This window comes from Plantactinospora sp. DSM 117369 (assembly GCF_053764795.1).
In genome coordinates, this window is sequence record NZ_CM132446.1 from 7,721,193 (window position 1) to 7,834,585 (window position 113,393).

Here is a 113,393-nt window from a genome sequence, read left to right on the forward strand (position 1 = left end):
CGGGCAGCCCGAGTGACAACTCGGCGCCGAAGATGGTGGGCAGCCGCAGCGCCCGGGCCGCTTCGGCGAACCGCACCACCCCGTAGAACCCGTCGTGGTCGGTCACCGCCAGCGCGGTCAGGCCCAGCCGGGCCGCCTCCTCGGCCAGCTCCTCCGGATGGCTGGCCCCGTCGAGGAAGCTGAAGTTGGTGTGCGCGTGCAGTTCCGCGTACGGCACCGCACCCTCGACCGGGGCGGGCAGCTCGGCCGGGGTGTAGCCGGGGCGCTTGCGGGTCCAGGCCGGGGAGTCTCCGCCGTCGGCGTCGACCGCGAGCGGATCCACCACGCGCAGCCGGGGCTCGCCCGGACCTCCGGGTCGGCCGGAGAGCGCGCGTTCCAGCTCCGACCAGGGCATGTCCGGATTGTGGAAGCTCACCGCGCCACCCGCCCGGTCACGGTCCACCTGCTCATGGTCCGCCTGCGCACCGCCCGCCTAGTCATAGACGGCCTCCACCCACCATCGGCCGCCGGCCAGGGAGAGCAGCAGCGCCGTACCGTCGGTCAGTGCCACCTGGAACCGGGCCCGCCGTCGGGCCTCCGCCGGGGCCCACCAGCGCTCGTCGACCGGCCACGGACCGGCCCAACTGACGATCTCCACCGGCGCTCCGGGCGCCACGGCTCCGGACCCGTCCGCCGACGGCCGCACCGCCGGAACGACCTCCTCCGCCCGGGCCACCGAAACGGTCCCCTCCGGCCGGGCCGACGGAACGAGCACCTCCAGTCGGGCCGGTGCGGCGCTGATCTCCAGCCGGGCGGTCACCCGGACGAGTTCCCCGCCTGCGTCGTAGACCGCCGCCGGCAACGGCTCGGGCAGCACGACCGCCGGTGCGGGAGACGGCAGCCGGCCCGGCCACGGCGGATCCGCCGGCCGGCCCGGCACTCGCTCGTCGCCCCAGGGCACCAGCCGGGTCTGGTCGACCGGGGAACGCCCGCCGCCGAGCACCGCGGTCAGCACCGATTCGGGACCGAGGATGCCCTGCACCCGGCTCAGCGCCCGGTGTGCCCGCTCCCGTTCCGCCCCGGTCTCACCCCACAGCCCCGGTTGCAGGCCGACGTGCGCCAGCACCCCTTCGGGAACCAGGCGCAGCCGGATGATCCCGGCGGTCGGCCGGGGCGGGCCGGCCCGGCCGGAGCCGGGACGCCGGCTGGTCCCGGTCAGCCAGCCGTCGAGCTGCCAGCGCACCCGGTCGGCGATCGCCGCCGCGGTCAGCAGCCCGTCGTGCCGCCAGACCCGGCGCAGTTCCTGGCCGTGCGCGGTGACCGCCTCGATGCCGAGCCGGGTGCAGGCCAGCCCGTGCCCGGCGAGCGTCTCGTGCAGCCGCTCGGCGAGCGCCCGCGCGGCGAACGCCGCCGCGTCGACCCGGTCGAGCGGATCGTCGTACGTCTCGGTCACCGCCAGGTCGGGCGGCGGGCGCCGGACCGCGAGCGGGCGGTGGTCCTGGCCGGCGGCCAGCCGGTGCGCCAGCGTCCCGTCGAACCCGAACCGGGCCAGTACGTCCCCGGCCGGCAGCGCCGCGAAGTCGCCCAGGGTACGCAGCCCGAGCCGGCGCAGCAGGTCGGTCAGCCCCGGCCGGCCCAGCGCCTCGACGGGCAACTCGGCAAGGAACCCGGCGGTGCCGCCGGGCGGGACGACCCGACCGGACCGGGCCGCCAGCCCGGCGGCGAAGACCCCGTCGGCGATCCCGATCTGGCTCTCCACCTCGCAGCTCTGCGCGACGTGCTCGACGATCCGCTCGGCGGCCTGCTCCTCGCCGCCGAAGTACCGGCTCGGGCCGCGCGCGGCGACCGCGCACGCTCCCGGACGGATCACCTCGACCCCGGCCACCACCTCTTCGACGGCGGCGACCACCGGCTCGAAGGCGCGTACGTCCCGGCCGGGGTCGTGGTCCAGTACGGTCAGCCGGGGGCAGCGGCTCTGCGCTTCCCGCTTGCGCAGACCCCGGCGTATCCCCTCGGCGCGGGCGGAGGCGGAGGCGGCGACGACCCGGTTGGCGTACAGCACCGCGACCGGGGCGGCCGCCGACACCCCGTCGACGATTTCCGCCGCGATCACCGGCCAGTCGGGGCACCAGAGCAGCATCGTCCGCACCGGCGCCATCGCCACACCTCCCTCGACCAGCGGATATGCGATCTTAGAACGCGTGTTCGATTCGCGCTGACCCACCCCACGTACCGGGCTCAGCGAGCCGACCCTGCGGCACCACGAGAAGATCAGCCTGTTCGGCCCGGTCTCCCGGGACGAGAGCAGCGGACACCGGCGCTACTCCCGACCGATCTCGCCACGGTCGAGGCCCTCGCCTGTCTGCGCTCGACCGGCGTCGGGGTCGCGGACATGCGGGTAGTCGACACGGCCGAGAGCCTCCGGCGGCACGGCCTCCTGGCAGCAGGCTGAAGCCCGCCTCTCCAGCCGCCCCCGTCGCCACCGAGCGCTGCCCCGGCCCTCACCCACCCCCGGGACCGCCCCGCCGCACGCGCCGGCCGGTCACGGGTTGCACAGGTGGGGTAGCGTGTCGCCGGTTCTATCGGAGGCACCACCTTCTCGGGGAAAGGCTGTCACTTGTCACGTTGGAAGAACGCCGCGGTTCTGACGGTCTCCACGTTCACGGCCCTGGCATTGACCGCCTGCGGCTCGGACGCGGGCACGCCGGGCGAGTCGAAGCAGTCGAGCGTACTGGAGCAGCTCGCCAGTGACCTCAAGGGCTCGCTGCAGAAGGTCGTCGACAAGACCGACTCGACCGATTCCGTGACCATGACCATGGAGGGCACGGCAGCCGGCGAAAAGATCAAGATGCGGGGTGCCCTGGACCTGCGCGACCCGGTCAAGGCGGAGATGACGATGGAGGGCCCCGACGGCGCTCCGACAACGATCCGGATGATCGGTGCCGTCGTCTACGTCGAGGTGCCCGAGGCGGATCGCGCGGACATGGACGGGAAGCGCTGGTTCAAGATGGACCTGGGCGCTGCCGCCGCGCAGGCGGGAATGGACTTCACCAAGCAACTCGACGACGTCGACCCCACCAAGCAGGTGAAGACCCTGCTGGCGACCGAGGGGACCACCGTCGTTGGCGAGGAGACCGTGAACGGGGTGGCCACGGTCCACTACACGGTCACCGCGCCGGTGACGACCTACCTCGGGCAGATCGACGCCGACACCCGCAAGACGGTCGAGCAGGAGCTGGCCAAGAACGGCGTCAAGGAGATCAAGATCGACCTCTGGGTCGACGAGCAGTACCTGCCGCGTCGGGCGCACATGGTGATGGGCACGATGAGCGATATTAAGATCGACTACACCGACTACGGCAAGCCGGTGAACATCGAGACTCCGGCCGCGTCGGAGACCGCCGACTTCGCCGAGATGCTGAAGGGTCTGCAGGGCCTGGAGGGCCTGCCCACCGGCTGAGCCCGCCGGCTGAGCCCAGCGGCTGAGCCCGCCGCACGGGCTTCCGCCGGTCGTGTTCCGCCCGCTCGGTCACCGACGGGGCGGGCGGAACACGACGGGGTTCAGGCGGGGAACGGTCACCGCGTCCGGACGACGGTGAGCGAGCTTCGCCGCGCGGTGGACCCGACCGGGGTCGAAACCCGCGCCGCCGGCCCCGTCCGGCGGTCACCCGGCAGCCACACCCGGATCTCCTTTGGGCGTACCGCCGCGCCACGGCCCTGGGCCGAGATGGTCACCTCCCGGCGCCGCAACCTGCCGCGCCCCTGCTCCAGTCCCTCCCACCGGCCACGCAGCACCTGAAGGGTGAGGTCGGCTCCGGTCCAGCGGCCGTACGGCACGAAGACGCTGCCGCGCTGCCGCGCCCGGGCGGCGAGCCGGTCGGCGACCGAGGCGGAGACCGTGCCGGGTACCGCCGCGACCACGACGTCGACTCCGTCGATCAGGGCGGCGACCACGGTCGCCCACTCCGGGCCGGGATGGGGAACAAGGGCGAGCCGGTCCAGCGCGATGCCGAGTTCGGCGGCGGCCACCGCGCCCAGTGTGGGCATCCCCACCACAGCACACCAGGCCCCGACCTGGGAAGCCTCGACGAGCAACGCCAGCATCAACGAGGTGCCACCACTGGAGCCGGGGCGACCGACCGCCACGGTGCTGCCACGCCGCAACCCGCGCTGAGGTAACAGCCCGGCCAGTTCCGACAGCACCGGCAGAGTCCGGTGCGGGTCGGTCGTCGCTGGGCTGCTGGCCGGTCGAACCAGCCCGGCCAGGGCGGTGGAACCAAGCACCATCCGCCCCGCCATCGTTGACCACACCCCCGTGTTCCCGTTTGGCCGCCGTGTTCCCGTAGGCAGGGTTTCCGTCAGCCGGTTCTTCCGTATCGGTTGACGCCGGTTTCCTGTGTCGTCGCCAGTTCTCGTGTCGTCGCCGGCTTCCCTGCGTCGGTTGTCGCCGCGCTCCTCGCTCGCGAGTTGCGGCGCGAGCAAGGAGTGGTCGGTCGTTGTCTCAGGCGGCCATGCCGTCGAGCGCCGGCTGGTGCGCCACCCCGAGTGCCACCTCGATCACCGCGACGAACTGTTCGGCCGCGCGGAGCAGGTCGTCGGCCTCCCGGGCGCTCACCACCCGGGGGATGCCCGCCTCGGCGGCGGCCCGCTTGGTGGCGCCGGTGGCGAAGTAGTTGGCCCACTCCCCCAGCTCCGGGGCGACGACCACCAGCAGCGCCCAGACACTGGTGACCCGGTTTCGGCGGGTGGGTGCGGGACGGGCCCGGGCGGCGAGCATCGCCGCTGCCGCGCGCAGCGCGGCCAGGTGCGCGGCGGCGTACCGCAGGCCGTCGGGGCGGGTCTCGGCGGCCTCCGCCAGCCCCATCCGGGCAATCGTCAGTAGTTGGGCCGGGGTGCGGTGCGGCAGCACGTGCGACGGCACCGTCGGCGCCTGAGCCTGGCTGGTCGGCATGGGACTGTCTCCTCCGCGTCAACCCATTCACCGCGTCACCGTTGCCGGCCGGAACGACCACGCTGGTCAGCGCCAGCGCGGTGGCCGAGGGCGACGCACCACGTCGAACTAGCCGGCTGCGGAGGAAGACGCACCGGTGTGTAGCCGGCCGGATGTGGACGCTTCCCCACACCACACCCGGCCGGCCGAACCGGCGGGTTCGTCGTCCGCCGCCCGGGGGTCGTGGGCGGCGGACGACGATCCTGCCTGGTGGGTCCGGACTCGCGGATCCGGATCCCGTGCGGTCCGCGAAACCGCACTCGGGGGTTACGCCGCGAACGCCACCCCCGGCATCAGCCCGAGCATCCGGCCGGCGGGCCGACTCGCATCGAACCCCGCCCAATCGAACACTCGTTCTAACTACTGGAGAGAGTACACCCCGGCACCGACAAAAACGCAAGCGAACGCGATCCGTCGGCGCGGCTGTCGGGTACGGGTCAGCACCAGGTCAGCGTGGAGTTGTTCCGGGTGACGTTCCGGATCACGTTGTTGGCGCCACCGCAGGGGCTCTGCCTGATGTTGGTGTTGGTCACCGTCAGGTTCTGCAAGGTGATGTTCGAGGAGAGCGGGAACTCCGTACGCGCCGCGATCCGGACCTCGCCACCACCGGTCACCGTCCCGGACTGCCCGGCGATGGTGACGTTGTAGCAGTTCTCGATCAGGATCGAGTTGTTGCCGGTGTTCGAGATGGTCACCCGGTCGATCACCGCGCCGCCGCTCTCCGAGACGCAGAAGATGCCCCGCCCGCCGCCCCGGGCGATCACGTTGCCGACCCGGATGTTCGTCGGGTAGCTGCTGCCCACCCGGCCGTTGCGGTTGGCCATCCGGAACGCCGCGTACCCGGTGCCGGCACCCGCGTTGTCCGCGTCGACCGTACCGATGGTGGCGTTGATGGTGTCGTTGAGCAGCAGTCCGGACTCGCCGACGCTACGGGCGGTGACGGTACCGACGGTCAGCCCGTCCACCCCGTACGTCTCCACGCCCTGGCTGCGGGTGCCCTGCACGTACACGTTGTCGATCCGGATGTTGCGGACCTTCACCGCCCGGTCGCCGCCGTGGTTGTCGATCCGCACCCCGAGGCCGCCGGAGAGCCGCATGTCGATCTGGCCCAGCGTCAGGTTGTTCACGTTGCGCATGAAGATGCCGTAGAGCGGCGCCCCGGTCAGGTTGAGGTGCTGCACCTCGACGTCGGTGGCGCCGCGGGCGTACACCGGGGCCTGGTCGCCGGAGCCGGAGCCGATCACGTTGATCGTGCCGCAGACGTCCAGGATCGTGTAGCTCGGCAGCGAGATCCGGGAGTTGGCACTCACCGAACCCGATCCCCGGACGACCACCCGCTGCTTCGAGGTACGCCCCGACGACAGGCTGTTCACCGCGGCCTGCACCGCGGAGCGCATGTCACTGCCGGTGTAGACCGTGCTGCCGCCGTTGCGGGCGGTCCAGGTGCTGCCGTTCAGCACCGCCTCGGCGTTGTACGAGCCGCTGCCGCAGTCGGCGAGATCGTAGCGGTCGGGCGCCTCGCCGCTGTGCCGGGAGACGTGGTGGTCGCCGGTGTCCGCCGCCGCGGGCGGCAGCCCGACCGCGGTGCCGGCGCCGGCCAGCGTGGTCGTGAGCGCCAGTACCAGGCCGGTTCGCCAGCCGCGCCGCCGTGACCGGCGGTCGGGTGGTCTCCGGTTGGTGGTGGTGAGCGTCATTGGTCCTCCTGAGCTGGGGGAACGGTGGCCGGGAAAGCCCGGTGTCGGTGACGGTCCGAAAGGGCCCGCCAGGACAACCACCGGAGCCGGTACGCCGAGGTGACGCGCCGGCAGGACAGGGCCGGATCGGAAAGGCCTTTCCCGACGTCGGCAACGTATCGAATCGTTTCAATTAAGTCAACGTCATCGATGGATGAGACCGCCCGGCCGACACGTCGAGGTCGACGTCCTCCCCGACCAGCCCCTTCTGCGGCTCGGCGTCGAGGGTGACCGGCGTGGTAATGACCAAAGGCTATTCGGCTCCTGACCGGTATCCGGCTACCCTCTCCCGGTGACGACTCGCAGACCTGCCCTCGGCGTGGCCATGGTGCTCTCCTCGGGCGTGCTGTTCGCCGTCAACGGCACCGTCTCCAAGCTGGTACTCCAGGCCGGCATCGAGGCCGCGCAGCTCACCCTGATCCGGGCCGCCGGAGCGTTCGCCGGGCTGCTCGCGCTGAGCCTGCTGCTCCGGCCCGGCGCCCGCCGTCTCCGGATCACCCCGGGGCAACTGCCGCTGCTGGTCGTCTACGGCCTGGCCGGGTTCTTCCTGACCCCGATGCTCTACTTCGTCGCCATCTCCCGGATGCCGGTCGGCATCGCGCTGCTGTTCGAGTACACCGCTCCGCTGCTGGTCGCGCTCTGGGCCCGGTTCGGGCAGCACCAGCGGGTACGCCCCCGGCTCTGGGTCGGACTGGCGGCGAGCCTCGCCGGCCTGGCCTGCGTGGCCGAGGTCTGGGGAGAACTCAAGCTGGACGGACTCGGGGTACTCGCCGGCCTCGGTGCCGCCGTACTGCTGGCCGGCTACTACCTGCTCGGCGCCCGGGGCGTACAGCGGCACGACACGCTCTCCCTGACCACCTGGGCGTTCGGCGCCTCGGCCGTGGCCGGGCTGCTCACCCGGGCGGTCACCGACGGCACCGGTGGCTGGGCACCGCTGGCCGGGACCAGCGGCGGCGTGCCGGTCGCGCTGCTCTGCGGGTACGTCGTCCTGCTCGGCTCGATCCTGCCCTTCCTGCTGGTGGCCGGTGCGTTGCGGCACCTGCCGGCGACCAGCGTCGGCATCCTCGGCATGGTCGAGCCGGTGATCGCCGCCACGGTCGCCTGGATCGTGCTCGGCGCCGGCGAGGCACTCAACGCCGCCCAGCTCGGCGGCGGCCTGCTGGTACTGGCCGGCGTCGCCCTCGCCGAGACGGCCCGGATCGCCGAGACGCCGGACGACACCCCGCCCGTTCCCGCCCCCGACGTGGTCGCGGCACCCCGCTGACCCGTACGGGCGCCCCGCCACCCCGTGCGCGCCCCCCTGCCGACCTGCGTGCGGCACCCCCGCTGAACCGCGCGTCCCACACTCCTGCCGGCCTGCGCGGCAACCCCCGTCGACCTGCGTGCGGGACCGGAAGCGGGTCTTGACAGCCATCCGTCCGGGCAGGAAGCTGTCTGTCCTATAGTCCTACTGTCGTAGGACAATCAGAAGGGATCGTTCCGGGTGATCGAGTTCGTGCTGGACGGCCGGTCAAAGGTGAACACCTACGTGCAACTGGTGCAACAGGTGAAACAGGCCCTCCGGGTGGGCCTGCTGAGCCCCGGCGACCAGTTGCCGAAGGTCCGGGACGTCGCGCAGGCACTGGCGATCAACCCGAACACGGTGCTGAAGGCGTACCGCGAGCTGGAGATCGAGGGGCTGGCGGAGGGGCGGCCGGGGGTCGGCACGTTCGTCACCCGCACGCTCGCCGGGGCGTCCCTGCCCAACCAGGCCGAACTACGGGCCGACCTGGTGGCCTGGCTGCACCGGGCCCAGGCCGCCGGGCTGACCACCGAGGACGTGACCGCGCTGGTGGAGACGACGATCCGGGCCACCCTCCCGGTCGATCCGGCGGCGCAGCTACCCGCGTGACGCAACGAGAGGACACCGAAGATGGAGACAGCGCTGGAGACCGACCAGCTCGGCAAGCGATACGGCACCACCTGGGCGCTGCGGGACTGCTCGCTGCGCCTGCCGGCCGGACGGATCGCCGCGCTGGTCGGCCCGAACGGGGCCGGCAAGAGCACCCTGCTACACCTGGCGGTCGGGCTGCTCCGGCCCGACGCCGGAGCGGTACGCGTCTTCGGTGAGACGCCGTACGACAACACGGCGGTGCTGGCCGAGATCGGGTTCGTCGCCCAGGACACCCCGCTCTACCGGGACTTCACCGCCGGTGAACTCGTCACGATGGGCGGCAAACTGAACCGTCGCTGGGACGGTACCCTGGCCCGGACCCGGCTGGCCCAACTCGGCATCCCGCCGGACAAGCCGGTCGGTAAACTCTCCGGTGGCCAGCGCGCCCAGGTCGCGCTCGCACTGGCCCTGGCGAAACAGCCCCGGCTGCTGCTGCTCGACGAGCCGGTCGCCAGCCTCGACCCGCTCGCCCGACGCGAGTTCCTCCAGGCCCTAATGGGCAGCGTCGCGGAGTCCGGCACCACCGTGCTGCTCTCCTCACACCTGCTGGCCGACCTCGAACGGGTCTGCGACTACCTCGTCGTGCTGCACGGCGCCCGGGTCAAGCTCGTCGGCCCGGTCGAGGACCTGGTCGCCGAGCACCGGCAACTGGTCGGTCCCCGGCACGGCGGCGAGCCGATCCCCGGTGTCGCGTCGGTGGTCCGGACCAGCCACACCGACCGGCAGTCCACACTGCTGGTCCGCACCGCCGGACCGATCGGCGACCCGTCCTGGACGGCGCACGAGGTGACCCTGGAGGACGTCATCCTCGGCTACCTGGCCGACGGCGACCGGCCGACCAGCAACGCGGCGTGGGGGGTGCCGGCATGATCTGGCTGACCTGGCGGCAGCACCGCAAGCAGGCCCTGTTCGCACTGGCCGCGCTCGCCGCCCTCGCCGCGCTGATGGTCCCGACCGGCCTGGCCATGCGGAGCAGCTACGCCGACCTCGGGCTGCCGGAGTGCGTCCGTACGCTGGGCAAGGCCGGCCCGGGCGGCAACGAGTCCTGCCACGAGGCGTTCACCCAGTTCAACGGGAAGTACAGCACCCTGCTGCTGGTCGCCATCCTGTTCCTCGTGCTGCCCCTGCTGGTCGGCCTGTTCTGGGGCGCCCCGCTGGTGGCCCGTGAGGTCGAGCAGGGCACCCACCGGCTGGTCTGGACCCAGGGCATCAGCCGCCGGCACTGGGCCATGGTCAAGTTCGGGCTCGTCGGCGCCGTCACGCTGGTCCTGGCGGTCGGCTACGGGCTGGGCGTCGGCTGGTGGCTGGCTCCGCTGAACCAGGCCGGCCGACAGGTCCGGTTCGACCAGTTCTTCTTTGACATGCAGGGCGTGGCACCGATCGGGTACACGCTGTTCGCCGTCGCGCTGGGCATCTTCGTCGGCACCTTTTGGCACCGGATGCTCCCGGCGATGGCCGGCACCCTGGTCGGATTCATCGGCCTGCGCGTCGTGCTGGCCACCCTGGCCAGACCCCGCTACCTGCCCGCCGAGACGCTCACCTTCCCGGTCCTGGGCACCGCCACCGCGCCGAACGAGATGGCCGGCGACTGGATCCTCACCAGCGGCATCCGGAACGCCGACGGCGAGCTGGTGGTGAGCGGCGGCTCGATCGAGTGCCCGCCGAACCCCACCGGGCCGGGCGCCGGCTGCGGCGAAGGGCTCGGTATCGGGCCCGGGGCGTACAACTGGCAGCTCTATCAGCCCGCCGACCGGTTCTGGCTGTTCCAGGGCATCGAGACGGGGATCTTCGTCGCGCTCGCCGTACTCCTGGTCTATCTCGCCGTCCGCCGGATCCGCCGGATCGCCTGACCGGCCCGCTGCTGACCGCCGGAGCGTCCGGCCGGCGGTCAGCGGCGGGGGGCGGGGCGGAGCGCGATCAGCAGCGCGGCGCTGGCCGCCGCGCCGAGCAGCAGCCCGGCGACCACGTCGTGCGGATAGTGCACCCCGGCCGCCACCCGCAGCGCCGCCACCGCCCCGGCTACCGGCAATGCCACGTAGCCGAGCCGGGGAGCCAGCAGGACCAGCCCGGCCGCCAGCCCACCGGCCAGCGTCGAGTGGTTACTCGGAAACGACCAGTCCCCGACCGGCGGGCAGGACACCCAGGTCACCACGTCGGCGAACGCCCGGCACGGCCGCTCCTGGTCGACGACCAGCTTCACCGCCTCGCTGGCCAGGTACGCCAGCACCGTACCGAGGCCGACCAGGAGCGCGCCGAGCGCGTCGGGCGTACGCCTGCGCCGCCAGCCGAGCCAGCCGACCCGGGCCAGCAGCCCGGCGAGGACCAGCAGGCCACCGGCGGCGGCGTACTCCCCCAGGCCGTGCAGCCAGCCGGGCAGCTCACCGGCGTGACCGACCATCCCCCGGTACGCCTCGGCGGACGGCCCGTCGGTCACCACCCGCGGCCGCGGATCGCCCAGTCCGCCCGGAGCCAGCAGGGCCACCACCGCCCCGGCGAGCAGGAGCATCGGCACCACCAGCAGAATCCGCCGCAACACAGTCATAGCGGATCAACGTAGTCGTTCCTTCCCCCCGACGGCCCCGCCCGAAGGTCATTTCGTCCGTACGACCTTCGTCAGGTCGACCGACCGGGCCGCGAGTGACCGACGGGCGTTCGGCCCCGCCGAGGGCGACCCGACACCGGCGACCTGGCCGGCGGGACGTCGCCGACGCCGGGAGGCAGGCACGAAACCGCCGGCCCGGCAGGCAAGATAGAGCTCATGCAGCCACATCCAAACGTGCAGGCGGTGCAGGACGCGCTGGACAACGCGGGCGGACGCGACGGCTCCGGCGCGCCGAGCCGGGTCCGGATCCTGCCCGAGGCGGTGCACACCGCCGCCGCCGCGGCGGCGGCCCTCGGTGTCGAGGTGGGCCAGATCGCCAATTCGCTGATCTTCGACGCGGGCGGTGAGCCGCTGCTGGTGCTCACCTCGGGGGCGCACCGGGTGGACACCGCCCGGGTCGCCGCCGACCTCGGGCTGCCCGCGCTGCGCCGGGCCAGCCCGGAGTTCGTCCGGGAGCACACCGGCCAGCCGATCGGCGGAGTCGCCCCGCTCGGGCACCCGAAGCCGATCCGTACCCTGGTCGACACCGCGCTCGCCGACTACCCGGAGATCTGGGCGGCCGGCGGCGTGCCCCGGGCCGTCTTCCCGACCACCTCCGCCGAACTGCTGCGGATCACCGCCGGCAGCCCCGCCGAGGTGGCGTGAGCAGTCCCGACCATGACACGACCCGGCGCGCCCCGTCCGCGTCCGGACCGCCTGGCAACCCGAGTCCGGTACCGCTGGTCACCCTGCACGTCTGGCGGGTGCCGCCGCGCGCCCTGCCCCGGGCACTGACCCGGATGGCCGTCGACCGGCGCCGGCTGCGGGCGGTTTCCGGCGTACGGTTCGGCAAGCTGCTCGGCACCGGGACGGGCACCGGATTCGGACCCACCGACGCCGACCTGACCCGCTGGGCCGCACTGGTTGTCTGGGCCGACCCGGAGCGGGCCGGCGCATTCGACGAGACCCCGGTGGGACGGGCCTGGCGACGGGTGGCCCTGGCCGGCGCCCGGCTCGACCTGCGGCCACTGGCCAGCCGGGGCCGGTGGTCCGGAGTCGAGCCGTTCGGCGGCGTGCCCCGGTCCGGCGCCGGCCCGTTCGGCGTGCCTCGATCCGGCGCCGAGACGTTCGGCGTGCCTCGATCCGGAGTCGAGCCGTCCGGCGGCGTGCCTCGATCCGGGCCGGATGGCGCACCGGCGGGCACCGCACCGGGCCGGCCGGTGCTGGCGCTCACCCGGGCCCGATTGCGACCGCTGCGCGCCGGCACCTTCTGGCGGGCCGTCCCGCCCGTCGCGGCCGCGCTGCGGGACGCCCCCGGCCTGCTGGCCCGGTTCGGCATCGGCGAGGCGCCGCTCGGCTGGCAGGGCACGGTCAGCGTGTGGCGGAACGCGACGTACCTGCGTCAGTTCGCGTACCGTTCCCCCGAGCACCGCGCGGCCATCGCTCGTACGACCAGCCAACGCTGGTACGCCGAGGAACTGTTCGCGCGGTTCGAGGTAGGGAATCTCGCCGGTGACCCGGCGGTGCTCGGCTGGGTCGGGTCCGGCGGTGCCCCGGAGCTTGACACCGGCCAGGTAGTGAGGAGCGGACGACCATGAGGCTGGTGCCGTGGAAACCGGACGATCTCGCCCGGCGGCTCGACGAGGTGGTGTCGGTCTACGGCGAGGCGATGGGATACCGGGCCGAGCTGCTGGAGGCCCGCCGCGGCTACATCGCGACCCACGTACGCCGGCCCGGGTTCCGCGCCGTCGCCACCCTCAGCACCAACGGTCACCTGGTCGGCTTCGGCTACGGATATCTCTCCGCGCCCGGGCAGTGGTGGCACGACCAGGTCTACAACGCGCTCTCCGACGACGCCCGCAAGACGTGGTTCGAGGACTGCTTCGAGGTGGTCGAGCTGCACGTCCGGCCCGCCGCCCAGGGGCACCAGCTCGGTGCCCGCCAGCTCCGGGCCCTGCTCGGCATGGCCGAGGGCAGCACCACGCTGCTCTCCACCCCGGAGGCTGACGAGCGGATCTCCCGGGCCTGGCGGCTCTACCGGCGGTTCGGCTTCGTGGACGTGTTGCGGGACTTCCGCTTCCCCGGCGACGAGCGGGCCTTCGCGGTGCTGGGCCGGGACCTGCCGCTGCCCCCGCCGGAGCGGTGACCGCCGGAGGGCCTCCTGCCGGCCGACTGAGCTGGCTGCTGCTCGGTGTACTGGTGCTGGCCCAGATCGGCTATCCGCTGACCGGGGGCGTCGACCGGGCCCGGCTGACCGTCGCCACGGTCTGTCTCGGCTGGCTGCTGTCGGTGAGCCACGCCCTGCTCACCCGGGGTCTGCGGGTGGCCGTCGGGCTGGTACTGGTCACCACCGGCGGCGGGCTGGCGGTCGAGGCGCTCGGCGTGGCCACCGGCGTGCCGTTCGGCGGGTACGCCTACTCCGGCGTGCTGGGCCCGAAGCTGGCCGGGGTACCGCTGGTGATCCCGCTGGCCTGGACCTGGATGGCCTGGCCCGCCTGGCTCGCCGCGGTCCGGCTGACCCGGCCCGGTGCGGCCCGGATCGGGCTGGCCGCGGTGGGGCTGGCCGGCTGGGACCTGTTCCTCGACCCGCAGATGGTCGCCGAGGGCTACTGGAGCTGGCGGGACCCGGATCCGGCCCTGCCGGGGGTGCCGGACGTCCCGGTCAGCAACTACCTCGGCTGGCTGCTCTTCGCGGTACTCCTGATGGCGCTGCTCGGGCCGGTCGCCGGCCGGGCCGCCGGGCTCGCCGCCGTCCAGGACGCCCCGATGTACGCCCTCTACCTCTGGACCTACGCCGGCAGCGTCCTCGCGCACGCGGTCTTCCTCGGCCTGCCCGCGTCGGCCTGCTGGGGTGGGCTGGTCATGGCGGTTGTCGCCGGCCCGCTCGCGGTGCGGCTGGCCCGACGGCGACGGCGGTCCCGCAGCGGCGCCACCGCACCGGCATGACCGGCGCCCCGCCCGGTTGGACACCGACCACCGCCGCTATCGGACCGCCGGCATGACCGGCACGCTGCTGGGCTGGACGCTGACCGCCGTGGTCGGGCTGCTGACCGGGCACACCTGGCTCAACGCCACCCGCTGGCTGCGCCGTCCCCCGCCCGGCGCCGCCCGCACCGACGAGCCGGTCGCGGTGCTGCTGCCGGTACGCGACGAGGCGACCCGGGTCGGGCCGTGCCTGCGGGCGCTGCTCGCCCAGCGGGGCGTACCCGAGTTGGAGATCGTGGTGCTCGACGACGGGTCGACCGACGGCACCGCCGAGGTGGTCCGGGCGGTCGCGGCCGGAGATCCCCGGGTACGCCTGCTCGGCGGTGCGCCGCCGCCACCCGGCTGGCTCGGCAAGCCGTACGCCTGCCAGCAGCTCGCCGACCGGGCCGGCGGGAGGGCGCGGGTGTTGGTCTTCGTGGACGCCGACGTGACGCTCGGCCCGTACGCGGTCGCCGCCGCCGTGCACACGCTCCGGTCGGCCTCGGCGGTGCTGCTCTCCCCGTACCCCCGGATCGTCGCCGGCTCGCCGGGTGAGCGGCTGGTCCAGCCGCTGTTGCAGTGGCTCTGGCTGACCTTCCTGCCGCTGGTGGCGATGGAGCGCTCGCCCCGGCCGAGCCTGGCCGCCGCCGGTGGCCAGTTCCTGGTGCTGGATCGGGCCGGCTACCGGCGGGCCGGTGGGCACGCGGCGGTCCGGGACCGGGTGCTGGAGGACATCGAGCTGGCCCGGGCGGTGAAGCGGTCCGGCGGGCGGATCGCGCTGGCCGACGGCTCCCGGCTGGCCGAGTGCCGGATGTACGGCTCCTGGCCGGAGCTGCGGGACGGCTACACCAAGTCGCTCTGGGCCGCGTTCGGGTCGCCGACCGGCGCCACCGCGGTTGTGCTCCTGCTGCTCCTGCTGTACGCCCTGCCGCCGCTGCTCGCCGTCGGCGCGGCACTGGCCGGCGCGCCGACGGCTGCCCTGGCGGCGCTGTGCGGCTATCTGCTCGGGGTGCTCGGACGCCTGGTCAGCGCCGGGTCGACCGGCGGCCGGGGCTGGCCGGACGCATTGACACATCCGTTGTCGGTCGCGGTCCTCGGTTGGCTCACCATCCGGTCGTACCATCTGCGAAGGCGGGGGCGGCTCACCTGGCGGGGCCGACCGGTGCGCTGATCCGTGGAGGGGACGGTCGGTGCGCCGAGCCGGCGACGGGTACGCACCCGGGCGCCGCTCCGGGCCACTGGTACGGCGACGGCGGTTGACCGTGACGAGGGGGCGTACGTGAGTCGGGTGGTCGTCATCGGCGCGGGGGTGGGCGGTTTGGCCGCCGCAGCCCGATTAGCGGCACTCGGCCACGAGGTCGCCGTCTACGAGCGGTCCGATGTGGTCGGTGGCAAACTCGGCCGGTACGTCCGGGAGACGCCGGCCGGGACGTTCCGGTTCGACACCGGTCCCAGCCTGCTCACCCTGCCGCAGGTCTTCGCCGACCTGTTCGAGGCGACCGGCGCCACACTGGACGAGTACGTCGACCTGATGCCGCTGGACCCGATCGTCCGGCACGTCTTCCCACCGTCGACCACCGCCTCGGGAACGGTGCTCGACTCGTGTGCCGATCCCGAGGTCTTCGCGGCCCGGATCGCCGAGCGGTTCGGCGCGGAGTCCGCCGACGACTGGCGGCGGCTGTGGCGCCGCGCCGAGCGGGTCTGGACGGCCGCCTGGCGGGACGTGCTGCGTCGGCCCGTCGACTCCCCCCGGGACCTGGCGAAGCTCTCCTGGCGGCTCGGGGACCTGGCCGCGATCGCCCCCGGTCGGACGCTACGCGACCTGGGCCGGCGCCACCTGCGCGAACCCCGGCTCCGGATGCTGCTGGACCGGTACGCCACCTACACCGGCGCCGATCCGCGCCGGGCGCCGGCCGCGCTCGCCGCCGTCCCGTACGCCGAACTGGCCTTCGGCGGGTGGTACCCGCGCGGCGGGCTCGGCACCCTCGCCGACGCGCTGCTCTCCCGCTGCCTCGACCTGGGTGTGGTGGTGGCGACCGGCAGCACCGTCACCGGCATCGACGCGGCCGGCGGCCGGGTGCACGGGGTACGGCTGGCCGGCGCCGTCAGCCCGGTACCGGCGGACGTCGTGGTGGCGAACACCGACGCGCTGACCCTCTACCGGGACCTGCTGCCGACCCCGGACCGGCTGGCCCGGCTGACCGACCGCAGCCTGGCCGGCTTCGTCCTGCTGCTCGGAGTGCGCGGCAACTCCGGCCTGGCCCACCACAACGTCTTCTTCCCGGCCGACTACGACGCCGAGTTCGACGCGGTCTTCGGCGACCCCGGCCGGGGCGTACCGGCCCGCCCGGTGGCCGACCCGACGGTCTTCGTCAGCGTGCCCGACGATCCACTGGTCCGGCCGGCCGGGCACGAGGCATGGTTCGTGCTGGTCAACGCGCCCCGGCAGGGACGGACGCTGGGCGGGGTCGACTGGCGCCGGCCGGGGCTGGCGGACGCCTACGCCGACCGGGTCCTTGAGGTGCTCGCCGACCGTGGGGTGGACGTGCGGGACCGGCTCGTCTTCCGGGAGGCGCGTACCCCGGACGACCTGGCCGGCACGGCCGGCGCCCCGGGCGGGGCGATCCACGGCAGCGTCGGCGGGCTGCTGCGGCCCGGCAACCGGGGTCCGGCCCGTGGCCTGTTCCTGGTCGGCGGCTCCACCCACCCGGGCGGCGGCCTGCCGATGGTGGCACTCTCCGCGCAGATCGTCGCGGGCGAGATCGGCCCGGCCTGACCGGACCGACTGCCCGTCCTGTGTCGACACCCCGCCAGAGCCGTCCACCGCCCCCTGTGGGCGGACGGCCTAGCGCAGCGGCTGCCGGTAGGTGACCCGCCGGGTCAGCACCTCGAACGGCCCGCGCCGCCCGGTCCGGGCATCCAGTCGGCGAGCAGCACGGTGCCCAGCCAGGTCGTGGCGGCCAGCAACGCCGTCCCGGCGACGGTGAGGGGGTCGGAGAGATCGAGCAGGAACGGGGTGAACGCGACGGCCCAGACGATCGACTGGGCCAGGTAGCAGGTCATCGACCGCTGACCGGCGGCGGCGATCGCGTCGACCACCGGCCGAGGACGACGCGCCTGGAGCCGGACGGCGATCAGCGACAGCAGGGCGGCGTACCCGAGACCGCCGAGGAGCCCGGTCGTGTCGTGCAGGGGACCGAGCAGTTCGAGCGTTGCCCGGTCCGGGATCGGCACCACCCCGGCGAGGACCAGCGAGATCGGTTGGGCGCCGAGCACGGCGGCGCCGATTCCGACCACTGCCACGCTGACCAGCAGCCTCGGGTATCGCTGCGGCTGCTCCAGGACGCGTCGACGCCCCGCCCACAACCCGAGCACGCGGCCGTCATCCAGGGCCGGTCGCGGCTGTCACTCGGGTGGTTCGCGGCGGCTCAGTTCGACTCCGGTCGGCTCGCGGCGAGCCAACTCCTTGCCGGGGAGATGGTTGCCGGTCGGCTCCTCCCCGATCGGCTGCCGGCCGGAGGATTCCACCCCGACCGGCCGACCGGCGGCCGACGGCTGGCCGGCCGGCGCACTACCGCCCGCTCCCCGGCCCGTCGGCTCCTTGCCGGTGTCCAGCGACCGGCGCACCGCCGAGAGCAACTGGACCATGCCGAAGAAGCCGAGCAGCACCCAGATCGCGGTGGCCACGGTGATCGTGCCGGCCGCCAGCTCCGGCATGATCAGGTATGCCACCCCGGCGACCAGCAGCCCCACCACGGCGACGCTGACCCGGCTCGGCCGCTCCCCCACGGTGACGGTGCCGATCTCCTTCATCCCCGCCGAGACCGAACGGGCCCGGGTGTACTCGTGCAACCAGGAGAGCGCTCCGGCCGCCACCACCAGCACGCCGGGGGCGCCCACCAGCCAGAAGGCGATCAGCCAGCAGACCTCGCCGACCCGGTCGGCCAGCGAGTCGTAGACGTATCCGAGCCGGGTCGTCCGGCCGGTGACCACGGCGACCGCGCCGTCGATGCTGTCCGCCACGGCGGCGAGCAGCACGAACCCCGCCGCCAGGAGCGGCCCGACCGGCCCCGGCCGGGACTGGCCGACCGCCACCGGTACGCCGATGCAGAGCAGCACCCCGAGCACCGTCACCGCGGTCGGCGACACGTGCAGCCGGGCAAAGAAACAGCCCAGGGCGTACGACATCCGCAGCCAGCGGCGCACCGAGGTGGTGGCCATCCGGGGGTCGAAGCCGCCGTGCAGCCGCGCCCATTTGTTGGCGTACTCGTCCCACGTCAACCGGTTGCCCACGCTGGCTCAACCGCCGGACGGCGGCCCAGGTCGCGCCCGCGGGTCCGGATCCGGGTCGACGGTGGGACAGGCGCGGCCTCGGGCGTCGCCGCACGGGCCCGGAGCCGGCTCGGGCCGCATCCGTTCAGACTCCGACGCCGGCCTGGAGGCTCTGCCAGACCTCGCGGGTCGCGGTCGACCGGTTGAGGGTGATGAAGTGGATCCCGGGCACGCCCTCGTCGAGCAGCCGGCGACACATCTCGCTGGCCTGCTGGACGCCGAGCCGGCGGACCGCCTCCGGGTCGTCGGCGACCCGCTCGAACTGGGCGGCCAGCGCGGGCGGGAACGGCGCCCCGGAGAGCTGCTGGGAGCGCTCGATCGTGCTGAGCTGGGTGACCGGCATGACGCCGGGCAGGATCGGCGTGTCGCAGCCGGCCGCCGCCACCCGGTCGCGCAACCGGAGGTAGTCGTCGGCGTCGAAGAACATCTGGGTGATCGCGAAGTCGGCGCCGGCCCGGCACTTCTGGATGAAGTACCGCGTGTCGGTGGCGATGTCCGGCGACCGAGGGTGTTTGTACGGGAACGCCGCCACCCCGACGCTGAAGTCGCCCGCCTCGCGGACCAGCCGGACCAGTTCCTCGGCATAGAGCACGCCGGCCGGGTGCTGCACCCACTCGCCCATCGGGTTGCCCGGCGGGTCGCCGCGCACCGCGAGCACGTTCCGCACCCCGGCGCCGGCCAGCCGGCCGATCACGTTGCGCAGCTCGGCGACCGAGTGGTCGACCGCGGTCAGATGCGCCATCGGCAGCAGGGTGGTCTCGGTCGCGACCCGCTCGGTCACCGCGACGGTGGTGTCCCGGGTCGTCCCGCCGGCACCGTAGGTGATCGAGACGAACGACGGGCGCAGCGACTCCAGCTCGCGGATCGCCTGCCAGAGCAGCCGCTCGCCCTTCTCCGTCTTCGGCGGGAAGAACTCGAAGGAGAAGGTCGGCGTGGGACCACGGACGAGGTCCCCGATCGACGGCCGCGAGTCGGGGAGGACAGAGGGAAGACCGAGCGCCACGCCGCGACTCTACCGGTCCGGCCGGCTCGATCTTGCACCATTCGGTCCCGTTCGGGGTGGGGAGTCCGCTTTTCAATCCCATCTAACGGTCGCCGCGGGCATCGGGAGCGCGGCAGGCGGCGAGCAGTCCGCGTACGGCGATCTGCCGGCCGTGGCAGGGCCAGGGGTCGGCACAGGCGCGGCAGACGTTCGGCCCGGCCGGACCGGAGACCGGGGTCGCCGGCCCGGCGGGCAGCGGACTGTGCTCCCGATGCAGGCGTACCGCCAGCCGCCAGGCCATCGGCTGCACCGCCTCCGGCGGCGGCTCGTCGGGCGGGTTCTCCGGGTCGAACGGCAACTCGCTGGGCACGGCGGCACTCCTCGGCGGTCGATCGGAATCGACGGTCACCGGTGCCGGCCGGTGCCCGGGGAGGCGTACCGGTCGGTGGTGGACCGTCGCCTCCGATCGAACGGCGGATCGGGCCGACGGGGAGGAGCCAGCAGGGAGGGGCCAACCCACTGGCCCCGGGGCCAGCACGCGCACCGGCTCCGGGGCGGGGGTTACGGTGCCGGAGTCCTCGCGTACGCCCACGGCCGCCGGTACCGCAGCAGGGCCGCCAGCAGTACGACGGTGAGCACCGCCGCCCCGCCGTCCGTGACGTACGACGGCAGCAGCCCCGGCACGCCGAACCGGTCCCGGGTGGCCTCGAAGACCTCCGGCGGGATCATCACCAGTCCGGCCGCCTGGGTCGCGTTCACGGCCAGCACCGTCCAGAAGACCCAGGCCCGTCCGGTCCTGGCGAGCAGGCCGACCGCGTTGCCGACCAGGTAGACGCAGCCGACGACCCGGAACCCGGTCAGGAAGCCGGGCGCGTCGGCTTGGGCCTGCGCCTCGGTCGAGCCGGCCAGCCGCATCATCTCCTCCATCGCCCGGAGGTCGATGACCACGAAGTTCTGTAGCGCCGTGCCGAGCAGGAAGAGGAGCGAGCAGGCGAGGGTCAGGTTCTGCACCGGTCGGGTCCACCGGGTCGGTGTCCGGTTGGCCCGGCGGTCGTCGGTCTGCGGTACGGAAGCGGACATGCCCTCCGACGCTAGGTCGGAGCGGTGCCGGGATGATCGGGGATGATCCCCATCCCTCCCTGAAACCGACACCCGGGGCCGCCAGGGGGACGGTGCTATCCGGCAGCTTGCCGTGCCTTAATCCACTCCTCGACGTCCCGCTTCAACCACACGTTGCCCATCTTCAACTTCTGGATCGGAGCTGGGAAGTCTCGGTGGCTGGTGATGACGTGCACCCGCTGTCGGGACAGGTTGCCGCCCAACATGTCGCGGATCTCAGCCACCCCGACCAGTTCCTCCACATGGCCGACGCTAAGCAACTGCACTCGCTGTTGACGTCGACAACTACGACGTCAACACTTAGGGCATGGCTTATCCGAACCAGCTCCCGATCCCCGAGCGTCCGATGCCGTTCCGGCTCCGGCCGCACTCGCCCCGACGCCCGTCGTGGCACTGTTCGGGTTGCCCCGGGCAGCCCTGGCCCTGCGGCATGGCGCGACTACTGTTGCGGGCCGAATTCCAGAACGCTCCGGTCGGACTTGCCCTATACATGTCGGCACAGCTCATGGAGGCATTGGCCGACCTGCACCGCCTCAACCCGAACCCCGAGCCGGAGCCCAAGGTCCTGTTTCAGCGGTTCGTCGCGTGGACCGCCCGAGAACCCCTCGCCTAGCACGCCGACGGATTACCGGACCTTCCGTACCCGCCCGGCTGCCTCCGATCCCCGTAGAACGTCGTACCCGGCCGGTAGGAATTGAGCCGCGCAGGGAGGCGGGGTCGCCGGTCTCCGGGGTCGTGCGCGGGGGTCAGCAGCAGGTTCGTCAGATCGTCACGCGCCGAAGGACCGCCCATGCCCCGACCCGAGCACCACCCGCACGACTCCGCGTCCGGCCGCCCCGCCGCACCGGGTTCACTCGGCACGTTGCTGACCGAGTTACGCCTGGCCAGGGGCTGGAGCCAACTTCGGGTGGCCGAGCAGCTCTGCGCCGCCTCCGGCGTACCGACGGTCAGCCGGCACGAGGTGTCCCGGTGGGAGCGGCAGCAGCGGGTGCCCGGCCAGTTCTGGCTGAGCTGGCTGGCGGCCGTGCTCGAAGTGCCCGTCGAAGAGCTGGCGGTCGCCGCCGCCGCGAGCCGGCCCACGACGGCCGACGGCGGAGAGGGCAGAGACGGTGGAAATCCGGGCGCGGTCCGGGCCCGGCAGGAGTTACTGACCTCGGCGCACGCCTGGCTCACCGATCCGGACGGGCCGGTCGGACCGACGATCACCATGCCGGTCGAACCGACCCGAGGGGTCATGGTCGGGCCGGCGCGGATGGATTCGGGCCGGTCGGGAAGGGCTGGCGAGCAGGCGCCCGAGTTGCCGCTCGATACGGCCGGGGTTGCCGGGGTGCGGCGGCTCGACGACCTGGTGGGTGGAGGGGACCTCCTGTCATCCCCGGCCGGCCGGCTCACCCTGGCGACAGCGCGGTACGCGACCGGCCGCCCCGGGCGGCGGGCACTGCCGCTGGTCGCCGAGGCGGCGCAGCTCGCCGGCTGGCTGCACACCGACGCGGGCGAGGTCGGCGCCGCACTCCGCGCCTACCGGCTGGCGCTGACCGCCGCCGCCGGTGCCGGCGACCGGAGCCTCGGCGCGCACGTACTCGGCGCGGCCAGCCACCTGCTCAGCGCCTTCGGCGACGCCCGGGGCGGCCTGCTGCTCGCCCGTACCGGATATCTCGGCGCCCGGCGCACCGCCCCGGCCGGACTGCGGGCGCTGCTGCTGCACCGGATCGCCTTCGCGGCGGCGCGGTGCGGGCAGCGGCGGGCGGCGCACGCCGCACTGCGCGCCGCCGAGCGGGCGACCGGGCGACGCGAGCCGCCCCGGGAGCCGGCCTGGCTCTACTGGCTGGACGAGGGTGAACTCGCCGCGATGACCGGACGCTGCCTGGCCACGCTGCGCCGCCCGCTACGCGCCGAGCCACTGCTCCGCGCCGCGCTGACCCGGCCGGGGCAGCCGAGGACGGCGGCGGTCTACGGTGCTTGGCTGGCGCACGCCTGTCTCGACCTGGGCGAGTGGGAACGGGCCGCCGAGGTGGCCGACGCGGCGCTGCTCGACGCCGTACGGTCCGGGTCGGCGCGGGCGGCGGCGGAACTGGCCGGTGTCGGCCGGCGGCTCGCGGCGTACCGGACGGAGCCCGCCGGCCGACGGCACGCGGCGCTGGCGGCGGCCACCCGTCGCTACCTGCCCGCGACGCCACCGGCAGCTCTGGCCGGATGACCCCGTGTACCCGTCCAGTCGACCGGGGGCGGGTCGCCGGGGTGCCGGTCGCGGTCAAGGAGAAACACACCGGGTGACCGTCGGCGGTCCCGCCGCCGGGACACCCATCGACCAATATCTTTGCCTGGCGGGCAGACCGCACCGGATGGCACGCGGTCGATCATGCCTCTGAGCAGGGCGGACAGCCGGACGAGCGAGCCGATTCCGGCCACGGCCCGAAGCTCGTGGCGTAGCCGCACCGCGCACTCGGATGGTCGATCCACTAGCGTCATGGCGTGAACGCATCCGCCCCTGTCCCACCGGTCGACCGCGCCGGCCTGCGCCAGCGGGTCGACAACTCGTTGGCCCGGTTCTTCGTCAAACAGCGAGCCTGGATGACCGGTGTCGATGACGGGCTCGCCACGGTCGCCGACGCGCTGGAGGCGTTCGTGCTCGGTGGCGGCAAGCGACTGCGGCCGGCGTTCGGCTACTGGGGCTACCGGGGGGCGGGCGGGCTCGACTCTGACGAGATCGTCAGCGGCCTGGCCGCGCTGGAATTCGTGCAGGCGAGCGCCTTGATCCACGACGACCTGATGGACCGGTCCGACACGCGGCGCGGCGAGCCGTCGATCCACCGCCGCTTCGCCGCCCAGCACCGGGCGGCCGGCTGGGGCGGCGAACCGGACGGGTTCGGCGAGTCCAGCGCCATCCTGCTCGGCGACCTGTGCCTGGTCTGGTCCGACGAGCTGCTGCACGGCAGCGGCCTCGACCCGATCGTGGTCAGCCGGGCCCGGCCGGTCTTCGACGAGATGCGTGCCGAGGTCACCATCGGGCAGTACCTGGACGTGCTCGCCCAGGCGACCCGGGACGCCTCGGTCGACCGGGCGAGCAAGGTCGCCCGGTACAAGTCCGCCAAATACACCGTCGAGCGACCGCTGCTGTTCGGCGCCGCGCTCGCCGACGCGCCCGCCGAGCTGCGGGCCGCGTATTCGGGGTACGGGCTGCCGCTGGGCGAGGCATTCCAACTCCGGGACGACGTACTCGGCGTATTCGGCGATCCCGGCCAGACCGGTAAGCCGGCCGGGGACGACCTGCGGGAAGGCAAACGTACCTACCTGGTGGCGGCGGCCCTGGAGGCGACCAGCCCGGCCGGACGGGAACTGCTGAACCGCCGACTCGGCGACCCCGGGCTCGACCGGGCCGGCATCGAGGTCCTGCGCGAGATCATCACCAGCAGCGGGGCACTCGACCGCACCGAGCGGCGGATAGCCACGCTCACCGACACGGCGCTGGCCGCGCTGGTCGGCGTCGATCTGGAGGCCGAGGCCCGCGAGGTACTGGTGGACCTCGCGGTCGTGGCCACCCGCCGCAAGGACTGAGCCGGACAGCGGACGGAAGCCGCCCGCTCTGCCGTCGCGACCGGCTCTCCTCGCCGTGGCCCCGTCGCGACCGGCTCTCCCCGTCGTGGCCCCGTCGCGACCGGCTCTCCCCGTCGTGGCCCCGTCGCGACCGGCTCTCCCCGTCGTGGCCCCGTCGCGACCGGCTCTCCCCGTCGTGACGTGCTCGTTACCCCGTGCGGCTTCCACCTGGACGGCTCCGGTCCCCGGTCCTGACCGCCCGTCTTTTCCGGTCTCCCGGGCGAACCGGCCGTCCGGCGTACCGGCGGCTGGAGATGCTGGTTTCGTGCGACCCGTCGCAGCGCCGCCCGCCCCGGATCGGCCCAGCCGGCTCCGGATGGCCGGGCTCGCCGCCAGCGCCACGCTGGCGGCCAGCGCCTATGGGGTGGGAGCACTGCCGGCGGGTGCCGCCGAGGCGGCGCCGGTGCCGGACACCTGGGGATACTGGCTCGGCCTGGCCGGTTGGGTCACCGGACTGGCGGCGCTGGCGGGCATCTGGTGGCGGCTCGGCGTACGGATGCGGCGCGAGCCGGCGGGCGTACCGCTGGGCTGGCTGCTGCGTACCGGGCTGCTCTGGGCGGCTCCGCTGCTGGTCGCGCCCCCTGTCGGCAGCCGGGACGCGTACGCCTACGCCTGCCAGGGCGCACTCTGGCTCGACGGCGTCGACCCGTACTCCGTCGGCGTCCTGCCGGGCGGATGCGTCTGGTCGGACGCCGTACCCGCACTGTGGCGGGACACCCCGACCCCGTACGGGCCGCTGGCGGTGGCCCTAGCCGGCGGGGCGGTCGCGGTGGCCCGGGCGATCACCACGTCCACCGACGGCCAATTGCTGGTCGTGATCGCACTGCTCCGCGCCGAGGCGCTGGCCGGCGTCGTCCTCGTCGCCGGCTGCCTGCCCCGGCTGGCCCGGGCGGGTGGCGTCGACCCGCTCCACGCCACCTGGCTCGGTCTGGTCTCGCCGCTCGTCCTGGTCCACGCGCTCGGCGGGGCGCACAACGACGCCCTGGTGCTGGGGCTGGTCCTGGCCGCGTTGTCCCTGGCAGCCGGCGGGTCGTCGGCCTTCGGCGCCGGGCGGGCCGGACTCGTCACCGGCGCACTGCTCGGGCTGGCGGTCGCGATCAAGGTCACCGCGATCGTGGCGCTGCCGTTCGCCCTGCTGCTCGCCACCGTCCAGCCCGGTCGCGCCCCGGGCTCTGCCGGCGCCGTCGACACAGTCCGCCTGACGCACTACGAGCGGGCCAGCGGGGCCCGAAGGCGACCGTCCGGATGGCGGCGGGCACGCTTGCCGGGCATACTCCTCGATCGCCGGCTGCTCGCGCTGTCGGCCGCCGGAGGGCTGGCTGGTGCGGTCCTGGCGTTCGCCGGGGTGACTCTGGTCACCGGCCTCGACCTCGGCTGGATCTCCGCCCTCTCCGACACCGGCCGGCTGGTGCAGTGGACCTCGGTACCCAGCGGGCTGGGCATGGCGGCCGGATACCTGCTGCGGCTCGCCGGACGTGCGGAGGCGGTCGACGACGCGGTGGCGGCGGCCCGACTCCTCGGCCTCGTCGCGCTGGCCGGAACGCTCGCGATCCTGCTGGTCCGGGCCGGGCGGGCCGGATCGGCACCCGACCCGACCCGCGCCCGCCGTCGACTGGTGACCATCACCGGCCTGGCCTTCACCGCCCTCGCCCTGCTCTCCCCGATCTTCTACCCCTGGTACGGGCTGATCGCCGTCACCGTGCTCGCGGCGGGCCTGTCCGTCCGGCGCTGGGTCCACCGGGTGGCCGTCGCGGTGGTCGTGCTCAGCTTCCTGGTGCTGCCCAGCGGACTCGGGCTGGCCGTGCTCACCAAGCTGCCCGGCGCCCTCTTCGACGTGGCCCTGCTGCTGGTCCTGGCCGGGGTGGCGTACCGGAACCGGCGGTCCCGGCGACCGGGCTGACGGTCGACCCCGTCAACGGTCTCGGACCAGCCGAGGCGGAGGTGTTGACGCTCTCGCTCCAGCGGCGGCGGGCCGTCAGCGGTCTCGTTCCAGCGGTCGCGTGGCCCGGCGGTCCGATCGCTTCCGGTCGACCAGCCGGAGCAGCGGGGAGCCCTCACCGGCGGCCGGGGTTCGCTGCACGCCGGCCCGGCCCAGCCGGACCCAGACGGCCAGGGTCAGCAGCACCAGGGCGAAGCCGAACAGCAGGTCCTCCACCGGCGCGTACGCCAGGCGCCAGCCGATGATCTCGTCCGGGGCGTACCGGACGATGCCCCGGCCGGTCAGAATGCCGTTGGAGATCAACTGGAAGAACACGATGATCGGGTACGTGGCCCAGAACACCGGCCGGAGCAGCAGCCGGGTACGCAGCACGAAGAGGTCGGCCAGTACGGCGCCGGTCACCCCCAGCAGGGCGGCCACCGTGTAGCTCACGGCGACTCGTCGCCGGCCGGCCAGCGCAGCACCGCGCGGACCGCCTCGAAGCCGAGGATGGCACAGCAGGGTACGACGACGAAGAAGAGCAGCTCGTCCAGTGGCAGGCCGCCGGGGAGCAGTACCCCGGTGGTCTGTTCCGGGTCGAAGGTCCAGTGCCCGGCAGCTATCGCGGCCAGGTCCCAGAGCGCGAAGAGCACCACCACGGGTAGCAGGGTGAGCAGCAACCGCCGCCACCGCCGCAACACGTTGACCCGCAGGACCGGCTCCAGCCACAGCGCGGCGCCGACGCACCCGGCGAGCACCACCAGGTAGGCGAATCGCTCCATTCGGCGGGATCCGCCTCAGAAGCCGGTGGCCTGGGCCCGGCGCTTGACCTCGCGGGCCCGGTCGTCGCCGAGTGCCGCCGCCGGGGTGCCCGGCAGGGTGTCGTCGGGCAGGTAGAGCCAGCGCAGCGCCGCCTCGTCGTCGTACCCGGCGTCGTGCAGCAGGGTGAGGATGCCCGGCAGGTGCTTGCGTACGGTCCGGTTCGCCACCAGCTCGGCCGGAATCACCCGGGTTCCGTCCCGACGGACCGCCAGCAGCTCCCGGTCCCGGATCATCTGGTGCACCTTGCTGATCGACACCTCGAGGCGTTCGGCGACGTCCGGGAGGCTCAGCCAGCCGGCCGGCTCGGTCGGCTGCGGGTCGACGGGTGAGGATTCGGTCACCCGCTCACCTTGCCACGCCGCCCCCGGACCCGGACGAACGGCTCCCCGCGAGGCTGCCGGCCGACCCGGCTGGGCCGAACCGGACGACCCGGCTGGGCCGAACCGGACGACTCGGCCAGGATGAGCGAAACGCCCGGTCAGGATGAACGGGACGACCCGGTCAGGATGAACGGGACGACCCGGTCAGGATGAGCGGGACGACACCGGCAAATCTGGCCGAAGCGATCTTCGCCAAGCGCGGAACGGGCGACACGAACTTTTCGCTTCGGCGTCGGCTGTGGCATCCTGTTCTGCCGCCGCCCCCTGGAGACATAGACTGCCTGCCGATGGACATACAGGTCGCCGACACGCTGCTGAACTCGCTGATCGACGGACGCTACCGCATCCGCGGTCGCGTGGCCCGTGGTGGGATGGCGACCGTCTACACCGCCATCGACGAACGGCTCGACCGTACGGTCGCGATCAAGATCATTCATCCGAACCAGGCGCAGGCCGCACAGGTGCAGCTCGCCGGGTTCCTGGAGCGGTTCACCGACGAGGCCAAGACCATCGCCCGGTTGACCCACCCGAACGTGGTGGCCGTCTACGACCAGGGCACCCACGGCGGCCTGCCGTACCTGGTCATGGAGTACGTCCGGGGCCGGACCCTGCGCGAGATCCTGGCCGAGCGCAAACGGCTCAACCCGAGCGAGGCGCTCGCGATCCTGGAGCAGATGCTCGCCGCGATCGGTGCCGCGCACCGGGCCGGTCTGGTGCACCGGGACGTGAAACCCGAGAACGTACTGGTCGCCGAGGCGCCGAGCGGTGGCGCGGCCAACCTCGTCGACAGCGTGGTGAAGGTCGCCGACTTCGGGCTCGCCCGGGCGGTCGAGGCAAGTTCCGACACCGAGGGCGGCAACCAGTTGATGGCGACGGTCGCCTACGTGGCACCCGAGCTGGTCACCGAGGGCCGCGCCGACCCGCGTACCGACGTCTACGCCGCCGGGATCGTGCTCTTCGAGATGCTCACCGGCCGGGTCCCGTACGACGGTGACCGGGCCGTGGACGTCGCCTGGCAGCACGTCGACCGGGACGTACCGCCGCCCTCCGGGCTGGTTCCCGGCCTGCCGCCGGTCCTCGACGAGCTGGTCCGCCGGGCGACCCGGCGCGACCCGGGAGCCCGGCCGACGGACGCGGGCGCGTTCCAGGCCGAGGTCCAGGTGGTCCGGGACGACCTCGGCACCGTCGCCAACGCCAACACGGCGGTACTGCGGCAGATCCCCGCCGTCGACCAGCCGACCATGGTGGTGCAGCAGCCCACCATGGTCGTCTCGTCGGTACGCCCCGCCGACCGTCCCTCCTGGGCCCGCCTGCCCGACCAGCCACGGGAACGCACCACCCCGCATCGCCGCCGCGCGGCCGGCCCGGGTTCCGATCTCCTCGACCGGGTCCGCGAGGTCGGCGGGCAGCTCTTCGCCGGTCGGGCCTCGGTCGTGGTGACCGTGGTCGCGCTCGCCCTGGTGATCGGGATGACCGGCTGGTGGTTCGCGTTCGGCCGCTACACCGAGACGCCGAGCCTGGCCGGGCTGGCCGGGACGGAGGCCCAGGCGCAGGCCGAACGGTCGGGCTTCGTGGTCGAGTACGCGGAACCCCGCTACAGCGAGGACATCGCCAAGGACAAGGTGCTCGCCCAGGATCCGGAGTCGACGAGCCGGATCCGGCGGGGCGGCACGATCACCCTCACCCTGTCCCTCGGTCCGGAGCGCTTCCCGGTCCCGGACGTGGCCGGCAAGACGCTCGACCTGGCCCAGCTCGACCTGGAGAACGCGAACCTTGTCCTGGTCCGCGGCACCGACCGGTACGACGACAACCTGCCGAAGGGCGTGGTGATCGCCACCAGCCCGAAGGTCGGCACCGAGGTCAAGCCCGGTGACAAGATCACGGTCATCGTCAGCAAGGGCAAGGCGCCGATCAGCGTCCCGGTCCTGGTCGGCAAGGACATCAGAGAGGTACGCAACATCGTCAGAGACCTCGGCCTGGAGCTCACCGAGTCGTACAAGGACTCCGACAAGCCCAAGGACCAGGTGATCGCGCAGACGCCCCAGGACGGCGCCGGGGTGGAGAAGAACGCGCAGATCAAGGTCGACGTCAGCAACGGTCCGCCGGCCATCAACATGCCCCGGGTGGTCGACCTGCCCTGCCAGCAGGCGAAGCAGGTCCTGGAGGGCCAGGGTCTGGGTGTCGTGGTGCAGTTCAACCCGAACGGGACGGTCCGGATCCAGAACCCGAACGAGAACACTCCGGTGCCGCCAGGGACCCAGGTTGTCATCACCTGCTTCTGATCATCACACCACCGGCCCGGCCGCCCCAGGCAGCACCGGCACGTCCGGTTCGCCGGGTGGCCGGTCCGGCACCGGGGCGAGCGGCCGGCCGGCCCCGAGCCGGCCCGTCGGCTCGCACACGCCCACCTCCGGCGGGCTGGCCAGAGCCGCCCTGCCGTACGCCGACGCGATCGGCTCGGAGGTGGTGCAGGTCTACGTCGGCAACTCGCGGGGCTGGGCGCTGCCGCCGGGCGACCCCGGCCAGGACGAGGCGTTCCGGGCCGGCTGCTCCGAACGCGGACTGGTGGCGTACATCCACGCGTCGCTGCTGGTGAACCTCGGCTCGCCCACCCCGGCGACCGTGCAGAAGTCGGTGGCGACCCTGGCGCACGCCCTGGAGCGGGGCGCCGCGATCGGTGCCACCGGGGTGGTCTTCCACGCCGGCAGCGCGGTCGACGCCGGGCACGCCGAGGCGGCGATGCGACAGGTACGCGAGGCGCTGCTCCCGCTGCTCGACTCGGCCGCCGCCAGCGGCGGTCCGAAGCTGCTGGTGGAGCCGAGCGCCGGTGGCGGGCGTTCGCTGGCCTCCCGGGTCGAGCACCTGGAGCCGTACCTCGCCGCCGTCGACTGGCACCCGTGGCTCGGCGCCTGCTTCGACACCTGCCACGCCTGGGCGGCCGGGCACGACCTGGCCCGGGAGGGCGGCATGCGCGAGACGCTGGACACGCTGGTCGAGGCGATCGGCGCGGAGCGGCTGTGGCTGGTGCACGCCAACGACTCGCGAGACCTCTGCGGCTCGACCCGGGACCGGCACGAGACCATCGGCAAGGGCAGCATCGGCGAGTCCGCGTTCGCCGAGCTGATGACCCATCCGGCCACCGCCGGGATCCCGGTGGTCGTCGAGACGCCGAGCGAGAACCAGGGACACGCCGACGACATCGCCACCCTCAAACGCTTCCGCCCCTGAAGGTCGGGCGGCCTGCCGGACGGTTTGGGCGGCGGTTCGGGGCGGCGTAGCGTGGCGGCGGTGGGGCGGGGTGTGCGGGGTGTGCTGCTGGTCGGGCTGCTGACCGCGCTCGCGGCGGCCGGCTGCGGCGGGCCGCCGACCGACCCGACCGGCGGCGCGGGCGCGTCGACCACCGGGGCGGGACCGTCGGTCACCCCGTCCGGGCCGACGACGAGCCGGCCCGGCGACCCGCCGGGCACGGCCCCCACGTTCGAGCACGACGTCTCCACGGTCACCGCAGCCGACCTCGGCGAGAGCTGGCGCCCCGGCTGCCCGGTCGGCCCGGACCAGCTCCGGCGGATCCGGCTCGACTACTGGGACTTCAACGGCCTTCCCCAGGTCGGCACGATCGTCGTGCACCGGTTGGTCACCGCCGAGGTGGTCGAGATCTTCGCCACCCTCTACCGGGAACGCTTCCCGATCCGGCGGCTACAGCCGGTCGACGCGTACGCCGGCAGCGACGACCGGTCGATGGCCGACGACAACACGTCCGGCTTCAACTGCCGCAGGGCGGTCTCCACCGGCGCGGCAAAGTGGTCCGTACACGCGTACGGGCAGGCGATCGACGTCAACCCGGTGGAGAACCCGTACCTGATCGACGGCCGCGTGCTGCCACCCGCCGGGGCGGCGTACCGGGACCGCTCCGGTCACCGACCGGGGATGGCGATCCCGGGTGGCGTACTGGTCGAGGCGTTCGCCGCGGCCGGCTGGCAGTGGGGCGGCGGTTGGCGCTCCCCCGACTACCAGCACTTCAGCCGCACCGGCGGCTGACCCGGCGCCCGATCCGGCCCCCCGACACCGGCGGAGCGGCTCCGGTCAGCGGCGGAAGATCTCGGTGAGCACCTCGACCGCCCGGCCCACTCCGGCGTCGTCCAGGTCGTAATGGGTCACCAACCGGGCGATGCGCGGGCCGAGCACCGAGACGAGTACGCCCCGGTCCCGGGCCGCCGCGCCCAGCTCGGGGGCGTCGAACCCGCACTTGGTCAGGTCCAGCGGAACGATGTTGGTGCGTACCGGACCGGCCAGTACCCCGAACGGGGCGAGCGCGTCGGCGAGCCGGGCCGCCCGGACGTGGTCGGCGGCGAGCCGCTCGACGTGGTGCCGCAGCGCGTACCGGCCGGCGGCGGCGAGGATCCCCGCCTGGCGCATCCCGCCACCCATCCGCTTGCGGATCATCCGGGCCCGGGCGATCCGTTCCGCGCTGCCGACCACCAGCGAACCGGCCGGCGCGCCGAGCCCCTTGGAGAGGCAGACCGACAGGGTGTCGAACAGCTCGCCGTAGCCGGCCAGCGGCACCCCGTCGGCGACGTGCGCGTGCCAGATCCGGGCGCCGTCGCAGTGCAGTCCGATCCCGGCGCCGTCGGCGACCCGGCGCAGCTCGCCGAGCGTGGCCAGCGGGATCACTCCGCCACCGCCCCGGTTGTGGGTCTGCTCGACGGCGATCGCCCGGGTCGGCACCGCGTGGTAGCCGCCCGGCCTGATCATCGCCGCGACCACCTCGGGGTCGACGTCGGCGCCGACCGGCGACCAGGTCCGGGTGGAGACGCCACCGATCGCGGCCGCAGCGCCGATCTCGTACGTCACCACGTGCGCGTCGGCGTCGCAGAGCAGTTCCTCACCGGGTGGCACCAGCAGCTGGATGGCGATCTGGTTGGCCATCGAGCCGGTCGGGGCGAAGAGGGCCGCCTCGTGCCCGAAGAGCGCGGCGACCTCGGCTTCGAGGGCGTTGACGGTCGGGTCCTCGCCGTACACGTCGTCGCCGACCTCGGCCGCGGCCATCTCGGCGCGCATTTCCGGGGTGGGTCGGGTGACGGTGTCCGACCGGAGGTCGACCACGGCCGGGGTGGAGGTGGGGTGGTCAGCCACGAAGCATCTCCGCTACCAGGAAGGCGAGTTCCAGCGACTGCTGGGTGTTGAGCCGGGGGTCGCAGGCGGTCTCGTAGCGGTCCGGCAGGTGGATATCCTCGATCGCCTGCGCGCCGCCGAGGCACTCGGTGACGTCTTCCCCGGTCAACTCGACGTGCAGGCCGCCCGGGTGGGTCTCCAGCGACCGGTGCACCTCGAAGTAGCCGAGCACCTCGTCGACGATCCGGTCGAAGTGCCGGGTCTTGTAGCCGTTGGACGACTCGTGGGTGTTGCCGTGCATCGGGTCGCACTGCCAGACGACCTTGGCACCGGCGGCGGTGACCTTGGCCACGATCGGCGGCAGCACCTCGCGTACCCGGCCGTTGCCCATCCGGCTGATCAGGGTGAGCCGGCCGGGGACGTTCTCCGGGTTCAGCTTCTCGCACAGCTCGATCGCCTGGTCGGGGGTGGTGGTGGGGCCGAGCTTGACGCCGATCGGGTTGGCGATCCGGGAGATGAAGTCCAGGTGCGCCCCGTCGAGCTGCCGGGTGCGCTCGCCGACCCAGAGGAAGTGCCCGGAGAGGCCGTACGCCCGGCCGTCGGAGACCCGGGTCAACGCCCGGTCGTACTCCAGGGCCAGCGCCTCGTGCGAGCAGTAGAGGGTGACCGTGCGCAGCGCCTCGTCCTCGGTCATCCCGCAGGCCCGGATGAAGGCGAGCGCCCGATCGATCTCCCGGGCGATCGCCTCGTAGCGCTCGCCGGCCGGGGAGTTCTTGACGAAGCCCTTGTTCCAGTCGTGCACGGCGTGCAGGTCGGCCAGCCCACCGGCGAGGTACGCCCGGAGCATGTTCATCGCCGCAGCCGAGTTCGCGTACGCCCGGATCATGCGCTGCGGGTCGGCGACCCGCGCCTCCGGCACCGCCTCCAGCGAGTTGATCATGTCGCCCCGGTACGCCGGCAGCCCCAGCGCGTCGGTCGGCAGCGAGCGCGGCTTGGTGTACTGCCCGGCCACCCGGGCCACCTTCACCACCGGCAGCGACGCCCCGTAGGTCAGCACCACCGCCATCTGGAGCAGGGTCCGGGCGTTGGCCAGCAGGTGGCTCTCGGTGTTGTCGGTGAAGGTCTCGGCGCAGTCGCCGCCCTGGAGCATGAACGCCCGGCCCTCGCAGACCAGCGCCAACCGGTGCCGGAGCTGGTCGACCTCGTAGGGCGCGACGATCGAGGGCACGTTCTGGAGGATCTTGCAGACCCCGTCCACCACCGCCTGGTCCGGCCAGGGCGGTGTCTGGGCCCGGGGCAGTTCCCGCCACCGGTCCAGGCCGAGCGCCTCGTCCTCGGCGGAATCCTCGGTCGGCCGACTGGTCTGCAACGCGGTGTTGCCCACGGCGGGGTAGCTCAACTGGTGCCACTCATGGCGCATGTCAAGAAGCGTACGGCGAGACTCGCACACTGCCGGGAGCGAGGTACGTCCGTCCGCTTCGTGGGAGCCCACGAGAGGCGGCCCCCCCTGCGACCCGGAGCCGATCAGGTCGGCTCGGTCGGGGAGCCGGACGGGGCCGGGGTGTGGCCGCCGATCGTCTCCTTGGCGATGCACCACTGCCCGTCGGCCCGGGCGACCGTGAAGAGGACCTTGGTTGGGGTGGCCTTGCCGCCGACCTTCACCGTGATCGATGTGCTGACGTCCTGGTCGGCACCGTTGGCCCGGACGTCGGTGATCTTCGTCGCCGAGACCGAGAAGTGCTTGGCGAAGTCGCCGTTCGGACCGGTGGCCGCCTGGTCGAAGGACTCCCGCAGGGGTTCGCAGAGCTGTTCGCGGCCGTCCGCGACGCTCTTCGCCTTCATCGCGTCCAGATATGCCTGCACCCGCTCGCGGGCCCGGGCCGGGCCCTCGTCCGGAGTGGGGGTGGGCTCGGCGCCCTGCCCGACGAGCCCGTCGAACGGGCCGCAGCCGGCCAGGCCGAGCGGCACCATCACCAGCACCGCGACCACGCCGACCACCCGCCGCCGTACGCCGACCATCGCGCTCCTTCCACCGAGGGGGTTCCCACCCTAGTCGAGCCACCGCCGACCGGCCCGCCCCGACGCCCCGCCGACACGGGCAGGCTCCCGCCGGAACCCGGGTCAGACCGGCGCCGGTTCCGGGGTACGGGTGTCGGCCGGGGCGCGCAGCCCGGGGCGGAGCAGGAGCGTGACCAGGAGGGAGAGCGTCGCCATCACGGTCATGGCGGCACCGGCCGGCAGGTACTGGGCGACGGTACCGGCCAGGGTCGCGGCCACCGCCTGCATGGTCAGCATCCCCGAGGAGTGCAGCCCGAGCGCCTGGCCGCGCATCTGCGCCGGGGTGAGGTCCACGAGGCGCTGCTGGAGCAGCACCCCGCCGCCGAATCCGGCCGAGGCGGCGGCGACGGCGAGCGCGGCGACCGGCAACGGGATCGGCAGGGCGAAGAGCAGGTACGGCACCCCGAGCGACAGTTGCAGCGGCGTGACGAGCCGCTGCCGCCACCGGGCCGGGACGAACCGGCCGACGACGGTGTCTCCGGCGAGCATCCCGAGGGCACCGGCGACGAAGAGTACCGCGGCGGTTTCCGGGGCGTACGGGATGAACAGCGCCTCGCAGCCGACGACGAGCCCGTTCGGCAGCCACAGCGCGAGGTAGACGTACCGGCGGGCGGGTGTCGCCCAGAGCTGGGTGTTGACCTGCCAGGTCCGGCGGACGGAGGGTCGGCCGACCGCCCTCGGCGGGCGGCGGGTGAGGCCGAACCGGGCGACGAGCGCGGCACAGAGATGCAGGCCGGCACCGATCAGCAGCACCTGGCGCGGGGTGGCGACGGTGAGCAGGGCGCCGCCGAGCGCGAAGCCGCTGACCTGCATCGCCCCGACCGACATGTTCATCACCGAGCGGCCGAGCAGGTAGCCGCCGTCGGGCAGGATCTCGCCGAGCAGACCCCAGCGGATCCCGCCGCCCACCGAGCCGGCCAGCCCCATCAGCCCGAGCACGATGAACATGGCCCAGATCGGCATGCCGGGCAGGGCCATCGCGAGCGTGCTGACGCCGAGGAAGAGCTTGATGCCCACCAGCGCGGCCCGTGGCGGCACCCGGTCGGCCATCGAGAGCAGCGTGGTGGCGCCGACCACCTGGGCGAAGAAGGGGCCGAAGAGGCTGAGCGCAGCGAGCAGCGGTGACCCGGTGGCGGAGTACACCAGGGTGCCGAGGGCGAGCCCGTTGACGGTGCCCGCCGCCATCTGGGCGGAGATCGCGAAGAAGAGAGGACGGAATTCGGGGACCCGGAACAACTCCCGATAGGTACGCACGGACGGCAGTCTGGGTGGGCCGCCCGGCGGGCAGATACCTTTTCACCTGAAGACGAAACCGGAGGTGGTCGTGGGGCTCTGGCTGCTCGACGCGGACGTGCTGGCCCGCAGCCGATTCGCCCTCTCCCCGCTGGTCGAGACGGTCGCGGTGCTCAAGATGCTGGACGGCCATCCGACGCTGCCCGGTCAGCGAGCCTGGATCGACGCGCACTCGGCCGCGTACCGGGCCCGGTTGGCGGAGGACCCGTTCGCCGTCGCCTTCGTCCGGAGCGCCTTCCCGCCCCGGTGGCTGCCCGACTTCCTCGGCACGCCGACCGACTTCCTCGGCAGCCGCACCGACGCCGCCGGGACCCCGGCCGGTAGCGCCGAGGAAATCTTCGCCGCCGAGCTGCGCCGGATCCGCGCCGTACCGGCCGAGGCGGCCCGCGCCGACCTGGCGACCGGGCTGCGCGGGCCGGTCCCCGCCGAGCTGCGCGGCGCCGACCTGCCGGAACGGGCCGCCGAGCTGCTGGACTGGGTCTGGTGCCGCATCCTGCGCCCGGACTGGCCGCGCCGGCAGCGGCTCTTCGAGGCCGACATCGTGTCCCGGACCCACCTGCTCAGCTCGGGCGGCTGGGCCGCCGCACTGGACGGGATGCGGCCGGGGATGCGCTGGCTGGGGCGGGGGCAGCTCCAGATCAACACGTACGACCTGCCGCCGCAGGATCTCGGCGACGCTGGGCTGCTCTTCGTGCCGAGTACCTCTCCCCGGGGCTGGGTGGGCTCCGAGATCCGGGGGGGCGGCGGTTCCGGCACTCCGCACCGGCACACCGTCGTCTACCCGTGCCAGGGACTCCTGGCCGATCCGGCCCGTGCCGCCCCGCCGGCGGCCCTTCGCCGGCTGCTCGGCCCGGTCCGGGCGGAGATCCTGGCCCGGCTGGACTCGCCGACCAGCACCACCGGGCTGGTCGCCGCGACCGGTCACGGGCTGGGCTCGGTCGGTGGGCACCTGCGGGTACTGCTCGACGCCCAGCTCGTGCGGCGGCGCCGCTCGGGGCGGTACGTGCTCTACTTCCGCACCGCCGACGGTGACCGGCTGGTCCGGATCAGCCGGCGGTCCGACGAGCGGACCGCCGGCTGAGTCACCGGTCGACGGGCCAGCCAGGCGTGCCGGGCGCCGGCCGACGACCGACCCGGCCGGCGCCCGGCGCCCGGCCTCAGTCGAGCAGCGCGGTCACCGTGCCGGCGGCGACCGTCCGGCCGCCCTCCCGGACGGCGAAGCCGAGCCCGACGTCCATCGCGATCGGCTTGCCCAGCTCGACCGTGATCGCCACGGTGTCGCCGGGGGCCACCTGGGGCAGTTCGCCCAGGTCCACCGCGCCGACCACGTCCGTGGTCCGGAAGTAGAACTGCGGCCGGTAGTTGGCGTGGAACGGGGTACGCCGACCGCCCTCGGCGGTGGTCAGCGCGTAGAGCTGGGCGGTGAACCGGCGGTGCGGCGTGACGCTGCCCGGCAGGGCCACCACCTGCCCCCGCTGCACCTGGTCGCGCTTGACCCCGCGCAGCAGTACCGCCGCGTTGTCCCCGGCCTGCGCCGACTCCAGCGAGCGGCCGAAGGTCTCCAGCCCGATCGCCACGGTCGACAGGGTCGGGGCGAGCCCGACCACTTCGACCGGGTCACCGGCGCGCAGCGAGCCCCGCTCGACGGCTCCGGTCACCACGGTCCCCCGGCCGGAGATGGTGAGCACGTTCTCGATCGGCATCAGGAACGGCCGGTCGAGTTCGCGCGGCGGCACCGGGACGTACCGGTCGACCGCGTCGAGCAGGTCCGCGATGGACCTGACCCAGGCCGGGTCGCCCTCCAGGGCCCGCAGCGCGGAGACCCGCACCACCGGCACCTCGTCACCGGGGAAGCCGTACTCGCTGACCAGTTCCCGCACCTCCAGCTCGACCAGGTCGAGCAGTTCGGGGTCGGTCACCGCGTCCGCCTTGTTCAGCGCCACCACCAGGTACGGCACCCCGACCCGCTGGGCGAGCAGTACGTGCTCCCGGGTCTGCGGCATCGCGCCGTCGAGCGCCGAGACGACCAGGATCGCCCCGTCCACCTGCGCCGCCCCCGTGATCATGTTCTTCACGTAGTCGGCGTGACCCGGCATGTCGACGTGCGCGTAGTGCCGGGTGGCGGTCTCGTACTCGACGTGCGCGATGGTGATGGTGATGCCCCGGGCGACCTCCTCCGGCGCCCGGTCGATGCCGTCGAAGGCGACGAACCGGTTGACCGCCGGGTCCCGGTCGGCGAGCACCTTGGTGATCGCGGCGGTCAGCGTGGTCTTGCCGTGGTCGACGTGCCCCATCGTGCCGATGTTGAGGTGCGGCTTGGTACGAACGAACTGGCTCTTGGCCATGAGACTGTCCTCAATGGAGAGACGGGTTGGCGGGCGACGAGCGCGGGCGGATGCCAGACCGCGAGAGGGGGAACCGCGCCAGAACCGCGCATCCGGTGCGCCAGAAAGGGCGGCACCGGGAATCCGGGCCACCCTCCTCCGTGGGTTCTGCTGGTGCGGGAGGAGGGTCAGCCTCGCGCGCCGCTATCCAGCCGGCCGGGCTGGTGCGACGGGGTCGACGCCACGCACACGGCGGCGGGGCCCAGCAGGAGGAACCCTGCGGGCCACACGAAGCCGACCGTGCCGAACATGTCGATCACGCTAGACCGGAACGCCACCGACCGCGACCGAATTCCCGGCCACCATCGCGGCGCACTCCGGCGTGGGCGCGCAGGTGACAAGCGACACCCTGGCGACCTGCGGTCGGCTTCTCTACGGTCGACTGCGGCGTACTACTGGAAACAATCCTTACCGGAGGACGGGTGCGGGCGCTAGGGGCGTGGCTGCGCGACACGGCCGGCGGGCTACCGGCGGTTTTCTGGTTCCTCTGGTCAGGACTGCTGATCAACCGGGTCGGCGCGTTCGCGATGCTGTTCCTGCCGCTCTACCTCACCGACGCGCGCGGGGCCAGCGACGCGCTCGCCGGACTGGTGGTCGGGGCGTACGGGCTCGGCGGGGTGGCCGGAGTGCTGCTCGGCGGAGTACTCGCCGACCGCTGGGGACGGCGCCGCACCCTGGTCTGGTCGCACCTGGCGGCGTCGGCGCTGATGGCGAGCATGGCGGTGGTGACCAGCCTGCCGGCGATCGCACTGCTCGCCGCCCTGGTCGGGATCGCCCACTCGATGCCGGGCCCGGCCTTCGTCGCCGCGATCGTCGACGTGGTGCCGGCGCCCCGCCGCTCCCGCGCGTTCAACCTGCAGTTCTGGGCGTTCAACCTCGGCATGGCGGGCGCGTCGGCGCTGGCCGGGCTGCTCGCCGAGGCGAGCTATCTGGCGCTGTTCCTGGTCGACGCGGCGGCCACCCTCACCACCACGGTCATCATCGCCTGGAAGGTGCCGGAGACCCTGGTCCGGACGGCCCCGGCAGCCTCGGCGGGTGACCCGGAAGCGGCACCGGCCCGCCGCGTCGGGCTGCGTACCCCGCTCACCGACCGGATCTTCCTGGCCTTCGTCGCGCTGACCTTCGCGCACGCCGTGATCACCGCGCAGAACTCCACGGTGATGCCGCTGGCGATGCGCGCCGACGGCCTCAGCTCCTCGGCGTACGGGCTGGTGGTGGCGCTGGGCGGGCTGTTCATCGTGATCGGTCAGCTCTTCGTGCCCCGGCTGATCGACGGTCGCCGCAAGCACCGGGTGCTGGCCACCGCGCTGGGCCTGGCCGCCTTCGGGTACGCCGGCCTGGCCGTCGCCGACGGGCTGCCCGGGTACCTGCTGGCGGCGCTGGTCTGGACCGTCGGCGCGATGCTCGCCGCACCGCCGAACGCGGAGATCAACGCCGAACTCGCCCCGCCCCGGCTACGTGGCCGTTACCAGGCGGTCTTCTTCCTCACCTTCCCGGCCGCGGCCTTCGTCGCCCCGGCGGTCGGCGGGGCGAGCCTGCAGTATCTCGGCGACGGTCACTGGCTGGCGGTCGCCGCGCTCGGCCTGCTCGCGGTCGCCGGCCATCTCCTCGCCGGCCCGCCCCGGGAACGCCGGGTGGCCCGGGTCGCCACCGCACCCGTGGTCAGCGACCCAGTTCGGCGCTGATCTCGCGCCCCGCTGCTGGCCGAGCGGATGGCCGGGCGGTTTCCCCGGCTCGACGCGCTCGGCGCGGCCGGTGCGTTCGACGTCCCCGACCCGGCGCTCCCCTACACCCTGCAACGGCTGCTGGACCGCTTCACCTTCGGGCTCGACCTGGTCCTCGACGCGATCGGCGCCCGGATCACGGCGGCCCGGCGCTGACCCGCGGAACGGTACGGCCACCGCGACGGCCGTACCGTTCTGCGGGTTCTCAGCGCGCCAGGGCCTTCTCCAACTCGGCCTTGGACATGCTCGACCGGCCCTTGATGTTGCGCTTCTTCGCCTCGTTGTAGAGCTGTTCCCTGGTACGCCCCTGCGCGCCGGTGTGCGACCGCTTGCCGCCCCGGTGCCCGGAGGAGACGTCCTTGACCGAGGAGCGGCTCGCGGTCTTCGACTCGCCGGCCCGGGCGCGTTCCTTGTTGACCGTCCGGGCGGCGATCTCCTCGGCGCGCTCGGTCGACTCACCGCGCTTTCGCGCACTGGCCTTGATGTGCTTGTACTGGCGTTCCCGCTTCGGACTCGACCCTGCGGGCATGACGGGACTCCTTTCGGGGGGAGGATGGTCAGAGGATGGGCTTGCCCCCGGTGACCGGGATGATCGCGCCGGAGATGTAGCTGGCCTCGTCCGAGGCGAGCAGCACGTACGCCGGGGCGACCTCCTTCGGCTGGCCGGGGCGGCCCAGCGGGGTGTTCTTGCCGAACTTCTCGACCTGTTCGGGTGGCATGGTGGACGGGATCAACGGGGTCCAGATCGGGCCGGGCGCGACCCCGTTGACCCGGATCCCCCGCTCCCCGAGCATCTGGGCCAGGCCGGCGGTGAAGTTCGCGATCGCGCCCTTGGTGGTCGCGTACGGCAGCAGCGTCGGGCGCGGCGTGTCGTAGTTGATCGAACTGGTGTTGATGATCGACGCCTTCTCACCGAGGTGCGGCAGCGCCGCCTGGACCAGCCGGAACATCGCCGTGATGTTGACGTCGAAGGTGTGTTGCCACTCCTCGTCGGTGACCTCTTCGAGGCTCTCGTGCGTCATCTGGTAGGCGGCGTTGTTCACCAGTACGTCGATCCGGCCGAACTCCTCGACCGCCCGGTCCACCACCGCCCGGCACACCGCCGGATCGCCGACGTCCCCGGCGACGAGTACCGCCTGCCGGCCCTCGTCCTCGACCAGCTTCGCGGTCTCCCGGGCGTCCTCGTGCTCGCTCAGGTACGAGATCAGCACGTCGGCGCCCTCCCGGGCGTACGCGAGGGCGACCGCCCGGCCGATGCCGCTGTCCGCGCCGGTGATCACCGTCTTCTTGCCCGCCAGTCGACCGGCGCCCCGGTAGGAGTCCTCGCCGTGGTCGGGCTTGGCATGCATCCCCTGCAGGGTGCCGGGGGGCTGCTGCTGCGGTTCGGCCTGCTGGTCCTCGGGCATCGGGGCGCTCCTCGGGTTCGTCGCTCCTCGGGTTCAGGGACGGCGGGCCGGGAGGGACGGAGCCTTTCCCGGCCGTCGGTGGCAAATGTCCCCATACCCGGCAGGTGGTAAACCCGTGGAGCTGGGCCGAGCGCCGGCCGCAGCGGTCGTCACATGGTGGCGTGCCGCCGCGCGAACGCCTCGATCGCGTCCAGGTCGGCCGGGCGGAGTCCCCGGCCCGGGTCGGGCGCGATCAGCAGGGCGACACCCCGGGCCACCGCCCGATCCAGCATCCGGTCGCCGGCCGGGATCGCCTCGTCGTCGGTCCAGACGAGGGTACGGCCGGACGCCAGCACCGCGTGCGCGGCGGCCAGCTTGACCGGCCAGCCCAGTTCGCCGGTCGGCACCGGGTCGCAGCGGAGGGCCCGTTCCAGCACCGGCAGCCGCCACAGCCGCTCCAGCACGTCCGCCTCCGGGCACCAGGTGCTGCACCAGCGCACCTCCACCGCCCCGGACTCGTGCAGGGTACGGATCCGGTCGACGAGCGCGCCGGCCCAGCGCAGCGGGTACTCACACCGGTCCGCCTCGGACCAGACGTCGGCCCGGCGGGCCGCCCGGCCCCACCCCGGCCGGCGGGCGTTGATCACGCCGTCGACGTCCAGCAGCCAGACCGGCGGCAGATCCGGTACGACCGGCAGATCCAGCGCGGTATCCATGGTGCCTCCGATGATCGGTCCTCATTGTGGACGCCGCCCGCCAGCCCGGCCCGAGCCCCGCGAAATCGACGACCGGCGGCAACCGGGAACGCTGGGCATCTTCTTCGCCACCAACCCGGACGAGTCGGTGATCGTGTGGGGCCTGGCAACGGCATTCGGTCTATCGGGCGCGCTATCTCGCGGCCTCCGCCGACCCGGCCTGGCGCCACCTGACCTTCGTCCGGATCAGATCCCGCACCGCCGCCCGCCGGCTGCTCGCCGAGGCGGCCGTGCGGGCCGGGCCGGAGTCCTGAGACGGCCGGCGGGTTCCAGGATCATCCCGTCCGGAGCCGGTCGGCGATGGCGGCGGCGATCTCCTCGCGCTGGTCGGTCGTCAGCCACTCACTCTCCGGGCGGGTGAGGTAGTGGAAGACCCGTGGCCCGCGATGCTCCGGCGGAAGGTCCGGCATCCGGGGTACGAGGTGGAAGTGCACGTGCCCGAAGCCCTCTGCCTCGGCGAACTGCATCACGTAGGTCTTCTCGCAGCGTACGGCGTCGTGCAGGGCGGTGCTGAGCCGGTGGACCAGCGGGCCCAGCTCGGCGGCCTCGGCAGGGGTCAACTCGGCGATCGAGGTGACGTGCCGCCGTGGCAGCACGATCAGCCAGCCGGGCAGGCTGGAGTTGAACGCGTGCGCCGTACGCCAGTGGTCGGTCAGGTGCAGCCGTTCGGCGAGCGACGCGGTGCCGAGGTTGTTCTCCTCCCGGCAGGAGTAGCAGTCCCCGGTCATCGCTCCATCCTGCACTCCGGTGGCGAGGTCACGGCAGGAACGGAGCGAAGTGCGCGGCCACCAGGTCGGCGACCCCTTCCGCGTCCCGGCTGCCGTCGACCTCGATCACCCGGATGTCGAGCCGGCGGGCGCCGCGTACGGCGTCGTCGGCGAGCAGGCGGTCCCGCTGAATCCGGTTCCGCTGCCCGAGTTCGGGATCGCTGACCTGGTGACCGAGCCGACCGGCCCGGGGTAGCCGGTCGAGCTGCCGCTGCCGGAACTCCTCGGTCGGCACCATCACCACCATCCGCCGGGTCGATCCGGCGACCGGCGCGACCAGATCGGGTCGCAGCCCCCAACCCTCGGCCAGGATGGGCCGGGGTGAGGCGAGCGCCCGCAGGTCGTCCTGCACCCACTCGAAGCGTTCGGCGAACTCCACCAGCACCTGCCGGGCCATCTCCTCCGGCGCCGTGCGGACCCAGAACGTCTCCCAGTCGGGGTGGGCCGGCTCGCCACGCCGGATCCGGCGTGCCACTCGGCGGTCGTCGTGGCCGCGCGCGTCGTGGTAGTCGTAGTGGTAGTGCGTCAGGCCGTACCGCTCGGTGAGGATTCCGGCCACCGTCGACTTGCCGGCCCACTGGCCGCCGCCGATCCAGAGCGCCCGGCGCAGGGTGCTGAACGGGTCCCATGGCATGCCCAGAATCGTGACCTCGTCACGGGCCGAATTCCAGTCTTGTATTTGGATATCCGCCCTGGTCAACTGAGGTTAAGGGGCACCGTGCCGGTGCCGCCGTCGTGGCGGGGCATCAGCGGCCGGATCGGCCGGGCACCCAGCCGAGGAAGCGCTCACTGAGCACCGTCGCCGCCGGGGCGCCGCCCGGGTTGAGTGCGTGCAGATCCCGGTACGCCTCGGCGAGCGACGAGCCGAGATAGACGCAGAGCGCGACCCGGGTGTCCGGGTACTCCCGGACCAGGCTGAGTCGGGCGGCCGCACACGGCCAGGGTTGCCCGTCGGTGCGACACAGCCAGAGTGGCCGCAGCGGCGTGTGGGGGCCGACCGGCGACTCCGGGGCCGTCATCTCCACGCCCCGGTGCCGACGCGGCCCCGCCGCCGCTCCCCCGCCGTGCCGCGACCGCCGTCGACCAGCGTCGGCAGCGTTCGGCGGGTCGGGTACTCCGCGTTCCAGCGGGGATGCTGGTTGCGCCCGCGCGGCGGCATCGACGGCAGCGGCGGTGGCGGGTCCACTGTCGGCGGGACGAGCGGCACCGCGAGTTGGGGCGGCAGGTCGGGTGTCGGGACCGTCTGCGGCAGCAGGATCGAGAGTCCCCGGTACGGGCAGGACGACCACCGCCGCCCGCACCGGCACCACAACCACAGCCGGCGCCAGTCGGGTCGATGCCGGAAAACGAGTGGGACGGGCCGGGTCCGGCGCACTTTCCGCATCGCGTCTCCTTCCGAGTTGGAAGGGGGCCATCTCATTACGGGGGGAAGTGAGATGGCCCCCGCAGGTTCCGCCCGGCCGGTCACCATGCCATTTGAATTCCGAGCGGTTCCGCTAGTGACACTCTGCTGTGGAGTGCACTACGGTCGATACGTGCTCGCGGCATCCGTGCAGGTCAGAGCGGCGGGCGAGCGATTTTGTGGAACGCGTCTTCGGCAGTGAGCAGAGGTGGGATTATCGATGGGACTCGTCACGGAATACGTCCTCGCCGAGCTTAGGCTGTTTCGTGCTGAGCAGCGACTCAGTCAGGAGGAGTTCGGGCGCAAGATCGGCTATTCCGGATCACATGTCAGCTCGGTGGAAACCGGCCAGCGTCCGCCGACCGACGAATACATGGAAAAGATCGACCAGGCTTTCCAGACCGGCGGCACGTTCAGCCGGATGCTCAAGAAGCTCGCCAAGCTGGACAGCACCCCGGCCTGGCTCCGCGACTGGATCGAGTTCGAGCGCCTGGCCCGCCTGCTCCGCTGGTACGAGCCAGCCTTCGTCCCCGGCCTGCTCCAGACCGAGTCGTACGCCCGAGCGCTGCTGACGGGTGTACACCTCCCGCCGGAGCAGGTCGAGCAGCGAGTTCGCAGTCGGCTGGATCGGCAAGCCGTGCTCACGGTCGACAATCCACCACAGTGCATCTTCGTAATCGATGCGATGGTCCTCCGGCGGCCGGTGCGCGGGCACCCGAGCGTGATGGCCGAGCAGCTTGACCATCTGGTGAAGTGCGCGGAGCTGCCTAACGTGCAGATCCTCGTGGTTCCTCAAGAAGTCGGGGTCTACGCTGGGCTCCAGGGAGGGTTCATCCTGGCGACACTGCCGGACCAGTCTGTGGTGGCGCATCTCGATCACCAAGTGCGGGCGCAGATCGTCGACCGGGCGGAGGACCTCGCCACGCTCCAGGGGACTTGGGAGGCCATCCGCAGCGAGGCCCTTCCGATGGTGCAATCGCTCGAACTGATCAGGGAGGCGGCGAAGGAATGGACATGACCGGCGCCAACTGGCGCAAGTCGACCCGCTCGGGCACCAACGGCGGGTCCTGCGTCGAAGTGGCGGACAACCTGCCCGGCATCGTGCTCGTACGCGACACCAAGGACCGCGACGGCGGCACCCTCGCCTTCGGACCGGCCCACTGGCAGGCGTTCGTACGCCTCGCCAAGCAGCACCAACCGACCGTCTGAGCGACAAGGGGACAGACATGACCGGCGCCAACTGGCGGAAGTCGAGCCGTTCGGGTGCGAACGGCGGGTCCTGCGTCGAAGTGGCGGACAACCTGCCCGGCATCGTGCTCGTACGCGACACCAAAGACCGCGACGGCGGCACCCTCGCCTTCGGACCGGCCCGCTGGCAGGCGTTCGTCAGCCTCGCCAAGCAGCTCGGCCCGACTGCCTGACCACGCCCGGACCAGGCCCCGGCGAAGATGCCGGGGCCTGGGGGTGGTTCGGGACCACTGACGCGGTTTCCACAACTCGTCCCGCTCTTGACGTGCCGGAACTCCTGTTGCCGGTGCCGGCGGTGCACCGACCCGATCACTGCCCGCCGCCTAGGATCGGCCCATGATCGCTGACCTGGAGTGCGTGGTGCTCGACTGCTCTCGTCCGGCGGAGCTTGCCGAGTTCTACCGGGCGATCCTCGGCGGCGAGGTCAACCGGCGGGATCGGCGGTGGGCACTCGGCGACGACTGGGCGACGTTGCACACGCCGTCCGGCCTCGTCCTGGCCTTCCAGCGAGTGGCGGATTACCGGCCACCGCGCTGGCCCGATCCGGCGCGTCCCCAGCAGTTCCACCTGGACTTCGGTGTCGCGGACCTGGACCGCGCCCAGGAGCAGGTGCTCGCCCTGGGGGCGACGGTGCTGGACGGCAGCGCGGATGACCGGGGTTGGCGTGTCTATGCCGACCCCGCCGGGCATCCGTTCTGCCTGGTCCGGCGCGGGTAGGACAGGACCTACGACGCCAAGGGCACTGAGCGTGTCGAGTGGTGCTCGCGTTCGTCGACTGTGCCACGGTCGGGCCACGGAGTCACCGATCCGTGGTGGATCAGGTGGTCGCCACGGATGCCCGTGTCGGGTCCCGGGCGGCAGTCTCGACGTATCGACACCGACACGTCTAGGAGGCTCCGATGAGCACCATGACCAGCAACACCCGTACCCGTACCCGGACCACGCCTCGCCGCCTGCTGTGGATTCCGCAGATCCTGCTCGGACTGGGCATCGCCGGAGGTGGTATCGCCAAGCTCTCCGGCGATCCGTCGATGGTGACCATGTTCGACGACATCGGCGCGGGGCAGTGGTTCCGGTACGTCGTCGGCGCGCTTGAGATTGCTGGCGGGATCGGCCTGTTCGTTCCCCGGTTCGCCGCTCTGGCAGCGTTGTGCCTGGCGGGCCTGCTCGTCGGCGCCGCCTTCACCAGCGCAGTCGTGCTCGGCGCAAGCCCACTGATGGCGATCGGGTATCTGGTGGTGGCCGCGCTCATCGCCTGGTTCCGCCGCCGTGACCTGGCGGTCCTGAAAGCCACGGGTCAAGCCCGCGGTTGAGACGCGGGCCGGTCTGCTCCGACGGGAACGATCGTCGTCGGCTGCCAGGCGGGGTCCTGTCCGGATTCGGTCGGGATCCCGCCGGACAACCGGTCGGCGCCGGACAGTGGGGCGCAGGTGGACCGCCACCCATGCCGGTGGCGCCGCCGCGTCCCACTCTCGCGTTCCCGGTTGGAGGAAGCATGCTCAGCATTGGATTACCCTCGTTCGACCCGGACGACGAGCCCGCCAGATCACGCCTCAGCAGGACGGTCAGCCGGCCCGGCAGGCTCGGAGATCTGCTGCACCGGTCGCGACCCGTGGGGCGCGGGTGGCACGGGACGAGCGCCGTCCTGCGGGGCCTCGCCGTCGCGATGGCCCTGGTGGTCGCGTCCATCGTGATGATCGCGCCCACGCCCGCGTACGCGGACACCAACCGCAGAGAGCTCGTGAGCGGCTACGGCACTCTTCGCGCCGACGTGATGTGGGCCTCCACGGCGACCCATCAGGGGGTTTTCCTCTGGCCGGACAACACCAGCGCCTCGCAGGAGTTCGACCTGCTCGACAGCGGGGGCGGTTTCTTCCGGATCAGGGCTCGGCACTCCGGTCAGTGCCTGATGCTCGACTGGCGTGCCGGGTTCTACGACAACGGCACGCCGATCATCCAGTTTCCGCACTGCTCCGCCGGCTACACCCCGGGCGAATGGTTCACCCAGGAGGTCTTCCACAAGCCCTGTACGGGGCAGTGCTTCGGCTCCTGGTTCGTGCTCATCAAGAACCGCGAGACCGGCATGTGCCTGGACGCCGCCGCGCCGTCCGGCCAGCCCGCCCAGCAGGCGGTGTTGCAGCAGTGGAACTGCATCTCGGCCACCACCGACTGGAACGCCTTCAACCAGATGTGGAAGATCTACGATCCCACTCCAGTGATCATCGGCTAGCACGGCGGCGGCGATCGACCGGTGACGGTGGCGACCGGGCCGATCAGCCGATCGGCGCCGACGGTGGGGCAGCCGGAACCCCGGCTGCCCCACCGCCCGGCTCAGTCGACGACCGGTGGCGCGGTCTTCGCCGCCTCCCGCAACGCCGCCGCCGCACTGGCGTACGGGTTGTAGGTGTACGCCCGCGACAGGCTGCCCGGGATCGTGAAGTACTCGGCGACCAGCTTCGCCGAGTCGGTGGCGATCTCGCCCCGGCCCGGCAGGTCGTTGCCGTCGTCCCAGCCCCACGGCGCGTTCGCCGAGTTGGTCGAGCAGGAATAGGTGCCGACGCCGCAGTCGCCGGAATTGTCCCCGGCGAAGGTGCCGAGGTTGGCGAAGAGGTTGGCGTTGGCCCGCTGCGCCCAGAGCCCACCGGAGGCGAAGATGTCCACGAGCTTGTATCGGACGTCCCGGTCGTTGCCGTTGCTCGGCGTCTCGGCCACCGTCGACGGGTAGTAGACGATGCCGTCCCCGTTGATGTTGTACTGCGGGTACGCCTTCAGCCCGTGCCCCTGCGCCTCCTGCGCGGTCACCGGGTGCGGGTACGAGTCGTGCGGCGACGACTGCGTCTGCAACGTGCCGTCGACGTTCTCCCGCCCGCCGGTCCAGGTGCTCCCGGCCGGGGTGTAGGAGTAGAAGTCACTGTGCGCCACGCTCACCGCCCCGCGCAGCACGCCGTAGTCCGAGCCGTCCCGCTCGACGGCGACCATGATGCCCTCGCCGTCGTTCTCGTGCTCGGTCTCGAAGAACGGGTGGTCGGTCCAGTCCCGGGGGTGGAAGAACAGGTACGTGATGTACCAGTGCGTGCTGGTCTCCAGCACCGAGTAGTACGCCTGGGCGGCGAACGAGGCGCCGGACTGCCCCGCGCTGTCCCAGTTGTTCCGCCCGCTCAGGTCGCCGTCGAAGTCGACCCCGGTGAGGTAGTCGGACCGGCCGCCGAGCGCGTGGCTGCCGGTCGCGTCGACGTCCTGGTAGTGGATCGGGGCCCAACGCAGCGCCAACTCCGCCCGGCTCGCCGCCGCGCTGGCCGGTGCCGGCGCCGCCAGCCCCACGGCCACCAGCGCCGGCACCAGTACGGCCGCCGCCAGGGATCTCCCGGCGGTCCTGAACCGATCAGGCATGTGTCCTCCCACGGTCGAGATTGGATAGACCGCGGGCAATCTACGCGATCGACATCGGCCGGCACATGTCCAACTGGGGACGAGCGATTTGAGCGCAGTCGACGGATTGGCTGCACCGCACCGCCGACCGGTGGCCCAGCCGTCGCCGTGCCACCGGCACGTCCGCCCGGCGAAGTGCCTTGCCCCGACCGGTGTCACTCGTTGTGCAGCACCTCGGCGATCGGCAGTCGGGCCGCCGAGCGGGCCGGCAGCAGCGCCCCCAGCATCGCGATCGCCGCCCCGGCCAGCGCCAGTACGCCGAGCAGCGGCGCCTCCCAGACGTTGATCAACGAGTCCGGTACCCGGATCTGCGCCGCGCCGGACGCGATCGGCACGACCAGGCGATGCGCGACGATCCCGACCGGGATGCCGAGCAGTCCGCCGAGCGTGCCCAGCACCGCCATCGAGGTCACCATCATCGCCGTCACCTGCCTCGGGGTCATCCCGATCGACTTGAGCATCCCGAGGTCGCGGCGGCGTTCCCGGGTATTCAGCACCACCGTGTTGAACACGGCGAGCGCCGTGACGATCCCCAGCATCAGGGTGACCACCACCGCGAGGCTGACCGCCGCCACGGTGAAGCTGTCGGTACCGCCGTTGTCCCAGGCGTCCAGGCCCGGGTCGGCCGCCTGCACCGCCGCGGTGTACGCCCGCACGTCGGTGCCGGGCGCGAGCTGGATCTGATAGAGCAGCTCGTGGTTGCCGAGCTGGTGTGCCGGGGCGAGCCGGGCGACCGCCGACCAGTCGGCGAGCAGCCCGGGCGGCCCGGGTGCGCCGCCCATCGTCTCGCCGACGATGGTGGCCGTGCTCCGCCGGCCGTCGGCCTCCAGCGCGATCCGGTCGCCGACGGCCAGGCCGCGCTCCCCCAACCACTCCGACGGGGCGACCACCTCGTCCGGGCCGGCCAGCCAGCGCCCCTCGACCACCTGTTCCCGATAGCCCTGGGTCTGCACGTCGCCGCGCAGGAAGTTGACCCCGACCGGCTGGGCGGAGCCGACCAGCGAGAAGTCGAGGGTCAGGTTGACGGTCACCCGCTTGGTGCCGGGCAGCGTTCGCAGCAGCGCCTCGATCTGCGGGTCGGTCAGCGACGACGGGGGCCGGAGGTCGCTCCGTTCGGGGTCGGTCGCGCGTACCCCGACGTGGTCGTTCCCGTCGGTGGCGTCGGCGTACCGGGTGACCGTGCTGGTCAGGCCGGTCGCGAAGGTCACCGTGGTCACCCCGAGCAGCACCGCCGACATGGTCAGCGCGGTCCGGCCCGGCCGGGCGAACGGCAGGCCGAGGCCGAGGCTGACGGCGCGGGGCAACCGGGTACCGCCGAGCCAGCGCTGCACCCGCAGCCCGCGCCCGACCCGGGGCGCGCTGCCGGCGCTGATCGCCTCGACCGCGGAGAGCCGGCGGGCCCGCAACGCCGGGACGAGCGCGGCGAGTACCACCACGACCGGCATCCCGAGCAGCGTCGCCACGCTCACCAGCGGACTGATCCCGACCGGTCCGAAGCCCATCCCCTGGAACGCGATGTCCAGCAGCGGCCGCGCCCCGACGTTGCCCAGCACGGTGCCGAGCGCGCACCCGACCACCGCAGGCACGCTGACCATCACCAGATAGACCGCGAGCACCTGCCCCGGGGTGAAGCCGAGCGCCTTGAGGATCCCGATGTGCCGGAAGCCGGAGACCACCGCCCCGCTGACCACGTTCGCGACGATCAGCACCGCCGCCACCAGCCCGAGAATCCCGAAGACCATCAGGAACGGCACGAACACCCCCGGCTCGGCCGCGACCGCCTTCTTGACCAGCAGGTACGACTGGGTGGCGAGCAGGGCGTCCGCCGGCAGTCCCTCGGTGACCGCGGCCAGCTCGGCCTCGATCTCGTCGTCTGTGCCGGCCGAGGTGAACCGGTAGAGCATCTGGGTCGAGGACGGCCGGAACGCCTGGACCTGCTCCGGGGTGACCCAGGCGTCGGCGGTCCGGCCCAGGCTGTACGCCATGCCGACGACGGTCAGCGTCGGCCCCCCGGGGACCTTGGCGGTGCTGCCGAGGATCGGCGGCTGCCAGCGTTCCGGCCCGAAGCCCGCCAGGTCCGCCGGCGGCGGCGTGTCGTTCAGCACGATCTCCCCGGGCGCGCTCGGCCAGCGCCCCGCCCAGAGGTCCACCCGGTCCACCGGACCGGCCGGGTCCGCCCGACCCACCACGTTGAGCGGCCCGCCGGACAGTCCGGGAGCCGTCAGCGGCACCTCCAGGACGGCCTGCGCGAAGGGGCCGGCGACCGCCTCCACACCGGGCCGCCGGGCGGCCTGTTCGAGCTGCGCCCCGGTGACCAGCGCGGAGTCGTACGCCGCCACGACGTGCGCGCCGCGCTGCCGGGCGAAGGCGTCGTCGAACGGGGCGCTGGAGGCGACCAGCAGGCCCAGCGCCATCACGGTGGTGGCGGCAGAGAAGAGCAGTACCAGCCCGATCACGACGGTCTGGAGTTTGCGGCGCCGTACGGCGGCCCGGGCGGCCCGCCACACCGCGCCGGTACCGCGCCCCCGGTACGGCTGCCCCGACCCGGTCATGCCGCCCGCTCCAGGCTGCGTTCGCCGGCCACCCGGCCGTCGGCCAGCTCGACCAGCCGGCTGGCGCACCGGGTCGCCAGCCGCTCGTCATGGGTGACCAGCAGCAGCGTCTGGCCGATCTGGTTGAGGTCGAGCAGCAGGTCCACCACCTGCTCGCCGGCCGAGCTGTCCAGTGCGCCGGTCGGCTCGTCGGCGAGCAGCAGGGCGGGCCGGTTCATCAGTGCCCGGGCCACCGCCACCCGCTGCCGCTCCCCGCCGCTGAGCGCGGCCGGATAGACGTTGCGCCGGTCGGCGATGCCGAGTTCGTCGAGGAGTTCCAGCGCCCGCCTGCGCGCCTGCCGGGCCGGTACCCCGATGAGCTGCGCGGCCAGCGCGACGTTGTCCAGCGCCGGCAGGTCGTCGAGCAGGTTGAAGAACTGGAAGATCATGCCGATCCGGCGGCGCCGGAACAGCGCCCGGCCGGTCTCGTCGAGCCGGCCCAGGTCCTCGCCGTGCACGACGACGTCCCCGGAGGTGGGCCGGTCGAGCCCGGCGACCATGTTCAGCATGGTCGACTTGCCGCAGCCGGACGGCCCCATCACGGCGACCGCCTCGCCGGCCCGGATCTGCAGCGACACCCCGGCCAGGGCGGTGGTGTCGCCGTACTCCTTGCGCACGTCGGTCAGTCGCACGACGACGTCCGGTGTGCTGTCTGCGCTGGTCATGGCGACCAACCTAGGCAGGGCGGGCCGGGGTGGGCATCAGCCCGGGGAGGTAACGTCCGGCCGGGTCATCCTGGGGATGTACGCCGTTGCTGCCCGGGGATGACGCGGATCGTGCCGGGTACTGCGAAGGTGGTCGCGTGGGGGAAACCTGGACGGTCTGGCTGCTCGCCGCGCTCGCGGCGGCCGGCGTGACCGTAGGGTGGCTGGCGGTGGCGCTGGTCCGGGCCCGCCGACGGCACCACCGGGCGCTCGGCGAGCGGAGTTGGCTGCTGGAGCGGGAACGGGAGGGCGCCGCCCGGGTCGCGGTCGAGGCGGAGCGGGCCCGGATCGCCCGGGAGCTGCACGACATCGTCAGCCACAACGTGAGCCTGATGGTGGTGCAGGCCGGGGCGGCCCGGGAGGTGCTGGCCAGCATGCCGGACGAGGCCGCCGCGGCGCTGCGCGCGGTCGAGACCGCCGGCCGGGACGCGATGACCGAGCTGCGGCACCTGCTGGGCCTGCTGGCACCGGCCCCGGACGGGTCGGACACCGTCGCCGACCGGTCGGGGCTGGACCCGCAACCCGGACTGGGTCGGCTCGGCCCGCTGGTCGACCGGATCGCCTTCGCCGGGCTGCCCGTCGAGGTACGCATCTCCGGGCAGCCGCGCCCGCTGCCGCCCGGGATCGACCTGACCGCGTACCGGATCGTGCAGGAGGCGCTGACCAACGCGCTGCGGCACGGCGACGGGGAGAAGGCCGAGGTGACCATCAGGTACGCGCACAACTATCTGCGGGTGGAGGTGCTCAACAGCGGCCCGAGCGTGCTCTCCGGCGGGCGGTCCCCGGGTGCCTCCTCCGGCGGGCGGTCCCCGGGTGGGCAGTCCACAGCCGAGCGGACAGGATCCGGCGGCTCCGCACCGGGCGGGGAGTCCGGCGCCGGACGGGGCCTGCTGGGGCTGCGCCAGCGGGTCGCGGTCTACGGCGGCGACCTGGACGCCCGGCGCCGGCTCGGCGGCGGTTACCGGGTCCGCGCCCGCATCCCGCTGGACCGACCGTGACGGCGGCCGGGGAGCCGGCGCCCCGGGTACTGATCGTCGACGACCAGGCGCTGGTCCGGACCGGGTTCCGGATGATCCTGACCGCACGCGGCCTGGACGTGGTGGGCGAGGCCGCCGACGGGGTCGAGGCGGTGGCGGCGGCGCACGAGCTGCGGCCGGACGTCGTACTGCTGGACATCCGGATGCCGAACATGGACGGCCTCCAGGCGGCCCGGCGGATCCTGGCGCGGTCCCCGGACTGTCGGGTGATCATGCTGACCACCTTCGACCTGGACCGGTACGTCTACGCCGCGCTGGCCGCCGGAGCCAGCGGCTTCCTGCTCAAGGACGTCACCCCGGAACACCTGGCCGCCGCCGTTCGGCTGGTCAACACCGGCGACGCCCTGCTGGCCCCGTCCATCACCCGGCGCCTGGTGGAGCGGTTCGCCACCACCGACCCGGCACGCGGCACCACCGACCCCGGCCGGGGCGCCGGTGATCCCGGCCGGAGCGGGCGGGCGGCCGGGCAGCGGGAACTCGCGGCGCTGACGCCCCGGGAGCGGGAGGTGCTGGCCCTGCTGGGTCGCGGGCTGTCCAACGCCGAGCTGGCGCACCGGCTGACCCTGAGCGAGGCGACGGTGAAGACCCACGTCGCCCGGATCTTCGCCAAGCTCGGCCTCCGGGACCGTGCCCAGGCCGTGGTGCTGGCCTACGAGACCGGGCTCGTCGCGCCCGGCGACCCGACCGGCTGATCGGCGCGCACTCGTCCGCCGGTCAGGACAGCGGGCGGACGATGTCCCGGGCGTGGTCGACGACCGCCGCGCCGACCACGGTCGCCTCGACCGGCAGCACCTCCAGGCAGCGCCGCACCGCCGCCGCCATCAGGGTGTTCGGCACCCGCATCGAGAGGGTGCAGTGCGGCACCCAGCGGCCGGGGCGGTATAGCTCACTGACCGGCACGTCGGCCCGGGTCAGCCGCTCGTGCACCAGCGCCTGGTGGGCCAGCAGCTCCGGGGTGGGAGTCGGGCCGAGCCAGAGCACCCGGCCGACGAACTGGCCGGCGTACTGGAAGGAGAGCCGCAGCGGCGCGGCCACCACCGTCCCGGCCAGTGCCTCGGCGACCTGTTCCGGATCGAGCTGGGCAGCGACGGCCAGAGAGACGTGTGGGCGGTGCCGCTGACCGAGCAACGAGCGGAGGCTCTGCACACCCTCGGATTCCAGGGCGTCCCAGAGCACTCGGATCCGTCGGGTGGCGTCGGTGTCGAGATACAACTCCAGGGCGGCGACCACCCGACCACCTTAGGGGCCGGGCGTTCGCCCACCCATACCAATTACCGGGGCGACCCCGGGCGAGCGGTGGGAGCGCCGGCGCCCCCCGTCGACGGTCACCCGCGCTGCGGGCTGCCGACCGGAACCCGGACGCTGCACAGCGACATGCTCCGGAGCCGGACGCCTGGGGCGGTCGGCCCGGGGCGAGAAGCGTGGCCGTACCCGTTCGGCGGCGGACCGCTGCGGGGTGGGGCGACGACGCAACACCAACCAGACCGCCAGGCCGCCGAGTGCGGCGCCCATCAGCACCGCCAGCACGAGGCGTACGGTCCCGGTGAAGACGGCCTGCCCGATCGCGGTGCCCAGCACCCAGCGCGTCACCCATCCGGTGGCCCCCGAATGTCCCCACTCGCCGCTGTTCGGCCCCGTCGGCATCGCCCCTCCGCCCGTCACGCGCGGTGTCGCGCCCCACCACCGTGCCCGGCAGGACATCGGGAAAACCGCCGACTCGGTCCCCTTGGCACCATGTGAAAAGGATTCGGTCCTGGTGGCACCGCCGTTCCGGTGGCGATCACTACGGTGTCCGACCGACAGTTCCGGGCGAGCGGGGGCTGACTCCGTGTCCCGCCGGAGTCGGCCCCCGCCACCCGCCCCCGGAAGGTCGTCCGGCGGCGGCTCCGGCTGCCTATCGCAGACCGTTGGCGACCGCCGTGATGAGTTCACCGTTGCTGGTGTCGCCGGAGAGTTCCCAGAAGAACGCGCCGCCCAGCCCCTGGCTCTTGGCGTACGACATCTTGCCGCCGATGGTGGCCGGGGTGTCGTAGCTCCACCAGTTGCTGCCGCACTTCGCGTACGCCGTGCCGGCGATGGTGCCGGTGGCCGGGCAGGTGTTCTTGAGTACCTTGTAGTCCTCGATGCCCGCCTCGTAGGTGCCCGGTGCCGCCCCGGTGGCCGTACCGCCCGGGGTGGCCTGGGTGACCCCGGTCCAGCCCCGGCCGTAGAAGCCGATGCCGAGCAGCAGCTTGCTGGCCGGGATGCCCTTGCTCTTGAGCTTCTGGATCGCCGCGTCGGACCAGAAGCCCTGCTGCGGAATCCCGGCGTACGAGGTCAGCGGCGAGTGCGGAGCCGTGGGGCCCTGCGCGGCGAAGGCGCCGAAGTAGTCGTACGTCATCGGCATCAGCCAGTTGAGGTTGTTGATCGCACCGGCGTAGTCGGCCGCGTCGATCTTGCCGCCGTTGCTGCCGTCCGCGGTGATCGCGGCGGTGACCAGGTTCGACGAGCCGAACCGGCCACGCAGCGCGGAGATCAGGTTCTTGAACGCATTCGGGCCGCTGGCGTCACAGGTCAGGCCGCAGGCGTTCGGGTACTCCCAGTCGATGTCGATGCCGTCGAAGACATCGGCCCAGCGCGGGTCCTCGACCAGGTTGTAGCAGGACTCGGCGAACGCGGCCGGGTTCTGCGCGGCCTGGGTGAAGCCGCCGGACCAGGTCCAGCCGCCGAACGACCAGATCACCTTAAGGTGCGGGTACATCCGCTTGAGCTTGCGGAGCTGGTTGAAGCTGCCGCGCAGCGCGCCCGCGTCCCAGGTGTCGGCGACCCCGTCCACGCTCTCCGCCGCCGAGTACGCCCGGTCGTAGTCGGCGTAGCTGTCGCCGATGGTGCACCGGCCGCCGGTGGTGTTGCCGAAGGCGTACAGGATGTGGGTCAGCTTGGCGGCCGAGCCGCTGGTGTGGATGTTCTTGACGTGGTACGCCCGCTGGTAGACGCCCCACTGGGCGAAGTAGCCGACCACCTTCTGCGCGCCCGGGTTCGGCGGCGGGGTGGTGGTCGGCGGGGTGGTCGGGGTGGGGGTCGGGCTCACGGTCGGCCGGGGCGTGGTGGGGGTCGGGCTGGGAGTGCCGCCACCGCCGCAGGCGCCGCCGTTGACGGTGCAGTTCGCCGGGGCCCGGTAGCCACCGCTGCCGATGTAACCCCAGGTCGCCGAGGCGCCCGGGGCCAGCGCGCCGGCCCAGCTCTTCTGCACCGCCACGTAGCGGTTGCCGCTGCGGGTGAGGTCGGCGTCCCAGGAACTGCTGATGGTGGTACCGGCCGGCAGGTCGAACTCGACCCGCCAGGTGGCGACCGGCGCGTCGGTGCCGTTGGTGACGGTGACCCTGACCTCGTGGCCGGAGCCCCAGTCGGAGGTGGCGGCAAAGCTGGTGGTCAGGCTGCCGGCGCCGAGGGCCGCGGTGATCGGGACCACGGCGACGGCCACCGCGGCCGCGACGCCGGCCCACAGCGCCCGGCGGATGGATCTCCTCATGGTGGCGTCTCCCTTATTGATAGGAAACTTTCCAGATAGTGAGGCGACGCTACTCAGCAGTTCACCGCTTCGTCAAGATGTCCATATTTCGATTCGGTACGCGGGACCCGGGCGCCACCACGGAACGGACGGGCGACCGGCGGCCGAGCGACGGCTGCCGGGGCGGTGGCGGGCAAGTGGGTGGGAAGTGATCCTGCGGACGGCGGCGCCCGGTAGCCTCTGGGCCATGACCGAGCGGAAAGTGAATGCCAGTCGGGAACGGCGAGCGGGACGCGACGACAACCGGCGCGGGGACATCAGGTGAGCGTCTTCGACGTCCAGATCGGAGCGCTCACCGGCGACGGGTTCGTCGGCCTGGAGCAGTTCCGGGGCAACGCCATGCTGGTGGTCAACCTCGCCTCCAAGTGCGGGCTGACCCCGCAGTACGCCGGGCTACAGACCCTGCACCAGAGGTACGCGGACCGCGGGCTGATCGTGCTCGGCGTACCCAGCAACCAGTTCGCCGACCAGGAGCCGGGCACCCCGGCCGAGATCGCCGAGTTCGCCCGCTCCACCTTCGGGGCGACCTTCCCGATGACCGAGAAGATCGACGTGAACGGACCCGGCCGGCACCCGCTCTACGCCGCGCTGGTCGACACGGCGGATCCCGGTGGACACTCCGGCGACATCCGGTGGAACTTCGAGAAGTTCCTGGTCGGCCCGGACGGCATCGCGGTCGCCCGGTTCGCGCCGCAGGTCGAGCCGGAGTCGCCGGAGATCACCGCCGCCATCGAGCGGGTACTGCCGAGGTAGTAGGGGCGTCGGGCGTCAGAGCCAGCCGCGTTCGTGGGCCTGCCAGCCGAGCTGGAGCCGGGAGCGGGAGTTGGTGCGCTCCATCAGCACCTGCACCCGGCGTACGACGGTGCGGCGGCTGATCCCGAGCCGGGCGCCGGCCGCCTCGTCGGTCAGGCCCGCCACCAGCAGCGAGAGCAGGTGCCGGTCCTCGGCGGTGATGCCCACCGCCGTCGACACCCGCTCGGGCCCGGCCGCCGACAGCGGTGTCGCCTGGGTCCACAGCGTCTCGAAGAGCGCCACCAGGGCGTCCAGCAGGCCGCACGGGTGCACCAGCAACGCGGCGTTGTGCGCCGACGCGGTCCAGGCCAACGGCAGCAGCGCCAGGGTGCGGTCCGCGACCGCCAGCTTGGTGGGGAGCGCGACGGCGAGTCGGGCCAGTTCACCCGCGCGGATGTGCGCGGCCACGCTGGCCGCGAACTCGGGGTCGTCCAGCGCGCTGCTGTCGTAGACCGCCCGGTAGGTCACCCCGGCGGCCTCCCGGTCGAGCTGGGTGGTGTTCACCGAGGTCGGGATCGCGTACGGGGGCGCCACCAGCACCCGCATCTCCTGCCGCGCGCTGCGCTGCACCCGCTCGAAGGCCCGGCCGACCGCTGCCCGCCCCGAGACGATCTCGATCAGCTCTTCGGTACGCCGGTTGCTCGCCCGCCCCTGCGCCTCGGCGGCGAGCCGGTGCGCCGCCTCCCGGGTCAGTTCCAGTTCCGCGTACCGGCGCCGGATCAGGTGCTCGACGGCGAGGTCGGGCGGCACGGGTACGACCCGGTCGGCCGGTGGCGGGGTGCGGTGCACGAAGCCCTCGCGTTCGAGTACGCCGACCACCCGGCGTACCCGTGCCTCCGACAGCCCTAGCCGGTCCGCGAGGTCGACCAGCCGGGCGCCGCCCTGCCGGATCAGCGCCAGATACGCCGACTCCTCCACCGCGCTCAGCCCGGCGAACTTCAGCACGACCGAACCTCCTGGCGCATCTAGGTCATGGCGCAGTTGCGCTCACTCCGGATCCTTTACCGGCCTGGTGACGAAGTGTGACGCTGCCCGATGATCTAGCAGCACGTCAAGGGAGCTTTCGTGGTCAAGTCACCACGTACGGTCGTCGCGTTCGCGGTCGCCGTCGCCATCCTGGCCGCCGGGGCCCCACCGGCCGCCGCCGGGCCGTACGGTGGCGCAGTCGCGCCAGCGGTCCGCTCCGGACCGGCGGCGGTGCACACCGTCACCCTGGTCACCGGGGAAGTCGTCCGGCTCAGCACCTTTGCGGACGGTCGGCAGGTCGCCGAGGTGGACGACCGGGGCCCCCGGAAGGGGCTCGGCTTCCAACTCTCCGAACGCGACGGTGACCTGCACGTCACGCCGTACGAGGCGCTCCCGCTGGTCACCGCCGGGCGGGTGGACCCGGCCCTGTTCAACGTCACCGACCTGGTGGCCGAGGGCTACTCCGACGCGGCCCGGTCCACCCTGCCGCTGCTGCTCACCGGCGCCCCCGCCGGACCGGGACTGCGGGCCACCGCACCGGCGACCCCGGCCGGCGCCACCCGGCACCGGGAACTGCCCAGCATCGGGGCGATCGCGGTCGGCACGGAGAAGTCCCGGGCCGCCGACTTCTGGTCCGCCGTGACCGGCGGTGCCGGCAACCGGTCGACGGCCGGCCCCGCGGTGGCCGGGGCCGGCACCCTGGCGAGCGGGTTCGGCAGGCTGTGGCTGGACCGGCGGGTCAGCGCCGACCTGGCCGAGAGCGTGCCGCAGATCGGCGCCCCGCAGGCGTGGCGGTCCGGGTACGACGGCCGGGGCGTGAAGGTCGCCGTCCTGGACAGCGGCTACGACCCCGGCCATCCCGACCTCGCCGGCCGGGTCGACGCGGCGGCCAGCTTCACCGGTACGCCCGACACCACCGACCGGGTCGGGCACGGTACTCACGTCGCCGCCACCATCGCGGGCGCCGGCACCACCGGTCGGACCGGCGACCGGCGGGACGCCGGGGGTTCCGGCGGCACCGGGCCGGGTGGCAAGGGAGTCGCGCCCGGTGCCCGGCTGCTGATCGGCAAGGTGCTCGACGACCACGGGTCCGGAGACCTCTCCGGGGTGATCGCCGGCATGGAGTGGGCGGTGCGCCAGGGCGCCCGGGTGGTCAACCTCAGCCTCGGCGGCCCGGCCGCCGAGGGACCGGACCCGGTCACCGAGGCGCTCGACGCACTCTCCGCCAGCTCCGGCGCGCTCTTCGTGGTCAGCGCCGGCAACGCCGGCCCCGGCCGGCGGACAGTCAGCACGCCCGGCACGGCGGACCGGGCGCTGACCGTGGGCGCGGTCGACGGCCGGGACCGGATCGCCGACTTCTCCAGCCGTGGCCCGCGACTCGGCGACGGTGCGGTCAAGCCGGAGATCACCGCCCCCGGGGTCGGCATCGTGGCGGCCCGCGCCGCCGGGACCACCCTCGGCGAGGTGGTCGACGCGGGCCACACCTCGATGTCCGGTACCTCGATGGCCGCTCCGCACGTCGCCGGGGCGGCGGCACTGCTCGCCCAGCGGCACCCGGACTGGCGGGCCGACCAGCTCAAGGCGGCCCTGGTCGGCAGCGCCGTCGAGAACCGGGACACCCCGGTCTGGGCCCAGGGCGCCGGCCGGGTGGACGTCGCCGAGGCCCTGAGCCAGCCGGTCACCGTCGACACCGCGACGCTCGCCCTGGGCCGGGTCCCGGCCGGTACGCCGGCCCGGAGCGCCACCGTCGGCTTCACGAACCCCGGTCGCCGGCCGGTCACCCTCACCCTCTCCGCCGAGGTCCGCGACCTCGGCGCCGACCAGCGGCGGGCGGTCGTCGGCGTCTCGCCGGCCCGGCTGACCGTACCGGCCGGCGGGCGGGCCAGCGCGGTCGTCCGGCTCGACCCGACCCGTACCGCCCCGAACCTGTACGCCGGGGTACTGACCGCCCGGGGCGGCGGCGCCGAGCTGCGTACCCCGATCGGGTTCCACGTCGTGCCGCCGACCCGGACGCTGACCATCGAGGCGGTGGACCGCCAGGGTCGGCCGCCGGCCGACTTCTACAGCCGGTCCCAACTGTTCAACCTGGACACCGGAGAGGAGCACTGGGCGCACTTCCTCGGCGGGCAGCCCGCCACCGTCGAGCTGCCGGCCGGCCGCTACGCCCTGGCGACCTGGATGTTCAGCATGTCGGCGTCGGGCTTCCCCGAGGACGCCACACTGCTCGCCGAGCCGGAGCTGACCGTCGAGGCGGACCGGACGGTGCGGCAGGACGCCCGGAGCGGCCGGGAGATCCGGATCGACACCCCGGACCGGACCACGGCCACCCAGGCCGCACTGGTCTGGCAGCGCGGTACGGCGGCGGTGTCGCTGCTCTCCGGCGAGTCGTTCAACCTGGACACCATCCGCCGGGTCTACGCGGCGCCGACCCGACCGGTGTCGACCGGTACCTTCCGGTTCTTCAGCCGGTGGGACCTGGCCGCGCCGGTTCTCACCGCCACGGTGACCGGCCCGGACGGCTTCCCGGTACCGGAGCCGCGAAAGGTCGACGGTGCACCGCTGCTGGACGGCCCGAGCAGCGCCCGGCTGGTCGACGGCGGCGACGGTACGCCCGCCGAACTGGCGAAGGCCGGCGCCCGGGACGCGGTGGTGCTGATCCGGCTCGACCAGGGCGGCGCGGAGGATCCCGGCGTCGCGCAGTTGCGGGCGGCGGGTGCGGCCGGAGCGCGGGCGGTCTTCCTGGCCGGGCCGATACCGGGCTTCCACGAGGTCAACGGCTACGGCTCGCCGGTGCCGGCGTACCGGGTGGAGGCGGTCGTCGCACAGCGGCTCCGGGAACGGCTGGCGGTCGGGCCGGCGACGGTCGCACTGGACGCCCTCGCCCGGTCGCCGTACCGCTACGACCTGCTGCTGCCGGAGTCGGGTCGGGTGCCGGAGGACCTGCACTACCGCACCGCCGAACTCGCGCTGGCCACCGTGGAGTCCGAGTTCCACCAGCACGCGCCGGGGATGGTGGCCCGGGAGACCCGGGCCGGCTACCCGGACGGGGTGTCGACCGGGTTCGGCTTCAGCCGGACCATCACCGCCGCGCACCGGCGTACCGACCACGTCAGCACCCGGGGCGTCGCCTGGCGGAGCGCGGGAATCCTGGAGGCGTACCAGGTCGGCAACCCGCAGGGGCAGATGTGGGGGCCACTGCGGGCGTACCGGGCCGGTGAACGGGTTCGGGAGGTGTGGTTCCCGGCCCTGACCCGGCCCGCCGTGCCGGCGACGGTGACTCCGGACCACGCGTACGGGCTGCCGGTGAACCGGGCGTACGACGCGATCCGGGTCGCCGTCCCGCAGTACGCCGACGGCGCCGCCACCGCGTACGGCTGGGTCGACGGCCGCTCCGACCGCAGCGAGCTGACCCTGAGCCGGGACGGCAGGGTACTCGGCCGGAGCAGCGCGTCGGCCACCCAGTTCACCGTGCCGGGCCGCACCGGTCGCTATCAGCTCCGGCTCGACGTCGCCCGGGACTCGTTCGCCGGCCGGCCCTGGTGGACCACCTCCACCGCCACCTCGACGACCTGGACGTTCCGCTCCGGGCGACCGCACGGTGACCGGCCGGTGGTACTGCCGCTGCCCCAGCTCGGCTACGACATCGAGACCGACCTGGCCAACACGGTCCGGGCCGACCGGCCGTACCGGCTGGTACTGCGCCCCGGCTACCAGCCCGGGGCGACCGGACCCGGCCGGTTCACGGTGCGGGTCGCGGTCTCGTACGACGACGGGGCGCACTGGCGGGACGCGACCACCCGGGGCGGCCGGGAGGTGCTGGCGACCCTGCCGGCCGCCCCCGCCGGGGCGCGGTTCGCCACCCTCCGGGTGACCGCGGTCGACCGGGACGGCAACGGTGTCGAACAGACCGTCGTCCGAGCCTGGCGAGTGACCGGTCTGACCTGAGGCGCGGGTCTGCGACGCTGGATGGATGCGAGCGGCGGTCGGCCGGGAGTGCCGGGTTCTGCTGCACAGCCCCGTGCTGTGGTGCGGCCCGGTGCTGCTGGTCGCCGCCGTCGTGCTGCTGATGCCGGTCAACGCGGGCTACCACGACTTCTGGGTCAACTACGACCCGCAGGGCGACGACCAGCTCCTGGCCGGGTACTACACCGGCGGCGTGCAGATCGCCACCTCCGGGTTCCTGGTCGGGCACCTGCTGGCCCTGCTGCTCGGTGCCGCGCTGGTGCTGGCCGACTACGCGCCGGCCCGACTCGTCGGCCCGGATGCGGCGCCCGACCCTCGGCGGGTACTGCCCGGCAAGCTGACCGTGGCCGCCGGTGCGGGTCTGCTGCTGGCCCTGCTCAACGCGGCGGTGAGTATCCCGCTGGCCGCCTCCGACCTCGGCACGCCGCCGAGCCGGGCCCGGGTCGAGGCGGCCGGGCTCTCCTTCGACCCCGACCTGCTGGCCGATCCCGGGGTACGCCTGACCATCGCCGTCGGGCTCGCGATGTTTCCGCTGCTCGCCGCGGTCGGGGTGGGGCTGGGCGCGCTGCTCGGCACCTGGTCGAGGCTCTTCGCCGTACTGGTGCTCTGGGGGCTGGCGTCGATCGTGGTCGGCGGCGCGGTCAGCCTCTCCACCCCGCGACCGCCGGCCCTGGTGTTCGGGCTGTTGCTGGCGGGTTTGCCGATCAGCGGCCACGTCGCCATCGGCTGGGGCGCCCTCGCCGCGTCCCCGGTCGGCAGCGGCGGCGTGCCGACCGGGTATCCCGAACTGGCCTCCGTCGCCGCCCTGGCCGGCGGCCTCGGCTATGCCGCGTTCGGCTACCGGCTCGGCGCGACGCTGCTCCGCCGCCGCCTCGCCGAGCGGCAGCTCACCCGTCCGGGGAATTGACCCGGTCCGACCAGGCTCGAGCAGCAGTCCTGGCACTACGTAACGATTAGATCACTTAGCGTGGCGCGATTGCTCCTCCCCCGGGTCTTCGGGACCCTGTCCCCGGCGCACCCGGCCCCGCCGAACATCCATTCGCGACCACCGCCAGCCGGACGGACGGTGGGTGCGATATTCCGGGCCACCGGGCCGATACCCTGCCCGCCACATCCCAGGAGGCGTGATGGAGCACCTCGATCGACCTGTCCAGACCGTACGGCGGATCGCCGCAGCGGTCGCCGCCCTCGGCCTCGGCCTCGGCCTGTCCACCGCGGTCGCCAGTCCGGCCGGTGCCACGGCCACCGTCGGCTACGTCCGGCTGGCCCACCTGTCGCCGGACACACCCGCCGTCGACGTCTACCTCGGCCCGGCCGGCGGCTCGACCGAACCGCAGGTGTTCAAGGCGGTCGGGTACGGCGTGCTGTCGCCGTACCTGCCGCTGCCGACCGGGCCGTACGCCGTCGCGATGCGCCGGGCCGGCGCGCCGGCCAGCGATCCGCCGGTACTCACCACCAGCGTGTCGGTGAGGTCCGGCGAGGCGTACACGGTCGCCGGGGTCGGCCGGTACGCCGAGCTCGGTCTGAAGGTGCTCGACGACGACCTGAGGGCGCCCGCCGAGGGCCGGGCCAAGGTACGGGTGGTGCAGGCGTCGGTACGGGCACCCGTGATCGACGTCGCGGTCGCCGACGGGCCGAGCATCGCCGACGCCGTACCCTTCGCCACCACCACGCCGTACCACCAGGTCGAGCCCGGTCGGTCGACGCTGCGGCTGTCGGCGACCGGAGCGACGGCGACCACGGCCGACGTGTCGCTGCGGGACGGTACCGTCTACTCGCTGCTGGTGCTGGACGCGAAGGCGGGCGGGTTGACCACCGAACTGCGGGTCGACGCGCGCGGCGGAGTGGTGGTGCCGAACGGCGGGGTGGACACCGGGGCCGGTGGCACGGCCGGGCCGGACGATCCGGCGTACCCGCTCGGGCTCGCCGCGGTCGGCGCGCTCGGCGCGGTCGTCGTCGCGGCGGCCGTCAGGTCCGCGCTGCGCCGCCGCCGGCACCCGTGACCGCGGCCCGGGCCGTGCCCGGCGGCGTCAACCTGCTGCTCTGCGCGGTGCTCGGGGCGAGCCTCGGCGTCGCGCTGACCGGCGACGCGGTGCCGGCACCGCTGCCGGTCGCGCTGCCGGGACCGGTCGCGCTGCCGGAGCCGGTCGGGGCGCCGGACTGCCCGGACGGCTGCCCCGGCACCCCGGCCGACGCCAGCCGCCGGGCACCCACCGGCGCACCGACCCGGGTACGCATCCCGCGGATCCGGGTCGACGCCGCCCTGACCCGGCTCCGGCTGGACCGGTCCGGCCGGCTCGGCACCCCCCGCGACTTCGCCGAGGCCGGCTGGTACGCCGCCGGCACCGCACCCGGGGACGTCGGGCCGGCGGTGCTGGCCGGGCACGTCGACTCGACCACCGGACCGGCGGTCTTCGCCCGGCTCTCCGAGCTGCGCCCGGGCGACCGGGTCGAGGTGCGGCGCGGCGACCGGTGGATCCCGTTCCGGGTGACCGGGGCCAGCCGGCACGCCAAGGACGCGTTTCCGACCGACGCCGTCTACGGCCCCACCCCCGGCCCGGAACTGCGGCTGATCACCTGTGGCGGCGCCTTCGACCGGCCCAGCCGGCACTACCGGGACAACCTGGTGGTCTTCGCCGTCGCCGAAGCGCCGGTGGTGATCCCCGAGTCGGCCGCCGGCTGAGGCCCGACCCACCGCCGCCGGCCGAAGCCGGTGGGGTCAGACCGGGCGCCGGCCCGAGAAGCCGCACTCCACCCGGTGGTACCACCGCAGGTCGCTGTCCCCCTCCAGCCAGCACCAGAGCACCTGCCGACCGGCCCGCTCGCCGGGAAAGTCGAGCAGTACCGGGGCGAAGCCCTTGACCTGGATGTCGTGCCCGGTCAGCTCCTCCAGGATGCCGAAGATCCGCGCCTCCAGGCCCTTGACCTCGGCCAGCCCGCCGAGCGGGCTCGTTCCCCGGTCGGTCAGGTCGGCCCGCAGCTCGGCCAGGTCGGCGCGGAGCACGATCAGCTCGTCGATCCGCGGGCGCAGCGTCGCGATCAGGTGACGTGCCTGGGCAAGGGTGAACACGCGCACAGTATGGGGCCCCGAACCCGGATCGGACCGGACGTACGGCTCAGTCGTTCTGCGCCGCGATCTCCCGCGCCCGGTCCCGGGCCGCCTCCAGCGCGGCCAGCAGCGCCGCGCGTACGCCGTGGTTCTCCAGCTCCCGGATCGCCGAGATGGTGGTACCGGCCGGCGAGGTAACCGCCTCGCGCAGCTTCACCGGGTGCTCGCCGGAGTCGCGCAGCATCACCGCCGAGCCGATGGCGGTCTGCACGATCAGCTCGTGCGCCACCTGGCGGGGCAGCCCGAGCAGGATGCCGGCGTCGACCATCGCCTCGACCAGCAGGTAGAAGTAGGCCGGGCCGGAACCGGAGAGCGCGGTCACCGCGTCCTGCTGGGATTCCGGCACCCGGATGGTCGCGCCCAGCGGCCGGAACATCTCCTCGGCGAGTGCCAGGTGCGCGGCGGTAGCGTGCACCCCGGCGGAGATCGCCGTCATCGCCTGGTCGACCAGGGCGGGTGTGTTGGTCATCACCCGGATCACCGGGGTGCCCTCGGGCAGCCGCCGGGCGAAGAAGTTCGTCGGCAGCCCCGCGCAGAGCGACACGACCAGCTTGTCGGCCGGCACCTTGGGGCCGATCTCGTCGAGCAGCGCGCCGGCGTCCTGCGGCTTGACCGACACCGCGAGGACGTCCGCCTCGGCGACCGCCGCCAGGTTGTCCACCACCCGTACGCCGTACCGGGTGGCGATCTCCTCGGCGCGGCTCTGCCGCCGGGTGGTCGCCAGCAGCCGGTCGCCCGGCCAGCCCGCCCGGAGCAGCCCGGAGAGCATCAGTTCACCGATCTTGCCGGTGCCGATCACGGCAACGGTGTGCGCTCCCGGCGCCATCGCTCCTCCTCAGATGGAAGCCGTCAAGCCCTCGCAGGCAGACGGCCGCTCGGGCTGGGGGTGACCGGCCGCGCCCGGCGGAGAGATCGAGCCCGGCCGCTCGGAGCCGGCTGCGGCGGCCACCCCACCACCACGAGTCGTCAGCTACCGAAGAAGACCTCGGCCTCGGTGTAGCGCTCCAGCGGCACGGTCTTCAGCTCGCGGGTCGCCTCGGCCAGCGGAACCCGGACGATGTCGGTGCCCTGCATGGCGACCATCTTGCCCCAGTCGCCCTCGTTGACGGCGTCGATCGCCTGCAGGCCCAGCCGGGTGGCGAGCACCCGGTCGAACGCGGTCGGGGTGCCGCCGCGCTGGATGTGCCCGAGTACGACCGTCCGGGCCTCCTTGCCGGTCTTCGCCTCCAACTGCCCGGCGAGCCACTGCCCGATGCCACCGAGCCGGACGTGCCCGAAGGCGTCCAGTTCCTGGTTGTGCAGCACCATCTGACCGTCGAGCGGCTGGGCGCCCTCGGCGACCACCACGATCGGGGCGTACTGCTTCTGGAAGCGCTTCTCGACGTAGGTCGCCACCTGGTCGACGTCGAACTGCCGCTCGGGCAGCAGGATCACGTTCGCGCCACCGGCCAGACCGGCGTGCAGGGCGATCCAGCCGGCGTGCCGGCCCATCACCTCGACGACCAGGGTGCGGTGGTGGCTCTCGGCGGTGGTGTGCAGCCGGTCGATCGCCTCCATCGCGATGTTCACCGCGGTGTCGAACCCGAAGGTGTAGTCGGTGGCCCCCAGGTCGTTGTCGATCGTCTTCGGCACACCGACCACCTGGACGCCGAGCTCGTGCAGCTTGGTGGCGACGCCGAGGGTGTCCTCGCCGCCGATCGCCACCAGCGCGTCCACGCCCTGCTGCGCCAGGTTGGTCTTGATCTGCTCGACCCCGCCCTCGATCTTGAAGGGGTTGGTCCGGGAGGAGCCGAGGATGGTGCCACCGCGCGGCAGGATGCCCCGCACCTCCGCGATGCCGAGCGGCTTGGTCAGCCCCTCCAGCGGGCCGCGCCAACCGTCACGGAACCCGACAAATTCGTGGTCGTAGCTGGCGACGCCCTTACGCACCACCGCTCGGATCACCGCGTTCAGACCCGGGCAGTCACCACCACCGGTGAGCACGCCGATACGCATGATCTGCTTCTCCTCCAGGAGCTTCGAGTGAGCCCGTCAAGCCCCAGGGTGTAAGTCAGGTCAGACCGTCGGCGTCGTTGCCGGCCCGGGGCGGGCCGTCATTGCGCACTGTAGTCGCCCGCCCGGGACCGGACCACCGCGCCCCGGGCAGCGTCGGCGTGGCTGAACCGATGATGTCTTCGGGGTGAACGGAGCACTCGCCCGCCCGGCGCTCCGCCCCGGAGGAGCGGACGGAGCGATAACCATGATCATCCACCGAGCCGCTCCCGGGTCCGGCACGGATGATCACGAGCCTCGTTCAGCCGGTTCAGGACTGCGCCGGCCGGGCGTGCATCGCCTGCCAGCGGGCGAGGTTGTGCCGGGCGTCGACCAGCGCGTCGTGCCGGTCGGACGCGGCGTCCGGCAGCGGCGGGCTGCCCCGGTCCTCCCAGCGCTGGCGCAACTCCTTGGTGAACCGGGGGATCTCCCGGGGCAGCGCCGGCATGGCTCCCCAGAGCTGGGCGAGCGCCACGTGGTCGTACGCCGCGTACCAGGCCCAGAGCTCCAGCTTCTCCCCCGGCCGGTCCCGGACCGGCTCGATCAGGAACTCGTAGAGATCGTCCCGGATCCGCTCCCGGGAGCGCCACGCCCCGTCGCCGGGCGAGGGCAGCTTGTCCAGGACGTGCCGGCGTACCCACGGCACCGCCCGGGAGTCGTCGAACTCGGTGGAGACCGCGTAGAACTCGCGACCGTACTCGTCGACGACGCCGATTGACACGAGGTCGACGAGCCGGCCGTCCTCGATGAACTCGCAGTCGTAGAAATAGCGGTAGACCATCGCCGCCATCCTCGCCCATCCGTCCCGCCGTACGGGAATCGGGGGTGGAATTTCCACCATTCGGCGCCGACGCGCCCGCCCGGGCTACCAGACGGGGCGGGTCGGCGTGGTGATCCCTAGGTGTCGGCGGATCACCACGCCCTTCCCTGCCGGCCGGCCGGCGCCCCCACGCCGGTCGGCACCCGGGTCCGCCGCGGCCGGCCAGCGGTACTGGCTCGCCCTCCGGCCGGTCGCGGCTCCCCGCGCCCCCACGTATCCGCCACGCCCCCGTACGGTCCCCACCCAGTGGCGGATCTGACGTCAGAATGCCCGCTGGTCAGCGGCAGAACTGTCACAGAAGTGATTTGAGGGGTGTACAGCAAGCGACACGACCGTCATGATCTGATGTGTACCGCTACCGGACCCTACCGGTATCAGTTTCACCTTGCTTCTCCGGTCGGTTGCGGGTCGGCCGAGAGCAAAACTGGGATATTTACCGGGGAGGGGTTGAGCCGTGGAGGTTCGCCTGCCTGAGCCGGGCGACGCCCTCACCGGCGTCGACATGTTCGCCGGCCTGGAGCCCGAGGTGCGCCAACGGGTGATCGCCGCGGCGGTGCCCCGCACCTACCGCAAGGGACAACTGCTGTTCGTCGAGAACGATCCCGGCGAGTCCCTGATCGTGCTGCGCCGGGGAGCGGTCGCGGTGTTCCGCACCGCGCCGACCGGCGAGCGCGCGGTGCTCAACGTCATCCGCCCGCCGGACGTACTCGGCGAGGTGTCCCTGCTGGACGCCTCCACCCGGTCGGCGTCCGCCGAGGCCATCGAGGACTGCACCGCCCTGGCGCTGTCCCGTGGCGCGTTCATGGAGCTGGTGCACTCCAATCCGCGCATCCTCGACGCGGTGATGCGGTCGCTGGGCGGGCTGATCCGCCGGCTGACCGAGCAGAACGCCGACCATGTCTTCCTCGACCTGCCGGGTCGGGTCGCCAAGACGCTGGTCCGGCTGGCCGGCGAGAGCCAGGCGCCCATGATCACTATCGAGCTCAACCAGAGCCAGTTGGCCGAGATGGCCGGCGGCTCGCGGCAGAGCGTCAACCAGGCCATCGGGTCGTTCGCCAGCCGGGGCTGGCTGCGTACCGAGGGGCGGCGGATCGTGGTGACCGACGTCGCGGCACTGCGTCGCCGCGCCGGCATGGCCGAGCGCTGACCCGTCCGCCGGCCGGCGGCACCGGGCAATCCCCGACAGCCACCGGCAGCACCGTCGTTGCGGTACCCGGCCCAGGAACTCCCGTGCACCGAACGCACCCGGCCACGGCGGCACGATCGAGGCCCGCAGCGCGGCGGCACCGTCGACAGTGAACCTTGCCGGCCTCCCCTGGTCGGTTCGGCGTGGCCGCGGGTAGCGGTCGGGGTCGCCGCGCCGCGCTGTCCAGGTTGAAGCGTTCGGTATCCGGTCGACGGGCGCGGCGGGCGTTCCGGGCCGGGGAGCGACGGCGGCGGGCGTTGGGGGCCAGAAGCGACGGCGGGCGTTCCGGAGACCGACAACGGTTTCCGGAACGCCCGGTGAGGTGCGGGGCTCCGAGCGATCAGGTCGCCCCGGGCCAGTTGGTCGTGTCCCGGCTGCCACCGCTGGTCGCCCCCGGCCAGTCGGGGTTCTCCCCGCCGACGATGCCGGCGGCCTGGAGCTTCGCCAGGGTAGCGGCGTCCACGTCGATCATGTCCCCGGAGGAGTGGCCGACGCCGTCACCGTCGGTCCATTCCTTTTCCAGTCGGACGTACACCATTGCCCATCTCCCTGATAATCGTCGATCGGTAGGCGCCAATGACTGTATCTTGGATCACTATGGGTGGGACTGTCCGCTAGCTAACAGCCCGGTTCCCGACACCGGGGCCGGACGCTGATACTCGGCGGTGGCGAACTCCCCGCCCGCGCGACCGCCAGCGGCTCGCCGGAGCCTCCGGCCGGTGGCCGCGGCCGGGCGGCACCACCGGAGGTGGCCAGCACGTCCCTTCGACACCGTAGGAGGACGGCATCTCCGCTACCTGCACCAGATGCGGCCGGATCGCCGCCGCTGGCGACCGCTACTGCGGCGGCTGCGGCACCGAGCTGACCCCGACCTGTCCGCAGTGTGACCAGCCACTCGCCGCCGATGCCGCGTTCTGCACGGCCTGTGGCAAGCCCCGGCCCGCCCAGCCCGGCCGGCCGTCCCCGATGTCCCAGGAGGACCGGCGGCGGGTCAGCGTACTCTTCGTCGACCTCATCGACTTCACCCCGTACGTCGAGCGGGCCGACCCGGAACTGGTCCGGGGCATGCAGACCGCCTTCTTCTCGGCGGCCCGCCGGGTCATCGGCCAGTACGGCGGGGTGGTGGAGAAGTACATCGGCGACGCCGTGATGGCACTGTTCGGGGCGCCGGTGGCGACCGAGACCGACCCGCTGCGCTGCGTACGCGCGGGCCTGGAGTTGCAGCGGGTACTGACCCGGTTCACCCCGACCGGTGCCGACCACCTGCGGTTCCGGGTGGGGGTGGCGACCGGTGAGGCGCTGGTGGACGTGGCCGCCGCCCGGGACGGCGGTCAGGCCATCGTGGCCGGTGACGTGGTGAACACGGCGTCCCGGATGCAGTCGGTGGCGCCGCCGGGCGGGGTACTGGTCTGCGGCACCACCCACGCGCTGACCCGGGACGCGATCCGCTACTCGGAGCAGGCGCCGGTGACGCTGCGGGGGCGCTCCTCGCCGACCGAGGTGTGGTTGGCGCTGGCTCCGGTGGACCGGCAGCCGCCGGACCGGGAGCCGGACACCACTCCGCTGATCGACCGGGAGCACGAGCTGGGGCTGCTGGTCAACGCGCTGCACCGGTCCATCCGGGACCGGCTGCCGCAGATGGTGACGGTGCTCGGACACGCCGGCATCGGCAAGAGCCGGCTGGTGCGGGAGCTGTTCCGGCACATCGAGCGGCTGACCGACGAGCCGTTGACCTGGCGGGTCGGCCGCTGCCGGCCGTTCGGCGAGAACGTCACGTTCGCCGCACTGGCCGACATCGTCAAGGCCGAGGCGGGAATCCTGGACACCGATCCGGCGCCGGTCGCCACCCGCCGGCTGGAGTCGGCGCTGGTCGAGCTGGTCGGGCCCGGGCCGGCGGACCGGTTGATGGACGCGCTGCGCCCGGTGGTCGGGCTGCCGGGGCCGACGCTGCCGGCCGAGGAGTCCGAGTCGGCCTGGCGGCGGTTCCTGGTCGCGCTCGCCGCCCGCCAGCCGACCGTACTCGTCTTCGAGGACCTGCACTGGGCCGACGAGGCGATGCTGAACTTCGTCGAGTTGCTCGGGGCGTACGCGCAGAACGTGCCGCTGCTGCTGCTCTGCACCGCCCGCCCCGAGCTGGTCAACCGGGAGCCGAGCTGGGCCGGCACCATCACCGGCTCGATGAGCGTGACCCTGCCGCCGTTGCGGGACACCGGCATCGCCTCGCTCTACGGGCACATCTTCGGCCAGGCCGCCTTCTCCACCGACATGCTCAGCCCGCTGGTCGAGGTCGCCGACGGCAACCCGCTCTACGCCCACGAGTATGTCCGGATGCTCATCGAGCAGGGCGCGCTGCGCCAGTCCGGCCGGGGCTGGTCGCTCGAGAAGCAGCACGACCTGGCGATGCCGGACTCCGTGCACTCGGTGATCGCCAACCGGGTGGACCTGCTGGACGGTCCCGACCGGATGGTGCTGCTCGCCGCCTCGGTGGTCGGCATGCAGTTCTGGCCGGGCGCGGTCGCGGCGGCGCTCGGCCAGCCGGTCGAGTCGGTGGAGCGGGCGCTGCGCCGGCTGGAGCAGCGGGACTTCGTGCACGAGCAGGCCACCTCGGCGATGGCCGGCCAGCCGGAGTTCCGGTTCCGGCACGTGCTGGTCCGGGACGTCTGCTATCAGCGGCTGCCCCGGACCGAGCGGGTCGCCCGGCACGACCGGACGGCGGACTGGCTGGACGGCATGTCCCGGGGCCGGGACACCGACCTGGCCGAGGTGCTGGCACACCACCGCTGGGCGGCGCACGAGATCGCGCACACCCTCGGGGTGGACACCGAGCGGTACGCTCCGCCGGCCCGGGAGGCGCTGCACCGGGCGGCCCGCCGGGCGTACGCGCTGCACGCGCTGGACGCGGCGGCCAACCACGCCGGCCGGGCGCTCGGGCTGGCCGACGACAGCGACCCGGTCGGCCGGCTGCACCTGGAGCTGCTGCTCACCGAGATCTCCTACTTCCGGGACGGCACCGCCTTCCTGGCCGGCGGTGGCACCGACCAGTTGCACGCGCTCGCCGACCGGCTCTTCGCGTACGACGAGCCCGGCGGCGCGGCCCGGGCCTGGACGCTGCTCGGCAAGGCTGCCTGGCTACGGGCCGACCGGGCCGAGGCGCTGTCCTGCCTGGACCGTGCCGTCGAGCTGTTCGACGCACTGCCGGACACCGCGCAGAAGGCGGACGCCTACGCCGAGCTGGGCCGGCTGCACATGCTCAACTACGAACGCGACCCGGCGGTGGCCGCGGCCGGCGCGGCGGCCGACATCGCCGAGCGGCTCGGCCTGGTCGAGACCCAGACCGACGCCCGGATCACCGTGGCGACCGCCCGTTACCAGTCCGGCGACCGGGCCGGGCTCGACGAGCTGCACACCATCCTGCGGTTCTGCCAGGACCACCAGCTCGTGGTGCTGCCCCGGGTGGTGCGCAACCTCTCGCACGTGATGCGCGAGGAGGGCGACTGGATCCGCGCCGACGAACTGGTCGCGTCCTGCCCGGCGCTGGCCGAGGCCGAGGCGCTGTCGACCGGCGGCTCGGCGGAGGCGGTGCGCGCGTACTACGAGGGTGACGTCGGGCGGCTGCTGACCGTGGCCGACGGTTTCGTGGACACCCCGGCCGGCCGCTGGGACATGCAGGTCCGCGGGATGCGGGCGTACCTGCGGGTGCTGCGCGACGAGCCGGTGCCCGCCGGCCGCCCCGGAGTGGCCGCCCCGGACGACGTGACGGACGCGCTGGAGACCGCGCGGCGCAGCGGCTTCCACCGGTTGCACTGGAACATGCTGGGCCTGGGCGCGCTGTGCCGGGCCCTACAGGGGCGTACCGGGGAGGCGGCGGAGCTGCTCGACGAGCTGGCCGAGTCGTGGGCGACCGTGCCGGCCCTGGCCAGCGGGGAGTGGATTCCGGCCGCCTCGTACGCCGCCGCGCTCACCGGCCGGGACTCGGCGGTACGCGTCCGGGACATGCTGGACGCGGTCACCCACTCCACGCTCTGGGTGGAGGCGGCGGTGCGTACCGTGACGGCCGCGTTGGCCGGCGCGGACGGCGACCATGCCCGGGCCGGGCAGCTCTACATCGCGGCGGCGGAGAGCTACGCGCGGATCCCGGACCTCACCGACCGGATGGTCGGGCTGGCGCTCGCCGCCGGTGAGCTGGCGAGGGCCGGTGACGACCCCGCCGCCGAGGTGGCGCTGGCCGAGGTACGCGGCTTCGCGCTGCGCAACCGGGTGCCCGGCCTGCTCCGGGTCGGCCACGCTCCACCGGCCCAGAACGCCAGCACCCCGATGCTCGCCTCCTGACCCACCGGCCGCCTTCGCCTCTCCCCCGGATCGGCCTCAGCTCAGGCGGCCAGCGAGTCGGTGGGCGACTCGGCGGCCACCGCGCCGGCCGTCGCCTTGAGCTGCTGGTTCTTGATCTTCTGGGCGTAGATGTCGACGTACTCCCGGCCGGAGAGTTCCATCAGCTCGTACATGATCTCGTCGGTGATCGCCCGCTCGACGAACCGGTCGCCGGACATTCCGGCGTAGCGGGAGAAGTCCAGCGGACGGCCGAACCTGATCTTCACCCGCTTGATCTTCGGCAGCAGCTTCCCGGGCGGCTGGATCTCGTCGGCGTTGAGCATCACCACCGGGACGACCGGGGCACCGCTGTCCAGCGCGAGCCGGGCCACCCCGGTCTTGCCGCGATAGAGCCGGCCGTCCGGCGAGCGGGTGCCCTCCGGGTAGATCCCGGCGAGGTTGCCGGCCCGCAGCACCTTGAGCTGGGTGTCCAGCGCGGCCTGCGCGGCCCGCCCGCCGGAGCGGTCCACCGGGATGGTGCCGGTACCCACGAAGAACATCTTCACCAGCCAGCCCTTCAGCCCCTTGCCGGTGAAGTATTCGGCCTTCGCCACGAACGTCACTTTTCGCTTGACCATCAGCGGCATGAAGATCGAATCGGAGAACGACAGGTGGTTGCTGGCGATGATCGCCGGACCGGAGTCGGGTACGTTCTCCCTCCCCTCGACCTGCGGCCGAAAGATCAACTTCAGCCAGGGCCCGAGGATGACGTACTTCATCAGCCCGTACAGCACCAGTGTCCTTCCCGAGAGTCCCGCGCGTCCCCACGTCGGCCGCCGAGGAGGGCAACGATACGGGTACGCGTCGTGCCGGGCGTCGATGGCCGCAGGCGGGAACTGTCGGCAAGAAGCCTACGAAGCGGGTACGCCGCGCCACAACGCACTCCCGCAACCCGTGCCCGCCGTGTCACGATTCATTGCACGGCACATGCGGCGCAGCGACGGTCGGCAACACGGCCGGGCGCGCTACGGGCCGGTAGGGAGGGTGTCGGGGTGTCAGCGGGTGGCGCCCGCCGGGGACGGCGGGACAACGGGCTGGAGGCGACGGAATACGCCGTCGCCGGCGACGTGGACCCGCGGCTGGGCGAGCACCTGCTCGACGTGCTGGCGGCGGGCGGTATCGCCGCCTACCTGCAACCCTCGGCCGACCTCAATCCGGTGACCCGGACCACCACCGTGCCGCCCCGCCCGGTGGACCGGCTGTATGTCGACCGCAGCTTCCTGGCCACCGCCCGGGACTACCTGACCCAGCTCGCCGACGAGGACCCATCGGGCCAGCCCCCGGCACCCCGCCCCGACCCGGACCCGGACGTGGAGGCGGAGTGGGCCCGGATCGTCGCCGGCTACCACACCGAGGTCGCGGCGGAGGGCCGGTCCTGGCCGGCCGCCGAGGACCTCGCGGTCGGCGAGCCGACCGACCGGGCCGCCGGGACGACGACCACCCGCCCGGGAGCCGACCTGCCGGGGCCGGCCGATCCGGCCGTACGCCGGCTGCCGTCCGCCACCGACATCTCCGGGATCTCGGTCGGCGGCCGGGCCGACGACCCGTCGCTGCTGGACGGGCTGGACACCTTCGGCGCGGACCTGCCGGACGACCCGGAGGAACGCTACGTCCCGCCGCCACCGCCGCCGCTGCCCCGGCTCTCGAAGTACGCCGTGGTCGGGGTGCTGGCCATCGTCGCCGGCTTCGCGCTCTTCCTCTTCCCGCACCTGCTCCCGATCGACCGGGGCCTGGTCACCATGCTCGGCTTCGCCGGCATCCTCACCGGTTTCGTGACGCTGATCTGGCGGCTCCGGCCCGGCAACGAGGAGGACGACGACCCCGACGACGGAGCGGTGGTCTGAGCCCTGCCGTCCAGATCGCGAGATTCATCACCCCGTGGAGGCAAGGCGTAACACTCGCGTAATTTCGCGTCAGTAGGAATACTGCTGTAAGTTACCTTCCCCTCACGACTACCCCGATCGCTCCTATTCGCGGTGGTCGCCTCGCCCGGAACGAGGTGCCCGATTGCGACAGAGTTCCCTCGTGGTGGTGGCCAACCGGCTGCCCGTCGACGACAGCGTGGCGCCGGACGGCGCCTGTGAATGGCGCCGCAGCCCCGGTGGGCTGGTCAGCGCACTGCATCCCCTGCTCCAACACACCCCGGCGACCTGGGTGGGCTGGGCCGGCGGCACCGGTCCCGCCCCCCTGCTCGCCGACATCGACGGCGTACGCATGCACACGGTGCCGCTCGCCGGCGACGACGTACGGGACCACTACGAGGGCTTCGCGAACTCGACGCTCTGGCCGCTCTACCACGACGCGGTGGAGCAGCCCGTCTACCACCGCCGCTGGTGGGAGGCGTACCAGCGGGTCAACCAGCGGTTCGCCGAGGCCGCCGCGGAGGCCGCCGAGCCGGGCGCCGTGGTCTGGGTGCAGGACTACCACCTGCAACTCGTACCCGGCCTGCTCCGGGCCATCCGCCCCGACCTGCGGATCGGCTTCTTCATGCACGTGCCGTTCCCGCCGCCGGAGCTGTTCATGCAGCTCCCCCGCCGGGCCGAACTGCTGCTCGGGATGCTCGGCGCCGACCTGGTCGGCTTCCAGCGCCCGCAGGCGGCGCACAACTTCGCCCAGCTCGCCACGAAGGTGCTCGGGCTGGCCGCCACCGACCGGCGGATCGCCGTGGACGACCGGGTGGTGCGGATCGGCGCGTTCCCGGTCTCCATCGACATGGCCGAGATGGAGGCGCTGGCCGGCCGCCCGGACGTGGTCGCCCGGGCCGCCCGGATCCGGCGGGACCTCGGTGATCCCCAGCAGATGCTGCTCAGCGTCGACCGGATGGACTACACCAAGGGCATCGAGCAGCGGTTGAAGGCCTACAGCGAACTGCTCGCCACCGGGCACGTCAAGGTGCGGGACACGGTGATGGTGCAGGTCGCGGTGCCGAGCCGGGAGCGGGTCGAGCAGTACCAGGTCCTCCGGGACCGGGTCGAGCGCGAGGTTGGCCGGATCAACGGCGAGTTCGGCCGGGTCGGTGAGCCGGCGATCCACTACCTCACCCAGCCGTTCGACCGGGCGGAACTCGCCGCGCTCTACCGGGCCGCCGACATCATGGCGGTGACCCCGCTGCGGGACGGGATGAACCTGGTCGCCAAGGAATATGTCGCGGCCCGGGTCGACAACGGTGGTGCGCTGCTGCTCAGCGAGTTCGCCGGTGCCGCCGCGGAGTTCCCGGAGGCGTTCCTGGTCAACCCGCACGACCTGGAGGGTCTCAAGCTGACCCTGATGCACGCGCTCCAGGCCATCCCGGCGGACCTGACCGCCAGGATGACCGCGATGCGCGGACAGTTGCGGGTCAACGACATCCGGGCCTGGGCCCGGTCCTACCTGACCGCGCTCGACCAGACCGGCCACCTCGTCCAACGGCTCACCCCCACCTGACCGGCGATGATGATCCGGGAGCGTTCGGCCCGCCATGGCGAGCACAACGCTCCCGGATCATGCGTGGGACGTGTCAGCCGGCGGGGTCCTTGTCGAGCCAGTCGAGGATCGCGTCGATCGGCTCCCGCCACCGGGCGTCCAGCATCATGTCGTGCCCCATGCCCGGAAAGAGCAGCGGGGCGACGCCGTACCGGCCGGCCGTCCGGGTCAGCGCCGCCGGCGGCACCACCCGGTCGTCCGGGCTGCCGACCACCAGCATCGGCGGCTTGCCCACCGCCGGCTCGACCGGCCGCTGCCGGAGCAACTGCCACTGCGCCCGGGCCGAGGCCCGGCCGAGTCGCGCGGTGTATTCCCGGGCCGCCGCGTCCGGCAGCTCCCGGCTGAACAACTGCCGGTGGTGCAGCCGCAGCCGGCCACCGAAGACCGCCGGCAGGGTACCGGCGGGGTTGCGGCGCAGCGCGGTGCCCAGCGTGCCCCAGCCGCCGAAGACCGGCGCGACCAGCACGCCGGCCCGGGCCGGATAGCGGGCCAGCGCGTGTGCCACCACGAGCGCGCCGGCACCGTGCCCGACCAGCACCGCCTGCCGGTCCAGGCCGGTGGCCACCTGGACCACGTCGTGCGCGTACGCCCGCAGCGTCGCCTTCGGCGCCGGACCGCTGCCGCCGTGCCCGCGCAGGCTGACCGCGTGCGCCGGGAAGGCCCGCGACGCGGCGTGTTCGAGCCAGTGCTCGGCAAACGCCCACGCCCCGTGCCCGAACCCGGGTACGAACAACAGGGGTGGCTTGCCCTCCGGCGCCTCCGGCGTGGCGGCGCGTACCTCCCGGAACACCGCCGGCACCGGACGGGTCCAGTCCCGCACCCGTACGACCCGGGTCTTCACGCCGCCACCTCCAGCTCGTCCAGGGTGCGCTGCAACACGCGCAGATAGTCGATGTGCCCGATCTCGAACCAGTGCCGGGTGCTCTCCTTCACCTTGGCGGAGTGCCACCGGTTGCCGGCCTCGGCGTCGACCCGGGCGGCGAAGGAGCGGGCCCGTTCCGGTGCCGTCTCGCGCAGCCGGAGCCAGCGGGCGATCACCACGGCCTGCCAGTGCACCAGCGGCAGCAGGCCGGAATCCGGCTGGAGCAGGCCGGCCACGGCGAGCGTCGGATGCCGCCGGGGGAAGGCGTTGAGATACAGGGAGGGTCGGCCCGACGCGTCGGTGCCGAGCAGCTCGGGCGCCAGGAACTCGAAGCGCGGCAGGTAGCCGGTGGCGAAGACCACCAGGTCCGGCTCGATCTCCTGCCCGTCGACCAGGGTCACGCTGTTGCGGCGGAACCGGCCGACGTCCGGCACCGGCGTGATCGACCCGTGCCCGAGCTGGTAGACGAGGTGGCTGTTGACGATCGGATGGGTCTCGAAGACCCGGTGGTCGGGGCGGGGCAGCCCGAACCGGGTCAGGTCACCCACGGTCAGCTTCAGCACCCGGTGGAAGAGCCACTGCCGCAGCCGCAGCGGCAGCCGGTACGGGGCGAGCGAGTCGTTGACCTGGTCGGCCGGGCGGCCGAAGGCGTACTTCGGGGCGTACCAGTAGCCGCGCCGGGTGGAGTGCCAGCACTTGGCCGCCTGCTGGCCGGCCTCGACCGCGATGTCGCAGCCGGTGTTGCCGGCCCCGACCACCAGTACCCGCTTGCCACGTACCTGGGTGGCGTCCTTGTACGCCGACGCGTGGATCACCTTGCCCCGGAACTCGTCCAGCCCCTCGTACGCCGGCATCTTCGGTGCCCAGTTGTGCCCGTTGGCCACCACCACGGCGGCGTACCGGGAGGTGCGCTCGGCGCCGTAGCCGCCGGTACTGCGGGTGGTGACGTCCCACCGGTCCCCGTCGGCCGGCTCGACCCGGACGACCTCGGTGCCGAACCAGATGTGCGGCCGCAGGTCGAAGTGGTCGGCGTAGTGCTCCAGATAGGACAGTAGCTGGCTGTGGTGCGGATAGTCCGGCCAGCTGTCCGGCATCGGGAAGTCGGGATATTCGGTCAGCGGGCGGGACGAGATGAGGTGGGTGCTGGCGTAGACCGGGCTGCGGTCGTGCCGCCAGTTCCAGGCCCCGCCGACCCCGGTCTCCCGTTCGTAGCAGTCGACGCCGAAGCCGTACTCCTTCAGGTTTTTTATCGCGGTGAGGCCGCTGGCCCCGGCGCCGATCACGCAGACGGTGCCGTCCCGGTCGTAGACCGGGCGTCCGTCCCGCCAGAGGGTCGCGCCCGGGTCGTTGCTCTCCTGGTCGCTGAAGGTGGACACCGAAGAATCTCCTTTTGTCCGGCACGAGTGCCGACGTGCGGGGGAATCCTCTCGGCTGCCGCCGCCCTTGTCCAGCCCAACGCGCGCCGTTGTGCGGGGAGCACGACTGGATCTGGTGTTGGGCGCGGTTGCCCGGCCGGCCCGGCCCTGACCTTCGACCCCGCTGCCTAGCGAGCCTTCGTCACCGAGGTCGCCGCCCGGCGGTGACCCACCCGCGCACGCGGCGCGTCACGCTCGGGGCAGCTTGAGCAGGGTTATCGAGTACGGCGGAAACGTCGTGCTGAAGCTGTTGGCGTCCACGGAGACGGTGGACCGGGACATGGTGACCGCGGTCGGTGTCTGGGCGTCGTTGTGCGCGGTGAAGTCGGCGGGTGCCACCTGGCGCACCTCGGCGGTGCCGTTGCCGGTGAAGCCGTTGACGACGACCTGGGCGGTGACCGAGTCGCCGGCCACCGGGGACCGGTTGACCACCATCAGATAGACGGCGCCGGCGGGGCCGCGCGTCGCGGTGACCCAGAGCTTGTGGTACTTCTCCCGGCACCGGGCCGGGGCGTTCGCGTCGCACAGCTCCGTGTCGGACGGATCGCGCATGGGATTGACGGCGATCGTGTGCCGGATCCGCTTGCCCCCGGCCTCGAACATCGGCTTGACGGCCTCCCGCGCGACGGCCTCGGCGGAGTAGACGAACCCGCTGTTCTGCGGACCGAGCAACGTGTACCAGCCGTGCGAGGAGAAGTCGTTGCCCAGAGCCCACGGAATGCCCAGCTCCAACCAGGTGATCCACTGGGTGGCCATGTAGAGCGCGTGCGTCATCGAGTGCGCGTACTCCGGGAAGGGGTTGTTCTGGTCGGGTCCCCACAGTGCGCCGTACTCGGAGATCGCGACATACGGGTGTGGCGTACCGGTCTGGGCGTTGACCGCCTCGCGGGCGTCAACCACCTGCTCGCTCTGGTCCCAGGCGCCGAGCATGTGCCAGTCGTGGGCCTCGGTCGGGCTGTCCCAGTCCGCCCTGCCCTGCCCCTTGAAGTGCGTGTACGGGTGCATGGCCAGGCAGTCGTACCTGCTGCCCGGCCGGGCCAGCTGGCTGAACCAGCCCGGGAAGTTCGCCGCGCCCCAGCCCGCGCACACGCTGATGCTCGGGTCGACGGCCTTCATCTTGTGGTAGAAGTCGACGAAGCCGAGATGGGTGGAGGTGTAGTCGGCGACCACCGAAGCCCCGCTCGGCGGGATCGCCCCGTTCCTGCCGTCGCCGAACGCCACCTCGCCGATGTGTGGGCGCAGCGTGTAGACCCGGTCCGTCGGCCCGGCCGTCGCCAGGCTGTCCACCCGACGCCAGGTGGTGCCGTCGACGCGGAGCGCGAACGTGTCGACCACCACCGACGGGTAGGTGAGGTTGAAGGTCTGGCCGGGGGTGCCGTCGCTGGGCACCGCCGACGTCGAGCCCGTGCAGACCTTGTTTCCCGCGGCGTCGCGCAGCGTCAGCTTCCCCAGGCCCTCACCGGTGATCCGTCGGGCGCCACCGTTGATGTACTGGGTGATGGCCGCCTTGGCCGGCGTCGAGGAACTCGGATCGTTCTGCGCCATCCAGTAGCGCTGGTCGGCGTGGTAGGGCTCGTTGCCGAGCTCGAAGCGGGTCACCCGGTACGGCTCGGGGTGCCCGTTCGCCTTGCGCACCTCGGCCCAGTCGATGTCGCCGTTGGGGTTGATGCCGTCGCCGGCCGGCGTGTTCAGGTACTCGACCAGGTCGGCCGCGTCGAACGGGTTGCCGATCGTCATCGGCACCATGACCTGGGTTTCCGCGCCGATCGCCGCCGCGAACCGCATGTGCTCGTCCAGCCCGTACGACGGGCTGCGGGCCGGCAGTACGTCGTCGGCGGGGTCCGCCAGGACGCCGAGCGTGCTCGCCCGGCCGTCCCGCTGGCACATCCGGTTCGAGCCGATCGTGCCCTTCCACCAGACGGTGTTGCCGACGGTGCCACCCGGCCAGCGGAGCAACCTCATGCCCATCGCCTGTGCCTTGGCCGCGACTTCCGGGACCGGCCGTCCGGCCGCCGCGTCCCACACCCCGTAACCGTCGAACGTGTACCGGTGGTTGGCGCCGAGCAGGAGGGTGGAGACGTTCCCCTGGTCGTCGCCGCCACCCCCGGCGTAGAGGGTGATGGTCTCCGTCGCCGCGGTCGCCGGGCTCGGGACCACCACACCCGACCCGAACAGTACGACGAAGAGGGCGAAACCAACCGCGGCACGGGATCGGCGACGATTCACCCGGACAAGGTACTCCCGTCGCGGCGTCTCGAAGGACGCCGGTTGGTGGATGTGCGGCGTCGCCTGCCGGGTGGACACCGGGCCGCAGGGCGTCAGGCTGTATGAGGTCGGCGGATGCCGCTGTCGAGATAGCGCAGCACGGCGATCACGCGCCGGTTGTCGCCGGTCGTGACCGGCAGGTCCAATTTACTGAAGATGCTGTTGATGTGCTTTTCTACCGACCGTTCGGTGATCACCAGTTCCTTGCCGATGCCGGCGTTGGACCTGCCCTCGGCCATGAGTTGGAGTACCTCCAACTCGCGTGGGGCGAGCCTGCGCAGCGGGGTGTCCTGGCGGGTGCGGGAGAGGATCTGGCGGACGACCTCGGGGTCGAAGACGGTACCGCCGGCACCGACCCGGGCCAGCGCGTCGAGGAACTCGCCGACCTCGCCGACCCGGTCCTTCAGCAGGTAGCCGACCCCGTCGAGGTTGCCGCTGAGCAGGTCGCCGGCGTAGCGCTCCTCGACGTACTGGGACAGCACCAGGACCGCGGTGTCGGGATGCTGGCGCCGGATGACAAGCGCGGCCCGGAGCCCTTCGTCGGTGTGGGTGGGCGGCATCCGTACGTCGAGCAGCGCGAGGTCGGGACGGTGCTCGGCGACTGCCCGCAGCAGTTGTTCCGCGTCGGCCACCGCCTCGACGACCTCGTGTCCGTTGCTGCCGAGCAGCAGGGTGAGGCCCTGGCGCAGCAGCGCCGCGTCCTCGGCGATCACCACTCGCATGGCAGTTCCACGGTGAGTACGGTCGGTCCACCGGGCGGGCTGTGCACGGTGAGGTCGCCGTCGACACCGCGCGCCCGGTCGGCGAGTCCGGCCAAGCCGGATCCGCTCGACATCTCCGCACCGCCGATCCCGTCGTCGGTGATCCGGATCAGGAGCGCGTCGTGGCGCGCCGACAGTTCGACCTGGGCCCGGCTCGCCCGGGCGTGCTTGGCCGTGTTGGACAGTGCCTCGGCGACCATGAAGTAGGCGATGGATTCGATGAGCCGCGGCGGGCGGCGGTCGAGGCGTACCTCGATGCTGACCGGGACCGGTGACCGGGCGGCCAGGGCGGACAGCGCGGCGTCCAGGCCCCGGTCGACGAGCACCGGCGGGTGCAGCCCCCGGGTAAGGTCGCGCAACTCGACAATCGCCTGTTTGGCCTCCTGATGGGCGGTGGCGAGCAGGGGCGCGGCGCCGGCCGGGTCGTCGGCGAACTGGTGGCGGACCATGCCGAGGGTCATGACCAGGTGGATGAGTCGTTGCTGCGCGCCGTCGTGCAGGTCGCGTTCTATGCGCTGGCGTTCGGCCTCGGCGGCCCGGATGACCTCGGAGCGGCGGCGCTCGACCTCGATCACCTGGGCCCGGAGTTGGCGGGTTGACGCCCACCCGAGCAGAGCCTTGGCGAGGGAGAGGTGCACCAGGGTGAGGATCCGTACCACGGTCGGGGCGGCGATCAGCAACGCCAGCCCGCCGGTGACCAGCAGCGCGGCGGTGACGGGCCGCAACGGCCCGTACAGCAGGGCATGCCCGAGGCTGCCGTCGGGGAGCGGGGTATCGGCGAACGGCCAGGCCGGCGGGTACGTGGCGGCGATCAGTAGCCAACCCCCGCCGCCCCAGGTGATCACCGTCAGCAGCGCCGTGCTGAGGGCCAGCGGCAAGCGGAGGAGCTGGTACGCCAGGACCCGCCACAGAGTCGGGTCGAGCAGCAGGTTCCCGGCCCGCTTCGCCCAACTGACCCCGGGTGGGGCTTGCAGGGCGACCGGCACCCGTTCGCCGAGCACCAGGCGGCACCAGCGCGCCTCCAGCCGGGCGCACCAGCGGAGCAGCGTCGCGTAGCCGAGAAAGATCGGCACACCGGACAGCAGGACGGGCAGCAGCGCCATGGAAAACGCGAGCCCGACGACGGTGAGCACAGCCATCGCCACCGCCCACGGCGTCACCACCACCAGATGCAGCGTGCGTCGCCAGGTGTCGGTGGAGATGAGCGACGTCAATTCCCGGCGCAGCCGTGGTCGCCACGTCGTCACCTGCTCCGTCATCACCCTCCTCCGGCCGCCGCGGTCGATGGGCCAGCGTACGGCGGGCCGGGCGTGGCCGGCATGAAGGCAACCGGCCGGTGTCGGGGGGTGCTACCACCACCGTCATCTCGCATGGTGGCTTGGCAGTCAGGACGGGTCGTTCTCGACACGCTTGCCCCGAGGCGGTTTCCCGCCCCGTCCCGTCCAACCCTCCCGCACGGAGATCTTGTGATGAGCCAATCAGCGGTATCCCTGCAACCAGAGCTAGCGGCACCCCGCGTCATCGTCGCCGCTCATGTCGCCACCGCCGTGGCGGCCGGGTTGATGCTGCTCAACCTGATTGTCGAACTGAGCAGTGGCGCTCCGGCGTACCGGATCTTCTGGCCGGTCGAAATGACCGCGATGCTGCTGTTCCTCGCCGCCATGACCCGGCAGGGCCGGCAGTGGGGTCGGGTCACCCTGACCGCGCTGGTCGCGAACACCCTGGTGTTCCGGTTGCCCGGCATGATCGGCAGTCCGGGTGACCGGCAGCCGCTGGCAATGGTGTTCGACTGGATGAGCCTGGCCGCGCTGGCGGTCGCCGTGGTCCTGATCTTCCTGCCGGCGGCCAACGCCTACCTGCGGGTGACCCGGGACCGGCGGCGGCTCGTCTCGCCCCGGGTACGCAGGGCGCTGCTGGCCACGCACATCACGAGCGCTGTCGGCTGGCTGGGCGTGATCGGCGTGATGGCGACGATGGCCATCGCCGCCGCCGGTGCTGATGATCTGGACTACCTACGCTCGGCGTACACGATGATGCTGCTGGTCGACGAGACGTTCCTCGGCCCGGCCCACCAACTCGCGCTGCTGACCGGGGTCGCGCTGGCCGCCGGCACCCCGTGGGGGCTGTGGCGGCGCCGGTGGGTGGCGACGAAGCTCGTGCTGATGCTCGGGATCATGCTGATCGGCAGCGCGATCCTTCAGGACCTGGCGCTGCGTGCGCACGAACTGACCGAGGCGGGTCGGCCGGTGGCCGAGATCCGGGCCGAGGCCGGGCTGCTGCTGGCGCTGCTGACGCCGCTGGGGCCGCTGGTCGGGGTGGTCGCGACGCTGCTGTCGGTCTACAAGCCCGGCGGCCCGACCCGGTACGGCCGCCGCCGGCACCGCGCCGCCACGGGCTCGGAGGGCGGGGCCCAGGTCAGCCCGGTGGCCGGCCCGGTGGCCGTGGTACGCGACATCCGGCCGGTCGCCCGCGACGTGGTCGCGGTGACGCTGTCCGCCGAGCCGGGTAGCCTGCTGCCGCCCTGGACCCCGGGTGCGCACGTCGACCTGGTACTCCCCTCCGGCCTGGTCCGCCAGTACTCGCTCTGCGGCGATCCGGCCGACCGCAGCGGCTACCGGATCGCGGTACGGCGGGATCCCGCCGGTCGCGGTGGCTCGGCCGAGGTGCACCAGCTCCGGTACGGCCAGCGGGTCCGGCTACGCGGCCCGCGGAATCACTTCCCGCTGGTCCCCGCGCGCGGGTACCTGTTCATCGCCGGTGGGATCGGCATCACCCCGATCCTGCCGATGGTGCGACAGGCGACGGCCGAAGGCCGCCCATGGCGACTGGTCTACCTGGGACGCTCGACGGCACGGATGCCCTTCCTGGACGAGGTGGGCAGGCTCGACAGCAACCGGGTGGACATCTTCGCCACGGACATCGACGGCCGACCCGACCTGCGTCAACTGCTGCGCACCGCACCCCCTGACGCCGAGGTCTACTGCTGCGGGCCGACCGAGCTGATCGCGGCGGTCGAGCGGCTCACCCCGACCGAGCGGCGGCACGTCGAACGGTTCACCGCCACGCACCGGGACGACGCCGACAACCGGCCGTTCCAAGCTGAGCTGGCCCGCACCGGGCAACTGCTCCGGGTGCCGGCGAGCCGCAGCCTGCTCGACTCCATCCGCGAGGTCAGGCCCGAGGCGCCGGCCTCCTGCGAGAACGGGCTGTGCGGCAGCTGCGGAATCGTCGTACTCGATGGGCTCCCCGACCACCGCGACGACATCCCGACAGCGCGGCACCGCGACGGCCGGGACATCATCTATCCGTGTGTTTCCCGGTCACACACGCCGCGGCTGGTTCTGGACCTCTGACGCGTGGCTTGCCGGCTCAGAATCCGCATACACTGCGCCGGGTGGACCAGCTGGCACCTCACACGATCCAGTCTCTGGTGTCCGACTTGCGCACCATCGGGGTCGCTTCGGGCGACGTCCTGCTTGTGCACTCGTCGTATCGGAGTCTCGGATTCGTTGTCGGCGGCCCCCAGGCGGTGGTGCAGGCGATGCTGGATGTGCTCGGTCCCGAAGGCACTCTGGTCGTGCCGACCCACACGCCCGGGAACACGGATCCGGCCGGCTGGCAGAATCCGCCCGTTCCCGAGGCATGGTGGCCGGTGATCCGCGAGCAGGCTCCGGGCTTTGACCCGTTGCGTACGCCGAGCTGGTGGATGGGTGCCCTCGCCGAGGCGGTCCGCACCTGGCCGGGTGCCTTGCGCAGCCACCACCCGCAGGTGTCGTTCGCCGCGCTGGGCATGAACGCCGCGGACGTCGTAGGTGTGCATCCGCTCGATGATGCGTTGGGCGAGACCTCACCGGTAGCTGCGGTCTACCGGCTCAACGGCAAGGTGCTGCTGCTCGGCTGTGGCCACGGCTCCAACACCTCACTGCACCTCGCGGAGTACCGACAGGTGTCCCCACCGCGTGCGGTCACGGGCTCGCGGATCCAGCAGGCAGACGGCACAAGCCAATGGACAACATGGGTTGACGTCGTTGTCGATGAGAGTGACTTCGAACGGCTGGGAGCGGACTTCGAGGCCACCGGGGGCGTAGTCGTCGGTCAGGTTGGCGAAGCCAGCGCCCGGCTGATGCCGCAGCCTGCCCTGGTCGATTTCGCGACCGGCTGGATGGCTGTCAATCGCGTCCGATAGGGCAGCCCGAGCGGGGAGACCGGGGCCACGCGAGCGGGGAGACCGGGGCAGCAGTGTGGAGACTCCGCTCGCGTCCTGCGCCACCGCGTGTACCGCCAAGCGGCCCTCCGGCCGGTCGACAGCTCGGTGCGCCGCTGTCTGAGGAATGCAGACACGCGGAGGGGCGGGATTCGGACGTCGGCGAGGGAGGAGGAACGGATTCAGCCGGCTGCCGGCAGCAGCAGGTCGGCGCGGATCGGGAAGTGGTCGCTGGCCCGCCGGGTCTGCTCGGTGTCCACCACGTCGTAGCCGAGCACGCTGATCCGGGGGTCGACGAAGAGCGCGTCGATCCGGTCGCGCGGTTGCCGGCAGGGGTAGGTGAACCGGGACTCGCCGCCGGCCACCACGGCCGCGTCGGTCAGTCCGTCGGCCACGGTACGCCAGGCGCCGCCGCCCGAGTTCTCGTTCAGGTCCGCCCCGACCACCACCGGCAGCCGCGTCGCGGCCAGTTCCTGCTTGAAGAGCATCGCCTGACCGGGGCGCTCGGTCGGGTCGGTGGAGAGGTGCGAGCCGGCCAGGGTGAACCGGGAGGCCCCGATCCCGCACTCGGCGAAGACCGCGCCGCGCATGTGCCGGCCCGGCGTCAGCGGAAACTGCCGGCACCAGCTCTGGTAGACCCGGACCCGGAGGCTGGTCAGCAGCAGGTTGCCCAGGGCCGGCAGGCCGCCGCCCGCGACCACCAGACCGAGCCGGTCGGCCAGGGCCGCGCACTTGTGCCGCCAGCGGAACCGGCGTGGCGCCTCCTGCACGATCACCACGTCCGGCTCCATCGCCCGGACCGCCTCGGCCAGCGCGTCGACGTCGTCGCGCTGGCCGTGCACGTTGTAGGAGAGCACCCGAAGGCGCACCGGTGATGCCTCCGCGCCGGATGCCTGCTGCTGACCCACGCCGTACCCCTTGCTCTGCTGTTGCCCGGGCCGCGTGCCGGCCCGGCTAGCGGCGCCGGGCCAGGTCGGCGGCGCCGACCATGCCGGCCGAGTTGCCCAGCTCGGCGGGGCGGATCTCGGCCACCGGAATCTTGGCACGCGCGGCGAGAGCGTCCATGAAGGACCGTCGGGTCGGGCCCATCAGCAGGTCACCGGCCTCCACCACACCGCCCCCGACCACCAGCACCTGAGGATCGAGGATCTGCGCCATGTCGGCCAGCCCGATGCCGAGCCAGTGCCCGATCTGCGCGAAGGCGGTGCCGGAGACCGGGTCGCCGGAGCGGGCGGCGGCGGTCACCATCGGGCCGCTGATCGCGTCGACGTCGCCGCCGGCCAGGTCGAGCAGGATGGTGGCCCGGGCCGGCTCCTGCCGGGCACCGGCCCGGGCGAACCTGACCAGGGCGTTGCCGCTGGCGTACTGCTCGATGCAGCCGAGCCGGCCGCAGCCGCAGACGTGCCCGTCCGGTACCGAGAGCATGTGCCCGAGTTCGGCGGCGATGCCGTGCGCGCCGCGCAGCAGCTCTCCCCCGAGCACGATGCCGCCGCCCACGCCGGTACCGATGGTGAACAGCACCATCGAGTCGTCGGCGTCCCGGGCCGCACCGTACCGGAACTCGGCCCAGGCGGCGACGTTGGCGTCGTTCTCCACGATCACCGGCAGCCCGACGGCGTTGCCGACGAAGTCGCGCAGCGGTTCGTCCCGCCAGGCGATGTTCGGGGCGAACAGCACCGTCGACCGGTCGGCGTCGATCCAGCCGGCGGCGCCGATCCCGACGGCGTCCACCTCGTGCTCGGCCGCCAACTCCTTGACGACCTCGACGATCACGTCGCGGGTCCCGGCCACGTCCTCGGCGGGAGTGTCCCGGCGTATCCGCGCCCGCACCTCACCGTCGACGTCGACGACCCCGGCGGCCACCTTGGTACCCCCGACGTCGACTCCGATGGTCAGCGTCACCGAGCCGCTCCCCTCTGCCACACCGCACCCTCGCGGTCACTGTCCCGCCACTGCCGCCGTACCGTGCCGGTCCCACCCGGCGACCGGCGGACCCGTCCCGGCGGTCAGCCGTCCTCGCCGGGCGCGGCGTGCTCGCCGGAACCGGTGGCGACCGGTCCCTCCGGGGTCCGCGACGCGGGTACCGGTGGTCGTCCGGTGGCCGGTGACGCGGCGGGCCGGGCCTGTTCCGCCCCGGCCGGGGTCGCCCGGTCCGGACCGGTGGTCGTCCCGGTCTCCCGGGTTCCGGCCTCGGCACGGGTGGCGGCCGCCCAGACGTCGTCCTGCTCGCCCGCCGGCCACGAATCATGCCTGGTACTGGTCGCTTCGCGCCACACGGTGTCGCGCCACGGGCCCGGTACGTCGGCCGACCGGGTCCCGCGCGGGTCGGAGGGGCTGGTGGGAGCCGTCCGGGTGGCGGCTGCCCAGTTGTCCCCGGTCACGCCGTCGCCGGTCGCCGGGCCGGCGGTACGGGCCGCACCGGTGCGGCGCCCGGCGGGGTCGGTGACCGAGGAGAGGGCGCGCAGCAGACTGGCCACGCCGGCCGCGAAGTCACCGGCCCCGGTGGCCAGCCGCTCGGCGAGTTCCGGACTCGGATCGCGGAGTGCGGCGATCGACCGGCAGACCGGGCAGACACAACATTCGGGATCACCAGTGGCGAAACCGGCCCCGAACGACGCTCCGGCCCCGGCTCCGTCCGGCTGCGCCGGCCCCTCGCCGACGGGCGGCCCCGGGTGGTCGCCGACCGGCGGCCCCGGGTGGTCGGCGGGCGGCGGCCCCGGGTGGTCGGCGGGCGGCGGCCCCGGGTGGTCGGCGGGCGGCGGCCCCGGGTGGTCGGCCGGCGGCGGCCCGTCCTGGGTACGCGGCGCGGTGTCGTCGGTAGGCGGCGTACCCGGGGTGGCCGCTCCCGGCCGGCTCGGTCGGGGCACCACTCCGGTCTGGTCCAGTACCTCGGAGATCACCTGGCCGAGCGGGCCGAAGGCACCCGCCCGGTCCCGGGCATCCGACGCGGCCGACCGGGCCATCGCGAGCGCGGCGGCGACCAGCCGCTCGGCCTCCTCCCGGGCGGAACCCGGATCGGGCGCTCCTCCGTACGAACCACTGTCTCCCATGATCGGCTCCTCTGCGCCCGCCTCGCTCCGGGTGAGCCCGGCATCCCGCCCGGTGCGGTCACCGCACTCCGGACGGCCGTCCCGCCCGGACCGTCACCGCGTTCCGTCAAGAGTTTCCACCCGCCGCTTGAGCTGCGTCAGCGCGGCGTCCATGATCATCTTCTCGGCCTTGCGCCGGAACATCCCCAGCATGCCGACCGACAGCTCGACCTCCAGGGTGTAGGTCACCGTCGAGGTGCCGTCCCCGTTGTCCTCGATGTCGTACGACCCGTTCTGGACCTTCTGCATCCGCGAGGGCTCCACCAGGTGCCACTCGATCCGCGAGATGTCCTCGGCGTACTCGTACGCCAGGGTGTACTCGTCGGTCATCACCGAGGCGTCCAGCACGAACCGGACCCGGGCCGGGTAGCCGTCCTCGTACTCCTCGACCACCTCGACCCGCTTGACCGCGTCGGCCCACTCCGGATAGCGCGGGAAGTCGCAGATCACCGCTGTCACCTCAGACGGCGGTGCGGCGATGACGATGGACTGGGTGGAGGAATCCGCCATGCCCGGCAGGCTACCTCGCAGCGGGGTGACTCCGGCTGAGCACCTCGACCCATTCATGCCCACTCGACCCACCTGGCCGGGCGGTCCCGTTCGGTCGAAGGTAGGTTGCGGGTAGTCCGACCGGCCGAGCTGGCCGGGTCGATACGAGCACGAGGGAGTGCACGTGCGCGAGTTCTCGGTTCCCCCAGCGGTCACGGTCGGGGACGCGGCCAACCTCACCGACCCGGTCTGGGACAACGCCGAGGAGACCCCCGACAGCGTGCAGTTCGTCCGGCGGGCCGTCGACGCCGCCGGCCGGCAGGACGGCTGGACCGACGTGACCTGCCGACAGTTCCGCGACGAGGTGGTCACGCTGGCCCGCGGACTGATCGCCGCCGGGATCAACCCGGGTGACCGGGTCGGCCTGATGAGTCGCACCCGGTACGAGTGGACCCTGATCGACTACGCGATCTGGGCGGCCGGCGGGGTGACCGTGCCGATCTACGAGACCTCCAGCCCGGAGCAGATCGCCTGGATCCTCTCCGACTCCGGGGCGGTCGCCTGCGTGCTGGAGACCAACGGACACGCGATGGCGCTGGCCGGGGTCCGGGACCGACTGCCGAAGCTGGAGCAGGTCTGGCAGATCGAGGTCGGCGGCATCGACGAACTGGTGGCGCTCGGCGCGCGGATCGACCCGGCCGAGGTGGACGTGCGGCGTCAGGCGGTCAACGCGGCCGACCTCGCCACCATCATCTACACCAGTGGCACCACCGGACGCCCCAAGGGCTGCGTACTGACCCACCGGAATCTGCTCTCCGACATCTGCAACGCCATCCCGGTCCTGCCGAACCTCTTCAACGAGGGCGCCTCGACACTGCTCTTCCTGCCGCTGGCCCACTCGTTCGCCCGGCTGATCCAGATCGGCACGGTCCGGGCCCGGGCGACCGTGGCGCACAGCGCCGACGTGAAAAACCTGGTCGACGAGCTGAAGGAGTTCAAGCCCAGCTTCGTGCTCTCGGTGCCGCGGGTCTTCGAGAAGGTCTACACCGGCGCGGTGCAGAAGGCGACCGACGAGGGCAAGGGCAAGATCTTCGCCAGCGCCGAACAGGTGGCTATCGCGTACAGCCAGGCCCTGGACACCCCGTCCGGACCGGGCCTGGGCCTGCGGCTGCGGCACCGGGTCTTCGACCGGCTGGTCTACCGCAAGCTCCGGGCCGCGCTCGGCGGGCGCTGCCAGAACGCGATCTCCGGCGGCGCCCCGCTCGGCGCCCGGCTCGGGCACTTCTTCCGGGGCGTCGGGGTGCTGGTCTACGAGGGGTACGGCCTGACCGAGACCTCCCCGGCGGTGGCGGTGAACCTGCCCGGCGCCACCCGGATCGGCACCGTCGGCCGTCCGCTGCCCGGGGTGACCATCCGGATCGCCGACGACAACGAGATCCTGATCAAGGGTGACGTGGTCTTCCAGGGCTACTGGAACAACCCCGAGGCAACCGCCGAGGTACTCACCCCGGACGGCTGGTTCCACAGCGGCGACCTGGGCGAACTCGACAACGACGGTTACCTCTGCATCACCGGGCGGAAGAAGGAGATCATCGTCACGGCGAACGGCAAGAACGTCGCCCCGGCCGTGCTGGAGGATCAGATCCGGGCGCACCGGCTGGTCAGCCAGTGCATGGTGGTCGGCGACCGGCGGCCCTTCGTCGCCGCGCTGGTCACCGTCGACGAGGAGGCGCTGCCGGGCTGGCTGCGTGAGCACGGCCGCCCGGACGGCACTGGAGTGGCGCAGCTCCGGGACGACCCGGAACTGCGCGCCGAGATCCAGACCGCCGTGGACGAGGCGAACCGGGCGGTCTCCCGGGCCGAATCGATCCGGGAGTTCCGGATCCTGCCCCGGGACTTCACGGAGGCGACCGGCGAGTTGACCCCGTCGATGAAGGTCAAGCGGAGCGTCGTGGAGCAGACATACTCGGCGGAAATCGCCGAGATATACGGCAACTGACTACCATCCGTCAGGTGCCCGCCTCGACCTCCGGTCTTCCCCGTCCGCACCCGCTCGCGGCGGCGGCGCGGGTCGTCATGCTCGCGCTCGTCGCGGTCCTCACGCTGATCGCCACCCGGGAGCCGGGCCAACTCCGCTGGGTCGCCCTGCTCGCCGTCGCCGGCATCCCGGCGGTGGTCGCCCCCCGGCACCGGGTGCTGGCCCCGCTGGGCCGGTTCGCCGAGGTCGTCCTGGTGGGGCTGGCCGCCGGCCAGGTCGCCGCGGCGGCGAACATCGGTACCCCGATGCCCGGGGTCGGCGCGTCGGCGATCCTGCCCTACCTCGCCGTACCACTCACCGTGGCGGCCCTGCAACGGCGGATCCGGGAGGGCATCTGGCTAATCGTGGTCGCCGCGCTGACGCTGGTGGTCAGCGGCGTCTTCACCGCCGGCGACGGCGGGCCGCAGATCAGCCAGGTCGGCTACCTGACCGTGGCGGCCCAGTGGGTGATCCTGGCCGCGCTCGGGCTCTTCGCGGCGGGTTCGCTGCAACGGATCATCCAGGCCCGCGGCGAGCCCCGGCCGCAGCCGTACACCGAGGCGACCCGGCTGCTGACGCAGTTGCGCAGCGTCGCTCGACAGCTACCCGGAGCCACCCTTGATCCGGGCAGCATCTCCGAGCACCTCATCGAGGAGTTGCGCGGGGTCACCCGGGCGGACCGGGCGGCGGTGCTCTCGGCCAGTGGCGGCGGCCGGCTGGTCGTACTCGCCCAGGCCGGGGTGGACCGGGTCGACTGGGAGACGACGCTGGACGCCGACTCGGCGATCGCCGACGCCTGGGCCAGTCAGCAACCCCAGACGGCACACCGGTCACAGGCCCGCTCGCACTCCGGCGGCGAGGTGTCGGCGCTGGTCGTACCGCTGGTCGCCGGGGTACGGACGGTCGGCCTGGTCACCCTGGAGGCCGACGTCGCGGGCGCCTATCCGCCGCCGGTGGTGGCCCAGGTGACCGCGCTGACCCGCCCGGCGGCGCTCCGGCTGGAGGCGGCGCTGCTCTTCGACGAGGTACGGTCGCTGGCCACCAACGAGGAGCGGCAGCGACTGGCCCGGGAGATCCACGACGGGGTGGCCCAGGAACTGGTGATGGTCGGCTACGGCATCGACAACGCCCTGGCCAGCCTCCCCGAGGAGGCCAAGGAGACCGGCGAGGAGCTGCGTACGCTGCGCGGCGAGGTGACCCGGGTGATCACCGAGTTGCGGCTGAGCCTGTTCGAGCTGCGCAGCGAGGTCGACCGGCACGGCGGGCTCGCCGCCGCCATCGCCGAGTACGCCCGCACCGTCGGCGCCTCCGCCGGGCTGCGGGTGCATTACACGCTCGACGAGTCCACCGCACGGTTGCCGGCGGCCACCGAGGCGGAGTTGCTGCGCATCGCGCAGGAGGCGATCACCAATGCCCGCAAGCACGCCGGAGCGTCGAATCTTTGGGTCACCTGTGCCGTGGACCCCCCATTCGCCCAAATTGAAGTGTCGGATGATGGTCAGGGCATCGCTGACCAGCGGCCCGATGGCAGGTATGGTCTTGCGATCATGGCGGAGAGGGCGGAACGTATCCGGGGCCGGCTAGAGATCAGTCCGCGACACCCCAGCGGCACGACGGTGGCAGTGGTGCTCGGAACCTCGCCCCGGCGCGATAACGTGCGCGATAGCGTCACCGCATCAGAAGGGGAGTAACCCGAGCATGACCACCAGCCCCACGCCGACCACTCGGACCAAGGTCCTGCTCGTCGACGATCATGACCTGATCCGTAAGGGCCTGCGGCACGCGTTCGAGCGGGACCGGCAGTTCGAGGTCGTCGGCGAGGCCGCCACCGCCGCCGAGGGGGTCCGCCAGGCCGGCGCCCTGCAACCCGATGTAGTGATCATGGATCTCCGCCTTCCCGACGGCAGCGGGCTGGAGGCGACCCGGGCGCTGCGCAAGTCCAGCGCCACCATGGGGATCGTGGTGCTCACCATGTACGCGGGCGACGACCAGCTCTTCGGCGCCCTCGAAGCCGGCGCGAGCGCCTTCGTACCCAAGACCGCCCCCGCCGACGAGGTCGTCGCCGCCGCCCGGCACGCGGCCTCCTCACCGAGTGCGTTCACCGCCGCCGACCTGGCCGAGGCGATGAAGCGCCGGCTCGCCCCGTCCGGCCCGCAGCTCTCGCCCAGGGAGGGCCAGGTGCTGCGCCTGCTGGCCGACGGGATGAGCGTCGCCGGCATCGCCAAGCAGCTCTTCGTCAGCGAGTCGACGGCCAAGACGCACATCTCCAAGCTCTACGAGAAGCTCGGCGCGGCCAACCGAGCCCAGGCGCTGATGACCGCGCTCCGGCTGGGCCTGCTCGAAGCACCGGACGCCCCGAAGTTCTGACCGTCGGCCGGTGAGTCGCCGGGCCGGATGCCAGCGCCGTGGTCGCCGGTGTCCGGTAGCCGGCGACCCGCCCGCCGCCAGGCGCCCGGCGAATCCGTGCCACAGCAGGCCCATGGCGCGCATCCGCCGCAGAAGGTTCCTGCTGGCATCCCCCGCCACACCGGCCACACCACACCGCACCACGGGCAACGGCGGGATCCCCTGGACCAGGGGTCGGTCAGTTCGACGGGTTGGGTACCCGGGCCGGGATCGCCCGGCCGGTCATCCGGCGGAACGCCAGGTAGGTCTCGCAGCCCAGGCAGAGCCCGAACGCCCCGTTGAGGAAGGCGGCGGCCAGTGCCAGGCACGACACGACCAACCCGAGCCAGGTGGTGCCGGAGAGGTAGCCGGCGGCGGCCACCAGCATGAACCCCAGCCCGAGGAGTTGGGCGAAGCGTACCGGCGCCACGGGTTCCAGCTCGGCGGGGCGGGCCAACCGGGGCGCCACGACGGCCCGGAACAGCAGGCCGTACGGGCTGCGGCGCGGGTCGACGGCGGCGATCGCGAACACCACCGCCTGGGCCAGGGCCAGCCAACCGGAGCCGGTGAGCAGGACGACGACCAGGACGAGCGTGGTGACGACCGCGGCGAAGCGCGGTCCGCGGGGGTCGAGCAACATGTTCACCTCGGTGGGCAGGGACGGCGCCTGGTCGTCGGTCAGGGCGCTCGTCGGACGTGGACGCGGGGTTGCCGCTGGGTCGTGAGGGCTGGTCAGTGCCGAAGGCGCGCGGGCGGACGGCCGGAGCCGAGGGCGCGGCGCCGGTTCGGTGGGGCTGGCCGAACCCTCCCGGCGGCCCGCCGGGTCATGACGGTCCCCGGTCGAGCAGTGGCGCCACCGCCGCGAGGACCTGGGCCCTGGCCGGCACTCCGGCGGCACGCTGGACGATCCGCCCGTCGGCGTCGACCACCAGCACGGTGGGAGTACGCCAGATGCCCAGGGCCCGCACCGCCGGCAACTGGCTCGCCGCGTCGACTTCCACGTGCCGTACCCCGTCGAGGGTGCCGGTGACGTCGGTCAGCACCTGCCGGGTGGCCCGACACGGCGCGCAGAACGCCGACGAGAACTGCAGCAGGGTGGCGGGAGCGCCCGGCCGGACCCCGAGCGCGGCCAGCAGTCCGGGGTCGAGCGGCAGCCCACCGACGAGTCCGGAGCCGTCGCGACCGGCGGGATCCACTGGCGGGTCACCGTCGAGAAGGCCGCCCGACGGGCGCGCGGAGCCGGCCCGATCCGGCCGGGTGGCCGGCGACTGCCGCCGGGGTCGCCCGTCGCAGCGGCGGCGCCACAGGCCGAAGCCGGTGGCCAGCAGCAAGGTGGTCACCACCGCGACGGAACCGCTCAGTGCGGCGTTCTGCACGACTACAGACTGCCACGCCGGGGCGTCGATGACCATCGTTGTGATGTCACCTGTTCCCGGCCGGGTGCACCGCCGATGGTGCCGCCTCCTCGGGGAGGGCCGAGTGTCGGACTGAGCACGGAATCGCCGCTGGTGCGGCGGGGCGCCGCCCGGCTCACTCCGGAGCTCGCTGGCCGGGGCCGGATCCTGGCCGGCCGGTCAGCAGCTCCGTCATCCGCCGCGCCTGCCGCTCCCAGCGCCACTCCCGCTCCACCCAGGCGCGGCCGGCGGCACCCATCCGGCGGGCCAGCTCGGGGTCGGCGAGCAGCGTCGCCACCCGGTCGGCGAGCTGGCCGACGTCCCGGCCATCGACGACGTAGCCGGTCTCGCCCTCCCGGACGGCGTCCGGTGCGCCGCCGGAGTTGCCGGCCACCACCGGCAACCCGGTCGCGGACGCCTCCAGATAGACGATGCCCAGGCCCTCCACGTCCAGCCCGGCGTTGCGGGTCCGGCACGGCATCGCGTAGACGTCTCCGGCCGCGTAGTGGGCCGGCAGTTCGGCGGTCGGCACCGAGCCGGTGAAGACCACGTCGCCGGTGACTCCGGCCCGGCGGGCGAGCTTCTCCAGCGTCCCCCGGTAGGGCCCACCACCGACCACCAGCAGCGCCGCCCCCGGCACCCGGCGACGGATCTCCGGCAGCGCCCGGATCAGCGCGTCCTGTCCCTTGCGCGGCACCAGCCGGGAGACGCAGACCACCACCGGCCGGCCGGTCAGGCCGTGCCGGGCGCGGACCGCGGACCCGTCCACGTCCGGGTGGTAGACGTCCACATCCACCCCGGGAGCCAGCCGGCGCAGCTCGGTGCGGTCGCGCAGCACCCGGTCCAGCCGGACCCGCGTGTATTCCCCCAGGTAGGTGGTGACGTCGACGCCGTCACCGATCCGGCGCAGCGCCGTACGGGCACCCGGCAGCGCTGCCCAGCCGACCTCGTGACCGTGCGTCTGGGCCACCGCCCGGGCGATCCCGGCCCGGCGGCGCAGCCCGGCGGCGAGCAGCCCCAACGGGGCCGCCGCGCCGAACCAGACGGTGTCGCAGTCGTACGCCCGGGCCAGCTCCGCCGCCCGCCGCGCGACGTGCCGGGTCGGCAGCAGCACCCCGGTCGGTTCGCGGACCACCTCGAACGGCTGGTCGGCGTCGAACTTGTCGGCACCCTGCCAGGTGGAGGCGTAGACCACGACCGATCCGGCCGGTTGCCGGACCGCGAGGCCGTGCACGAAGGACTGGATCCCACCGGGACGCGGCGGAAAGTCGTTGGTCACGAGCAGGGTCCTGGTCAACCGCCGGCTCCTCGGGCGTACGCGCGGGCCGCGGCCATGCGCTCCACGGTGGATGGATGGCTGGCCCGGAAGAGGTATTCCCACCGGGGCGGATCGGGGTCGGCGAGGTTGACGCTGGACAACCGGCGCTGCATCGCCTCGAAGGAGGCCGGGTCACCGGTCAGCGCCAGGGCGTGCGCGTCGGCCCGCGCCTCGACCTGCCGGGAGACCCATGCCTGCGCCGGCGCCGCCACCAGACCGGCCACCGTCACCAGGGCGAGCAGCAGTGGAAACGCCCGTGGCTCAGCCACCGAGTCGACCCCGGCGGCCCGCAGCAGCGCACCCGACGTGCCGAGCAGATAGAGCGCGACGACCGCCGCCGCCGCGCCGAGCGCACCGGTGAGGGTACCGGTCAACACGTCCCGGTCCTTGGCGTGGCCCAACTCGTGCGCGACCACGCTGGCCACCTCGGCGGGCGGCGCCTCGCGCAGCAGGGTGTCGTAGACGACGATCCGCCGGGTCGGACCGAACCCGGAGACGTACGCGTTGACCGCCCGGGTCCGCCGCGAGGCGTCCGCGACCAGCACGTCCTTCACCGGTACGCCGTCAGCGTCGGCCAGCGCCATCAACTCGGTGCGCAGCGGTCCCGGCTCCATCGGGGTGAACCGGTTGAAGATCGGCTCCACCAGTACCGGCAGTATGAAGGAGAGGAGCGTGACCAGCACCGCCGCGCCGGCCGCCCCGAACGCCCACCACCAGCTCGGGGCCAGCCGGGTCACCGTGTAGAAGCCGAGCAGCGCCACGGCGCCGATCACGGCGCTGACCGCGTACGACTTGAGCAGGTCGACCGTCCACCCGCCCCAGCCCTGGGTGGAGAGCCCGTAGCGGGCCACCACCGCGTGCCGCCAGGCGGCGAACGGCAGGGTCACCAGGTCGGCCACGAGTACCACGGCCAGGCCGCCGAGCACGGCCTGGGCGATCCAGTTGTCGCCGAAGGGGCGCCCGACCAGTGCGATCAGCTTCGCGCCGAGCGGGGTGAGACCGAGCAGCACGGCGACCACCAGCCCGACGGCCAGCGCGCCGTAGCCACCAGGGCGCAGCGCCGCGGCGAAGGCCCGCCCCCGAGCCACGTCGGCCGGATCCAGCTCGTCCAGCGCGGCGAGCTGGTCGGCGCGGGGCGCGGGCGGGCGGTGCCACGGCACCAGCAGCACGGTGGCGGCGACGAGTAGCACCACGAGGGCGACGAGGGTCAACCCGGCCCAGGCACGCGGCGTCATGCCGTCGCCCGTACCCGCTCGGTCATCCGATCCGCCCTTCGCCAGCCCGATCGCGCGGCCAATCCTATGCCGGGCTGCCCGGCGGATCCTCTGGTGGCCGGAATACCCGACCCGTCGGCGTCAACGCCGGTTCCGGACTACGCGACCGTCGGCCTCGACGTCGGGCTCGGCGTCGGGCTCGGTGCTACCCGACCTGTTGGGTTCGCGGCCGCCGTCGGGTGGGGTCGGTCTAGGCGACTCGTCGGCGCCGGCGCCGGTTGGCGAGCCGCGTCGGTGCCGAGACCGGGGCGTCCAGGATCTCGACGTCGAAGCCGGCCCGGGTGAAGACCTCGATCGCGTGCATCTCGTCGGCGGTCAGCGCGGCCTGCCCCGGTGGCTGGTCCAGCAGGGCACTCACCAGGCACCCGGAACAGGCCGCACCCCGGAGGGTGCAACTGTCGCAGTCGATGAGCATCTGCTCACTCCTCAAAGCAGCGGGAGACGGTGGTTGTCGTGACGTGGCCACCGTCCGTGACATCGACGCTAGAACAGGGGTACGACAAAACCTCCGTTGCCGCCCAACGCCCCCATCCGGATGATCAACGGACAAAGGGGCGCCCGGGCCGTCGCGGCGCTTCCGGCACGCTGTGCCGCAGGCGGCCGGTCAGGAGCGGGCGAGCCGGCGGAGCAGGGAATCCGCGCCGAGCGGATAGGCGCCGTGCCGGCGTACCCCGTCGGCGACCTCGCGGTCGGAGGAGACCACCACGACGGGCCGGCCGGCCGGCTCGGCCCGGACCAGCCGGCGGATCAGGTCGTCGGCGGTCTCGCCCTTCCGGGAGAACAGCACCCGTACGCCGCGCGGCGCGGGCGGCAGCCCGTGCATCCGCTCGGCGCCGTCGAAGACGACCGTCACCTCGTCACCGGTCTGCGCCGCGATGCCGCCCAGTCCGGTGATCAGACGCTTGCGCTGCTGCTCCAGGGACATCTCGCCGAAGCCGCGCTTGGTGACGTTGTAGCCGTCGACCACCAGGTGCGCCCGGGGCAGGGCCAGCAGCTCGTCCAGCCGGGCCGGATCGTCGGCGTCCAGTGCCCGGGCCGAGTTGGCCGCCGCCGGACGCTCGGCGAACGCGTCGGCGACGTAGTCGGCCGGCAACCGGTCGGCAGGATCGAGGGCGAGTTCCCGGCGCAGCCCGACGGCGGCCCGGCCGATCGTCTCCAGCAGCAGCCAGAGCCGGGCGTCGTCGACCGAGCGGGCCTCCTTGGCGGTCTGCCGGACCGCACCCGCGGCCGCCTCGGCCTCGGCCAGCCGGGCCCGTACCCGGCGCAGCTCGGCCTCGTGGTCGGCCGCCGCCCGGCTGGCCCGGCCCTTCTCGGTGGCCAGCAGCTCGGCCGCCCGCCGCTGCCCAGCCTGGGTCTCCCGCAGCGTCCGGCCCAGCACCCGGTTCTCCTCGCGGAGCTGGCCCAACTCCTCCCGGAGCCGGGCCACCTCGTCGCGCAGCTTGTCGGCCTCCACCTTCGCCACCGCACGGTCGTGCTCGGCCCGAGTGGCCCGCTGTTCGGCCTCGCGGACCAGCTCGGCGACAACCGCGCTGTCCGCCTCGGCCCGGACCGCCGCACCGGCGTCCTCGACCAGGTGACGCCAGCCCGGCGGCCGGGTCAGGTAGGCGAGCGCGGCGACCTCCACCGGATCGGCGGCGGCCGGACTTCCCCCGGAGACCACCACGGAGCCGAGTTCGCCGGCCTCGGAGAGCACCCGGCTGGCCACCCGCTGCCGGAACAGCGGATCGGCGGCGAGCTGGGTGGCGATCGGTCCGCCGCCGAGCCGGGCCCGCCGGTTCGGCGCGAACTTGGCGACCCGGCGCAGCGGCGGGGGAAGTTCGTCGCTGGGCAGCGTCGGCAGCGCGGCAGCGGCCAGGCTGACGATCCGGGCCCGGACCGGCTCCGGCAGCGTCGGCTCCGGCTCCCGATCGACCGCCTCCCGATCGGCTGGTCCTCCGGCACCCGCCGCACCGCCGACCGGCCCACTCGCGATCCGGTCCGGGCCCGCCGCCTCGCGCTCGGCCGAGCCGCCGCCGGCCAGGTCGGTGCCGGTCAGGTCACCGCCGATCGGGTACGGGCCGGCCGGCTCGCCACCGGCCAACTCGGCCAGCTCGGTCAGCCGGTCGTCGGGCGGTTCGGTCTCGCCGCCGGTGGAGCCGGGCGGGGTGTCGGTGCCCAGCGTGGGCGTAGCCTCCGGCTCGTCGGCACCGGCTAAGGCCGGACGCGGCTCGTCGGTGCCGCCGTCCCGTCCGGGATCGCCAGCACGCTCGGAGCGCGCGGGCTGCGCCGCCTCCTCGCGGAGGCGGTCGTCGGACGGTTCGGCGCGGGGCATGCCGCAAGTCTCCCACCGACACCCTACCGATCGCCCAACACCTCAGATGATCTCGCCCCGTCGGCCCCCCGGTAACGAGTGGTACGGATGATGCGGAAGTGTCGTACGTGCCGCCTACCCTGCCCGCCGTGGTCCCACCTCAATATGTTCAGGGCACGCTGGACGGCCTGCCGGACGGCACTCCCGGCGCGGACGGCTGGCCCGACGAGGCGATGTCGCTGCACCAGACCACCTTCGTGGTGCTCGACCTGGAGACCACCGGGGGCGCCCCGGACGGCGGCGGGATCACCGAGATCGGCGCGGTCAAGGTGCGCGGCGGCGAGGAGCTGGGCGTGCTGGCCACCCTGGTCAACCCGGGTGAACCGATCCCGCCGTTCATCACCGTGCTGACCGGGATCACCCAGGCGATGCTGCTGCCGGCCCCGCCGGTCGAGGAGGTGCTGCCCAGCCTGCTGGAGTTCCTCCGGGGTGCGGTGCTGGTCGCGCACAACGCCCCGTACGACGTGGGTTTCCTCAAGGCCGCCTGCGCCCGGCACGGCTACACCTGGCCGAGCCCCCGGGTGCTGGACACGGCGGCGCTGGCCCGTCGGGTGCTCACCCGGGACGAGGTGCCCAACCGCAAGCTCGGCACCCTGGCGGCCTACTTCCGCACCCCGCACCAGCCGACGCACCGGGCACTGGCCGACGCGCACGCCACCGTGGATGTGCTGCACGGGCTGATCGCCCGGCTCGGCGGGCACCGGGTGGAGACCCTCGGCGAGGCGATCGAGTTCGCCAGGGCGGTCACCCCGACCCAGCGCCGCAAGCGGCACCTGGCCGAGGGGCTGCCCAGGGTGCCCGGGGTCTACATCTTCCGGGCCGCCGACGACCGGCCGCTCTACGTCGGCACCTCCGGCGACATCGCCACCCGGGTGCGCAGCTACTTCACGGCCGCCGAGAAGCGGGCCCGGATCTCGGAGATGCTGGCCGCCGCCGAGCGGGTGGAGGCGGTCGAGTGCGCCCATCCGCTGGAGGCCGAGGTACGCGAGCTGCGGCTGATCGCGGCGCACGCCCCGCCCTACAATCGCCGGTCGAAGTTTCCGGAGCGGGTGGTCTGGCTCAAGTTGACCTCTGAGCCGTACCCGCGGCTGTCCCTGGTCCGGTCGCTGGGGCCGGACGACGCAGCCTATCTCGGCCCGTTCAGCTCCCGCCGCTCGGCCGAGCTCGCCGCGGCCGGGGTGCACGACGCCGTACCGCTGCGCCAGTGCACCCCCCGGCTCTCGGTCCGGACCACCAGCCCGGCCTGCGCCCTGGCCGAGCTGGGTCGCTGCCCGGCACCGTGCGAGCACCGGATCTCGGTCGACGAGTACGCGCACCGCGCGGTCGAGCCGGTCCGTTCCGCCCTGGTGGACGACCCGCAGATCCTGGTCGACGCGCTGCTGACCCGGATCGGGGTGCTCTCCGACGCCCGGCGCTACGAGGAGGCGGCGGTGGTGCGGAGCCGGCTGGCGGCGGTGCTCCGGGCCACCGTCCGGATGCAACGGCTGGTCGGGCTGACCCGGATCAGCGAGCTGGCCGCCGCCCGGCGGGCCGCCGACGGCGGTTGGGAGATCGCGGTGATCCGGCACGGCCGGCTGGCCGGGGCCGGTACCGCCGCGCCGGGCGTGCCGCCCCGGGGGGTGCTCGACCTGGTCCGGGCCACCGCCGAGACGGTGCTGCCCGGGCACGGTCCGGTCCCGAACGCGTCGGCCGAGGAGTCCGAACGCATCCTGTCCTGGTTGGAGCGACCCGACACGAGGCTGGTCGAGACGTCCACCGGTTGGGCCTCTCCGGCCAGGGGCGCGGGGCGGTTCCGTGACCTGCTGGTCCGGGCCGAGGCGGCGGCGTCGAGACAACTCCCGACCGAACGCACATAAGCAAGTGACCGATCGGACGACCTTCACTCCTTTAGGCTGTTAGAGAAGTGCAGTCCTGCCCGATTTCGGGGCTTGCGTTCGCACCGGCATCCCGGCGCGTCCGTCGGCACCGGACGCGGCGGTGAGTGAGGGGGTGGCTCCGCGTGAACCTCGAAGCCGGTCACGGCGCTGCCTTCGGAAGCGCCCGCCCGACGGAGATCACGCTGAGCAGACGGCTGCGCTCGTTGCTGTCCTGGCCGTCCGCTGAGGACGACCCGGTGACCCAACTGGTCCGGGCGCACCGCAGTGTGCACCCCAGCGCCGATGTCGGAGTGGTGCGGCGCAGCTACGCCATTGCCGAGAGCATGCACCGCGGGCAGTTCCGCAAGAGCGGCGAGCCGTACATCACCCATCCGCTGGCGGTGGCGCAGATCTGCGCCGAGTTGGGGATGGACACCGTCACCCTGGTCGCCGCGCTGTTGCACGACACCGTGGAGGACACCCGCTACACCCTCCAGGCGCTCACCGGTGACTTCGGACGCGAGGTGGCACACCTGGTCGACGGGGTGACCAAGTTCGACAAGGCGTTCTACGGCAAGGCGGCCGAGGCCGAGACGATCCGCAAGATGATCATTGCTGCGGGCAAGGACGTCCGGGTGCTGATCATCAAGCTCGCGGACCGGCTGCACAACATGCGTACCCTCGACGCCCGGTCGCTCGCCTCCCGGGCCCGGATCGCCCGGGCCACCCAGGAGGTGCTGGTCCCGCTCTGCGACCGGCTCGGCATCCAGGCGCTCAAGCGTGACCTGGACGACGTGGTGCTGCGTCACCTCGAACCCGAGGCGTACGCCCGGATCGACGAGTACGTCAAGAACCGGCCGGACTGGGCCGGTTACCTCGACGACGTGGTCAGCCAGGCCAAGGTGGTGCTCCGGCGTGACAAGATCGTCTCCACCGTCCGGCGCCGGGACCGGCACTACTACTCGATCTGGAAGGACACCGTCGCCCGGGACCAGACCACCCCGTTCGACCTGCCCCGGATCGCGATCGTGGTGGACGGGCCGGACACCGACTGCTACGCCGCGCTCGGCTCGATCCACGGGCTCTGGCGGCCGGTCGCCGGGCGGTTCAAGGACTACATCGCCGCACCGAAGAACAACCTCTACAAGTCCCTGCACACCACGGTGATCGGGCCGAACGAGCGGACCGTCGAGGTGCTGATCCGGACCAAGACGATGGACCAGTCCGCCGAGTACGGCATCGCGGCCGACTTCCGCTTCCCCAAGCTCGGGGTGGACGCCGCGGGCGGCGCCGAACAGCTCGACTGGTTGCAGCGGGTGCTCAACTGGGAACGGGACACCGCCGACCCGGCGCAGTTCCTCCAGTCGCTGCGCTGCGACCTCGCCGAGACCCAGATCCAGGTCTTCGCCGAGGGCCGGCAGATCGTCCTGCCGGCCGGTTCCACCCCGGTCGACCTGGCGTACGAGTTGGGCCCGCACCGGGGCGACCACTGCCTCGCCGCGAAGATCAACGGCCGGCTCGCCCCACTCTCGTCGGAACTGGACGAGGGCGACGTGGTCGAGATCTTCAGCGAGACCGACGCGCAGGGCGAGTTCGACCTGGCGGTCGCCCCGCCGGGGCCGCGCAAGGAGTGGCTCGGCTTCGTCAAGTCGCCGCAGGCGCAGATGCAGATCAACCGCTGGTTCGCCGAGCACCAGGAGCCGGCGATCTCGATCTCCGACAAGGTCCGGCTCGGCCGGGCCACCATCGGGCTGACGCTGCGCAAGCACGACCGGGGGCTCGCCAACGACCTGCCGCTGCGCCGGCTGGCCGAGGAGCAGGGCTATCCCGACCTGGAGACCCTGCTGGTCGCGGTGGTCGACCGGACGGTCGAGCCGGACGCCGTGGTCGAGCAGCTGATCGCGATGGTGGACCACCAGGAGTGACCGGTGTGCCCCGGGTCACCCGCCGGGCCGGTACGCCATCTAGCCTGGTCCGGTGATCCCCCGCCGCTCGTCGACGCGCGCCGTCGGCTACAAGGTCTTCTACCGTCTGCCCCTCGGGGTGCGCCGCCGGTTGGTCCGACTGGCGGTGCCGAAGTACATCGTCGGCGCGGTCACCCTGGTCTACGACGCCGAGGCGGCGGCGCCGGGCCGGATCCTGCTGCTGCGCCAGCCGCCGGGCCGGAAGTGGACCCTGCCGGCCGGGCTGCTCCAGCGTCGCGAGACCCCGCTGGCCGGCGCTGCCCGGGAACTGCACGAGGAGACCGGCATCGCGCTGCCGTTGACGGAGTTCCAGCCGGCCCTGCCGAACGCGGTCGTACACCTCAAAGGCTGGGTCGACATGGTCTTCGAGGCACGCGTCCCGGCCTCGACCACCGAACTGGTGGTCGACGGCGCCGAGGTGTTCGAGGCCGCCTGGCACCCGCTCGACGGGTTGCCCCCGCTCAGCACCGCGACCGCCCGGCTGCTCGCCCACTACGGGATCGGCCCCCTCGCCGAGACCGACCCGGCCGGCGCCCCGCCACCGTCGTGACCACGGCTCCCGGCCCGGCGCCACAGCCCGGTCCGGCGCGGATCGTCGCCAGCGCGCTGCCCGCCGGCGTCGAGATCTGCGCCGTGGTGCTGGCCGCCGGGGAGGGCCGCCGGCTGCGCCCGCTCACCGAACACCTGCCGAAGGCGCTCTGTCCGGTGGGGAACGTGCCGCTGCTGGACCGGGCGCTCGACCGGGTGTCGGCGCTCGGCTTCGACACCCCGGCGACGGTGGCGGTGAACGCCTGCTATCTCGGTGACCAGGTGGTGTGGCACGTGGGCGGCCGGGCCGCGCTCTCGGTCGAGCCCGGTGACCCGCTCGGTACCTCCGGCGGGGTGGCCAACCTGCGCAACTGGATCGACGGCCGGGGCGTACTCGTCGGGAACGCCGACGCCTATCTGGCCGCGCCCGGCACGCCACCCGGGCCGGACATCGCCGCGCTGCTCGCCGGCTGGGACGGTACGACGGTACGGCTGCTCGGCCAGCCGGTCGACGGGCCGTCCCGCCCCGGCGACTTCGGCCGGCACCGGTTCGCCGGCTTCTCGCTGCTGCCCTGGGCCCGGGTCCGGGACCTGCCGGTCGAGCCGGCGGAACTGGTGCGCACCGTGTGGCGCCCCGCCGAGGCGGCCGGCGATCTGGAGGTGGTCGAGTTCTCCGGCCGGTACCTGGACACCGGCACGCCGGCCGACTACCTGGCGGCGAACCTGCACGCGGCGGGCGGCGGCAGCCTGGTCGACCCGACCGCCGAGGTGAGCGGCGAACTCCGGGCGGCGGTGGTCGGCGCCGGTGCCGTGGTCCGGGGCACCCTGCACCGCTGCGTGGTCTGGCCCGGCGGCCTGGTCCGGGCCGACGAGCACCTGACCGACGCGGTACGGGTCGGCGACCGCCTGACCGTCCCGGCGCCGGCCGCTCCCGCGTCGGGCCGGTAGCCGCCACCCGTCGGGCGAAGCTCTAGCATGGGCGGGCAGCCGCGACACGGCACCCGATCGCCGCCCGGCGCGGGCCGCGCCAGCGAGCACGTCGACGAGAGGAGTCCCCCGGTGATCACCGCGATCGTCCTGATCGACTGCGCCACCGACTCGATCCCCGAGGTGGCCGAGACGCTGGCCGCGGTGCCCGGCGTCAGCGAGGTCTACTCGGTGGCGGGTCACGTCGACCTGATCGCGATCGTCCGGGTACGCGAGTTCGAGCAGATCGCCGAGGTGATCGCCGGACGGATCTCGAAGGTCCCGGGCGTGGTCGGCACCGAGTCGCACATCGCCTTCCGGGCGTACTCCCAGCACGACCTGGAGGAGGCGTTCGCGATCGGCCTCCCCGACCCGGACTGACCCCGCAGCCCCGACCCGGTCCGGCGCCCGGTGTGCCACTCGCCCCGCGCGATGCCCTGGACGACGCAGTGGGTGAACGGCGGCTACCTGCCGGTAACGTGAGCCGATACGCTCGCCGGATGACCGCCACGCCGGACCAGGACCCGACTCCCGACCACGAGGAGTCCTTCGTCGACCGCAGCGGCGACCGGATCGCCCTGCGCAGCTATCCGGACCCGGTCGGCGCGCCGGAGGCGCCGGTCGTGCTGGTCTGGCCGGCGATGGGGGTACGGGCCAGCTACTACGCGCCGTTCGCCGCCGCGCTCCGGACCGCCGGCTTCGCCGTGGTCGTGGCCGACCTGCGGGGTACCGGCGCCAGCACCCCGGCACCGAGCCGCGCCTCCAGGTACGGCTACGCGGAGCTGGCCGGTGACGTCGGCGCGGTGCTGGAGAGCCTGAAGCCGCGGCTCGACGGCCGGACCCGGATCCTGCTCGGCCACTCGCTCGGCGGGCAGGCCGCGCTGCTGCACCTGGCGCTCGACCCCGCGACGCAGGTCGACGGGCTGGCCCTGGTCGCGGTCGGGCTGCCGTACTGGCGGGCCTATCCGGGCCGCCGTCGCTTCGCCGTCCTCGCCGGCACCCAGTTCATCCACGGCTGCGCGGTCGCCCTCGGCCGCTGGCCCGGCTGGGGCTTCGGCGGCCGGCAGGCGCGCGGGGTGATCCGGGACTGGGCGTACACCGCCCGGACGGGGCGGTTTCCCCGGCTCGACAGGGTGGATGTCGAGGCCGCCGTGCGGGAGGTGCGTACCCCGGTGCTGGCGGTCAGCGTCGACCACGACCAGTACTCGCCGCACGAGACCCTCGACTACCTCTGCGACAAGCTGGTCGCCGCGCCGATCCGGCGTACCCGGTACACGGTTGCCGAGAGCGGCACCCGACTCGACCACTTCACCTGGGTACGCGCGTCGGCGCCGATCGCCGCCCGGGTGGCGGCGTTCGCCGCGGAGCTGCCGCCCCGGTAGGTCCGCCTGCCCCGGGGCCGGAAAGACGCCCGGGTGTGCCGACGGGTCCCCCGGGCGTGAGTGACCGGAGGACCCGTCATGCCGCCGCGTCGCGGCGGCGGACTAGCTGATGGTCGGGCTCGGCGTGACCGTGCCGCCCGGCGTCGGAGCGCCGGAGCTGATTCCCGGACTCGGTGCCACCGTGGTGCCACCCGGGATCGGGATGCCCAGACTCTGGGCCACCGCCACCAGCGCGTTGTGGTGCGCCTGGAGCACCGGTGCCGCCTGCTGCGCCACCTGCTTGGCCGACGGGTCGGAGCCCTGGGTCAACTCGGCCTGTACCAGCTGCATCGCCTGGGTGTGCGCGGTGAGCTGGGCAGTGACCCACTGCGTGTCGAAGTCGGCACCAGTGACGTTTTGCAACTGATTGATCACCGCTTGCTGCTCGCTCGTCACCTTGTTCGGCAGCGTCAGGTGAGCCGCCGAGGCGACGCTCTGCACCTTCTGGTCGAGCTGGGTGTGATCCGTCACGAACCGACCGCCGAGGTCCTTGACCTCCTGGTTCGCCCCCTTCTGCTTGGCCAGGTTGCCGGTCGCGATCTCCGCGAGATTCACCTGGTGGATCGACTGCAGGAACTGCCTGTCCTGCGCCGACAGCGAAGCGGACGGCGTGGCCGACGGCGTCCCCGACGGTGCGGCGGCGGCGCTGTACGCGGCACCCGCCGGTACGAGGCCGAGCACCGCCATCGAGACGAGCACGCCCAAGCGTTTGACGACCAACATGTTTGTTCCCCCCTCCGTCGTTGAACTTCGGGGATACCCGGTTGACCCGAGCACACGCGGACCGATGGCAGCCGGAATCGGCCGGGTCCGGCACGATCCCGCCCGACGGACGCAGCCGCCCGACCTCGACGCGCGTTTGCCCATCGCCCCGCCGGGTACCCCGCACCCGGCGGTATGCGCGACCGCCGGACCCGGCGAAAATCACGCGACGGTGGCAGCGCCCGACGATCGCGCTACCTCCCCGAAGTAGCGCCCTCGGGCCGAGCTGAAGTGGCCGCCGCAGACGCGCTCGCCAACGTACGCAACATCGGCATCATGGCGCCGGCCACGCCTTCGCCAGGAACAGTGCGACCGTGCTCGGGGAATCCCCGCCCGCTAGAGCTCGTCGGCCTTGGCCGCCTTGGCGACCTCGACCCAGGTGTCGAGGGTGCGGGCGGCGGCGCCGGAGTCGATCGACTCGGCCGCCCGGGCCAGCCCGTCCCGCATCGCCGGTAGCAGTCCACCGGCGAACCCGCCGTTGGCCGCCAGGGCGGCAGCGGCGTTGACCAGTACCGCGTCCCGGACCGGGCCACGCTCGCCGGTCAGCAGCCGGCGGGTCACGTCGGCGTTGAAGGCGGCGTCACCACCACGCAGGTCGCCGGGGGCCGAGCGGGGTAGGTCGAGGTCGGCGGCGTCGGCCACGGTCTCGGTGACCCGACCCTGGTCCGCGATCCACAGCCGGGTCGGCGCGCCGGTGCTGAACTCGTCGAGCCCGTCCTCGCCGCGCATCACCAGCACCGAGTCGCCGCGCCGGGCGAAGACCTCGGCCACCACCGGAGCCATCCGGGGGTCGAAGCACCCCACCGCGCCGGACCGGGGCCGGGCCGGGTTGGTCAGCGGGCCGAGGACGTTGAAGACCGTCGGGACGCCCATCTCCCGGCGGGGCACCGCGGTGTGCCGCATCCCGGGGTGGAACCGGGCGGCGAAGCAGAACCCGATGCCGACCTCGGTCACGCACCGGGCCACCCCGGCCGGGCCCAGGTCGAGCGGCACACCGAGGAATTCGAGCAGGTCGGCGGCGCCGCACGAGGAGGAGGCGGCCCGGTTGCCGTGCTTGACGACGCGTACCCCGGCGCCGGCCACCACCATCGCGGTCATGGTGGAGATGTTGACGGTGTGTGCGCGGTCTCCGCCGGTGCCGACCACGTCCACGGCGTCGGCCCGGAGCGGCTCGGGCAGCTCCACCAGGGTCGCCCGGCCCAGCATCGCCTCGACCAGGCCGGCCAGTTCGGCCGGGGTCTCCCCCTTGGCCCGCAGCGCCGTGGCGAACCCGGCGATCTGGACCGGTGTCGCCGACCCCGACATGATCTCCCCCATCGCCCACGCGGTGTCGGCGGTGGAGAGTTCCTCGGCGCGCAGCAGCGCGGCGAGCAGGTTGGGCCAGGTCCGTTCCCCCATGCGGGCCTCCCGGGCGGGGCGGGTGGTTGGCGGTGTGTGGTGGTGCGGTTTCCCCGGAGCCCTAGGAGCGCGCGCTCGCCCCGCTGGCGCGGGCGCGGAGCAGGCCGGCCACGGTCTGGCCGGTGGTCACCGGGTCGAGCGGGTGCACCAGGGTGGCGTCGACCTGGGCGTACGCCGCGAGCCAGCGGTCGGCCGCCCGGGCGATCACCACGCAGGTCGGCGGGGCGTCGTCCCGGTCGTCCTTGATCTGCCGGGCGATGCCGAGCCCACCGGACGGGGTCGCCTCGCCGTCGAGCAGCAGCAGGTCGATCTCGTAGTCGTCGACCAGCCGGATGCACTCGTCGTAGCTGGCCGCGTCGACGAACTCGACGGTCAGGTCGGCCGCCGGCCGGGTGCCGACGGCGAGCCGCATCCGGTCCCGGACCTCCGGGTCGTCGCTGTAGAGCAGGACGGTGTACTGACGATCGCTCATCGGTCGCTGGGCTCCCACCTCGTAGCTGCCCGCCGATCGTACCGGTCGGCTCCGGGGCCCGACCGGCCCGCCCGGCTCCCGGGGCCGGCACCGCCCGAATCCCGGGACACCGGGTACGCCGGGCGCCGCATCCGGCCCACCCCGTTACACCGCGCTGCCGGCAGCCCGTTCCCGAGCCTCCTGGCGGTCCAGTTCCCGGTCCACCCGGCGGGCCTCCCGCTCGGACTGCCGCACCCACTGCACCACCAGCACAGCGAGCATGGTGACGCTGACGAACTCGCCCCCGGCCCAGAGGACCCCGCCAGCGACCTTCTGGTCGTTCCACGGGTCGGACCAGGCCAGCCCGAGCGACGGGTACCAGTCGCCGCCGAAGAGGGTGGTGCTCTGCATCACCGTGAGCCCGAGCACGGTGTGGAACGGCACCGAGAGCACCATCAGCAACGCCCGGGCCGGGTAGGGCCAGCGGCCCGGCAGCGGGTCGAGCCCGACCAGCGGCCAGAAGAAGAGGCAGCCGGTGAGGATGAAGTGCGCGTGCACCAGCTCGTGGCCGAACGAGTTCTCCAGGGTCCACCGGTAGAGCCCGGAGAAATACAACACGAACGGGTTGACCACGAAGATCGCGTACGCGAAGAGCGGGAAGGAGAGCACCTTCGCCACCCGGCTGTGCAGCACCGCGAGCAGTCGCCGCCGGGGTGCCTTGCCGAGGGTACGCAGCGCCAGCGTCACCGGGGCGCCGAGGGCGAGGAAGATCGGCGCGATCATCGACAGCACCATGTGCTGGACCATGTGCACCGACAGCAGGGTGGTGTCGTACGCGCCCAGCCCGCTGAGCGTGACCGCGGCGATCCCGCCCAGCCCCGGCCCGAGGAAGAGCACGGTACGCAGCACCGGCCAGGTGTGCCCGCGCACCCGCAGCCGGTGTACGCCGTACAGGTAGCAGGCGGCGGCCAGCACCAGGCCGACGGCGAGCCAGTTGTTCAGCGTGGCCTCGGTGAAGACGGCGGAGACGGTGAACGGGGCCGTCTCGGCGCCCCCACCGGCGAGAACGGCCGGTGCCGGGGGCACGGCCGAGGCGGTACCGGGATCGAGGTGCAGCACGTTTTTCAGGCTAGGCCAGACGAACCGGGCGAGGCATGTCACCCCGTCCGACGAGGCAGTTAGGCCACCCCGACGATGGCCGATGCCGATCAGGGGCAATAATGACCGCGTGACTGCGGCCTCAGCCATTGACAAGAGCCGGATCCACTCGCTGACCCGACCCAACATGGTCAGCGTCGGGACGATCGTGTGGCTCTCGAGCGAACTCATGTTCTTCGCGGCGTTGTTCGCGATGTACTTCTCCATCCGGGCGGCGGCGCCCGAGCAGTGGGAGAAGCACACCGAGGTGCTGCAAATCCCGTACGCGACGACGTTCACGGTGATCCTGGTGCTCTCCTCGGTCACCTGCCAGATCGGCGTCTTCGCGGCCGAGCGGGGTGACGTGCACGCACTGCGCCGCTGGTTCACGATCACGTTCGTGATGGGCCTGGTCTTCGTCCTCGGCCAGCTCAACGAGTACCGCAACCTGGTGCACGAGGGCGTGAAGATCAACGGCGACGGGTACGGGTCGGTCTTCTACCTGACCACCGGCTTCCACGCGCTGCACGTGACCGGCGGTCTGGTCGCCTTCGTCATCTTCATGATCCGGACGACCATGGGCCGGTTCACCCCGGCACAGGCGACCTCGGCGATCGTCGTCTCCTACTACTGGCACTTCGTCGACGTGGTCTGGATCGCGCTCTACGGCATGATCTACTGGCTTCAGTGATCTTGGAGCTGTCACGTTCCGCCCCGTTGCCCCGTCCCTGAGACAAGGTCGAGAAAACCGTTAAGGACACAGGCCATGACTTCTGACACCCCCGGCGGCGACCGCTCCCGCGGGCTGCTCTCGCGGCTTCGCCGCGCGCGGTCGAGGCCGCGCGGCAAGGCCCGCCGTCGACTGGGCGCCGCGGTCCGGCTGCTGGCCGCACTCACCCTGGCCGGCGGCGCCTACACCGTCTTCGCCCCGGGCCTTTCGGCGCAGGACACCCCGCAGCTCACCTCGGCGGCGCAGGAGGGCAAGGCGCTCTTCGACACGAGCTGCGTGAGCTGCCACGGCCGCAACGCGCAGGGCGTCGAGGGGCGCGGGCCGAGCCTGATCGGCGTCGGCGCCGCCTCCGTGGAGTTCCAGGTGGGCACCGGCCGGATGCCGCTGGCCCGGCAGGAGGCCCAGGCCGAGCAGAAGCCGCCGGTCTTCAACGACGAGCAGACCACCCAGCTCGCGCAGTACGTGCAGGAACTCGGCGGCGGGCCGCAGCTGCCCGAGGGGAGCAACCTGCACCGCGACGGGGACGTGGCCGAGGGCGGCCGGCTGTTCCGGATCAACTGTTCCTCCTGCCACACCTTCGGCGGTGGCGGCGGCGCGCTCTCCTCCGGGAAGTTCGCCCCGAACCTCCGGGACGCCAGCGACCGGCAGATCTACGCCGCGATGCTGACCGGGCCGCAGAACATGCCGGTCTTCGGTGACAACCAGCTGCGGCCGGAGCAGAAGGCCGACATCATCGCGTACGTCCAGCAGACGCTGGCCGAGGACCGCGACCCGGGTGGGCTGAACCTGGGCCGGCTCGGCCCGGCCACCGAGGGTGTGGCGATCTTCCTGGTCGGCATGGTCGCGCTGGTCTTCGCCGCGCTGTGGATTGCGGGGAAGTCATGAGCGAGCGCA

The 113,393-nt window shown here is 73.0% G+C and carries 108 protein-coding genes and 2 pseudogenes (1 of these 110 only partly in view); 51 read left to right on the forward strand and 59 right to left on the reverse strand.

From position 1 onward, the window contains the following. Together ACSMXO_RS32775 and ACSMXO_RS32780 are read right to left on the reverse strand one after the other, a co-directional pair. A protein-coding gene (locus ACSMXO_RS32775; protein WP_455419366.1) for an error-prone DNA polymerase crosses the window boundary here: on the reverse strand, positions 1–415 show its 5' end (the start). 2,987 nt of this gene lie to the left of the window's left edge; 415 of the gene's 3,402 nt are visible here — the first part of the coding sequence; its start codon is at positions 413–415; its stop codon lies off the left edge, out of view. Between the two features lie 57 nt (positions 416–472). Beyond that, complete coding sequence (locus ACSMXO_RS32780) at positions 473–2,137, reverse strand: DNA polymerase Y family protein (protein ID WP_455415062.1); 1,665 nt, start codon at positions 2,135–2,137, stop codon at positions 473–475. Positions 2,138–2,596: 459 nt separating this feature from the next. On the opposite strand from ACSMXO_RS32780, the gene ACSMXO_RS32785 reads away from it, so the two are divergent. Then, positions 2,597–3,439 (forward strand): LppX_LprAFG lipoprotein, encoded by an 843-nt coding sequence (locus ACSMXO_RS32785; RefSeq protein ID WP_455415063.1) that lies wholly within the window; start codon positions 2,597–2,599, stop codon positions 3,437–3,439. A gap of 116 nt (positions 3,440–3,555) precedes the next feature. On the opposite strand, the gene ACSMXO_RS32790 is transcribed toward ACSMXO_RS32785, so the two are convergent. From ACSMXO_RS32790 to ACSMXO_RS32800, 3 genes are all read right to left on the reverse strand, one after another. Beyond that, positions 3,556–4,278, reverse strand: coding sequence for a hypothetical protein (locus ACSMXO_RS32790; RefSeq protein WP_455415064.1), 723 nt, complete (start codon positions 4,276–4,278; stop codon positions 3,556–3,558). A gap of 202 nt (positions 4,279–4,480) precedes the next feature. Continuing rightward, a complete protein-coding gene (locus tag ACSMXO_RS32795) occupies positions 4,481–4,930 on the reverse strand; it encodes an SAV_6107 family HEPN domain-containing protein (protein WP_130460711.1) in 450 nt (149 codons plus the stop codon). 476 nt (positions 4,931–5,406) lie between these two features. Next, a complete protein-coding gene (locus ACSMXO_RS32800; RefSeq protein WP_455415065.1) occupies positions 5,407–6,663 on the reverse strand; it encodes an RICIN domain-containing protein in 1,257 nt (418 codons plus the stop codon). Between the two features lie 331 nt (positions 6,664–6,994). Here ACSMXO_RS32800 and ACSMXO_RS32805 point away from each other — a divergent pair, with 331 nt between their 5' ends. The 4 genes from ACSMXO_RS32805 (at position 6,995) to ACSMXO_RS32820 (ending at position 10,485) form a co-directional block, all read left to right on the forward strand. Next, on the forward strand, positions 6,995–7,966 hold the full coding sequence (locus tag ACSMXO_RS32805) for an EamA family transporter (RefSeq protein ID WP_346257841.1): 972 nt from the start codon (positions 6,995–6,997) through the stop codon (positions 7,964–7,966). A gap of 219 nt (positions 7,967–8,185) precedes the next feature. Beyond that, positions 8,186–8,593, forward strand: coding sequence for a GntR family transcriptional regulator (locus ACSMXO_RS32810; RefSeq protein WP_455415066.1), 408 nt, complete (start codon positions 8,186–8,188; stop codon positions 8,591–8,593). 21 nt (positions 8,594–8,614) lie between these two features. After that, the gene (locus ACSMXO_RS32815; protein WP_455415067.1) at positions 8,615–9,505 is read left to right on the forward strand and encodes an ABC transporter ATP-binding protein; all 891 of its coding nucleotides are present in this window, start codon (positions 8,615–8,617) and stop codon (positions 9,503–9,505) included. Next, a complete protein-coding gene (locus ACSMXO_RS32820; RefSeq protein ID WP_455415068.1) occupies positions 9,502–10,485 on the forward strand; it encodes an ABC transporter permease in 984 nt (327 codons plus the stop codon). The genes ACSMXO_RS32815 and ACSMXO_RS32820 overlap by 4 nt, the downstream gene beginning before the upstream one ends. Before the next feature lie 38 nt (positions 10,486–10,523). On the opposite strand, the gene ACSMXO_RS32825 is transcribed toward ACSMXO_RS32820, so the two are convergent. Continuing rightward, complete coding sequence (locus ACSMXO_RS32825) at positions 10,524–11,177, reverse strand: phosphatase PAP2 family protein (RefSeq protein WP_455415069.1); 654 nt, start codon at positions 11,175–11,177, stop codon at positions 10,524–10,526. 216 nt (positions 11,178–11,393) lie between these two features. On the opposite strand from ACSMXO_RS32825, the gene ACSMXO_RS32830 reads away from it, so the two are divergent. From ACSMXO_RS32830 to ACSMXO_RS32855, 6 genes are all read left to right on the forward strand, one after another. Further along, entirely contained in the window at positions 11,394–11,882 is a 489-nt protein-coding gene (locus tag ACSMXO_RS32830; protein WP_346257844.1) for a YbaK/EbsC family protein, read from the forward strand. 74 nt (positions 11,883–11,956) lie between these two features. Continuing rightward, a complete protein-coding gene (locus ACSMXO_RS32835; protein WP_455419367.1) occupies positions 11,957–12,814 on the forward strand; it encodes a monooxygenase in 858 nt (285 codons plus the stop codon). Then, complete coding sequence (locus ACSMXO_RS32840; protein ID WP_346257845.1) at positions 12,811–13,362, forward strand: GNAT family N-acetyltransferase; 552 nt, start codon at positions 12,811–12,813, stop codon at positions 13,360–13,362. Before ACSMXO_RS32835 ends, ACSMXO_RS32840 begins: the two co-directional genes overlap by 4 nt. Further along, a complete protein-coding gene (locus tag ACSMXO_RS32845; RefSeq protein WP_455415070.1) occupies positions 13,359–14,162 on the forward strand; it encodes a carotenoid biosynthesis protein in 804 nt (267 codons plus the stop codon). Before ACSMXO_RS32840 ends, ACSMXO_RS32845 begins: the two co-directional genes overlap by 4 nt. Before the next feature lie 52 nt (positions 14,163–14,214). Continuing rightward, positions 14,215–15,351, forward strand: a complete 1,137-nt coding sequence (locus ACSMXO_RS32850) for a glycosyltransferase (RefSeq protein ID WP_455415071.1) — start codon at positions 14,215–14,217, stop codon at positions 15,349–15,351. Between the two features lie 108 nt (positions 15,352–15,459). Further along, positions 15,460–16,956, forward strand: a complete 1,497-nt coding sequence (locus tag ACSMXO_RS32855; protein ID WP_455415072.1) for a phytoene desaturase family protein — start codon at positions 15,460–15,462, stop codon at positions 16,954–16,956. Between the two features lie 104 nt (positions 16,957–17,060). On the opposite strand, the gene ACSMXO_RS32860 is transcribed toward ACSMXO_RS32855, so the two are convergent. The 6 genes and pseudogenes from ACSMXO_RS32860 to ACSMXO_RS32885 form a co-directional block, all read right to left on the reverse strand. Then, positions 17,061–17,555, reverse strand: a complete 495-nt coding sequence (locus ACSMXO_RS32860) for a DUF418 domain-containing protein (protein WP_455415073.1) — start codon at positions 17,553–17,555, stop codon at positions 17,061–17,063. Positions 17,556–17,792: 237 nt separating this feature from the next. Beyond that, positions 17,793–18,473: pseudogene (locus ACSMXO_RS32865) on the reverse strand (CDP-alcohol phosphatidyltransferase family protein); the annotation flags it as partial. Between the two features lie 124 nt (positions 18,474–18,597). Next, the gene (gene metF / locus ACSMXO_RS32870) at positions 18,598–19,515 is read right to left on the reverse strand and encodes a methylenetetrahydrofolate reductase [NAD(P)H] (protein WP_346257850.1); all 918 of its coding nucleotides are present in this window, start codon (positions 19,513–19,515) and stop codon (positions 18,598–18,600) included. Between the two features lie 82 nt (positions 19,516–19,597). Then, positions 19,598–19,864: a hypothetical protein gene (locus ACSMXO_RS32875; RefSeq protein WP_346257851.1), complete on the reverse strand. Its 267-nt coding sequence runs from the start codon at positions 19,862–19,864 to the stop codon at positions 19,598–19,600. Positions 19,865–20,055: 191 nt separating this feature from the next. Further along, the gene (locus tag ACSMXO_RS32880) at positions 20,056–20,574 is read right to left on the reverse strand and encodes a hypothetical protein (protein ID WP_346257852.1); all 519 of its coding nucleotides are present in this window, start codon (positions 20,572–20,574) and stop codon (positions 20,056–20,058) included. Between the two features lie 95 nt (positions 20,575–20,669). Then, on the reverse strand, positions 20,670–20,873 hold the full coding sequence (locus tag ACSMXO_RS32885; RefSeq protein ID WP_455415074.1) for a helix-turn-helix transcriptional regulator: 204 nt from the start codon (positions 20,871–20,873) through the stop codon (positions 20,670–20,672). A 170-nt stretch (positions 20,874–21,043) separates the two neighbouring features. Between ACSMXO_RS32885 and ACSMXO_RS32890 the strand changes: the two genes are divergently transcribed. The 4 genes from ACSMXO_RS32890 to mptB all read left to right on the forward strand — a co-directional run bounded on the left by ACSMXO_RS32890 (position 21,044) and on the right by mptB (position 26,107). Further along, entirely contained in the window at positions 21,044–21,226 is a 183-nt protein-coding gene (locus ACSMXO_RS32890) for a hypothetical protein (protein ID WP_455415075.1), read from the forward strand. Between the two features lie 177 nt (positions 21,227–21,403). Next, complete coding sequence (locus ACSMXO_RS32895) at positions 21,404–22,810, forward strand: helix-turn-helix domain-containing protein (protein WP_455415076.1); 1,407 nt, start codon at positions 21,404–21,406, stop codon at positions 22,808–22,810. Between the two features lie 374 nt (positions 22,811–23,184). Further along, the gene (locus tag ACSMXO_RS32900; protein WP_455419368.1) at positions 23,185–24,168 is read left to right on the forward strand and encodes a polyprenyl synthetase family protein; all 984 of its coding nucleotides are present in this window, start codon (positions 23,185–23,187) and stop codon (positions 24,166–24,168) included. A gap of 304 nt (positions 24,169–24,472) precedes the next feature. Beyond that, complete coding sequence (gene mptB / locus ACSMXO_RS32905; protein WP_455415077.1) at positions 24,473–26,107, forward strand: polyprenol phosphomannose-dependent alpha 1,6 mannosyltransferase MptB; 1,635 nt, start codon at positions 24,473–24,475, stop codon at positions 26,105–26,107. 75 nt (positions 26,108–26,182) lie between these two features. Here mptB and ACSMXO_RS32910 read toward each other — a convergent pair whose 3' ends face one another. Genes ACSMXO_RS32910 through ACSMXO_RS32920 form a run of 3 tightly spaced genes read right to left on the reverse strand, consistent with a single transcriptional unit; the run spans position 26,183 to position 27,288 of the window. Beyond that, positions 26,183–26,578: a lycopene cyclase domain-containing protein gene (locus tag ACSMXO_RS32910; protein WP_455415078.1), complete on the reverse strand. Its 396-nt coding sequence runs from the start codon at positions 26,576–26,578 to the stop codon at positions 26,183–26,185. Continuing rightward, positions 26,575–26,907 carry a lycopene cyclase domain-containing protein gene (locus ACSMXO_RS32915; protein ID WP_346257857.1) on the reverse strand — a complete coding sequence of 111 codons (333 nt, stop codon included), beginning with the start codon at positions 26,905–26,907 and terminating at the stop codon, positions 26,575–26,577. The genes ACSMXO_RS32910 and ACSMXO_RS32915 overlap by 4 nt, the downstream gene beginning before the upstream one ends. 15 nt (positions 26,908–26,922) lie before the next feature. Beyond that, complete coding sequence (locus tag ACSMXO_RS32920; protein ID WP_346257858.1) at positions 26,923–27,288, reverse strand: Rv2175c family DNA-binding protein; 366 nt, start codon at positions 27,286–27,288, stop codon at positions 26,923–26,925. 326 nt (positions 27,289–27,614) lie between these two features. Between ACSMXO_RS32920 and pknB the strand changes: the two genes are divergently transcribed. From pknB to ACSMXO_RS32935, 3 genes are read left to right on the forward strand one after another with little or no spacing between them, the layout of a single operon-like run. Next, positions 27,615–29,609 carry a Stk1 family PASTA domain-containing Ser/Thr kinase gene (gene pknB / locus ACSMXO_RS32925; RefSeq protein ID WP_455415079.1) on the forward strand — a complete coding sequence of 665 codons (1,995 nt, stop codon included), beginning with the start codon at positions 27,615–27,617 and terminating at the stop codon, positions 29,607–29,609. Beyond that, positions 29,590–30,555, forward strand: a complete 966-nt coding sequence (locus ACSMXO_RS32930) for a deoxyribonuclease IV (protein ID WP_455415080.1) — start codon at positions 29,590–29,592, stop codon at positions 30,553–30,555. The genes pknB and ACSMXO_RS32930 overlap by 20 nt, the downstream gene beginning before the upstream one ends. A gap of 60 nt (positions 30,556–30,615) precedes the next feature. Continuing rightward, the gene (locus tag ACSMXO_RS32935; protein WP_455415081.1) at positions 30,616–31,365 is read left to right on the forward strand and encodes a M15 family metallopeptidase; all 750 of its coding nucleotides are present in this window, start codon (positions 30,616–30,618) and stop codon (positions 31,363–31,365) included. A gap of 45 nt (positions 31,366–31,410) precedes the next feature. Here ACSMXO_RS32935 and ACSMXO_RS32940 read toward each other — a convergent pair whose 3' ends face one another. From ACSMXO_RS32940 to ACSMXO_RS32955, 4 genes are all read right to left on the reverse strand, one after another. Continuing rightward, positions 31,411–32,430: a threonine aldolase family protein gene (locus ACSMXO_RS32940; RefSeq protein ID WP_455419369.1), complete on the reverse strand. Its 1,020-nt coding sequence runs from the start codon at positions 32,428–32,430 to the stop codon at positions 31,411–31,413. Between the two features lie 22 nt (positions 32,431–32,452). After that, the gene (locus tag ACSMXO_RS32945) at positions 32,453–33,859 is read right to left on the reverse strand and encodes a class II 3-deoxy-7-phosphoheptulonate synthase (RefSeq protein ID WP_455415082.1); all 1,407 of its coding nucleotides are present in this window, start codon (positions 33,857–33,859) and stop codon (positions 32,453–32,455) included. Between the two features lie 104 nt (positions 33,860–33,963). Further along, entirely contained in the window at positions 33,964–34,458 is a 495-nt protein-coding gene (locus ACSMXO_RS32950) for an Rv0361 family membrane protein (protein WP_455415083.1), read from the reverse strand. Between the two features lie 102 nt (positions 34,459–34,560). Then, complete coding sequence (locus ACSMXO_RS32955) at positions 34,561–35,751, reverse strand: MFS transporter (RefSeq protein ID WP_455415084.1); 1,191 nt, start codon at positions 35,749–35,751, stop codon at positions 34,561–34,563. 70 nt (positions 35,752–35,821) lie between these two features. On the opposite strand from ACSMXO_RS32955, the gene ACSMXO_RS32960 reads away from it, so the two are divergent. Then, positions 35,822–36,871 carry an ArsR/SmtB family transcription factor gene (locus tag ACSMXO_RS32960; RefSeq protein ID WP_455415085.1) on the forward strand — a complete coding sequence of 350 codons (1,050 nt, stop codon included), beginning with the start codon at positions 35,822–35,824 and terminating at the stop codon, positions 36,869–36,871. Positions 36,872–36,947: 76 nt separating this feature from the next. On the opposite strand, the gene tuf is transcribed toward ACSMXO_RS32960, so the two are convergent. Continuing rightward, a complete protein-coding gene (gene tuf, locus ACSMXO_RS32965) occupies positions 36,948–38,135 on the reverse strand; it encodes an elongation factor Tu (protein ID WP_346257866.1) in 1,188 nt (395 codons plus the stop codon). A gap of 461 nt (positions 38,136–38,596) precedes the next feature. Between tuf and ACSMXO_RS32970 the strand changes: the two genes are divergently transcribed. Then, positions 38,597–39,859 (forward strand): MFS transporter, encoded by a 1,263-nt coding sequence (locus ACSMXO_RS32970; protein WP_455415086.1) that lies wholly within the window; start codon positions 38,597–38,599, stop codon positions 39,857–39,859. 27 nt (positions 39,860–39,886) lie between these two features. Beyond that, positions 39,887–40,054 carry a hypothetical protein gene (locus ACSMXO_RS32975; RefSeq protein ID WP_455415087.1) on the forward strand — a complete coding sequence of 56 codons (168 nt, stop codon included), beginning with the start codon at positions 39,887–39,889 and terminating at the stop codon, positions 40,052–40,054. A gap of 49 nt (positions 40,055–40,103) precedes the next feature. On the opposite strand, the gene ACSMXO_RS32980 is transcribed toward ACSMXO_RS32975, so the two are convergent. The 7 genes from ACSMXO_RS32980 to ACSMXO_RS33010 all read right to left on the reverse strand — a co-directional run bounded on the left by ACSMXO_RS32980 (position 40,104) and on the right by ACSMXO_RS33010 (position 44,189). Beyond that, positions 40,104–40,427: a plasmid stabilization protein gene (locus ACSMXO_RS32980; RefSeq protein ID WP_346257869.1), complete on the reverse strand. Its 324-nt coding sequence runs from the start codon at positions 40,425–40,427 to the stop codon at positions 40,104–40,106. 28 nt (positions 40,428–40,455) lie between these two features. Then, a complete protein-coding gene (locus ACSMXO_RS32985) occupies positions 40,456–41,304 on the reverse strand; it encodes a glucose 1-dehydrogenase (RefSeq protein WP_455415088.1) in 849 nt (282 codons plus the stop codon). Between the two features lie 149 nt (positions 41,305–41,453). After that, on the reverse strand, positions 41,454–41,999 hold the full coding sequence (locus ACSMXO_RS32990) for a hypothetical protein (RefSeq protein ID WP_455415089.1): 546 nt from the start codon (positions 41,997–41,999) through the stop codon (positions 41,454–41,456). 314 nt (positions 42,000–42,313) lie between these two features. Continuing rightward, positions 42,314–42,766 carry an HIT family protein gene (locus ACSMXO_RS32995; protein WP_455415090.1) on the reverse strand — a complete coding sequence of 151 codons (453 nt, stop codon included), beginning with the start codon at positions 42,764–42,766 and terminating at the stop codon, positions 42,314–42,316. Between the two features lie 28 nt (positions 42,767–42,794). Next, positions 42,795–43,439 carry a hypothetical protein gene (locus ACSMXO_RS33000; protein WP_455415091.1) on the reverse strand — a complete coding sequence of 215 codons (645 nt, stop codon included), beginning with the start codon at positions 43,437–43,439 and terminating at the stop codon, positions 42,795–42,797. 112 nt (positions 43,440–43,551) lie between these two features. Next, a complete protein-coding gene (locus tag ACSMXO_RS33005) occupies positions 43,552–43,824 on the reverse strand; it encodes a hypothetical protein (protein WP_455415092.1) in 273 nt (90 codons plus the stop codon). Beyond that, positions 43,821–44,189, reverse strand: coding sequence for a hypothetical protein (locus tag ACSMXO_RS33010; protein WP_455415093.1), 369 nt, complete (start codon positions 44,187–44,189; stop codon positions 43,821–43,823). Before ACSMXO_RS33010 ends, ACSMXO_RS33005 begins: the two co-directional genes overlap by 4 nt. 238 nt (positions 44,190–44,427) lie before the next feature. Here ACSMXO_RS33010 and ACSMXO_RS33015 point away from each other — a divergent pair, with 238 nt between their 5' ends. The 6 genes from ACSMXO_RS33015 (at position 44,428) to ACSMXO_RS33040 (ending at position 47,685) form a co-directional block, all read left to right on the forward strand. Next, positions 44,428–45,225 carry a helix-turn-helix domain-containing protein gene (locus ACSMXO_RS33015; RefSeq protein WP_455415094.1) on the forward strand — a complete coding sequence of 266 codons (798 nt, stop codon included), beginning with the start codon at positions 44,428–44,430 and terminating at the stop codon, positions 45,223–45,225. Further along, entirely contained in the window at positions 45,222–45,416 is a 195-nt protein-coding gene (locus ACSMXO_RS33020; RefSeq protein ID WP_455415095.1) for a DUF397 domain-containing protein, read from the forward strand. The genes ACSMXO_RS33015 and ACSMXO_RS33020 overlap by 4 nt, the downstream gene beginning before the upstream one ends. 17 nt (positions 45,417–45,433) lie before the next feature. Beyond that, positions 45,434–45,628, forward strand: a complete 195-nt coding sequence (locus ACSMXO_RS33025; protein ID WP_455415096.1) for a DUF397 domain-containing protein — start codon at positions 45,434–45,436, stop codon at positions 45,626–45,628. Positions 45,629–45,791: 163 nt separating this feature from the next. Beyond that, a complete protein-coding gene (locus ACSMXO_RS33030) occupies positions 45,792–46,172 on the forward strand; it encodes a VOC family protein (protein WP_455415097.1) in 381 nt (126 codons plus the stop codon). Positions 46,173–46,354: 182 nt separating this feature from the next. Then, complete coding sequence (locus ACSMXO_RS33035) at positions 46,355–46,768, forward strand: DoxX family protein (RefSeq protein ID WP_455415098.1); 414 nt, start codon at positions 46,355–46,357, stop codon at positions 46,766–46,768. Positions 46,769–46,950: 182 nt separating this feature from the next. Then, positions 46,951–47,685 carry an RICIN domain-containing protein gene (locus ACSMXO_RS33040; RefSeq protein ID WP_455415099.1) on the forward strand — a complete coding sequence of 245 codons (735 nt, stop codon included), beginning with the start codon at positions 46,951–46,953 and terminating at the stop codon, positions 47,683–47,685. Between the two features lie 101 nt (positions 47,686–47,786). Here ACSMXO_RS33040 and ACSMXO_RS33045 read toward each other — a convergent pair whose 3' ends face one another. The 3 genes from ACSMXO_RS33045 to ACSMXO_RS33055 all read right to left on the reverse strand — a co-directional run bounded on the left by ACSMXO_RS33045 (position 47,787) and on the right by ACSMXO_RS33055 (position 52,140). Beyond that, positions 47,787–48,845, reverse strand: coding sequence for a hypothetical protein (locus tag ACSMXO_RS33045; protein WP_455415100.1), 1,059 nt, complete (start codon positions 48,843–48,845; stop codon positions 47,787–47,789). 194 nt (positions 48,846–49,039) lie between these two features. After that, a complete protein-coding gene (locus ACSMXO_RS33050) occupies positions 49,040–51,436 on the reverse strand; it encodes an ABC transporter permease (protein WP_455415101.1) in 2,397 nt (798 codons plus the stop codon). Beyond that, complete coding sequence (locus ACSMXO_RS33055; protein ID WP_346257884.1) at positions 51,433–52,140, reverse strand: ABC transporter ATP-binding protein; 708 nt, start codon at positions 52,138–52,140, stop codon at positions 51,433–51,435. Before ACSMXO_RS33055 ends, ACSMXO_RS33050 begins: the two co-directional genes overlap by 4 nt. A 161-nt stretch (positions 52,141–52,301) precedes the next feature. On the opposite strand from ACSMXO_RS33055, the gene ACSMXO_RS33060 reads away from it, so the two are divergent. Continuing rightward, entirely contained in the window at positions 52,302–53,177 is an 876-nt protein-coding gene (locus tag ACSMXO_RS33060) for a sensor histidine kinase (protein WP_455419370.1), read from the forward strand. Positions 53,178–53,248: 71 nt separating this feature from the next. Beyond that, positions 53,249–53,908, forward strand: a complete 660-nt coding sequence (locus tag ACSMXO_RS33065; RefSeq protein ID WP_455419371.1) for a response regulator — start codon at positions 53,249–53,251, stop codon at positions 53,906–53,908. Positions 53,909–53,930: 22 nt separating this feature from the next. Here the strand turns inward: ACSMXO_RS33065 and ACSMXO_RS33070 are convergent, their stop codons facing one another. The 3 genes from ACSMXO_RS33070 to ACSMXO_RS33080 all read right to left on the reverse strand — a co-directional run bounded on the left by ACSMXO_RS33070 (position 53,931) and on the right by ACSMXO_RS33080 (position 56,727). Beyond that, a complete protein-coding gene (locus ACSMXO_RS33070; RefSeq protein WP_346257886.1) occupies positions 53,931–54,446 on the reverse strand; it encodes a 2'-5' RNA ligase family protein in 516 nt (171 codons plus the stop codon). Between the two features lie 9 nt (positions 54,447–54,455). Then, positions 54,456–54,860: a hypothetical protein gene (locus tag ACSMXO_RS33075; RefSeq protein WP_455415102.1), complete on the reverse strand. Its 405-nt coding sequence runs from the start codon at positions 54,858–54,860 to the stop codon at positions 54,456–54,458. 250 nt (positions 54,861–55,110) lie between these two features. Then, positions 55,111–56,727 carry a glycosyl hydrolase family 18 protein gene (locus ACSMXO_RS33080; RefSeq protein WP_455415103.1) on the reverse strand — a complete coding sequence of 539 codons (1,617 nt, stop codon included), beginning with the start codon at positions 56,725–56,727 and terminating at the stop codon, positions 55,111–55,113. 300 nt (positions 56,728–57,027) lie between these two features. On the opposite strand from ACSMXO_RS33080, the gene ACSMXO_RS33085 reads away from it, so the two are divergent. Continuing rightward, positions 57,028–57,519, forward strand: coding sequence for a glutathione peroxidase (locus ACSMXO_RS33085; protein ID WP_346257889.1), 492 nt, complete (start codon positions 57,028–57,030; stop codon positions 57,517–57,519). A gap of 15 nt (positions 57,520–57,534) precedes the next feature. On the opposite strand, the gene ACSMXO_RS33090 is transcribed toward ACSMXO_RS33085, so the two are convergent. Further along, positions 57,535–58,503 carry a TrmB family transcriptional regulator gene (locus ACSMXO_RS33090; protein WP_346257890.1) on the reverse strand — a complete coding sequence of 323 codons (969 nt, stop codon included), beginning with the start codon at positions 58,501–58,503 and terminating at the stop codon, positions 57,535–57,537. 120 nt (positions 58,504–58,623) lie between these two features. Between ACSMXO_RS33090 and ACSMXO_RS33095 the strand changes: the two genes are divergently transcribed. The 4 genes from ACSMXO_RS33095 to ACSMXO_RS33110 all read left to right on the forward strand — a co-directional run bounded on the left by ACSMXO_RS33095 (position 58,624) and on the right by ACSMXO_RS33110 (position 65,170). After that, positions 58,624–62,469 (forward strand): S8 family serine peptidase, encoded by a 3,846-nt coding sequence (locus ACSMXO_RS33095; RefSeq protein WP_455415104.1) that lies wholly within the window; start codon positions 58,624–58,626, stop codon positions 62,467–62,469. 25 nt (positions 62,470–62,494) lie between these two features. Further along, positions 62,495–63,394 (forward strand): hypothetical protein, encoded by a 900-nt coding sequence (locus ACSMXO_RS33100; protein ID WP_455415105.1) that lies wholly within the window; start codon positions 62,495–62,497, stop codon positions 63,392–63,394. Between the two features lie 220 nt (positions 63,395–63,614). After that, complete coding sequence (locus ACSMXO_RS33105; protein WP_455415106.1) at positions 63,615–64,490, forward strand: DUF4397 domain-containing protein; 876 nt, start codon at positions 63,615–63,617, stop codon at positions 64,488–64,490. Continuing rightward, complete coding sequence (locus tag ACSMXO_RS33110; RefSeq protein WP_346257894.1) at positions 64,487–65,170, forward strand: class F sortase; 684 nt, start codon at positions 64,487–64,489, stop codon at positions 65,168–65,170. The genes ACSMXO_RS33105 and ACSMXO_RS33110 overlap by 4 nt, the downstream gene beginning before the upstream one ends. Before the next feature lie 36 nt (positions 65,171–65,206). On the opposite strand, the gene ACSMXO_RS33115 is transcribed toward ACSMXO_RS33110, so the two are convergent. The 4 genes from ACSMXO_RS33115 to ACSMXO_RS33130 all read right to left on the reverse strand — a co-directional run bounded on the left by ACSMXO_RS33115 (position 65,207) and on the right by ACSMXO_RS33130 (position 68,408). Further along, positions 65,207–65,557: a DUF2203 domain-containing protein gene (locus ACSMXO_RS33115; protein ID WP_346257895.1), complete on the reverse strand. Its 351-nt coding sequence runs from the start codon at positions 65,555–65,557 to the stop codon at positions 65,207–65,209. A 46-nt stretch (positions 65,558–65,603) separates the two neighbouring features. After that, positions 65,604–66,422 (reverse strand): pyrroline-5-carboxylate reductase, encoded by an 819-nt coding sequence (gene proC, locus ACSMXO_RS33120; protein WP_346257896.1) that lies wholly within the window; start codon positions 66,420–66,422, stop codon positions 65,604–65,606. A 140-nt stretch (positions 66,423–66,562) separates the two neighbouring features. Then, entirely contained in the window at positions 66,563–67,591 is a 1,029-nt protein-coding gene (locus ACSMXO_RS33125) for a 6-phosphofructokinase (RefSeq protein ID WP_455415107.1), read from the reverse strand. 307 nt (positions 67,592–67,898) lie between these two features. Beyond that, positions 67,899–68,408, reverse strand: coding sequence for a polyadenylate-specific 3'-exoribonuclease AS (locus ACSMXO_RS33130; protein ID WP_346258006.1), 510 nt, complete (start codon positions 68,406–68,408; stop codon positions 67,899–67,901). A gap of 493 nt (positions 68,409–68,901) precedes the next feature. Between ACSMXO_RS33130 and ACSMXO_RS33135 the strand changes: the two genes are divergently transcribed. Continuing rightward, positions 68,902–69,594: a Crp/Fnr family transcriptional regulator gene (locus ACSMXO_RS33135; protein WP_101367233.1), complete on the forward strand. Its 693-nt coding sequence runs from the start codon at positions 68,902–68,904 to the stop codon at positions 69,592–69,594. Positions 69,595–69,973: 379 nt separating this feature from the next. On the opposite strand, the gene ACSMXO_RS33140 is transcribed toward ACSMXO_RS33135, so the two are convergent. Then, a complete protein-coding gene (locus tag ACSMXO_RS33140; protein ID WP_346257898.1) occupies positions 69,974–70,171 on the reverse strand; it encodes a hypothetical protein in 198 nt (65 codons plus the stop codon). A 248-nt stretch (positions 70,172–70,419) separates the two neighbouring features. Here ACSMXO_RS33140 and ACSMXO_RS33145 point away from each other — a divergent pair, with 248 nt between their 5' ends. Further along, complete coding sequence (locus ACSMXO_RS33145; RefSeq protein ID WP_455419372.1) at positions 70,420–73,962, forward strand: adenylate/guanylate cyclase domain-containing protein; 3,543 nt, start codon at positions 70,420–70,422, stop codon at positions 73,960–73,962. Between the two features lie 41 nt (positions 73,963–74,003). Here ACSMXO_RS33145 and ACSMXO_RS33150 read toward each other — a convergent pair whose 3' ends face one another. Next, complete coding sequence (locus ACSMXO_RS33150) at positions 74,004–74,735, reverse strand: lysophospholipid acyltransferase family protein (RefSeq protein ID WP_455415108.1); 732 nt, start codon at positions 74,733–74,735, stop codon at positions 74,004–74,006. A gap of 258 nt (positions 74,736–74,993) precedes the next feature. Here ACSMXO_RS33150 and ACSMXO_RS33155 point away from each other — a divergent pair, with 258 nt between their 5' ends. Both ACSMXO_RS33155 and ACSMXO_RS33160 read left to right on the forward strand, forming a co-directional pair. After that, positions 74,994–75,845, forward strand: a complete 852-nt coding sequence (locus ACSMXO_RS33155; protein ID WP_455415109.1) for a DUF308 domain-containing protein — start codon at positions 74,994–74,996, stop codon at positions 75,843–75,845. 163 nt (positions 75,846–76,008) lie between these two features. After that, complete coding sequence (locus ACSMXO_RS33160) at positions 76,009–77,424, forward strand: alpha,alpha-trehalose-phosphate synthase (UDP-forming) (protein ID WP_346257901.1); 1,416 nt, start codon at positions 76,009–76,011, stop codon at positions 77,422–77,424. A 73-nt stretch (positions 77,425–77,497) separates the two neighbouring features. Here ACSMXO_RS33160 and ACSMXO_RS33165 read toward each other — a convergent pair whose 3' ends face one another. The 5 genes from ACSMXO_RS33165 to ACSMXO_RS33185 all read right to left on the reverse strand — a co-directional run bounded on the left by ACSMXO_RS33165 (position 77,498) and on the right by ACSMXO_RS33185 (position 84,025). After that, positions 77,498–78,304 carry an alpha/beta hydrolase gene (locus tag ACSMXO_RS33165; RefSeq protein ID WP_455415110.1) on the reverse strand — a complete coding sequence of 269 codons (807 nt, stop codon included), beginning with the start codon at positions 78,302–78,304 and terminating at the stop codon, positions 77,498–77,500. Continuing rightward, on the reverse strand, positions 78,301–79,701 hold the full coding sequence (locus ACSMXO_RS33170; protein ID WP_346257903.1) for a flavin-containing monooxygenase: 1,401 nt from the start codon (positions 79,699–79,701) through the stop codon (positions 78,301–78,303). Before ACSMXO_RS33170 ends, ACSMXO_RS33165 begins: the two co-directional genes overlap by 4 nt. A gap of 228 nt (positions 79,702–79,929) precedes the next feature. After that, positions 79,930–81,966, reverse strand: a complete 2,037-nt coding sequence (locus tag ACSMXO_RS33175; protein WP_455415111.1) for an alpha-L-arabinofuranosidase C-terminal domain-containing protein — start codon at positions 81,964–81,966, stop codon at positions 79,930–79,932. Positions 81,967–82,058: 92 nt separating this feature from the next. Beyond that, positions 82,059–82,727, reverse strand: coding sequence for a response regulator (locus ACSMXO_RS33180; RefSeq protein ID WP_455415112.1), 669 nt, complete (start codon positions 82,725–82,727; stop codon positions 82,059–82,061). Beyond that, positions 82,715–84,025 carry a sensor histidine kinase gene (locus ACSMXO_RS33185; RefSeq protein ID WP_455415113.1) on the reverse strand — a complete coding sequence of 437 codons (1,311 nt, stop codon included), beginning with the start codon at positions 84,023–84,025 and terminating at the stop codon, positions 82,715–82,717. The genes ACSMXO_RS33180 and ACSMXO_RS33185 overlap by 13 nt, the downstream gene beginning before the upstream one ends. A 210-nt stretch (positions 84,026–84,235) precedes the next feature. Here ACSMXO_RS33185 and ACSMXO_RS33190 point away from each other — a divergent pair, with 210 nt between their 5' ends. Further along, positions 84,236–86,119, forward strand: a complete 1,884-nt coding sequence (locus ACSMXO_RS33190; RefSeq protein ID WP_455415114.1) for a PDR/VanB family oxidoreductase — start codon at positions 84,236–84,238, stop codon at positions 86,117–86,119. A gap of 41 nt (positions 86,120–86,160) precedes the next feature. After that, entirely contained in the window at positions 86,161–86,952 is a 792-nt protein-coding gene (locus ACSMXO_RS33195) for an aminoglycoside N(3)-acetyltransferase (RefSeq protein ID WP_455415115.1), read from the forward strand. Between the two features lie 200 nt (positions 86,953–87,152). Here the strand turns inward: ACSMXO_RS33195 and ACSMXO_RS33200 are convergent, their stop codons facing one another. The 4 genes and pseudogenes from ACSMXO_RS33200 to ACSMXO_RS33215 form a co-directional block, all read right to left on the reverse strand. Then, positions 87,153–87,878 (reverse strand): endonuclease/exonuclease/phosphatase family protein, encoded by a 726-nt coding sequence (locus ACSMXO_RS33200; protein WP_455415116.1) that lies wholly within the window; start codon positions 87,876–87,878, stop codon positions 87,153–87,155. Between the two features lie 46 nt (positions 87,879–87,924). Continuing rightward, positions 87,925–88,872, reverse strand: coding sequence for an ROK family glucokinase (locus ACSMXO_RS33205; RefSeq protein ID WP_455415117.1), 948 nt, complete (start codon positions 88,870–88,872; stop codon positions 87,925–87,927). A 104-nt stretch (positions 88,873–88,976) separates the two neighbouring features. Beyond that, a pseudogene (locus tag ACSMXO_RS33210) lies at positions 88,977–89,579 on the reverse strand (hypothetical protein); the annotation flags it as partial. 534 nt (positions 89,580–90,113) lie between these two features. Further along, on the reverse strand, positions 90,114–90,569 hold the full coding sequence (locus ACSMXO_RS33215) for an SRPBCC family protein (protein WP_455415118.1): 456 nt from the start codon (positions 90,567–90,569) through the stop codon (positions 90,114–90,116). Between the two features lie 163 nt (positions 90,570–90,732). Between ACSMXO_RS33215 and ACSMXO_RS33220 the strand changes: the two genes are divergently transcribed. Genes ACSMXO_RS33220 through ACSMXO_RS33230 form a run of 3 tightly spaced genes read left to right on the forward strand, consistent with a single transcriptional unit; the run spans position 90,733 to position 94,932 of the window. Next, positions 90,733–92,547, forward strand: coding sequence for an AMP-dependent synthetase/ligase (locus ACSMXO_RS33220; RefSeq protein ID WP_455415119.1), 1,815 nt, complete (start codon positions 90,733–90,735; stop codon positions 92,545–92,547). A gap of 14 nt (positions 92,548–92,561) precedes the next feature. Then, entirely contained in the window at positions 92,562–94,256 is a 1,695-nt protein-coding gene (locus ACSMXO_RS33225) for a sensor histidine kinase (RefSeq protein ID WP_346257913.1), read from the forward strand. A gap of 7 nt (positions 94,257–94,263) precedes the next feature. Beyond that, positions 94,264–94,932 carry a response regulator transcription factor gene (locus ACSMXO_RS33230; RefSeq protein ID WP_130460771.1) on the forward strand — a complete coding sequence of 223 codons (669 nt, stop codon included), beginning with the start codon at positions 94,264–94,266 and terminating at the stop codon, positions 94,930–94,932. A gap of 217 nt (positions 94,933–95,149) precedes the next feature. Here the strand turns inward: ACSMXO_RS33230 and ACSMXO_RS33235 are convergent, their stop codons facing one another. The 6 genes from ACSMXO_RS33235 to ACSMXO_RS33260 form a co-directional block, all read right to left on the reverse strand. After that, a complete protein-coding gene (locus tag ACSMXO_RS33235) occupies positions 95,150–95,590 on the reverse strand; it encodes a DUF4395 domain-containing protein (RefSeq protein ID WP_346257914.1) in 441 nt (146 codons plus the stop codon). Positions 95,591–95,774: 184 nt separating this feature from the next. Then, positions 95,775–96,362 (reverse strand): TlpA family protein disulfide reductase, encoded by a 588-nt coding sequence (locus tag ACSMXO_RS33240; RefSeq protein WP_346257915.1) that lies wholly within the window; start codon positions 96,360–96,362, stop codon positions 95,775–95,777. A gap of 118 nt (positions 96,363–96,480) precedes the next feature. Continuing rightward, the gene (locus ACSMXO_RS33245; protein ID WP_455415120.1) at positions 96,481–97,641 is read right to left on the reverse strand and encodes a glycosyltransferase family 4 protein; all 1,161 of its coding nucleotides are present in this window, start codon (positions 97,639–97,641) and stop codon (positions 96,481–96,483) included. Beyond that, positions 97,638–98,897, reverse strand: coding sequence for a M48 family metallopeptidase (locus ACSMXO_RS33250; protein ID WP_455415121.1), 1,260 nt, complete (start codon positions 98,895–98,897; stop codon positions 97,638–97,640). Before ACSMXO_RS33250 ends, ACSMXO_RS33245 begins: the two co-directional genes overlap by 4 nt. A 229-nt stretch (positions 98,898–99,126) precedes the next feature. Then, positions 99,127–99,351 carry a hypothetical protein gene (locus ACSMXO_RS33255; RefSeq protein WP_318394341.1) on the reverse strand — a complete coding sequence of 75 codons (225 nt, stop codon included), beginning with the start codon at positions 99,349–99,351 and terminating at the stop codon, positions 99,127–99,129. 189 nt (positions 99,352–99,540) lie between these two features. Next, positions 99,541–101,247, reverse strand: coding sequence for an NYN domain-containing protein (locus tag ACSMXO_RS33260; protein ID WP_455415122.1), 1,707 nt, complete (start codon positions 101,245–101,247; stop codon positions 99,541–99,543). A 128-nt stretch (positions 101,248–101,375) separates the two neighbouring features. Here ACSMXO_RS33260 and ACSMXO_RS33265 point away from each other — a divergent pair, with 128 nt between their 5' ends. The 6 genes from ACSMXO_RS33265 to ACSMXO_RS33290 all read left to right on the forward strand — a co-directional run bounded on the left by ACSMXO_RS33265 (position 101,376) and on the right by ACSMXO_RS33290 (position 107,982). After that, the gene (locus tag ACSMXO_RS33265; RefSeq protein WP_455415123.1) at positions 101,376–103,142 is read left to right on the forward strand and encodes a DEDD exonuclease domain-containing protein; all 1,767 of its coding nucleotides are present in this window, start codon (positions 101,376–101,378) and stop codon (positions 103,140–103,142) included. A 143-nt stretch (positions 103,143–103,285) separates the two neighbouring features. After that, positions 103,286–105,067, forward strand: a complete 1,782-nt coding sequence (locus tag ACSMXO_RS33270) for a RelA/SpoT family protein (protein ID WP_455415124.1) — start codon at positions 103,286–103,288, stop codon at positions 105,065–105,067. A gap of 55 nt (positions 105,068–105,122) precedes the next feature. Beyond that, entirely contained in the window at positions 105,123–105,656 is a 534-nt protein-coding gene (locus tag ACSMXO_RS33275; protein WP_455419373.1) for an NUDIX hydrolase, read from the forward strand. A 56-nt stretch (positions 105,657–105,712) separates the two neighbouring features. After that, positions 105,713–106,582 carry a nucleotidyltransferase family protein gene (locus tag ACSMXO_RS33280; RefSeq protein ID WP_455419374.1) on the forward strand — a complete coding sequence of 290 codons (870 nt, stop codon included), beginning with the start codon at positions 105,713–105,715 and terminating at the stop codon, positions 106,580–106,582. Between the two features lie 111 nt (positions 106,583–106,693). Beyond that, complete coding sequence (locus tag ACSMXO_RS33285; RefSeq protein ID WP_318394338.1) at positions 106,694–106,981, forward strand: Lrp/AsnC family transcriptional regulator; 288 nt, start codon at positions 106,694–106,696, stop codon at positions 106,979–106,981. A gap of 119 nt (positions 106,982–107,100) precedes the next feature. Beyond that, positions 107,101–107,982 (forward strand): alpha/beta hydrolase family protein, encoded by an 882-nt coding sequence (locus tag ACSMXO_RS33290; protein ID WP_455415125.1) that lies wholly within the window; start codon positions 107,101–107,103, stop codon positions 107,980–107,982. 102 nt (positions 107,983–108,084) lie between these two features. Here ACSMXO_RS33290 and ACSMXO_RS33295 read toward each other — a convergent pair whose 3' ends face one another. The 4 genes from ACSMXO_RS33295 to ACSMXO_RS33310 all read right to left on the reverse strand — a co-directional run bounded on the left by ACSMXO_RS33295 (position 108,085) and on the right by ACSMXO_RS33310 (position 111,751). Then, positions 108,085–108,744, reverse strand: a complete 660-nt coding sequence (locus ACSMXO_RS33295) for a DUF4142 domain-containing protein (protein ID WP_346257922.1) — start codon at positions 108,742–108,744, stop codon at positions 108,085–108,087. 375 nt (positions 108,745–109,119) lie between these two features. Further along, the gene (trpD, locus tag ACSMXO_RS33300; RefSeq protein WP_455415126.1) at positions 109,120–110,181 is read right to left on the reverse strand and encodes an anthranilate phosphoribosyltransferase; all 1,062 of its coding nucleotides are present in this window, start codon (positions 110,179–110,181) and stop codon (positions 109,120–109,122) included. A gap of 61 nt (positions 110,182–110,242) precedes the next feature. Continuing rightward, positions 110,243–110,653: a response regulator gene (locus ACSMXO_RS33305; RefSeq protein WP_346257924.1), complete on the reverse strand. Its 411-nt coding sequence runs from the start codon at positions 110,651–110,653 to the stop codon at positions 110,243–110,245. A gap of 144 nt (positions 110,654–110,797) precedes the next feature. Then, positions 110,798–111,751, reverse strand: coding sequence for a cytochrome c oxidase assembly protein (locus ACSMXO_RS33310; RefSeq protein ID WP_455415127.1), 954 nt, complete (start codon positions 111,749–111,751; stop codon positions 110,798–110,800). A 109-nt stretch (positions 111,752–111,860) separates the two neighbouring features. Between ACSMXO_RS33310 and ctaE the strand changes: the two genes are divergently transcribed. Together ctaE and qcrC are read left to right on the forward strand one after the other, a co-directional pair. Further along, the gene (ctaE, locus tag ACSMXO_RS33315) at positions 111,861–112,460 is read left to right on the forward strand and encodes an aa3-type cytochrome oxidase subunit III (protein WP_346257925.1); all 600 of its coding nucleotides are present in this window, start codon (positions 111,861–111,863) and stop codon (positions 112,458–112,460) included. A gap of 75 nt (positions 112,461–112,535) precedes the next feature. After that, positions 112,536–113,384, forward strand: a complete 849-nt coding sequence (gene qcrC, locus ACSMXO_RS33320) for a cytochrome bc1 complex diheme cytochrome c subunit (RefSeq protein ID WP_455415128.1) — start codon at positions 112,536–112,538, stop codon at positions 113,382–113,384. Positions 113,385–113,393: the final 9 nt, after the last annotated feature.

Coding starts and splice junctions, on each gene's coding strand:
- ACSMXO_RS32780 (WP_455415062.1), bottom strand. CDS start 2,137: ATGGCGCCGGTGCGGACGATGCTGCTCTGGTGCCCCGACTGGCCGGTG.
- ACSMXO_RS32790 (WP_455415064.1), bottom strand. CDS start 4,278: ATGGCGGGGCGGATGGTGCTTGGTTCCACCGCCCTGGCCGGGCTGGTT.
- ACSMXO_RS32795 (WP_130460711.1), bottom strand. CDS start 4,930: ATGCCGACCAGCCAGGCTCAGGCGCCGACGGTGCCGTCGCACGTGCTG.
- ACSMXO_RS32800 (WP_455415065.1), bottom strand. CDS start 6,663: ATGACGCTCACCACCACCAACCGGAGACCACCCGACCGCCGGTCACGG.
- ACSMXO_RS32815 (WP_455415067.1), top strand. CDS start 8,615: ATGGAGACAGCGCTGGAGACCGACCAGCTCGGCAAGCGATACGGCACC.
- ACSMXO_RS32820 (WP_455415068.1), top strand. CDS start 9,502: ATGATCTGGCTGACCTGGCGGCAGCACCGCAAGCAGGCCCTGTTCGCA.
- ACSMXO_RS32825 (WP_455415069.1), bottom strand. CDS start 11,177: ATGACTGTGTTGCGGCGGATTCTGCTGGTGGTGCCGATGCTCCTGCTC.
- ACSMXO_RS32830 (WP_346257844.1), top strand. CDS start 11,394: ATGCAGCCACATCCAAACGTGCAGGCGGTGCAGGACGCGCTGGACAAC.
- ACSMXO_RS32840 (WP_346257845.1), top strand. CDS start 12,811: ATGAGGCTGGTGCCGTGGAAACCGGACGATCTCGCCCGGCGGCTCGAC.
- ACSMXO_RS32850 (WP_455415071.1), top strand. CDS start 14,215: ATGACCGGCACGCTGCTGGGCTGGACGCTGACCGCCGTGGTCGGGCTG.
- ACSMXO_RS32880 (WP_346257852.1), bottom strand. CDS start 20,574: ATGTCCGCTTCCGTACCGCAGACCGACGACCGCCGGGCCAACCGGACA.
- ACSMXO_RS32890 (WP_455415075.1), top strand. CDS start 21,044: ATGGCGCGACTACTGTTGCGGGCCGAATTCCAGAACGCTCCGGTCGGA.
- ACSMXO_RS32895 (WP_455415076.1), top strand. CDS start 21,404: ATGCCCCGACCCGAGCACCACCCGCACGACTCCGCGTCCGGCCGCCCC.
- ACSMXO_RS32900 (WP_455419368.1), top strand. CDS start 23,185: ATGACCGGTGTCGATGACGGGCTCGCCACGGTCGCCGACGCGCTGGAG.
- ACSMXO_RS32915 (WP_346257857.1), bottom strand. CDS start 26,907: ATGGAGCGATTCGCCTACCTGGTGGTGCTCGCCGGGTGCGTCGGCGCC.
- pknB (WP_455415079.1), top strand. CDS start 27,615: ATGGACATACAGGTCGCCGACACGCTGCTGAACTCGCTGATCGACGGA.
- ACSMXO_RS32945 (WP_455415082.1), bottom strand. CDS start 33,859: ATGCGCCATGAGTGGCACCAGTTGAGCTACCCCGCCGTGGGCAACACC.
- ACSMXO_RS32950 (WP_455415083.1), bottom strand. CDS start 34,458: ATGGTCGGCGTACGGCGGCGGGTGGTCGGCGTGGTCGCGGTGCTGGTG.
- tuf (WP_346257866.1), bottom strand. CDS start 38,135: ATGGCCAAGAGCCAGTTCGTTCGTACCAAGCCGCACCTCAACATCGGC.
- ACSMXO_RS32975 (WP_455415087.1), top strand. CDS start 39,887: ATGGCCGGGCGGTTTCCCCGGCTCGACGCGCTCGGCGCGGCCGGTGCG.
- ACSMXO_RS32980 (WP_346257869.1), bottom strand. CDS start 40,427: ATGCCCGCAGGGTCGAGTCCGAAGCGGGAACGCCAGTACAAGCACATC.
- ACSMXO_RS32985 (WP_455415088.1), bottom strand. CDS start 41,304: ATGCCCGAGGACCAGCAGGCCGAACCGCAGCAGCAGCCCCCCGGCACC.
- ACSMXO_RS32990 (WP_455415089.1), bottom strand. CDS start 41,999: ATGGATACCGCGCTGGATCTGCCGGTCGTACCGGATCTGCCGCCGGTC.
- ACSMXO_RS32995 (WP_455415090.1), bottom strand. CDS start 42,766: ATGACCGGGGACTGCTACTCCTGCCGGGAGGAGAACAACCTCGGCACC.
- ACSMXO_RS33000 (WP_455415091.1), bottom strand. CDS start 43,439: ATGCCATGGGACCCGTTCAGCACCCTGCGCCGGGCGCTCTGGATCGGC.
- ACSMXO_RS33005 (WP_455415092.1), bottom strand. CDS start 43,824: ATGACGGCCCCGGAGTCGCCGGTCGGCCCCCACACGCCGCTGCGGCCA.
- ACSMXO_RS33010 (WP_455415093.1), bottom strand. CDS start 44,189: ATGCGGAAAGTGCGCCGGACCCGGCCCGTCCCACTCGTTTTCCGGCAT.
- ACSMXO_RS33015 (WP_455415094.1), top strand. CDS start 44,428: ATGGGACTCGTCACGGAATACGTCCTCGCCGAGCTTAGGCTGTTTCGT.
- ACSMXO_RS33020 (WP_455415095.1), top strand. CDS start 45,222: ATGACCGGCGCCAACTGGCGCAAGTCGACCCGCTCGGGCACCAACGGC.
- ACSMXO_RS33025 (WP_455415096.1), top strand. CDS start 45,434: ATGACCGGCGCCAACTGGCGGAAGTCGAGCCGTTCGGGTGCGAACGGC.
- ACSMXO_RS33030 (WP_455415097.1), top strand. CDS start 45,792: ATGATCGCTGACCTGGAGTGCGTGGTGCTCGACTGCTCTCGTCCGGCG.
- ACSMXO_RS33035 (WP_455415098.1), top strand. CDS start 46,355: ATGAGCACCATGACCAGCAACACCCGTACCCGTACCCGGACCACGCCT.
- ACSMXO_RS33040 (WP_455415099.1), top strand. CDS start 46,951: ATGCTCAGCATTGGATTACCCTCGTTCGACCCGGACGACGAGCCCGCC.
- ACSMXO_RS33045 (WP_455415100.1), bottom strand. CDS start 48,845: ATGCCTGATCGGTTCAGGACCGCCGGGAGATCCCTGGCGGCGGCCGTA.
- ACSMXO_RS33050 (WP_455415101.1), bottom strand. CDS start 51,436: ATGACCGGGTCGGGGCAGCCGTACCGGGGGCGCGGTACCGGCGCGGTG.
- ACSMXO_RS33055 (WP_346257884.1), bottom strand. CDS start 52,140: ATGACCAGCGCAGACAGCACACCGGACGTCGTCGTGCGACTGACCGAC.
- ACSMXO_RS33065 (WP_455419371.1), top strand. CDS start 53,249: ATGATCCTGACCGCACGCGGCCTGGACGTGGTGGGCGAGGCCGCCGAC.
- ACSMXO_RS33075 (WP_455415102.1), bottom strand. CDS start 54,860: ATGCCGACGGGGCCGAACAGCGGCGAGTGGGGACATTCGGGGGCCACC.
- ACSMXO_RS33080 (WP_455415103.1), bottom strand. CDS start 56,727: ATGAGGAGATCCATCCGCCGGGCGCTGTGGGCCGGCGTCGCGGCCGCG.
- ACSMXO_RS33100 (WP_455415105.1), top strand. CDS start 62,495: ATGCGAGCGGCGGTCGGCCGGGAGTGCCGGGTTCTGCTGCACAGCCCC.
- ACSMXO_RS33105 (WP_455415106.1), top strand. CDS start 63,615: ATGGAGCACCTCGATCGACCTGTCCAGACCGTACGGCGGATCGCCGCA.
- proC (WP_346257896.1), bottom strand. CDS start 66,422: ATGGCGCCGGGAGCGCACACCGTTGCCGTGATCGGCACCGGCAAGATC.
- ACSMXO_RS33125 (WP_455415107.1), bottom strand. CDS start 67,591: ATGCGTATCGGCGTGCTCACCGGTGGTGGTGACTGCCCGGGTCTGAAC.
- ACSMXO_RS33130 (WP_346258006.1), bottom strand. CDS start 68,408: ATGGTCTACCGCTATTTCTACGACTGCGAGTTCATCGAGGACGGCCGG.
- ACSMXO_RS33140 (WP_346257898.1), bottom strand. CDS start 70,171: ATGGTGTACGTCCGACTGGAAAAGGAATGGACCGACGGTGACGGCGTC.
- ACSMXO_RS33180 (WP_455415112.1), bottom strand. CDS start 82,727: ATGCGAGTGGTGATCGCCGAGGACGCGGCGCTGCTGCGCCAGGGCCTC.
- ACSMXO_RS33185 (WP_455415113.1), bottom strand. CDS start 84,025: ATGACGGAGCAGGTGACGACGTGGCGACCACGGCTGCGCCGGGAATTG.
- ACSMXO_RS33190 (WP_455415114.1), top strand. CDS start 84,236: ATGAGCCAATCAGCGGTATCCCTGCAACCAGAGCTAGCGGCACCCCGC.
- ACSMXO_RS33215 (WP_455415118.1), bottom strand. CDS start 90,569: ATGGCGGATTCCTCCACCCAGTCCATCGTCATCGCCGCACCGCCGTCT.
- ACSMXO_RS33230 (WP_130460771.1), top strand. CDS start 94,264: ATGACCACCAGCCCCACGCCGACCACTCGGACCAAGGTCCTGCTCGTC.
- ACSMXO_RS33235 (WP_346257914.1), bottom strand. CDS start 95,590: ATGTTGCTCGACCCCCGCGGACCGCGCTTCGCCGCGGTCGTCACCACG.
- ACSMXO_RS33240 (WP_346257915.1), bottom strand. CDS start 96,362: ATGGTCATCGACGCCCCGGCGTGGCAGTCTGTAGTCGTGCAGAACGCC.
- ACSMXO_RS33250 (WP_455415121.1), bottom strand. CDS start 98,897: ATGACGCCGCGTGCCTGGGCCGGGTTGACCCTCGTCGCCCTCGTGGTG.
- ACSMXO_RS33255 (WP_318394341.1), bottom strand. CDS start 99,351: ATGCTCATCGACTGCGACAGTTGCACCCTCCGGGGTGCGGCCTGTTCC.
- ACSMXO_RS33260 (WP_455415122.1), bottom strand. CDS start 101,247: ATGCCCCGCGCCGAACCGTCCGACGACCGCCTCCGCGAGGAGGCGGCG.
- ACSMXO_RS33290 (WP_455415125.1), top strand. CDS start 107,101: ATGACCGCCACGCCGGACCAGGACCCGACTCCCGACCACGAGGAGTCC.
- ACSMXO_RS33295 (WP_346257922.1), bottom strand. CDS start 108,744: ATGTTGGTCGTCAAACGCTTGGGCGTGCTCGTCTCGATGGCGGTGCTC.
- trpD (WP_455415126.1), bottom strand. CDS start 110,181: ATGGGGGAACGGACCTGGCCCAACCTGCTCGCCGCGCTGCTGCGCGCC.
- ACSMXO_RS33305 (WP_346257924.1), bottom strand. CDS start 110,653: ATGAGCGATCGTCAGTACACCGTCCTGCTCTACAGCGACGACCCGGAG.
- qcrC (WP_455415128.1), top strand. CDS start 112,536: ATGACTTCTGACACCCCCGGCGGCGACCGCTCCCGCGGGCTGCTCTCG.